The sequence below is a fragment of the Xanthomonas chitinilytica genome, from assembly GCF_026107455.2.
In the GTDB taxonomy this organism is placed as follows: domain Bacteria; phylum Pseudomonadota; class Gammaproteobacteria; order Xanthomonadales; family Xanthomonadaceae; genus Stenotrophomonas; species Stenotrophomonas chitinilytica.
Map to the genome: position 1 here is coordinate 227,154 of NZ_JAPCHY010000001.1, position 115,343 is coordinate 342,496.

Consider the following 115,343-nt stretch of genomic DNA (forward strand, 5'->3'; position numbering starts at 1 on the left):
GTTGGGAACGCCCAGCGAAGCGACGAACCACGGCAGGTTGCTGGCCACCCAGGTGCCGATGCCGATGATCAGCGTCTGCAGCACGAAGCCGTAGGAACGCTGGTTCTCCGGCAGCTTGTCGGCCACCAGCGCGCGGAACGGCTCCATGCTGATGTTGATCGAGGCATCCAGCACCCACAGCAGGCCGGCCGCGATCCACAGCGTCGGCGAGTGCGGCATGCACAGCAGCGCGATCGAACTGAGGATCGCGCCGACCAGGAAGAAGGGGCGGCGTCGCCCCAGCCGCGGATGCCAGGTGCGGTCGCTGAACCAGCCGACCACCGGCTGCACCAGCAGCCCGGTCAGCGGCGCGGCGATCCACAGCAGCGGCAGCGCGTCCTTGTCCGCGCCCAGCGTCTGGAAGATGCGCGACATGAAGCCGCCCTGCAGCGCGAAGCCGAACTGGATGCCGAGGAATCCGAACGACATGTTCCAGATCTGCCAGAACGACAGCTGCGGTTTGCTGTTCATCAAGCGGTTCCCCCCTCCGGGAATCACGGATGCGATGTATCGGCACGGATGCGCCGCGGCCATGGTAGAGGCGCGACGACGGGCACGCACAGCCGGCGCATACGTATTCATGCCGACGGGGACGGCCGGAACTCCGCCGGTCCGTGGAATAGTGGCCGGACCGCGCACCGCGCGGCACCACCGACACCAGCATTCCCGGGAGGGGACGATGCGACATCGGACGCGCGACGGCGACAGCCGGCGCCCGCACCTGCGCGCCCTGTGCACGGCGCGACACTGGCTGGCGCCCCTGCTGCTGCCGGCAGCGGCCCTCGCGCAGGCCACGCCATTGCCGGCCGCCGACTGCGACGCGGCTCCCACCACCCTGATCGCCGCCGACCTGCATGCGCCGGACGAAGCCCGGGCGCTGTGGCTGGACCGGCGCACCCTGCGCTGGCCGGGCGCCGAGCCGTCATCGCGCTACCGGCTCCATTACGCTCCGCGCGGCGGCATCCGCGCCATGCCGGGGCAGCCCGTGGCCGGCGCCGCAGGCGCGATCGCGTTGCGCGCATCGACCGCGGCGCTCGACGAAACCACGCGCCTGCGCTTCGCCCATGCCGGCGACGGCGCCACGCTCGCGCTCGACCTGGACGATGCGCGCCTGCGCGAACTGCATCGCCAGGCGCTGGTGCTGGTGCAGGAGGACAGTGCCGGCCGCACGATCCGCGCCACCGCGCTGCAGGCGCCCGGCGCGCTGGACGACCTCTATGCCGCCGCGGCCGATGCCCCCGGGCTGGGCGCGCACCCGGCCACCGACGGCACCGCCTTCGCGCTGTGGGCGCCGACCGCGCAGGCGGTATCGGTCTGCGTGTATCCCGACGACCGCCAGCACGCCGCGCGGCGCGAGCCGGCGCGTTTCGACCCGGCCACCGGCCTGTGGTCGGCCAGCGTGCCCGGCGACCTGCGCGGCCACTACTACACCTGGCTGGTCGACGTGTACGCGCGCGGCACCGGCCTGGTCCGCAACCGCGTCACCGACCCGTATTCGGTGAGCCTGGGCAGCGATTCGCAGCGCAGCTACATCGCCGACCTGGACGACCCCGCGCTGGCGCCGGCCGGCTGGAACGCCGCGCCACGACCGGCGCCGCTGGCCGCGCAGACCGACATGTCGATCTACGAGCTGCACGTGCGCGACTTCTCGATCGGCGACCCGACCGTGGCCGACGCGCACCGCGGCCGCTACCTTGCTTTCACCGACGCCGGCAGCGCCGGCATGGCCCACCTGCGCGCGCTCGCGCAGGCCGGCCTGACCGACCTGCACCTGCTGCCGGTCTACGACTTCGCCAGCGTGCCCGAGGCCGGCTGCGCGACGCCGCAGGTGCCGGACGCGGCGCCCGACAGCGACGCGCAGCAGGCCGCGGTGATGGCCCTGGCCGCCCGCGACTGCTTCAACTGGGGCTACGACCCCTGGCACTTCAATGCGCCCGAGGGCAGCTACGCCAGCGATCCGGCCGACGGCGCGGCGCGCATCCGCGAGTTCCGCGCCATGGTCATGGCGCTGCATGCGCTGGGCCTGCGCGTGGGCATGGACGTGGTCTACAACCACACCCATGCCGCCGGCCAGGACCCGCGTTCGGTGCTGGACCGGATCGTGCCCGGCTACTACCACCGCCTCGATGCCGCCGGGAACGTGGAGCGGAGCACCTGCTGCGAGAACACCGCCACCGAGCACATGATGATGGCGCGGCTGATGATCGATTCGGCCGAGCTGTGGGTGCGCCACTACCGGATCGACTCGTTCCGCTTCGACCTGATGGGCCACCAGCCGCGCGCGGCGATGGAAGCGCTGCAGCGCCGGGTGGACGCGGCCGCCGGCCGCCGCGTGCAGCTGATCGGCGAGGGCTGGAACTTCGGCGAGGTCGCCGATGGCGCCCGCTTCGTCCAGGCCTCGCAGCTGTCGCTGGCCGGCAGCGGCATCGGCACCTTCAGCGACCGCGCGCGCGATGCGCTGCGCGGCGGCGGCCCGAGCGACCGCGGCCGCGACAAGGTGGCGCGGCAGGGCTGGCTCAACGGCCTGCACTACGCGCCCAACGCCGAGGCCGATCCGGCGGCCGGCCGCGACGCCCTGCTGCACGCGGCCGACCTGGTCCGCGTGGGCCTGGCCGGCACCCTGCGCGACTATGTGCTGGCCACCGCCGACGGCAGCGCGAAGCCGCTGCACGCGATCGACTACGGCGGCCAGCCGGCCGGCTACGCCGCCGCGCCGGACGAAGTGGTCAACTACGTCGAGAACCACGACAACGAGACCCTGTACGACCTCAACGCCTACCGGCTGCCGGCGGGAACCTCCAGCGGGGACCGCGCACGGGTGCAGGTGCTGGGCATGGCCAGCACCGCCTTCAGCCAGGGCGTGGCCTACTTCCACGCCGGCATCGACACGCTGCGCTCCAAGTCGATGGACCGCAACAGCTTCGACTCCGGCGACTGGTTCAACCGGCTGGACTGGAGCTACCGCGACAACTTCTTCGGCACCGGCCTGCCGCCGTCCGAAGGCAATGGCGAGGATTGGCCATGGATCGCCCCGCGCCTGGCCGACCCGTCGATCCGTCCGGCGCCGGCCGATATCGCCTTCGCCCGCGACGCGCTGCGCGACCTGCTGGCGATCCGCGCCAGTTCCCCGCTGTTCCGCCTGCGCAGCGCGCAGGAGGTTGCCGCACGGCTGCGCTTCCCCAACAGCGGGCCGGCGCAGAATCCGCTGATGATCGCCGGGCATCTCGACGGCGGCGGCTACCCGGACGCCGGCTTCGGCGAAATCCTGTACCTGCTCAACGCCTCGCCGCAGCCGCAGGTGCTGGAGCTGCCGTCCGAACGCGGCAAGCGCTACGTGCTGCACCCCGTGCACCGTGCCGCCGGCGCCGCCGACCCGCGCCCGCGCGAACAGGCCCGCTTCGATCCTGACCGCGGCCGCTTCAGCGTGCCGCCGCGCACCGCCCTCGTCTACGTCCTGGAGTGAGAACCGCCATGAGCGACCGACGCCCTGCCTTTTCCCGTTTCCTGCGCAACCCGGCATTGCCGGCGCTGGCGCTGCTGCTGGCCGCCGCGGTGCCGGTCCACGCCGACACCCTGGCCCACGTCGCCTCGCCCGGCGGGGTGCTCGACGTGACCCTGGAATCGCAGCACGAAGGCCGCCTGGCCTACCGGGTCGAACGCAGGGGCGAAGCCGTGATCGCGCCGTCGCGGCTGGGCTTCCTGCTCGGCGACGGCCGCCTGGAACGCAACCTGGAACTGGTCGGCCAGTCCAGCCGCAGCTTCGACGAGACCTGGGAGCAGCCCTGGGGCGAGCGCCGCCTGACCCGCAACCGCTACAACGAACTGCGCGCCAGCTTCGCCGAGAAGGGCCGCGATCGCCGCTTCGACGTGGTGTTCCGCGTCTACGACGACGGGGTCGGCTTCCGCTACGAATTTCCCGAGCAGAAGGCCATGGACGAGGCGCGGATCCGCGCCGAGCTGACCGAATTCGCCCTCGCCCGCCCGGCCACCGCCTGGTGGATCCCGGCCTTCGAATGGAACCGCGAGGAATACCTGTACCAGCGCACGCCGTTGTCGCAGGTGGGCACCGCGCAGACGCCGATCACCCTGCGCACCGACGGCGGCCTGCACGTTTCGATCCACGAGGCCGCCCTGGTCGACTACGCCGGCATGAACCTGGCCAAGGGCGACGGCGACGTGCTGCGCGCCGCGCTCACGCCCGGCAGCGGCGAGGCCGCGGTGGTGCGCAAGCTGCCGTTCGCCACGCCGTGGCGCACGCTGCAGATCGGCGAGCGTGCCGGCGACCTGGTCGAGTCCAGCCTGGTCCTCAACCTCAACGAACCCAATGCCATCGGCGACGTCAGCTGGTTCACCCCGGCCAAGTACGTCGGCGTGTGGTGGTCGCTGCACCTGGAGACCGAGACCTGGGGCAGCGGGCCGAAGCACGGCGCCACCACCGCCAATACCCGGCGCTACATCGATTTCGCCGCCGACAACGGCTTCCGCGGCGTGCTGGTGGAAGGCTGGAATCCGGGTTGGGACGGCGACTGGTTCGCCAACGGCTGGGGCTTCGACTTCACCCGCCCCACCCCGGACTTCGACCTGGAAGGCCTGGCCAAGTACGCTGCCGGCAAAGGCGTGCACCTGGTCGGCCACCACGAGACCGCCTGCGCGGTCAGCCACTACGAACGCCAGCTGCCGGCCGCGCTGGAGCTGTATGCGCGCAACGGCGTCGACGTGGTCAAGACCGGCTACGTCTGCGACGCCGGCGACATCCAGCGCCAGGACCATGACGGCGCCCCGGTGCTGCGCGAATGGCACGAAGGCCAGTGGATGAGCAACCACCACCTGCGCGTGGTCCGCGAAGCCGCCAGGCGGCGCATCGCGATCAACGCGCACGAGCCGATCAAGGACACCGGGCTGCGCCGCACGTACCCGAACTGGGTCTCGCGCGAAGGCGCCCGCGGCATGGAGTTCAACGCCTGGGGCAACCCGCCGAACCCGCCCGAACACGAAGCCACGCTGGTGTTCACCCGCATGCTGGCCGGGCCGATGGACTTCACCCCCGGCATCGTCAGCCTGAAGGGGCGCCACGGCCTGCCGCTGCGCAGCACCCTGGCCAAGCAGCTGGCGCTGTACGTGGTGCTGTACAGCCCGATCCAGATGGTCGCCGACCTGCCCGAGCACTACGCGCAGCAGCCGCAGGCGCTGCAGTTCATCCGCGACGTGGCGGTGGACTGGGAGGAAAGCCGCGTGGTCGACGGCCAGGTCGGCGAGTACGTGACCCTCGCGCGCAAGGCCCGCGGCAGCGAAGAGTGGTTCCTCGGCAGCGTCGGCGATGGCCATGCGCGCGAACTCAAGGCCCCGCTGTCCTTCCTCGCCCCCGGCCGCCGCTACCGTGCCGAGATCTACCGCGACGGCGACGGCGCGGACTGGGAAAAGTCCCCGTTCGCCTTCGTCCGCGAGACCCGCGAGGTCGGTCGCGACGACACGCTGACCCTGCGCCTGGGCGCCGGCGGCGGACAGGCGATCCGCTTCGTCCCACTGGATTCGGAACGGCACTGATTCGTCCGTGCCGGAGTTGCCGGCCCCTCTCTCCGGGCCGGCAACTCTCCGATGCCGTTCTTTCCCGTTCGGGACGAATCGCGACCGATGGCCCGGGGCCACGCAGCATCGCCCCGACCAGCAACAGCAATACCTTGTAGGAGCGACGTCAGTCGCGACCTAATTTCAGCCGCAACAACACCTCCGAAAGCACGCTTTACTCCCGGACGGGAAAAAACCAGAAATCAGCGGGCACACCCGCAGACCAGCCCTCCGCCATCGACAGATACCCGGCATCCACCCGACCGGGAGATGACGCCCCTGTGGATGCGAACCCGGGGCATGTCCGAATCCGAAGAAGACGCATCCAGCCGCGCAGGCAGGAAAAGCTTCGCGACAGCAAGAGTCACTGGATGACCAACCCATCGCCTGTCGAAAAGCACTTCGACCGTTGAAGCCCATTTCATGGGAACGACGATGGGTCTCGGTACCCGAAGCGGAAATGCTCCAGGCATCCACTACTGCGATCCCCTTTCCCACACGGCTGCGAAGCACTTCAGGCCGCAGCAGCGCCGTATCGTGGACGCCAACCAAGGAGCCGCGCCGGCAGCATCAGGATCGCCTGCAGCAACGCGAACAGCGCGGAGAACGTGATGCCCACCAGACGGAACGGCAGGGAGAGCAGCCAGGCCACGGGCCACAGCAGCAATGCCAGAACCGCGAGCGGCCAGCACAGGACGAAGAGGATGCACCAGGCAACCACGGCGATGAGCGTCTTCAAGTCCAAACTCCTCCAGGCTTCATGGGGGTGCCGGGCCTACCGGCAGGCTGCAGGCTGCCGGTAGGGGATGCCCCCGGCAACCCGCATGCGACGAACCGGCCGAAACGCGCGACCGGACCGTGCATCCGGCGACGGAAACGGCCGCAGGACGGCTTGGCGGACGCAGCCAAGACAGAACGCCGGACGATACCCGCAAGGCAGCGGATTGGAAGCTGCCACGGTCAGAAGGGATTGGTCGAACGACAGAGACTCCACGCGACGTCCTTCGGCCCCTGACGCCCCTTGCATCCGGCCACTGGCACGTCGGCCGGGCCACGGCAGGTTCCCGACGACGAGGCCCCATGGGCCAGGAAATGCGAAAGGCCCTTGCGGGCCTTTCGTCGTCCTCTTTCCGGGAAAAAGACTCTTCTCCCATTCAAGGGAGACAAGCGCACTCCCACGTCGCCTTGTTGCTGCTCGAAAAGCTCGCGACTGACGTCGCTCCTACCAATGGCAGGGAGCTTGCGGGAGCGGCGCTGCATGGCCACAAGCCATCAGTCGTGACCGATGAGACACCGACTGCCTGAGGCCCACGCAAAACCGGGCATCAGGCCACGCGCTCGGCGAGGCACAGCATCCCATGGCCGGCCAGCGTCGCGGCACGTCCATCCAGCGCTCCGTTGGCCTGTCCCGGCACCGCCAGCGGCGTCCAGTTGCCCTCCGGCACCTCCGCCCGCACGGTATCGCCGGAAAGGTTGAACACCATCAGCAGGCATTCCCCGCCATGGCGTCGGCGGAACATCAGCACCGGTTCGGGAGCATCGACGAACTCGATCGCACCCAACCGCAGTGCCGGCTGCGTGGCCCGCCACTGCATGAAATGCCGGAACGACCGCAGCACCGAATCCGGCTCCGCCTGCTGCCCGGCGACCGACAACGCCCGGTGTTCCTCGGGGATCGGCAACCACGGCGCCGCCGGACTGAAGCCCGCCGTCCCGCTCCCGTCCCAAGGCATCGGCGTGCGACACCCGTCGCGCCCCTTGAAGTTGGGCCAGAAGGTGATGCCGTACGGATCCTGCAGCGCCTCGTAGGGCACCTCGGCCTCGGGCAGGCCGAGTTCCTCGCCCTGGTAGATGCAGACCGAACCGCGCAGGGAACACAGCATCGCGGTCAACAGCTTGGCCAACTGCGGCGACGCCGAGGCGCCGCCCCAGCGCGTCACCGCACGCCGGACGTCGTGGTTGGAGATCGCCCAGCACGGCCATCCCTCGGTCATCGTGGCCTCCAGCCGGGAGACCGTCTCGCGGATGTAGCCGGCGCTGAAATCGTCGACCAGCAGCTCGAAGCTGTAACCCATGTGCAGGCGGCCGCCGGAGGTGTATTCGGCCGTCGTGGCCAGCGAATCCTCCGAGGAGATTTCGCCCAGCGCCACCGCACCGGGATAGCGGTCCAGCAACGCACGTATCCGCTGCAGGAAGACCAGGTTCTCCGGCTGCGTATTGTTGTACCAGTGGTACTGGAACGCGTACGGATTGTCCGCGCTGAACCCCCGGCCGACCCGCTTTTCCGGCGGCTTGGCCGGGTTGTCGCGCAGCTGCGCGTCGTGGAAGCAGAAGTTGATCGAATCCAGCCGGAAACCGTCCACCCCGCGATCCAGCCAGAACTTCACGTAATCCAGCGTGGCCTGCTGCACCTCGGGATTGTGGAAATTGAGGTCGGGCTGCGAGCTGAGGAAGTTGTGCAGGTAGTACTGCCCGCGCCGCGGTTCCCAGCGCCACGCCACCCCGCCGAACAGCGACATCCAGTTGTTCGGCGGCGTCCCGTCCTCGCGCGCGTCAGCCCACACGTACCAGTCGGCCTTCGGGTTGTCCCGGCTTTCCCGGCTCTCCTTGAACCACTCGTGCTCGTTGGAGGTATGGCTGAACACCTGGTCGATCATGACCTTCAGCCCCAGCGCATGCGCCTTGGCCAGCAGCCGGTCGAAGTCCTCCAGCGTGCCGAACAGCGGATCCACCTGGCGGTAGTCGGCGATGTCGTAGCCGAAATCGGCCATCGGCGACTTGAAGAACGGCGAGATCCAGATCGCATCGACCCCGAGCGAGGCGACATAATCCAGCCGCTCGATGATGCCGGGCAGGTCGCCCACCCCATCGCCGCTGGCATCGAGGAAACTGCGGGGATAGATCTGATAGATGACGGCGCCGCGCCACCACGGGTGTTGCGTCATGGAGTGCCCCCTCCGGGCATTGATGAGGCGTCCCCTATCGACGCCTGGCTGCCGCTAGCTTAGCGGCGCGCCCTTACTCCATGCCCTCCCTGCATACGTATTCACGCAAACTATGTGAGCAAATACGGCTCCTGACAGGATCTGTATCACCAGCCGCCTCTTTGAAGCAGTCTGCCCCATTGGCCACAAGACACTTCTCCAGCACCTAACTCGGCAGTATTCCGCAAGCACTTTCACAATCGGGATGGGTGATCCCGCGTTCGTCTCTATCGGCTATAGACCGCTCGATGTTCGCCCATCGCAGCTTTCTGACTACAGCCGCGACATATACCCACAAACAGACAAGGGCCGCACAACGAGCAACCCTTGAGAAAAGCACAAACATAATCAATGCGTGATCGGCTCATCCTCCGGATTCCCCTGACCCCTCTCACGGACCCAGGCCCCATCGTCATGCGCCCTTGGACAAATGGCCACGCGATTCTGATAATAATCATTATAATCCGCCATCGACCAAGGCTTGAAGCATACATAACCTATACAGCACTTCCCGGTCATTGGCCATGGACAGTATCCAGGCTGAGGAGTGTAACCAACACCCGCATAAGGTTTCCTCGGCTTCCAAGCCTTTGTCTCCTTGCACCCCTGTGTGCAATATACGAAAGGATCGTCCATGCGGCACACCTGCTTATATATAGCATTATCAGCATGCGTAACACCCGCGACCGACATCAACATCAGGAGAACAATCAAACGAAACATATGCCAACTCCCATAAGCACAAGAATACAATGGCAGAAGCTGTCCCAAGCACCTACGGCAACACATGCATTCCGGCAAGAAAGGACGGCCCGACAATCCTGGGCGCCATCAGAACTACATACTGTCTTGACCACCTTCTCAGCCTCATCCTTGTCTCTCCCATTCCTGGCAACACCCGACGAACCGGAAGCTTCGTCGTAATAAACAGCCCCCAGCGGTCCAGCCACTCCCTCGTGGGATAACGTATGGCTGACCGGGAAGGTTAATTCGCACTCGGCGCTGGACCGCATGCAGCTGATCCTGGCTGAACTCCCACAGGGTATGCAATCTGAGCCAACATCCAACTCGGTACAAGCGATAGAGAAAGGATTAAAAGCGAGTAACAAAAATGCACCCCCCCTCACTACCAAACCTACTACCCCGGCACCTTTACAGACGAACCACCCTTACCCGATACCCTTCAGATAGAGCAACACATCTGGACACTAGAACTTGTTGAAAACCTGCTCACTACATGCGCTATACCACACGTCACATTGCCCACCATAATTTTTCTTGCAGCCGTCAATCGCGACCTTCGATGCCTGCTTAACTTTCGGGCGCGTTGAAAAAAACAATCCAGCCCCAGCAGCCTGGCGCGCGACTGCTACACATGCATTTTTGTACGAGTTAAATATCCGGCAATTGGAGCCACCCGCATTTATACACCGCTGGGTTGCCACCAATTCCGCAACCTCCTTGCTCGATTCATCCCGAGAAACCCCCAAGGACTCCACATCCGAATCGTACGAGAACGCTCCCCATCGATCGAGCCATTCGCCCGTGGGGTAACGGGTTACTGGTGCAGCAGGTTGCTGTGGCTGAGATGAATTCGGAGCTGGACCACACACCATGGCCCCTGGCTGAGTTCCAACAGGACACGCCGTTTGAGCAAACGCAAGCTCAACCCCAAAGAAGGAAAAAAATAAAAACAGACTGCGCAATCCGTTCATCTATCCCCTCCCTTAGCCGCCAATCCACGTGCACCTGAAACATCAACAGTACTGCTGTCGTCAATCTTGGAATTATTGAATCCTGTTACCCGAGATCCCACCCCTGAATTTGGCACCGTGCTATCCGGCACTGCACTACTCGGCCCTTGACTTGGGCGGTAACCCTGCTGCTGATGATTCGGCGGCGCGGCATTACCATTCAACTGCGCCCCCATCATCGAGTAGGCGGTGAAGTTACCCAAGGTCCCCTGGAAGAACATGGCCGCCATGGGCGGGCAGGTCAGGATCAAGGTGGTCAGGATAAGACCGATCCCCCCCTGCTGCATCGCCATGCTGCTCACACCTTCGATGGCAGTGCCAGGATCGCTGAGCGCCAGCATGGCTGCGTATTGCACAGCGAATGCCGCCGCGGCAGCTGCCACCAGCTTCATGGATACGGCCACCATGAAACAAAGCACGGAAAACGAGAACATCGTTCCTATGCCATAGAACAGCCACTTGCTGAAGAATGATTTGGTCTGCTCGAACAACAGGGAAAGAATGAATAATGGCCCCAGACCCACGAACAGCGCCAGCGCGACCTTGTACAGCAGCATCATGGAGCCGGCCACGAGCGACGGTCCGGCGACACCCACTGTCGCCATGAGCTTGGCTTTGTCGGCATCTTCCTTCAACGTCATCATGCCGTTCACATTGAGCGCATCGAGCCCGGTGAGCGTGGCGCTCATCAATGCCAGATTGTCGTCAATCTTGTCGGCAGGCGGATCGTCGCTGTTGGTGACCAGTTTGTTGATCTCGGTCGGCAACGAATCGGTGAAAAAGCCATAAAGCGGCACACCCGATACCCCCATGGATGCGGCAACCGATACGATCAATGTCGCCCGCATCGAATTGACGACCAGTCCCATGGCCGACTCGCGCGAACGACCGGTCGCCACGAGATAACCCTGGAACAATATCCACAGAGTGAGCGCAACCAGGGCGACGGCCACTACCCATACCATCAGGTTTCCCATCAGGTTGTCGCGGAAAGTCGCTATCTCGTCATCAAGAAAATCGAATATCAGCTTGAAGAACGCGAAGCGATTTACATCATCTAGAATACCGTCAAACATGACCATGTCCCTGAAGTTTCCGGATTGTCCGGAGTCGAGGGCTGCGCGGAGCACCTCTTTGCCTCGTCCCGACGAGGATTCTCATATGCCGTCGCCATCCAGGCCGGCATTGCGATTACGGGTTGTACCGATTCTCCGTCTTCAACGCGTCAAGCGCCAATGCGAGCGTTGCCAAACCGGCGGCACGCCCTGCCAGATCGGCGCCAAACGACTTCTTGGCTCCCGGGTCCCCGCCGATTGTCTGCCGGGTGAGCTCCTCGACCGATTTGTTCAGGTAATGCAACCGGGCTGAATAGGCAGCCATGTAGGTATCGTGCTGCTGCTTGTCGATTTCCATCAACGTCAACAGCGCGAGCAGCTTGTTGGTGTTGTCGGCCAGTTTTCCGGCATCGTTCTCACCGATTTTCTCGCGTTCCTTCTGGATCCTGTCGAACGCCTCGTAACGCTTCTTGGTGTTCTCGTACACTTTCATCGAATAGGTGTACTGGGCGCGCTCGGTTTTCACGATCTCCTGGCAGAGGTTGTATTGCTGCCCCGCCACGCCCTCTTTCTTGTCCGGCTCCTTGCAGCGCTTGCTGACGTCAAGGTCCACCGTTTCACTCGGCCTGTCCTTGGGCAGGACCTCGTCATCCTTGGGCTCCTCCAGCTTCTCGCCCGCAGACTGATAGGCACCGATGCGGCGGAGACTGTCACGCTGCTCGTTCTCGGTCTTCCATTGATCCTTGCTGTCCTTGATCAGGGTTTCATCCTTGACCTTCCAATCCGCCTGGGCCGGACCGGCCCCACCCAACGCAACCAAGGCGACCGCCAGGCTGCCCCAAGGCAGCAGCTTCGACTTCCTCGACTTGAGCCAATGGATACGAATTTTCATATTAATTCCCTTGAATTTCCCGAATTCCCGTTCCCATAATCTACCCGGACGCATTGCATCCTTAGTTTCCACTGACCGCGTGAGGACCACGTAATCCACGCTCGGGCCGTGCCGACTTGCCCGACCCCTTGCGGTTCTCATAGAAATCCTGGAGCCATTGTTCCGGGGTAAGCGCATCCTCTGCGATACCCAGCTCGATCGAGCGCCGGTGAAGCACTTCGTGCATGATCTCGATGTTGTCCGTGGAAGCGGAGATGACCGAAAGCGCGTCGTCCAGGCCCCGCAGGTTCAGCTGGCACACTGTCGAGGCATGCCCCTGCTTGACCAGGAAACAACGCGACCGTTCGTCGAGGCTGACCACGACCTGGTATTCGGACTCGGTAAGCTTCAGGCCATCCATGTAGTCCTGCTTGCTCGCATTCGGATTGGGCAACAGGATCATCGTGGCCGTCTGCTCCACCAATGCCGCGGAGATGTCGCTGGCCAGCGCATCCTCGGGACTCTGGGTGGCGAAAATGCCGAGACCGTTCTGCTTGCGGATGGTCTTCTGCTTGTTCTTGGCGAACTCCTTCAATCCCCCCTTGCCATCCAGGATCTTCCAGAACTCGTCCATCACATAGATCAGCCGCCGGCCGTCGATCAGCGCCTCGAGGCGGTGCAGCAGGTAATTGATGACCGGCACCCGGACTTCCGGATTGTCGATGATGTCCGTGTAGTCGAAGCCGATGATATTGGCTTTCTGCAAGTCGATCGTGTCTACCGGGTTGTCGAACACCCAGCCCAGCGCATTGCCCGCGGTCCAGCGCCGCATGCGTGCATACAGGCCGTCGTCGCCCATGTTGGGCAGACTCTTCTGGAAGTTCGTCATGTTGCGCAGGTGCGGCGGCGTGTCGAGCATGTTCTCCACCGCGCGGTAGATATCCTCCTCTTCACGTGCGCTATAGGCCGACTTGCCTGCCAGCACCTTGATCAACTCGGCAAGGAACTGGATATTGGCTTCGTTGCGCTCGCACTGGAACGGATTGAACCCCGTCGGCTGGCCGTTCTCCAGTGCGAGGTAATTGCCGCCACAGGCCCGGACGAAGATCTCCGCGCCGCGATCCTTGTCGAAGAAGAAGATCGTGGGCCCGGGATCGAGCTTTTGTACCTGGCTGAGCAGGAAGTTGATCAATGCGGTCTTGCCGGTACCCGACTTGCCGATCACCATGGTATTGGCGATGGCCTTCTCTCCCAGCGAGTTCTCGCCCGGATGGGTGGCGTGGAAATTGAAGAAATAGGGCTGCCCATTGGTCGTCTGCAGCGTGGTGACACAATCGCCCCACGGGTTATTGGACTTCTTGCCGCCGGCAAAGTTGTGCAGCGGGGACAATCCGAGGAAGTTCAGTGAACTGAGATTGGCCAGGCGTGTCCTGTACTTCCAGTTCGCGGGAATCTGCGAGTAGAAGGAAGCCGTGACGGCGATGTCTTCCTTCGCCGAAACAAAGCCCGCATTCGAAAGCTCGGCACGGGTCGCCGCGACCTGCTGCGACAGCTTGTCCTGGTTCTCCGCATAGATGCTGATGATGAAGTGGTACTCACCCAGCACGAAATTTCCCGAGGCGAGCTGGTCCATCGCGTAGTCCAGCTCCACGATCTGGCTGACCGCCTTGTCGCCAGAGGACACCATCATGCCCTTGGTCCGTTCCAGTACCTTCAGGGCATCGTGGCGCCCCATGGGACTGAACGAATGGGTGATCACATACTCGAAATCGAGGTACTTCAACCCGTTGAGGATGCCGGGATAGGTGGAGTCGGCATACTCCTTGACATTGAGAATCGCGCCGAACTGCTGGCCACCACTCGGCGTACTGACCACGAAGTCGCCGGTCTTGGTGGAGAACATATGCCGGCTGACCGGCAGATAGTCGTGCACGGGGGCAGCGAGTACCGGCACCGGTTCCTCGATACGGTTGATCAGGTAGCCGAAGAACTCGAGCGTCTCGGAAAACACGATACCGTTGGACGCCTCGTACATCCCCAGGCGGTAAGGCGAATATTCCTTCAGGACCGCCTCAACATTGCTGGCGAGCTCCATCAGCTTCGCAACCGCCTGGTCCTGCTCGGCCTGCAGCTTGCTGGTGTCGGCCGATTTCTCCACAAACCGCTTGCCGGTGACCACCGGGCGGTAAAGCATGGTCAGATAAAGGTCGTTCTGCATCAGCTTCTGCGCAGAAAGCGACGTGAAATAGGCGTCGGATAGTTCCTGGTTGAACTTCTGGTCGAACTTGTTGCGCGTATCGATGCGCCGGCGCCGACGGATATCGTGGACCCAGAACGCGACGTTGACGAAATCGGGGGCCCGCAGTGTCTGCAACAGACGATTGAACGTGTTGTGCCGGTGCTCGAGATCCCACTCCTCCCGGCCGACGAAAGGCAGCCCTTCCAGATGCCAGGTCAGCAGATAGTCGCCACCCGTGGTCTTCACCACCGATGGGGCTACATGGCTCGACAGCGGGATGAACTCGCTGATCGGCGTATCCGGCATGAATCTGGCATTGGGCATGGAATTGCGTTCTGCGAAATTGGATGGAACAAACCCGATGCCGGCCCCAAAGGGCCGGCACCTGGCCGGTTACTGCAAAGGTGGCTTTTGCCTATAGCTGTTTGGCGTGAGCACCCACATACCGTTGTGATCGCGGATGTTGCGCATGCGCAGCCGTACCTGCAGCTTCAGGCCGAGCAACCGGAAAATCATCTCGTCGCGCCGTGTCAGCTGGCGCATGATGAAAATGACCACCGGCATCAGCAGCAGGAAGAACAGGTTGGTGTACATCGACAGCAGCAGCACCCCACCCGCCCCCAGAAAGAAGGGAACATAGGGCACCCCCATGAACATAGGCGGGCGGGTGCAGCCGCGGAAGACCACGTTCTTATGCAAGGTACGGCGCCACGCTGTTGACGATCATCGCGCTGCATTCGCTGGCGCCGTCGCCCTTGCCGATGACCATCGAAGCGATCTGGCCCGCGGCGCCGATCAGGAGGCCACCGATCAGGATCGGGGATACGTCGCTGATGCGCTTGTGGGCGAAAGCGATCTGGTAACCGGCAAAGATGACGGCGATCGTCACGACCGCGATGGACGCCATGCTCAACAGGCCATTGATGTTGTCGAGGAAGCCACAGACCTTCTTGTCGGTATCCGCGAAGCCGCCATCAGCGAAAGCCGGAAGCGCGAACATGGCGGTGAGCGCCACCGCCTTCAGCAGGGTCTTGCTCACGGAAACAGCGTTGTCGACGATGGCCTTGCGGTTCTTCTGCTGGATGAGAGGATTGATTTCCATGGGGATCTCCTTGGTTTAGTGGTACCACTTTCTACGGGATGGAGGGGGGACCTCCAGGATTCGGCCGATCCGGGGGTCAGCCGTCAGAAAACGAAAGCACTGTCATGGTTGGGCGCCTGAACCCGTACCTGCGCCGATGGCGCTCCTGCCGCAGGCGCAATGGACGCCGGATGCGCGCCGGCGACACTAACGGTTGGAACTGCCGGTTGCATCCGCGGGTCATCGATGGCCGGTACCGGGACCGTCGCCTGAACTGCTGCGCCAGCGGGCCTGCTTGCTGGCACTGCACGAGCAGGTTCGTCATCATTACCGAACCCGACCATCGGCGTTTCCTGCGCACTGCTGTGTCGCTGGGGGCGGTCCACACCCATCCTGGACGTGACCACGTCCCTCCGCCCCTGGGCGGGGAAGGTGCTCGCCTCCACCTTCTTGCGCCCCGTATTCTCCACCACGGCAATGGGTGCGACATCGGATGCTGCGATTTCGGCGGCACCATTACTGATGGAGGCGTAGACCTTCTGGACATAACCATGGCGGAAGCCAGTGGTGAAGTTTCCAGAGTAGTAGCAGCTGAAGGACTTGCCCCAGTCGCCTCCCGCCCTTCCGTAGCATTCGGCCAGGATCCGGGAGCCAGCCACGAGATTGGGGCACACCTCGAACGCTTGCTCGTACGTGGCAAGACCATATCGTTGCAGGTTGTAGCGATTTACCTGCGCCAACCCCAGAGAGAAGTTGTAGCCCTTCTCTTCGAGCATCCGCACGGTAGAGAGCGCCTCCGGAAGATTGTCCGGCTGCCGCACCAGACGCCCGCCGACCACCCCGATCGCATAGGGATTGAAGGAGGACTCCACCTTCACGACATGCCGCATGACGTCCAGCGGAACCGCCAGATCGGTACAGGCTGCCAATTCCAGTCCAGGCAACATCAATGTGCCTCCTCTGAAGTGGCCCGGCAATGCCTTGATTCCTTGGAAGGCGATGACATTCCTATCATCTTCGTCACTCCGGGAACTCACGCATGGGATTGAAATCGATACCGGTTATGTAGCGGCGACCGGCATGAGCCTTTATGTGCACCAGGATATCGATGGTCATCATCAACAGGCGCTTGATGGTGTTGAACTCGAGCCCTGCCCCTTCGGCTGACGCTTTCACCATCAACGCCAGCTGGTCCCAGGTCTGCGCGGTGCTGCCAGCGTGGCAGCTGGTAATGGAGCCAGGGTGGCCGGAGGCGCAGTTGCGGATGAAGTAGAACGATTCGTCACCTCGCAATTCGGCCAGGATGATGCGATCGGGCTTCATGCGCAGGCAGGCCTCCATGCAGCTCTTCGCGGTCACGTTGCTGGTGCTCTGCCCACCCTTTGAATAAAGCAAATGGACGACGTTGGGCTGGGAGATGAAAAGCTCCCGTGCGTCCTCGATCGTCACCAATCGCTCTTCGGCGGGGATATGCTCCACCAGCGATTTCATGAATGTGGTCTTGCCACTGCCGGTGGCTCCCGCAACGACGATGTTCTTCTTGTAGTGGACTGCCTGACGGAAGAATTCGGCGTATTTGCGCTGCTGTCGCAGCTCCAGCAGTTCACGATCGTGGTCGGACAGGACGTTGCCAGCCTCCAGAATCTCGTCGAAAAAACCGTCCTGATCGTATTGGGCCAGGGTACGACTCTGCTTGGATGGCAGGCGGATGGTGATGGAGACCTTGCCGGCATCGCATGCTGGAGGAATAACGAACTGGGCACGCTGACCGGTCGGGAAGGTCAGCGAAACCACCGGGTCGGCGTCGGTGATGCGCTGCCCGGTGTTGCTTTCATTGACCACCGCGGTGCAGAACTGCCGCGCGCGCTCGAAAGTGAGCCCCGGCACCTCGACGCGCTGCCAGCCGCCGCGCGTCTCGAGGTAGAGCTCGCCCGGGCGGTTGATGCAGATCTCCGTGACCGAAGAATCGGACATGAATCCCTGGATACCCAGCACTTCGTACTGGTAATCAAGGAACACATTGGAGACCTGTGCCAGGGGCGCGTCGTCAATGTTCTCAGCGATATTCATCTCTGTGCTCAGTACAGGGACACGACACCCGAGAAGTCCACGTCACGCGACACGTAGACGTTGATGATGGTGCCTTGGTTGACAGTGACCGTTGGCCTGCGTTGCGCCATGCTCTCATCGATCGCCTGGTTCGCCATACGCTCCATGGTGCGTGCGGTGGCGCTCTCGTAGGGCTGTTCGACGACGATGTTGCCGCCGCCGTACGAGTACGAAGAAGGGCCATTCTCGGCGGCGGCATACTTGAAGCCATCGCTGATCATGCTGATCAACAACGCCGCGCCGATGCGACTACCCCAGTGTGCATCGTATTGGCCAGGTACGCCGGCACTACCCAGATTATCGACGCCGGGGCTGCTCATGCTCACGTCGATACCGGTCGGCGTGGTGATGCGATCCCATATCACCTCGATGCGAGCGCCCCTGTTCGCGCCGCCCTGGTAGGTCCCCAGGATCTTAGATCCCTTGGGCAACAGGAGGGTGCGGCCGTTGATCGAGTAAACCGGCTCGGTGACCATGCAGGACGTGAAGCCACCGAAATCGCTGATGATGCGACTCTCCAGGATGCAACGAATATAAGTGCCGCGCACCAGCAATGCGTTCGGCTTCTGGATGAAGCGGGCACTGGTCGCGCGCTCCACCTTTGCCTGCGCGGTACCCGGCATGCCAGGAATTCCACCAGCCATCTCAGCGCCTGCATCATGGCCGTGGCCGTACTCGCCGGCGTCACCTGCAGAACTTGCCAGGATGCGCCGCTCCAGCAACGACGGCCCACGCGACTCCGACGCGTCTTGCAGGTTCGCGGGCAATGGCATGGGATCCGGTGGTTGCGGCATGGGCGGCAGCTGCGGCTGCACCGGAATCGGTGGTGGCGCCTCCACGACAGGTGGCAACGGCCGAATGTCGGGCACGACCACGGTTTCCTCACGCTTCGGCCTTGGCTTCTCTTCCTTGCCGCCGATACCGCGCACGACGAGGAAGGCAAACATCATCAGGACCGCGGCAATGGCGGCCAGGAAGAAAAGCGCCTTGCGGTTCATCCGCTGCGACTCGGTGGTCCGCAGCTCGGGAGCGCCGGCATCGAGGTCCGGCTCCGCTTCACGTTCCTGTTGCCGGGCGTAATACGGATTGTTGCCGACTACGTCTTCTTCGTTGGCGCGAACTTCGTCACGCGGATCATGCGGCGGTTGCTGGCTCATTTGACGACGCTCCTACGAATCCCCACCACCTTGTTCCCGTGCCGAAGCACCAGGTACGGGTAGGTTCCATGTACGATCAAGGTATTTCCTTCCACCGTGGTGTTGACTACGAACTCATCGCCATCACGACTGCTTCGCCCGAACACAGCCGGGAAATTCGCAGTGGGGAAACCTGCGATATTGAGCTTTATGTACGTGAACTTGCCATCGTCATAGGCATTACTCGGAATCAGGAACGAGCGCTTGTCGCGCGACGCGAACTCATAGTTGAAGTAATAGGCCCGATTCTTGTCGATATCGACATCGAGCTCGGATGCCGGCTTGTCGGCCGCATCCGTCGTTTCCTTCTTGGCATTCGCGAACTGCACGTCGCCCGGATAGGCGAAGCGGATCTTGTACTGGACACCCGCGGCCTTGGCCTGCTCCAGGGTCCTCCAGTCGGTGGCAACCACCTTCAACTCGAAGATGTAGGAGTTGGTTGCCGTGCGGATCATCATGTTGGTATCGACGTCCGTATTCCTGGGTTTCAGGTAAAACACGTTGTCGCGACGGGTCAGCTCCCAGCCACTGCTGAAACCGGTGCTGTAGTCGAGTACTTCTTCATAAGGACTCAGCTCGATCTGGGTGGTGATTCCCAACCCGGTCTTGACGGTATAGATCTTGTCCTGCTCATAGACATACTCGTCCACGATCTGGGCACCTGCCACCTCGGGATGGCCTACCCAGGCCAAGAAGGCCATCAGGATCGTCAGGCAAGATCGTTTGAACACTTTCATCCGTCGCTTGCTCCGTTAGCGTTGGGTCGCGGCAGGCTGCTGCGGCTGGACCGCCGGCATTTGCTGCTGCATGGAAGGATCAGTGGGATATGAGGGATAAGGTTGTATCTGGTCGGGCGCGACTTCCGCTGCCGCATCGGCTGTCGGAGGCTGTTGCATGGGCTGCTCTGGGCCAGCCGGAACAGTCGGTGCGGCACCCTGCAAGGAGCGCATCTCCTCCGCCGCCTGCTGCAGGGCCGAGTCCGAAGTCACGGGCGGGGTATCCGCGAAATCGCTGTCCACCCGGTACCCCGTCACCCGGAAGCCCAAAGGGTTGGCGATCCGGTCCGACTCGCTCATCTTGAGGTTCGAGTCGTAGATGAACGACATGGTCGCGATCTTGTTGTCCAGGAATTTGCTCGTTCCGGACGTCTTGTCGTAGAGACTGCGCTGGAAGCGGACCGTGGCACCGGTCGGCGTCCGTCCCTTGGCCCCCTGGAATACGATGCTGAGGATGCGCACGCGGATGGCACGAGTCGTGCCGAGCCTGTTGTACGGGCTATCCGGGTTGTTCCTCGAGTGCAGCTGCGTATATCCCGAAGCCACCTGTGGCGCAGCCATCGTATAGACGGTCTTCCAGTCCCCCTGCGAAATCAGCGCGGCATCGTACGACTCGCGGGCCATGACGAAGTGACTGATGTTGCTTCGATTCAAGGCTTCGCTGGCGGTGATTCCGGTATCGCCGAAATTCCCCGTCAGACGGGCCATGCTCGCGGTGCCGGTGTAGGCGTCCGCCATCACCAGGTAAGGCACCTTTTCCTTCAAAGGCAGCATGTAGAAGTAGCCACCCGCCAGGATCAGCGACATGACGAGCGAACCACCCGCCACCATCCAGGCACGGCGTTCGCTGCGCTTGGCCAGGTCGGCGATGCTGACCTCGTAATTGACCGATTTGGCAACCGCGCTCTGAATCTTCGGGTTGCTGTCGTCCTTCTTGCGTCGCATGGGGTTCTGGTCGTTTCCCGATTGTTGTCAGGGAGAAGAGAGGCGCCAGCCCGGGCATCTGGAGCACGGGACCAGCATGTTGGTGAAGAGCGTTACCCGCAGGGCACGCCGGAATCAGCCCCCTTCGGCACTCGATGCACGCACCGAAATCTGCGAGACATCATTTGAAATCGATATCCCCTGGGCGGAATACGCCGAATTGAGTGCAGCCAATGCTTCGGAGAGATTGGTCGTGCTTACTTTCGCTACCGGGCTGAACAGCGTGTAGTCGGTATTGATGCCGTAGTCCAGCTTCACGCCCGTATCTTTCGCCCATCTCTCAAGCATGCGCTTGAGCGTGCCGTCCGAGGGCGAAGCCTGGAAGACATAGGACGAGTACAGGGGAATGGCCGTGGTGGACTCGGCGAATCGATTCACCGGCTTCCAACGCCCCCCGAAGTCCGGCGCAGGAGTGGTCCCGCAGCCCCCCAGAAGCGCCACAACAAGCAATACCGCAAGATATTTGAACTGCACTTGCCTCACGTTCCCCTCTCCGTGTCCTACAGGACTTCATCGGTGAAATGGATGCATTGGGCAACGCCGCGCCAGCCCTGTCGGCTGGCACGCGCTTGCCTGGTCAGATTGCAGGGATGCGCCCTGCCGCAACTTGCCACTGCCGCATGAAAGCGACATGACGGGTCATCGAACGAATGGTGCTGCCCCTGGCTCGAACCCCATCAACTGCTGCCTTGCACACTTGCCAAACTTCCATGTCCTGCCCCCTGATTCTGCGCGGGACCATCTGGTCTACCACGTCAGATTAAGACCTCTTACGTCAGCTACCGACGTGCGGCAAATTTGCCGAGGACTGCGTGAAACGTCAAGCGTTTGGCTTGAATTCAGCCAGATCCGGCACACCTTGTGCCGGTTTATTGACGGACGTCACAATAAATCGCCATACGGGATCGCATCTTCACACCTTCACCAAGGGAACCTCGGCCTTCGGCAGCAATCGCGAAGTGAAGTGCCGATCCTTGTAGTAGCGGATCTTTTCGCACTTCACCGGATGCGGTATTCCCTCGTACAGGAATACCTCCCGCTCCTGCCCCATGGCCTTGAGCTCCTGCGGCAGCATCAGCGCGCGGCGCTCCTCGGAGAAGCTGTGCGAGGTCTCACGCCCCTTGGTGACGTTCTTCCGGCGGATGGTGGTGTAACCGAGCATCTCGGAGTAGTCGTTGGCGTCCTGCTGCTCGCGCGGGGCATACAGGATCTGCAGGGCGTGGTTGGTGATGATGGTGCGCGACACGTCCTTGCCGTAGGTGGCATCGAGCTGGGCCATGCTCTGGATGATCGGCAGCAGGCGCACGTTGTAGCCGGCCATGTAGGACACTGCCGAGGCGATGATGTCGACCCTGCCGATGGCGGTGAACTCGTCCATCAGCAGCAGGCACTGGTACTTCAGCTCCGGATTGCTGGTTGGCAGCTCGCGGGTGTTGAGGTTGATGATCTGGCTGAAGAAGAGATTGATGATCAGGCGGCTCTCGGCCAGCTTGTTGGGCTGGATGCCGATGTAGATCGTCATCTTCTTGCGGCGCAGGTCGGTGAGCCGGAAGTCGTTGGCACTGGTCGCCGCGTCCAGCACCGGGTTGATCCAGGGATTGAGAGGTTCCTTGAACGTACCCATGATCGAGGCAAAGGTCTCATCGGCCTGCGACAGCAGGTTGGCGAATGCCGAACGCGCATTGCTGCTGAGGAACTCCCTGGCCGACAGCGCCTTCAGATACTGGCGCAGATCGCTGCCATCGCCGGTGGACAACCGGTAGATCGCCCCCAGCGTCGGCTCGCCCATTCCCGGAAAGCCCGTCCTGCGCTCATCGTCGCGGTTCTCGAACAGGTACAGCGCGAAGGCCATGAAGGCATTGCGCGCCTGGCTGACCCAGAACTTCTGGTCGTCCGAGCCATCGGGATAGAGCATCGCCGCGATGGCCATCAGGTCGGAAATCCGGAACGCTGGGTCGTCGGAGACGTAGCTCAGCGGGTTCCAGCGATGGGTGCGCCGGTCCTCGGCGAACGGGTTGAACAGGAACACTTCCTGCCCCTGGCTGGCGCGCCAGCCGCTGGTCAGGTCGAAGTTCTCCTGCTTGATGTCCAGCACCACCACCGACTCCTGGTATTCGAGCAGGTTCGGAATGACGATGCCCACGCCCTTGCCCGAGCGCGTAGGCGCGGCGAGGATCACGAATTGCTGCCCCGACAGCCGCACCAGCTTGCCGCCGAATTTCCCCACCACGATGCCATTGGAGGCGCGCTTGAACAGCCCGTGCTTGGACAGATCGGCCGCGGAGGCAAAACGCGCATCGCCATGCAGCGACTTCTTGCCGGGCTTGAACATCAGCGCCAGCCCGACCAGACACAGCAGGATCGGGATACCGAATCCGAGGAAACCGGCCAACTTGATCTTGCCGGCGAAGGGGGCCAGCTGCGGCAGGTCCAGTGCACGCAGGTAGCGATAATACGTGTCCACCCCCAGTAGGCCGGTATCCAGTTTCAGGAGCAGCAGCGTCAGGTAGCCGGACAACACGTAGCCCACCACCAACGCAAGAAGCACCATCCCCAACGCAACCGCAGGTTTGTTCCGGAACAAGCAACATCCTCCCTGACCGGCCGGCATACCTGCGCGGCCTCCACTGGATCATCGGCACCAACCGCACGGAAAATCGCCCGGCAACGCCCCCTTGTCCGGCGCCCCTGGAGTGGCACTCAAGGCCGCTGCAACCACGATCGGCCGCCGGAATCCGGACAATGGTGCCCGATCGCCCGGGTTTGGCAAGCGGCCGACAGGTGTTTCCGCGCCAAAAATGCGACGCAGCACTCAACTTTTTGACAGCACCGCCCTATCCGCCCCAAGCCGGCCAACGACTCGCGGCCGGCCATGGACGGGCAGTGCGCCGGATGGAGAAGCAAGCCACTCCCGCCTTCCGCCCCCCGGCTATCGCCCCTCGGGATCGATAGCCACCGGATCATCGGCATGCGACTGCGGTACGCGATCTCGCGCGATGCGCCCCAGGCAGACAGGTGAGATGCCATGGCGACATCCTTTTCGCGCATTGGCACTGGCGGCTTCGGGATGGCCGGGCCATCGCGTGACCGGAACGCTTGGCAGCTGTGGAAAGTCCGGCCGTCTGCCCGCTGAAACCTGCGGGGATGGCTCCCGGATGCCCCATGAAACGAACACCCCGGCGCCCTGCCTTCGCAGGTCCAGTCCGGGGTCAGCGCAAGATTATCTGGATAAAATCAATCCACTGAAACCGCGCTGCCGCCTGGGTTTCAAGTGGTGGGCGGTACAGGGTTCGAACCTGTGACCCCTACCATGTCAAGGTAGTGCTCTACCGCTGAGCTAACCGCCCTTTCCGCTACGAATTGCTCGTTGCGGGGCGCGTATTCTAGTCCAGCCCTTCGGGAAGGACAATAGATTTCCGAAAAATTCTGCCGGGGTCTTCAACCTACCCCAGACTGGCCTCCTTGAGCTGGCGGATCTGGTCCCGGATCCGTGCGGCGTCTTCGAATTCCAGATCCCGGGCGTGCTGGTACATCTGCTGTTCCAGCGTCTTCAACCGCGCGGCGAGCTGGGCCGGATCCAGGGCCCGGTAGTCGCCGGCTTCCTCGGCCACGCGCCGGCCACGCCCCTTGCCGACCTTGCCCTCGTTCGCCGCTTCCGACCGCGCACCTTCCAGGATGTCGACGATCGGCCGTGCCACTGACTTGGGCACGATGCCGTGGGCCTCGTTGTACTCCACCTGCTTGGCGCGGCGGCGGTCGGTCTCGTCGATCGCCGCCTGCATCGAGCGGGTGATCCGGTCGGCATACAGGATCGCCTTGCCGCGCAGGTTGCGCGCGGCACGGCCGATGGTCTGGATGAGGGAGCCGGTCGAACGCAGGAAGCCTTCCTTGTCGGCATCGAGGATCGCCACCAGCGACACCTCGGGCATGTCCAACCCCTCGCGCAACAGGTTGATCCCGACCAGCACGTCGAACTTGCCCAGCCGCAGGTCGCGGATGATCTCCACCCGCTCCACCGTGTCCACGTCCGAGTGCAGGTAGCGCACGCGGATACCGTGCTCGCCGAGATATTCGGTCAGGTTCTCGGCCATGCGCTTGGTCAGCGTGGTGACCAGCACGCGGTCGCCGAGCTTGATGCGTTCGTGGACCTCGGACATCAGGTCGTCGACCTGGGTCGCCACCGGACGGATCTCGACCCGGGGATCGATCAGGCCGGTCGGACGCACGACCAGCTCGGTGATTTCCTCGCCCGATTCACGCAGCTCGTACGGCCCCGGTGTTGCGGACACGTAGATGCTGCGCGGCGAGCGCGCCTCCCATTCCTCGAACCGCAGCGGGCGGTTGTCCAGCGCCGAGGGCAGCCGGAAACCGAATTCCACCAGGGTTTCCTTGCGCGAGCGGTCGCCCTTGAACATCGCGCCGATCTGCGGAATGGTCACGTGCGATTCGTCGATCACCAGCAGCGCGTCGGCCGGCAGGTAATCGAACAGCGTCGGCGGAGGTTCGCCGGCGGCCTTGCCGGTGAGGTGCCGCGAGTAGTTCTCGATGCCGTTGCAGTAGCCCACCTCGGCCATCATCTCCAGGTCGAACTGCGTGCGCTGCGCCAGCCGTTGCGCCTCGACCAGCTTGTTCTGCGCATACAGCTGCTCCAGGCGTTCCTTCAGCTCGACCTTGATCGTCTCCACCGCGCCGAGCACACGCTCGCGCGTGGTCGCGTAGTGGGTCTTGGGATAGACGGTGAAGCGCATCAGGTTGCGCAGGGTCTCGCCGGTGAGCGGATCGAACATCGTGATCTTCTCGACCTCGCCATCGAACAATTCGATGCGCAGCGCCTCGCTGTCCGACTCGGCCGGGAACACGTCGATCACCTCGCCACGCACGCGGAAGGTGCCACGGTGCAGCTCGTATTCGTTGCGGGTGTACTGCAGCTGGGTCAGGTGGTTGATCAGGTCGCGCTGGTCGATGCGTTCGCCGCGCGACAGGATCAGCCGCAGCGAAAGGTAGTCTTCCGGTGCACCCAGGCCGTAGATCGCCGATACCGTAGCCACCACCAGCGCATCCGGGCGCGACAGCAGGGTCTTGGTCGCCGCCAGCCGCATCTGCTCGATATGCTCGTTGATCGAACTGTCCTTCTCGATGAAGGTATCCGACGACGGCACATAAGCCTCGGGCTGGTAATAGTCGTAGTAGCTGACGAAGTACTCCACCGCGTTGTGCGGGAAGAATGCCTTGAATTCGCCGTAGAGCTGCGCCGCCAGCGTCTTGTTCGGCGCCATCACCAGGGTCGGCTTCTGCACCTGCTGCACCACATTGGCGATGGTGTAGGTCTTGCCCGAGCCGGTGACGCCGAGCAGCGTCTGCTTGGCTACTCCGGCCTCGAAGTTGGAAACCAGCTTCTCGATCGCCTGCGGCTGATCGCCCGCGGGCGAATAGGGGGAAACAAGCTGGAAGCGGTCGGTCATAGTCGTCAGGCACGGCGCGGGCCGACCAGTATAGCGAGCGCTCCGGTGACAACCGGGTGGGCGGTTTTCCTACCCTCGACCGGGCTGCCGGCCGATATCCCCCGCCCTCCCATCCGTCGAAGATGGCTCCGTGCCCTGGCTCGGGGCCCACCGAAGGAAGGATCATGGCAAGGACGCCACCCCTCCCACCCAAGGCTCTCCGTCGAGCAGCCTCGGGCCATACGCTGCTGGAGGCCTTGATGGTCATGGCGATCATCCTGGCGACATCCAGCGTGGCGCTGCCGGCCTTTGCAAAGGCACTGGAGCGCCAGCGCGCCGCTGCCAGCCTGCATGCGATTGCCGCCCAGTTCGCCATCGCCCGCAGCACCGCCATAACGCGGCGTACCCATGTCAGCGTCTGCCCCAGCCGCGGGGATGGCACGTGTCGCAGCGACTGGGACTGGAGCGAAGGCTGGTTGATGTACCTGGACCCAGGACGCAAAGGGCAACCCGCCCAGGGAACGGACATTCTCCGGAATGAACGCGCGCCGGCACCTCGTTCCCTGGTGATCCTGTCGTCCGATGGACGACGCGCCGTGCGCTTTCAACCCAACGGCAAGACCAGCGGCAGCAACATCACGGTGAGGGTCTGCCAGGAGGAGCGATTGCTGGGAAGCGTGGTCGTCAACAACCTCGGACGGGTACGCTCGGAACGCCCCCGGGGTACCCAGGCCTGCAACCACTGAGGCCACGTGGGCGACATCTTCGGCACACTCCGACGCAGACCGGAGAAAAGCAAAAAGCCGCGATTTCTCGCGGCTTTTTGCAACATCTGGCGCCCGAAGTTGGACTCGAACCAACGACCCCCTGATTAACAGTCAAGTGCTCTAACCGGCTGAGCTATTCGGGCGAGGTGCGCATTGTAAGGGGCGTTTTCGGGAAGGGCAAGCGTTGGAACCGGATTTTTTCGCTCTCCCCCGTCCTACCAGCAATCAGCCAGCTCCCCCTTGCTGTTGTCCTTCACACCGGCCTGGTTGAGGCTCAGATCCCCGCACTTGTCCGCCGTCTGCGGGTCCTGAGCAATCGCAACGATGGTGATCGTCGACTGCGTCGCATCCTCGACACGCAACTCATAACGCGCCACCGCTCCAGCTTCGCGGGGGGACTGATCAGCCGGCAGTTCGAAGTCGACGTACGAGTTGTTCACGGTGTGATACCTCTCGGCCAACTGCATGTATTCCACCAGGTCGGCCTTGGCCTGCGCCCGCCGCGACTTCCGGATCTGCTCCTGGTAGGACGGGTAGGCGACCGCCGCCAGAATCGCGATCACCGCGACAACGATCATCAACTCGATCAACGTGAAACCAGCGTGCTGCCGGCGGGATACGATTTTCAAAGGCAACATACGAGCTCCCATTAACGAACCTGACGCCAGGATTGCCGGCCGCAAGGCCGGGGCATGTACAGCGGATCCGCCCCGACTGCCCGCAGAACGAAGGTGCACTGTTCGGCGGTGATCAGGTCATCCACGGTGCAGTCCGGATCGGTCGGATCGCAGGGCTCCAGCTTCGGCACAAAGATGCTGGTGTCCCGGACCGGCGGGCTGGTCGCGTTGCTGCCGTTGTTGAGGGATACGGCCCCGCAGTCACCGGTACATACCGAGTCTCCCCCAATGGAGGTGCTGACGCCCGACATGCTGCCGGCCCCCGTCAACAGGTTCAGGCCGTAGAGCCAGTTGATGCCACCGCCCGCCGAGCAGGTGGCCTCGCCAGGCGTGAAGGTCGTGAAGAAAACCCGTCCGTTCTGGATGCTGGGCGTTCCCACGAAGCGCTCACCCAGGGCCATTCCACCGACCACCTGAAGATCCAGATACCAGCCACGCTTGGTGACATAACTCACCGCGTTGCTCGAGACGGCCCGGGTCTGATAGCCGTTCAAATTGGTTCCGGCCACCACGACCTGGCCGATCAGGTCGTCCCTGCCGGCGATCGGTTGCGAGAGGTTGTCCCATATCCCGAACAGGCTCTGCACCGGCAGCCCCGTGCCACCGGTATTGTCGCCCTCGGCGAAATACTGGCCGGTGCCGAAGAACAGGCTGATACCGCCGCCGGGGCCACTGGAAACCTCGATCCCACCGGTAATCGGTTGCGGCGTCCCGCCATGCGTTGCAGTGAACAGCGGACTACCGCTGAAGGCTATGCTCCAGCTGGCCGGATCGGCATCGGTCAGATCGAACTTCCAGAGGTTGCCCTGCATGTCGCCGCCGTACACCGTATCGGCGATGCCATCGTGGTTGTGTACCGCGATCGGCGCGATATTCATCAGACCGTTGCGATGGGCGTAGTCCGCTCCCGTGGGCGACAGCCTGCGGATCACTTCGCCGGTCTGGATGTCGACCACATACAGCACGGGGCGACCGTTGACCGAGTTCACGCCATTGCCGAACAGCGCCACGAATCGCGGCCCGCCGTTTTCCGCATGAACCGGCACGACAACCGGCTTGCCCAGCACGAACCCCATATCGGCATCGTCACGGCCGGTCACTTCCCACAGCACATCGTCGGCATCGAAGTTCTGCGGATCGGAGATGTTCAGGCCGAAGACGGAGCCATGCCCCCCCGCGGTCGCCGATGGCGCCTGGGACGCACCGCCTGCACCGGTGGAGCCCACCAGGACCGTATGCCACTCGTCGTCGTAATGCACGTCGGACGTGGTCAACAAGCCATCCACGTAGTAACGGTGGCTGTAGCCCGGGTTTGCGAGTTCCGCCATGTGCGCCAGTGATGCGGATGGAATGAACGCGAACTCCTCCGTTCCTCCCGCGGAACCGGGAGACGCATTGAAGCCATGCAACATGCCGTCGTTCGCACCGACATACACCATGGCTGGCGCGGCTCCGGTAGCGCTCTTCGCCGCCATGAACGCCTTGTAGCTGGTACCCAGCGACTGCTTCCAGGCAACGCTGCCATAGCTGGCCCATGCCCCGTAGCCGAAATCGTCGCGGGGCGACACGACTTCCGGTGCGGAGTTGACGACATCGCCCATAAGCGACGTGCGCGCCCGGAACCCGGCGCCGGGCGCGGGGTTGCCGCGCAGGTAGGCGACCAGCGTTTCCACGGACTGGGAACCGAACCAGGTCGGGATCGCAGCCAGGCCCATGTTCGCCAGCTTCTGTGCCCGGTTGGCGCCCGGCACGTTGTCCGCCTGGAACTCCGCCGCGGTGGCGCGGACAAGATCGCCATTCGCGTCCACCGTTGTCGGCCGGGTCACGATGAAGATATCCCGGTCCGAAGCATCCAGCCTGGACGCAGCGCTCCACAGGGTGGCACCGTCGTCTCCTTCGGCGGAGACCTGGGTCGCGGTGACATCGCCCGTCCAGTCGTTGGACCCGGTCGGCACGTTGTAACTGGCCGAAACGGTAAACGAGCCGGTACTGATACGCGCGCCGGATCCTCCTCCCGATACCGGGGCATTGCTGCCCGCGGCACGCTCGAAGATGGCGCCCAGCCGCTCCTTCAACTTGGTCGGATTACGGGCGAGGAAGTAGTTGTCGGGCGTACCTGGCGTCTCGCTGTCCCACTCGCCCGGGTCCGGAATGCCGTTGCCATTGGCGTCGGTAAAACCGCCGTACTTGGCGGCATACCACAGCGGGCTTTCGAGCGCTCCCGCCTGGCCGGTACCGAGCTTGTACCTGCGGACCTGCGGCGCATCCCAATTGGCGGGCGGATTTGCCGTGGTGGTCAGCACCGAGCCGTTGCTGTTGCCGGGACGCAATGCCAAGCGCTGCACATTCTCGGCGGCAGTGGAGCCAACCACGGTATAACCGGTCAGCATCGCGTTGCCGGCGTAGGCAGACAGGTTCTCGATCCGGACCAGGACTTCGTCCGCACCGATCGTGGCCGTCAGGCTTCCTCCGGTGCATTCGCTGGAATTGCCGGCGCGCCAGCAGATGTCGCGGAATGCGCCCGTCTCGCGGCAAGCGGCGCCAACGCAGTAGGTCATCATCGACACGACGTCGTTGTCGTGGTCGTTGCCCCACAACGAATCCTCCCACACCAGCGAGAAACTGCCGGCACTGCCGTCCGCCTTCAGCGGCCGACCGTAGACATAGTTCGGAGAGACGGTCGACACCTTGGTACCCACGCCGACCGAGCCGAGGAAACAGCTGCGCCAGCCCGTGGAATTCTTCCCGGCGGAACCATCGTTGTTGGCCTGGCAAAGAGGCGCCAGCGAGATCTTGCCGCCGGCGACCGCAATCTCAAACTTCGGCAGGTTCTCGGCCAAGGCCACGGCATAGGTCTGCGCCGTCACCTTGTAGTCGTCGGGCTTGCCCTGGAGGCCCGGGCGCAGGTCCGTGGTCGCGGCGGCATACGCCAGGCCCGCCATCAGGTAGCTGCCCTCCATCGACGGGATATCCGGACAGATGCCCCTCGCCAGGCTGAGGTTGCTCACGGTAAGGCCGCGGCAGATATCCTCATGGGTATTGAGCGATGCGTAGCGGGCCGTCTCTCCCACCCGCCCGATCATATAGGCTCCCCCGTTGATACCCTCCGCTGCTCCCAGCGCATCCGTGGCGGCAGCAGCCGAGTCGAGATGGGGAACGCTCTGGATGTTGTCGCTATCGAAGGACGGCAAGCTGGAGGACATCACCAGGATGTTGCAGGTGGCGCAGTAGGAGTTCCCGCCCTCTTCCGGATCACGATAGGGGTCCAGCCAGCTCACCATGGTGGGCAGGCCACTGAGGTCGCCGGTGGCGCTGTAGCTGCCGGTGCGCGTCGTGCCGATATCGCCGATATAGCGAAGCGCCTCCGAATACATCTCGGCCAACGGATTGCCCCAGGCACTGCACCTCTGCGAGCCGGTACCCGGGTCCGTCAGGCTTCCGTTCCCCCCCTGGCCCTGGCGATTGAGGATGCTGTAGTTATTGCAATCGTTCCAGTTGCTGCCGTAGTTCCACTGGGTCAAGCGGAAGTTGGAAATCGTATTGATGATGCCTTCGGCACCGCTGCTGGTCGCCAGGCAGAACTGCCCGGTGGACAGGTTGATCTCATCGCCGGCCTGGCAATTGCCGGTGCCATTGCCGGCCAGCTTGCCGATGTTGCGGCGGAGTACACCGCCGTCGCGCGGGTTGGCGTAGGTGCCGGTGATCAGGCCGAAGCGCAGGCGGCCGCTTTCGCCATAGGTCTGCAGCAATCCGACCGGCTTGTAATGATCGGTCGTGCCATCACTGTACTTCTGGCAGAAGCTCTCACGCCGGTTGGTCGCATTGGCCGCGGGATCGCACACTTCCACGCGAACGTCCATCTCCGCCACGAGGCTCTTCGGCACGTCGTTCGCCGCCTCACCCCCGCGGTTGACGCCGCACTGGCTCAAAGCTGTGGCGGCCCATTCGGACCAGTTCCCCGATGCAACCTGCATCTTGGGCGCATCGTTCACGCCGAAACTGGCGTTGCAGAAGGACGTGGTTCCGTTATAGGGCGTGAAACTGTTGATGTCGCTGCCGCTGTATACCTTCACCCAGGCATGCAGGTCGTTCGGAATCGGTGCCCGCTCCAGGATGGTCTGGGTTGCGGTATCCGTCGAGCGCTGCCCGCCGTATAGCACGTGGCGCAGGATATCCAGGCGGCTCATCGTCACCCAGTTGAGGAAGTTGCCCGACCAGTTGCCCGCGCATGCGTGCTCGTTCACCCCACCGGCTGGACCAGTCGCCTTGAACCGTCCCCCGCTGTAGTCGTAGCACAACTTCGGATCGAAGTATCCCGAATAGTTGAAGGTGTCCTCGTACGTCGTGTTGATGGGACCGTCTTCTTCCAGGGCCGTATAGTCGCTGTAGGCCTTGTTGAACAACTGCTCGTCCCGCGACATCACCATCAGCATCAACGGTGGTTGGCTCTGGCCCAGGTACAGCGGGGACTGGGACAGGTTGTAATCGCCAACCGCTGCAGGCAGTGGCACTGCCTTGATGGCGACCAACCCCACAACAAGCGCAACTCCCGCGAACTTGCTCCACGGGGAAGTCACGACAGGCGACAGACGTCTGATGGCATTCATGGGATAAAGATCGTGTTGATCACCGCCGAAGCGGTGGCGTTGTCGTCGTCATCACTGGCCAAGGCCGTGATCTCGTAGATGTTTCCGGTCTCTTCGCTTTGCTTCTCGCCAATACGGCGGCTGGACGCGGCAAAGCACTTGTCGATCCGACGCGTGTGGGTCGCCCCCGGATTCGTCGCGTCGTTGGCCCAGGTCAGTGGGTCGAAGATGGGCTCGCACACTTCCTGGTCCGCCTCGAAGGTTCCCACGCCGCTGTTCACCGCGGAATCGATGTCCGCCTCGACCGATCGGGCGCTGGCTTCCGCCAGCTGGAATGCCTGGTTGACGCGCATGTAATTGGCCGCCATCCGCTCCTGCATCCCCGTCACCTGCATGCCGACGATGCCGATCAGCGCCAGCAGGATCAGCATGATCAGGGCGATATAGAGCACGGCACCGCGCTCGCGCGCGCCTCCCATGCGGGTACTGTGCGATCTGCGCATGAAGACCTCAGTTGCCATAAAGGCGATTCCGTACCGCAACGGTAGTCTGGTAGACCGAGCGGAAACGACCATCCGCCGGTGCAGTGAAAGTCACGCCGAGTGCGTTGAGCTTGTTGTCCGGGGAAGCCTGCAGCGATGCGGCCCGGTCCGGACTGGCGGCCACGAGACCCAACTGGACCGTACCGACCCTGCGCCAGCCATCTGCCGCAGGCGCCACCGATGCGGCGACATCCGCAGCGGTGCCTTGCCGATCGATATAGCCGGTAGGAGCCGACGCCGCAGCCAGTTCCCGGTCCTGCCCATAGAGGATCTGCATGTTTTCGACTCCCTCCACCAACTCTTCCGGGTCCGTGACAAGGTTGCCGTTCGGAGTCGCCGTATACCTCAGGCGATACAGTGAGGGGCGCCCACTGCCATTCAATCCGACGTAATAGATGATGCTTTCCGCCCGATACAGCACAGCCTGGCCGGAAGTGAAGACGTTGGTGAAATCGACGGCGTTGTTCGGCGCGGCTCCCGCGGTGACCAATCCACCGCCCGAATTCACCGCCGCGGCCTGGAACACGGTTGCCGACATGCAATCGGCCACGCCGAACAGACCCGGGTTGCCCACGCCGCTCTGCAGCACGCTCCAACGCGCCGCATCGAAGCCGAACTGGGGCGCAACCGGAGTACCTGCGATGGAGGTGATCGGCACTCCTTCCGGCGCCAGATAACGCAGCACCACGATATCGCTGCCTTCAACCCGGTTGCCGAGCGCAGCAGCGAACTGCGCAGGCAGTGCCGGGGTATACGCAGCTCCGCCCACGGCGGGGGTCTCCAGAAGCTCCACCTCGTCACCCGGTGCGGTATCGCTGGCCTCGTATCCCTGGATGGAGACCGAGAAATCCAATGCCGGGTGCGCAGCAGCACCGAAAGTCGTGGTCAAGCCGGACGGCGTCTGGCGGACATGGGCCTGGTCGTTCACGCAGCCGAAATGCCCTGCCATGCGCAGGTCACGCTGCAGGTAATCGATGGCAAAACGCCCATTCTCCTGGGTCCTTGCCAATCCTTCGGACAGCTGGTAGGCCGAACGCGAGGCACTGAATATCTGCACCAGTCCAAGGATCAGGACGAGACCGATCAACATCGCGATCATCAGCTCGATCAGCGTCATGCCGCGCGATGCAGTCCGGGAAGAGATCGATCTCACAGTCGGGTCCTCGCCGTAAAGGTGGTGTTCTCTGGGTTCGCGACCCAACGCTCGTCGCCCCAGGAAACCGCCACGACCAGCTCGTTGCCGTCCTGTTCAACGGTGGCTGTGGCGCCCTCGCCCAGGGCCTTGCCCATCCGGCAACGCCAATCGGTGATGAAATCCTCGGCCACAAGCCCAACGTCGACCGGCGACTCGCAATCGTCGTCGTCGATCGATGCCGAATAATTGCCCAGGTATGCGGAAGCAAGAACGCGATTGGCCCTTACCTGGTCCAGCAGCTCGTATGTCAGGTTGGTGGCCTGCGTACGGTAGTTGGCGCTCTGCACGAACCGGACGCTCATGGTCTGCAGCAACGCAAACCCGAGCAGCCCGAATGCCAGCACCAGGATGGCAATCATCACTTCGATCAAGGTAAAGCCACCCTGGCGACCACGCCTCGGTTGCTGCATCCGTCGTATCCGCATGCTCATGGACAGGGCCCCTTCGTCACCTTGATTTGTCCTGTTCGATTGATCAGCAGCGACCGCTGCAACGGCTGCGAACCGCATTCATCCGGACGCAGCATCACGACCTGATCGGCGGCCGCGCGCCTGCGCCCGCGGGCGTCATAGGCGATAGTGAGATCGGCGTCGTCGCCGGACACCTTCGGATTGCCGGCAGTGAACCGAAGCACGGTTTCACCGTCGTCAAGGGCCCCATCGCCATTGGTGTCGTCCCATACCAGCCAGCCGTCACCCCAGCTGGCGCCGTCGCAGCTTGCGCCGGCGGTGCTGGCGCAGACCCCGGTCCCATGGGTGTTCTTGATGGCTTCGCTGCGCGCCAGCGACATCGAGGCGATCATCTCGTTGGTCGCTGTCGCGATCCGGTTGGATCGGAGGACACTCTGGAAACTCGGGAAGCCGATGGCCAGCATTACCGCCAAAACGGCAATGGTGATCATCAGCTCGACCAAGGTGAAGCCGGTGTTTCGTCGGAACGGCATACGGTACGCTCCCCAGCGTGATGTCCCAAGGTTGCCCCGTCCGCCCCAGCTCCGCAAGAAACGCGGGACGAACGGTCAACCTGGGCGGATGGACGTCAACGTTTTGACGGAAGCACCCCGACCTCAGGTCACGACCCGGTAGCAGGGCCGGTATTCGCCCGAGATCTTCATCCGGCGCTGTTCGACGAAGGCGCGCAGCAGGCCATCCAGGGCCTGCATCATGTCCGGGGCGCCATGGATCTCGAAGGGGCCGAACTCCTCGATGCGGCGCATGCCCTCTTCCTTGACGTTGCCGGCGACGATGCCGGAGAACGCACGCCGCAGGTCCGCCGCCAGGGCGTCGGCCGGGCGGCCGTGGTGCAGGTCCAGCGCCGCCATCGCTTCATGACTCGGCACGAACGGCTGCTGGTACTCCAGTGGGATGTCGACCGACCAGTTGAAGAAGAACGAATCCTTCTGCGCCAGGCGGTACTCGCGCACCCGCTTGATGCCCTGCGACATCTTGCGCGCCACCGCCACCGGGTCGCCGACGACGATCTCGTAGCGGCTGGCCGCGTCATCGCCCAGCGTGAGGCGGATGAAGCGGTCGATCTGCTCGAAGTACGGGGCGGCAATGGTCGGCCCGCTGAGGATCAGGGGGAACGGCAGCGCCTTGTTCTCTTCGCGCAGCAGGATTCCCAGCAGGTACAGGATCTCCTCGGCGGTACCCACGCCGCCGGGGAAGACGATGATGCCGTGACCGATGCGGACGAACGCCTCCAGGCGCTTCTCGATGTCCGGCATGATCACCAGGTGGTTGACGATCGGGTTCGGCGATTCGGCGGCGATGATGCCCGGCTCGGTGATGCCGATGTAGCGCGTGGTGTGCTTGCGCTGCTTGGCATGGGCGATGGTGGCGCCTTTCATCGGCCCCTTCATCGCACCCGGACCGCAGCCGGTGCAGATGTCCAGGCCGCGCAGGCCCAGTTCGTAGCCCACCTGCTTGGTGTACAGGTACTCGTCGCGGGAAATCGAATGCCCGCCCCAGCACACCACCAGGTTGGGTTCGCTCGGATGCAGGATGCGGGCGTTGCGCAGCAGCCCGAACACCGCGTTGGTGATGCCGTCTGACGATTCCAGGTCCGAGGCGTACTGCGGCCCCAGCTCGATCGCCATGTAGGCCAGATCGCGCACCACCGCGAACAGCAGCTCGGCGATGCCGCGGATGATCTCGCCGTCGACGAAGGCCATCGCCGGCGCGTTGACCAGGTCGATGCGCACGCCCCGGTCCTGCTGCGCCACCTGGATGTCGAAATCCGGATACAGGTCGCGCGCGGCGCGCGGATCGTCCGAGGCGCTGCCGCTGGTCAGGACCGCCAGCGCGCAACGCCGCAGCAGTTCGTGCATGCCGCCGCTGGAGGCATCGCGCAGGCGCGCCACTTCGGCCCGCGACAGCACATCCAGCCCACCGCGCGGGTAGATCCGCGCATCCTGCACCGGCAGCGCCCGCGCCGCCTTTTCTTTCGTTGTCATATCCATGCTTTGCTTCCTCAAGGTTGCCGAATGTAGCGCCGCCCCCTTAAAAAGCAAAACGGCCGGGAATCCCGACCGTTGGATGCATGCCGCCTGCGCTCGCCATTGGAGAGGATCGCCGGTGGCGTTCCTCGCGCCAGCGATCCTACGCGGCCCGCAGCGAGCCCGCAAGCGCCGCCTCAACGGGAAACGGCCGGGTTGCCCCGGCCGTTTCCGTTTACTTACTGCATCAAGTCCGCAGGATCAGAACTTGTACTTCAGGCTCAGCATCATCGACCAGCGCGACACCGCGGTGTTGCCCTTGTCGTTGTTGTTCTCCTGAATCTGCGGATTGTCGGTGGAACCGGTGAAGTTGTAGACGTACTTGCCGGTTTCCGGATCGATACCCGCGTAGTTGGCCACACGACGGGTCGAGTAGAAACCGTAGTCGTCGATCAGGCCCCACTTCTTGTTGAGCAGATTGCCGACATTCATGATGTCCAGCGCCAGCTCGGCCTTGTGTCCCTTGAAGAAGCCGGGGACTTCCTGGCTGATGCGCACGTCGAAGCTGTTGACCCACTTGGCGCGGTGCGAGTTGGCCGGCACCACCTGGCCCTTGTAGCCGGCCAGCTCCGGGGTCTTCTCCAGCCAGTCGAAGAATGCCTTCTCCATGTCTGCGCCACCGGTGAACAGCACATCGCCATAGCCAGCCGGCACATAGAACAGGTCGTTGGTGGTGGCACCATCGCCGTTGACGTCGTTGTAGAAGATGTAGCTGTACGGGCGGCCCGAGCGGCCTTCGTAGAACAGGCCGACGCGGGTGGCGTTGTCGCCGAAGAAGTTGTGCTTCCACTCCACGGTGCCGGTCACGCGGTCCTTGATCGCGTAGCGCGAGTCGTAGGCCACATTCTCGTTGGCATTGAAGATCAGCGTGTTGTTCCAGTTCGAGGTGTTCTGCGAGCTGGTCAGCGGGCTGACTTCCTTGGCGCGGGTATAGGTATAACCCAGCGACCAGCCCCAGTTCTCGGCCATCGGCTTGCTCAGCGAGAAGGTCGCCTGCGAGCTGCTGCCCTTGTCGGTGTTGCGGAGCAGCATCACGTCACCCATATTCGACGGGCGATTTGCCTTCACGCCCGGGCAGAGATCGGCGGCGACTTCTGCCGTGGTGCAGTTGACTCCACGGATCCTGCCAACTTCCATACCGAAACGACCGGCGTTAGCGGGGTCAAGACCGGCATCATTCCAGTAGATGTCGCGGTTATCGGTGGTGCCACTGGTGGTCGGTGCCGCAACATCCAGGCGCTCGAAATACAGGGCATCGTTGACCTTGGTGAACAGCACCTCGGCCGACGCCACCATGCCATACCACGGCAGTTCGTGGTCGAACGCCAGGTTGGCCTTCCACACCGACGGCAGCTTGGTACCCGGGGCAATGATGTCCACGTTCTGGCGGGCAGCGCTCGGGGTCAGGCCTGCAGTCGACGGCGGCACCGTCGGATCAAAGGCCGGTGCATCATCGCCACGCAGATCGTACTCGACGTAGTTCAGACCGGTGTTCTGGTAGGCACCGGCCAGCCACACGTTCGGAGCCGCGCCGCCGAACAGGCCCACGCCACCGCGCAGCTGGGTCGGACGGTCGCTGTCGAAGGTGTAGTTGAAGCCGACGCGCGGCTGCACCAGCTTGTCGTCCACCAGACGGGTGTTGTCGTAGCCGTACAGTTCCTCGATGTCCGGGTTGTACAGGCGCTGGTCGCTGAAGTCCGGGATGTCGATGCGCACGCCGAACATCAGGCTCAGGTTGTAGTTGACCGCCCAGGTGTCCTGCACGAACAGGCCGGTGTTCTTCAGCTTGAACGAGGCCGGGATGTCGTCGCGGCTGCCGTCCGCGCGCGGCGCACGCAGCTGGTACTGGCTCGGGGTACCGTCCAGGAACGCATCCAGATCGGAGAAGGTATACACGCCGTTGAGGTTGCGACCGTAGAAGTTCATCAGGTCGTTGTCGGAATAGTCGAAACCGAACTTGACGGTGTGGTCGCCGACGTACCAGGTACCGGCACCGAAGGCGCTCAGTTCCTTGGACTCGACGATGTTGACGTGGGTGTTCTGCTCGGTACCCAGCAGCAGGGCACTGTTGTTCGGGCCGAATCCATTGATGCGGATATGCGGCAGGTCGACCATCGGAGAACGGATCGCGCTGTAGTCCTTGTGCGAGACCTTGAACTCGGTGGAGAAGTTTTCGCTCCAGTCGGAGAACAGCTCTCCCATCCAGGTTTCATAGGTCTTGGGCTGGGCGTACCAGTGGCTGCTCAGCGAAGCGGTGCTGGTAGCCAGTCCCGGGAACCGCATCACGCTCTGCTCCATCTTGTTGTAACGCAGCGCAGCGCGGTGGTTCTCGTTGATGTTCCAGTCCAGCTTGACCGCGTATTCCTCGATCTCCGTCTTGTTGTCCGGTGCGCTCAGGCTGCCGACGTCATAGCCCTGGCCTGCCATGAAATCCTGCACCTGCTTGATCTGGGCATCGGTGATCTCGCCCCGGCCGTACGGGCCGTCGCTCAGCGAAACACCCGGTGCGGAACGCTCGTACTTCTCGTAGTTGGCAAAGAAGAACAGCTTGTCCTTGACGATCGGGCCACCGAAGGTCATGCCGTAGGTCTTCTCGTCCTCGAAGCCGTTGAAGTCGCTGCGATCGCCCTCGAGACGGCTGCGCACCATGTCCTTGTCGCGGTAGGCGCCGTAAACAGTGCCGTGGAACTCGTTGGTGCCCGACTTGGTCACGGCATTGATCACCGCGCCGGTACCGCCGGAAATGGTGGTGTCGTAGTTGGCCAGGTCGATGTTGATTTCTTCGATGGCGTCCATCGAAACCGGCTGGCGCTCGGTCGGCAGGTTGTTGGACTCCAGGCCGAACGGATCGGAGGCGTTGATGCCGTCGATGCGGATGGCGTTGTAGCGGGTGTTCTGGCCACCAGCGGAGATCGCACCATCAGCCTTGCTGACCTGCGAGATGCGCGGATCCAGGCGGATGTAATCCTGGATGTTGCGGTTGGCCGACGGCAGCGCTTCCAGGGTCTCGCGGTTGATGTTGGAACCGGTGCCCATCTTGTTGGCGCTGAAGATTTCCGAGCCACCGGCCACGGCGACCACTTCCACGCTCTGCAGGGTGGTGACGTCGCCGGTCAGCGCGGCGTTGACGGTATTTACCTGATTCAGGTTCAGGTAAACGCCTTCTTCGGTCTTGGTGCCTTCACCGGGCTTGGTGATGGTGATGCTGTACGGGCCACCCACGCGCAGGCCGCGCGCGTTGTAACGGCCGCTGGCGTCGGTGGTCGCACGGCTGACCGTGCCCGACTCGACGTGGACGATGGTGACTTCCGCACCGGCCACAGGCTGGCCTGCCGAAGAAATCACCTGGCCGCCGACGCCGGCGGAGGTGCTCTGTGCGAATGCCGGAGCAGCCGCCAGCGCGGCGACGAGGCCAAGGGCGAGCTTGGACATCCGGATGCGAGGGTGGTTCATGTGTGGGTAGCCTCGATACGAGTTGGCGATTGGGAAAAAACGCGATCCATCAGCCCCGGGGTCAACCGGGCGCCTGATCGGCTTGAATCTGAGGTGCCTTCCGCAGCGGTTGCAGCCGCAACGGTTAACAACAGATTAACACGATAGCCCCGGATTGTGACGGGATTACGACAGGTTTTTCCCGCAGTGCAACACGCCGATCGGTGTCCCGAACGCCTCAGATTGCAGCCGGCGCCAGCTGCAGATAGGTACCGATCCCGTCCAGGAACATCTGCACCGAAATCGCCACCAGCAGCATCCCCATCAGTCGTTCCAGCGCGGTCAGCGCGCGGGCACCCAGCAACTTGTAGAGCAGCGGCGCCAACATCAGGATGGCCGCCGTCGCCCCCCAGGCGATCAGCAACGCCAGGCTCCAGTCGCCCAGCCGGGTCGGCTCGTTGCTGCCCATCAGCATCACCGCAGCCATGCCCGACGGCCCAGCCACCAGCGGGATGGCCATCGGCACGATGAAGGGTTCGCCGTCGGGAACCGCGCCCATCAGGCCCTCCGGACGCGGGAAGATCATGCGGATGCCGATCAGGAACAGCACGATGCCGCCGGCGATCGCCACCGACTCCTGGCGCAGGTGCATCAGTTCCAGCGCGTACTTGCCGCCCCACAGGAACCCCATCAGCACCACCAGCGCGATCAGCAGCTCGCGCACCAGCACGATGCGCTGGCGCCTGGGTGCCAGCGGCTTGAGCAGGCTCAGGAACACCGGGATGTTGCCCAGCGGATCCAGGATCAGGAACAGCAGCAACGCCGCCGACAGGATGGTCATGCCGGGGGAACCAGCACCTGCCCGCGGTATTCCACCCCCGCGGATGACAGCAGGGTGACACAGGCCTCGGCGTAGGCGGCCGGGTCCGTCGCCTGCAGATCCTCCTCATGGGTGAAGGCACGGGCGCGCAATCCCGTGCGCATCGGGCCCGGCTGCAGCCCGCTGACCCGTACCGGGCCGTTGGCCAGTTCGTGGTGCAGCGACGCCAGCAATCCGCGCAGGCCATGCTGGGCGACGCCATAGCCGCCCCAATACGCCTGCCCCACCCGCTGCGGGTCGTCCAGCGCGAACACCACTGCCGCGTCCTCGCGCTGCCGCAGCAACGGCAGGCAGGCCTGGGTCAACCAGCCGCGGGCGGTCAGGTTGACATGGATGGCGCGCGCGAAGGCCGCCGGGTCGCCCAGTTCGAACGGCGTCAGCCCGGGGAAATCTGCCGCGCAGTGCAACAGGCCGTCCAGGCGCCCCAGCTCGTCGCGCAGGCGCTCGGCCAAGGTGGCGTAGTCGTCCGGGGTGGCGCCTTCCAGGTCCAGTGGATACAGCAGCGGCTCCGGCCCGGCCTTGGCCACCGCGTCGTAGACCCGGTTGAGGCGGGCCGGCTTGCGCCCCAGCAGCACCACGGTGGCGCCCGCGGCGGCACAGGCACTGGCGGCGGCGCTGCCCAGCCCGCCGGCGGCGCCGGCGACCAGCACCACCCGCTCGGCCAGCGGCGACGTCGTCGCCGGATCCCGCAGGACAGTGCTCACGATTGGCCGGCCTCGGCCACGATGCGCTTGAGCTCGCCGGACTCGAACAGCTCCAGGATGATGTCGCAGCCGCCGATCAGCTCGCCGTTGATGAACAACTGCGGGAAGGTGGGCCAGTTCGAATAGCGCGGCAGGTTGGCCCGCACCTCCGGCTCCTCGAGCACGTTGACCGTCCGCAGCTGCTCCGCGCCGGCCGCCATCAGCGCCTGCACCGCGCGGCTGGAATACCCGCACATCGGGTACTGGGGAGTGCCCTTCATGAACAGGACGAGGGGATGATGATCGACCTCGGCCTGGATTTTTCCCATCACCGGCATTTGAAACCTCCCTGCGAGTGCGAAAGAACCGTCCGTCCTGGTCGGATAGACTTTCGTGACCGGCGATTGTAAGCCCAGTCCACGGACAGCCGGCGCCCTTTTTGCCACCGATCCGGACCATGCCCGTCGAATTCCCCGACCTGCCCTATCCATCCAACGCCCTGCAGCCGCACCTGTCGGCCGAAGCCCTGGAGCTTCGCCACGGCACCCATCATCGCGCCTGCGTGGATGCGGTCAATGCCGGCATTGCCGGTACCGAATTCGCGGAAATGGGCCTGGAGGAAATCGTCCGCCACAGCCAGGGGAGCCTGTTCGAGGCCGCGGCACAGGCATGGAATCACGGCTTCCAGTGGCAGTGCCTGCACCCGCGCGGCGGTGGCGAGCCGGACGGGCCGCTGGCCGAACGGATCGCACGCCACTTCGGCGATACCCAGCGCCTGCGCGAGGAGTTCAACCGCGTCGCACTGTCGATCTTCGGTTCCGGCTGGACGTGGCTGGTGCAGCACCCCGACGGTGCGCTGACGGTGATCGGCACCCGCAACGCGGCCACGCCACTGACTGGCGACAGCATCCCGCTGCTGGCCTGCTGCGTGTGGGAGCACGCCTATTACCTGGACTACAGGAACGACCGGGCCAGCTACCTGGACGCCTTCTGGAAGCTGGCGAACTGGGACTTTGCCGCTTCGCGGTTGAGTTGAGGCCGCAAACCCCGCTGCCTGTCTTCCAGCGATAGCGGTTGGCAGCATCGGCGGCGGGGCAGGCCATCGCCAGGGTCGCGCCCGACGCCCCTCAGTTCCTTCGCAGCAGATGTCCCGCTCCGGGACCGCCCCTGCCCGCACAATGATGCAGCAGGCGCAACGAGCGGTCGTCGCCGGCACCGGGACCACGATGGTCCGCAGGGCCTACCACCCACGCGAGCCTCCGCGTCCGGCAGCACCGGACGCCAGAAACGCGGCGACACGATCGACGGGAGCCTGCCGCGCTTGCCGGCACGCCCCTCCGGGCCGCCATGGCGTCTGCCGGGAATGGCCGCGCTCCGGCCATTCCCCGACCGTCAAACCGGCTGCCGGTCGCCCGACGTTCCGCGCAGTGCCGCCACCACCGGCGCCACCTGCGCCTGGCGGCCCAGTTCGTCCCCCACCTTTTCCAGCGCCGTGGCCAGCGCCGCGGCGGCATCGTCGCGCAGCGTGGCGTGGCCGACCTTGCGCCCGTCCCGCGGTTGCTTGCCGTAGTCGTGCCAATGCCCGGCCGGCTGTGCCAGCACCGCACCGGCGTCGGGCATCTGCCCGATCCAGTTCAGCATGCAGGCATGGCCGAGCATGCGGGTATCGCCCAGCGGCAGCCCCAGCACCGCGCGCAGGTGGTTCTGGAACTGCGAGGTCTCGGCGCCTTCGCTGGTCCAGTGGCCGGAGTTGTGCACCCGCGGCGCCATCTCGTTGGCCAGCAGCTCGCCATCGCGGCAGAACAGCTCCAACGCGAACACACCGACGTAATCCAGGCGCTCGGCCAGCTTCCTGGCGTAACCGACCGCCGCCTCGTGCTGCGCCCCGCTCACCCGGGCCGGCGCCAGGCTGGCCGACAGCACGCCGTCGACATGCCAGTTGCCGGTCAACGGCCAGGCCCGGAACTCGCCGTCGCGGCCGCGTACGGCGACCACGCTGATCTCCCGCTCGAAGGCGACGAAGCCCTCCAGGATCAGCCCGGTCCGCTCGACCTGCGTGCCCAGCGCCTGCCAGGCCGCATCGATGTCGGCCTCGCTGCGGATCCGGAACTGGCCCTTGCCGTCGTATCCCAGGCGGCGGGTCTTGACGATGCATGGCGTACCGAACTCGGCGACCCGGGCCGCCAGCTCGTCGCGGCTGCGGATGTCGGCGAACGGCGGCAGCGGGATGCCCAACTCCCGGAACAGGGTCTTTTCGCTGAGCCGGTCCTGCGCCACCGCCAATGCCTGCGGGTTGGGGAACACCGGTCGCCGTTGCGCCAGCCACTGTGCGCTGCTGGCCGGCACGTTCTCGAAATCGAAGGTCACCACGTCGACCTTCGCCGCGAACTCGGCCAGTGCCTCCGGATCATCGAACGCGCCCACCTGCAAGGGCGCCACCTGCCCGGCGCAGGCATCGGCGGCCGGGTCGAGCACCACGAAGCGCAGCCCCAGCGGGGCACCGGCCAGTACCATCATCCGCGCGAGCTGGCCGCCGCCGAGTATCCCGACCGTGGTCATTGCCGCGGATCGTCGCTGGCCATGACGTCCTCGGTCTGGCGCTGGCGGAAGGCATCCAGCGCCTGGCCGATCGCCGGCTGCCCGGCCGCCAGCATCGCTGCGGCGAACAACGCCGCATTCGACGCGCCGGCATTGCCGATGGCGAACGTCGCCACCGGGATGCCGGCCGGCATCTGCACGATCGACAGCAGCGAGTCCATGCCGTTCAGCGCCTTGCTCTGCACCGGCACGCCCAGCACCGGCACCGCGGTCTTGGCGGCCAGCATGCCCGGCAGGTGCGCCGCGCCGCCGGCGCCGGCGATGATGGCGCGCAGGCCGCGGCCGCCGGCCTGTTCCGCATAGTCGAACAGCACGTCCGGCGTGCGGTGCGCCGACACCACCCTCACTTCGTAGGGAACGCCCAGCGCATCGAGCTTCTGGGCCGCGTGTTGCATGGTCTCCCAGTCGGAACGGGAGCCCATCACGATGCCGACAAGCGGCGCGGATTGGTTGGGGTTCATTGGCCGTCGCCTATCTCAAAGACGTATTCTAGCCACCTTCCCCGCAAGACCAAGACCCGATGGACCGCAAACTGCTCGACCTGCTGTGCTCGCCCGACACCCGCCAGCCCCTGTCCCTGCTGGATGCGCGCGGGCTCGATGCCCTCAACCGGGCCATCGCCAGCGGTGCCGTGGCCCGTGCCGACGGCAGCGCGCAGACGCAGGCGCTGCGCGAGGCGCTGGTCACCCGCGACCGCAAGCAGGTCTTCCGTGTCGACGACGGCATCCCGGTGCTGCTGGCCGAAGAGGCCATCGCCACCAGCCAGATCGCCGACTTCCCCGAAAAGTGATGCCGCCCCATCCGCCGACCGCCCCCGATCCGGCACAGGTCGAGGCCGACGTCCGTCGCGCCCTGGCCGAGGACATCGGCAGCGGCGACGTCACCGCCGCGCTGCTGCCGGACACCGCCGACATCGCTTACCTGCTGTGCAAGCAGGACGCGGTGGTCGCCGGGCGGCCGTGGTTCGACGCCACCCATCGCGCGCTCGATCCGGCGGTACGGATCGACTGGCGTGTGACCGAGGGCCAGCACGTCGCCGCCGGTACGGTGCTGGCGACGCTGCACGGCCGCAGCCGCAGCCTGGTCAGCGCCGAGCGCACCTCGCTCAACTTCTTGCAGACGCTTTCGGCCACCGCCACCACCACCGCGCGCTACGTCGCGGCAGTGGCCGGCACCGGCACCCGCATCCTCGACACCCGCAAGACCCTGCCCGGCCTGCGCCTGGCGCAGAAGTACGCGGTGCGGTGCGGCGGCGGTGACAACCATCGCATCGGCCTGTTCGATACGGTGATGCTCAAGGAAAACCACATCCGCGCCGCCGGCTCGCTGACCGGTGCGGTGCAGGCCGCGCGCGCGCAGCAGCCCAGCCTGCCGCTGGTGGTGGAGGTGGAGGACCTGGAGCAACTGCGCGAGGCGCTGCAGGCCGGCTGCGAGCGCATCCTGATCGACGACTTCACTCCCGCCATGCGCCGCGAGGCGGTGCGCATCGCCGCCGGCCAGGCTCCCGAAAAGCGTGTTCCGCTGGAAGTGTCCGGCAGCGTCGACCTGGCCGGCGTGCGCGCGATCGCCGAGGACGGCGTGGACTGCATTTCCATCGGCGGCCTGACCAAGCACGTGCAGGCGATCGACCTGTCGCTGAAGCTGGGGCCGCCGCCGGGTTGAGGCCGGCGAACTCCCTGTAGAGCCGAGCCCATGCTCGGCTGCTTCCCGATTGTCCCGAACCCTGTTCGCGCTTCGCGCGATGAGCCGAGCATGGGCCCGGCCCTACAGAAGCGGGGCGCCTTCACGGCTCGGCCACGCCCGCCTCTGCGACGCTGCGGCCATCCCCCACAGGAGCCGCGCATGCGCCGGATGCCCTTGCCTGCCTGTCTGGTACTGGCGGTGGCGCCCTTGTCCGCAGCCGCCGCCGAAGTCTGCGACCTGCCGCCCCGCTATGGGCTGAGCCCCACGGCGATCGCCGTCGTCCGCGCCGCCTGCAACGAACACCGGCTGTGGCACCGCCCCTTCATCGATCGCCAGGGCCGGGCGGCGCGGCTGGACGTCACCGAGGCGGAAAGCGCCGATCTCGCCGACCAGGGCCTGGTCGCCTGGCAGCGGGTGGCCGGCTACTGGCGCGAAAGCGGCACCCTGTCCGCACTGGACGACCTGCCCGGCGCGCGCAGCTGCCAGGCACCGCTGGGCTCGCGCTACCTGGAATCGGATTGCCGTGCGTTCCTGCTCGACAATCCCTGGTCGGCCGCGTTCGTCTCCTGGGTGATGGGCCGCGCCGGGGTGGCGGGATTCGCCCGTTCGCCGCGGCACATCGACTACATCCGCCAGGCGTTCGACAGCCGTCCCGGCGCACCCTACCGGCTCGACGATCCCGCCACCGGCAAGCCCGCACCCGGCGACCTGCTGTGCTTCCTGCGCGGCGGCGATGTCCCGCGCGGCCACGCCGGGCTGCGGCAGGCGCTGGCCGACAACCGCGCCGCGCACTGGAAGACCCATTGCGAGATCGTGGTCGCGGCCAACGTCGGCGGCGACCGCACCCTGTACCTGATCGGCGGCAACGTGCTCAACGCGGTCACCCTGCGCATGCTGCCGCTGGACCGCAGCGGCCGTCTCGAACCACCGCAAGCTCCCGCCACCGGCGAAGGCGAAACGGCGGCCTGGCAACCCGGCTGCACCCCGGCGCGGGAAGCCGAGTGCGATTTCAACCGCCGCGACTGGGCCGCGCTGCTGAAGCTGCAGGTTCTACCCGCTCCGACGATGTCGCCACCGCCTCCCGGCACCGGCGAGGGCCTCCCGCCATCGCGATGAGCCCCACCGCCAACCGGTGCCGGATCGTCCCGGGCTCATCCCGGCAAGCGCATCCCTGTAGGCCTGAACACCTGCTCCCCGCGTACCGGACCGCACCAGCCCGCAGACATGTCCGCCGATACCGTTCCCCTTTGCCGGCGCCCCGCCTAAAGTAGCCGCATGCCTAGCCTGATCCTGCTGATGATTGCCGGCGCTGCCGCCTACGCCTTCTGGAACTCCTCGCGCGCAGCCGCCGAACGTGCCGGCGAACTGGGCCGCAACGCCTGCCGCGCCGCCGACGTGCAGTGGCTGGACCAGAGCGTCCACGCCACCGGCCTGCGCGTGTGCCGCCTGCCCAGCGGCTGGCTGGGATTCGAGCGCACCTTCCGCTTCGATTACTCCTACGACGGCATCGATCGCCACAGTGGCCGCATGGTCCTGCGCGGCGACCAGCTGCTCTCCTTCGTCGGCCCCAGCGCCGCGCGGATCAGCCAGATCCGGCCGGACGCCGAGGATGTCGAGGACGCCTGAGGCCAGACGGCGGCCTGCCCCGTTCCCCTCGGGCCGAACAGCCTTCCCGCGAAAGTCGATGGCAAGGGCATCCCGCCGGAAAGCACATGCCGCGTCCGGCTCGCGCAGCATTCCCCTCGCCGGCAGTCGCAAAAACGGCACCGCGCCCCCGCAGGTTGCGTATCCGGAAACGCCTCCAAGGGCGCATCAACACGCCAAGGGCACATCGCCGGATCACGAGCCGGCAGGTCGTCTCCACCGGCCGGCACGCTCCTGGCGTGACCTGTAGCGGCCAACGACACCCGCCGTTCCCGTGCAGGCGTACAGGTACGAGAAGCTCCACAACAGCGCAAAGCGCGGGTCACCCGGCGACTTCGCCCCTTCCACCGTCGTCCCCGCGCAGGCGGGGACCCGGCCGCTTTCGCGCAGAATGAAACGACAGCCGCAGAAACAACCCGGTTTCATCCGGCATTGCAGGCAAGTCTCCGGATCCCCGCCTGCGCGGGGACGACATTCTGCCGGGGGAGCGATGCGGAGCCCCGTCTTGCCCGGACATCCATGCCTGCACCATCTCCATCGCAATGGCCCGTCGTCCTGCGGCAACGTGGAGCAGCAACGCGGGAAAGCACGCGCGCTGCCGCGCATCCGACAGCGCAGGCTAGGCAAATCATGACGCTCCCGCACGGATGCGCGGAAGCATCGCTTGCCTACTTGACCACCCGCAGGTGCGGGCGCTTGCCGGCGGTGGGCGGCTCGTCCGGCGGCGAGGTCGGAGGCGGCAGGTCGTCATCCGGCGGACCATCGCTGCCGGCGATATCGTCGGGCAATGCCATGCCCTGCCCGGTCTCGCGCGCATAGACCGCCAGCACCGCGGAGATCGGCACCTGCACCGGGAAGCTGACGCCGGAGAAGCGCGCGGTGAAGCTGACGCCGTCGTTGTCGATCTGCAGGCGCATCACCGCCCGTTCGGCGATGTTGAGCACCACCCGGCCTTCCTTGACCGCGCTGGCGGGAACCTGCACGCCGGGCAGGCCGGCATCGACCAGGATATGCGGGGTCATGCCGTTGTCGTTGATCCATTCCACCAGTGCCCGCAACAGATAGGGACGGTGGCTGGTCATGCGGAAAGTTTCTTCAGTCATGTGACAAGTGTACGCGCCGGCACGCGCCGGTCGTGGCGCGCGCGGCAGAACCGATAAGTCGGCATACAGCCTGCTGCGCTCAGGCCGGCAGGTCGCGCAGCTTCTTTTCCTGGTCGGTCAGGCTGCGGATGAAACCCGGGTTGCGGAAGATGCGGTTGCCATAGTCCTCGATCGCCTTGCCGTCCTTCGGCAGCGGGATATCCAGCGACTGCAGGCGCCAGATGATCGGCGCCATCGCGCAATCGGCCAGGCTCATCTCCGGATTGAGGAAGAACTTGCTGGCCTTGAACAGCGGCACCGAGGCGGTCAGCAGCTCCTTGAGCCGCTTGCGGCCGGCCTCGGCCTGGGACTTGTTGCCGAGCTGGATGGCCTGCACCTGTGGCACCCAGTCATGCTCGATCCGCAGCATCGCCAGCCGCAGGCGCGCACGGGAGAGCGGGTCCACCGGCATCAGCGGCGGATGCGGATAGCGTTCGTCCAGGTATTCGCTGACCACCGAGGCGGCGTACAGCACCAGTTCGCGCTCGACCAGCGTCGGCACCGAATGGTAGGGGTTGAGGTCGATCAGGTCCTCGGGAGGGTTCTGTGCATCGACCGCGACGAAGTCGTAGGTCACGCCCTTGGCCGCAAGCACCAGCCGCACCCGGTGGCACAGCACGTCGTCGTTCGAGGAAAACAGTGTCAGGGTATTCCGCATGCGCACACTCGCCGCCATTCAAGGCTCTCCAACGGCCGGAATCCGCCGGCCGCATCGGCGCCGCCGGCCCATTGCCGACGGTCGCCACGGTCCCCGAGTGTGCAATCCGGCGCCAGGAATGCCAATAGCAAAACCGGATTTTCGCGCAGCTGCCTGCCGGCACCGCCACCCGGAGAGGTCGGCACCGGATCAGTGCACGTCCTTCCAGCACTCCTTCTTCACCAGGTAGGCCAGGAACGTCAGCAGGGCCAGGAACAGGATCACCCACACGCCCAGCTTCTGCCGCTTCAACGCCGCCGGCTCGCCGGCATACTCGAGGAAGTTGGCGATGTCGCGCACCGTCTGGTCGTATTCCGCCGCGCTCTGCCTGCCCGGCGCCTCGATCTTCAGGGCGACCACCGGACGCTCGCCGGTATCCTTGTCCGGCTCGCCGAAGACCGCGTGCTGCAACCCCTGCTGCTCCCACAACGGGTTGGGCATCGAGGCATTGGGAAACAGCTTGTTGTTCCAGCCCAGCGGCCGGGTTTCGTCCAGATAGAACGACTTGAGGTAGGTATAGACCCAGTCGGTGCCGCGCACGCGGGTGATCAGGGTCAGGTCCGGCGGCATCTTGCCGAACCATTTCTCCGCCGGCTCGTGCGGCATCGATACCTGGATGTGCTCGCCAATGGCCGCACCGGTGAAATTGAGGTTGTCCATCACCTCTTCCTCGGTCAGCCCCAGGTCCTCGGCCATGCGCGAATAACGCAGGTACTTGAGCGAATGGCAGCCGGAGCAGTAGTTCATGTACGCCTGCGCGCCGCGCTGCAGGGAAGCGCGGTCGCCCAGGTCGTTGCCCGCCTGCAGCAGGCTGCCTCCGCCGGCGGCCGAGGCGGCAGCGGAAAACACCAGGGCGGCCGCACAGGCCAGCCGGACAATCCACTTGTCAGTCATGCGTCGTCACCCGTTCCGGTACCGGCTTGACCTTGTCCAGCTTGGTCCAAATCGGCATGGTGATGAAGAAGGCGAAATACAGGAAGGTCAGTACGCGGCCGACCCAGGTTTCCCAGATCGCGGTGCCCGGGCCGGAGCCGATGACGCCCAGCCACACGAAGCACACCACCAGCACGCCCAGCATGACCCTGGAGATCCAGCCGCGGTAGCGGATCGACCTGACCTTGGCCTTGTCCAGCCACGGCACCAGGAACAGGATGGCGATGGCCGAGAACATCACGATCACGCCGCCCAGCTTGTCCGGCACCACCCGCAACATCGCGTAGTACGGCGTGTAGTACCACACAGGCTTGATGTGCTCGGGGGTGACCAGCCGGTTGGCTTCGGTGAAGTTGTCGTGTTCCAGGAACAGCCCACCGAAACCCGGGGCGAAGAAGATGATGAAGGCGGCGATGATCAGCAGGAAGCCGGCGCCCACCATGTCCTTGACCGTGTAGTACGGGTGGAACGGGATGCCGTCGGTCGGCGCGGTCGGCGACCAGCGGTTGCCCCTCGGCCCCTTCTTGATCTCCACGCCGTCGGGATTGCTGGAGCCGACCTCGTGCAGCGCCCCCAGGTGCAGCACCACCAGCAGCAGCAGCACCAGCGGCAGCGCGATCACGTGCAGCGCGAAGAAGCGGTTGAGGGTGGCGTCGCCGGGCAGGTAGTCGCCCATGATCCACTCGGTCAGGCCCTGCCCGATCACGGGGATGGCGCCGAACAGCGAGATGATGACCTTCGCGCCCCAGAACGACATCTGCCCCCACGGCAGCACGTAGCCCATGAAGGCCTCGGCCATCAGCACCAGGTAGATCAGCATGCCGAGGATCCAGACCAGCTCGCGCGGCTTCTGGTAGCTGCCGTACATCAGCCCGCGGAACATGTGCAGGTAGACGACGATGAAGAACAGCGACGCGCCGGTGCTGTGCATGTAGCGGATCAGCCAGCCCCACTCCACGTCGCGCATGATGTACTCGACCGACGCGAACGCCTCCGCCGCGCTGGTCTTGTAGTGCATCGTCAGGAAGATGCCGGTCACGATCTGGTTGACCAGGATCAGCAGGGCCAGCGAGCCGAAGTAGTACCAGAGGTTGAAGTTCTTCGGCGCGTAGTACTCGCTGACGTGCTTGCGGTACACCGGCATCAGCCCCGGCGCCCGCTCGTGGACCCAGTTCGCGACACCGCCCGCGGCGCGGGCAAGGATGTTGTTGGCCATGGCTTACGCTGCCCCCTGCGGATCGACGCCGATGACGATGGTGTTGTCGTCCTGGTAGTGGTGCGGCGGCACCAGCAGGTTGATCGGCGCCGGCACGTCCTGGAACACGCGCCCGGACATGTCGAAGCGCGACTTGTGGCAGGGGCAGAAGTAGCCGCCCTTCCACTGCGGGTCGTAGGGCTCGGGACGGATCTCGGCCACCATTTCCGGCGCGCATCCCAGGTGCGTGCACAGCCCGACCAGGACCGATATCTCCGGCTTGATCGAGCGGAACTCGGGGTTGCCCTGGAGCACGTACTCCGGCTGCTGCTCTTTCTGCTTGCTGGAGTCGGGATCCTTGAGCCGCCCGTCCAGCGTCGGCAGCGCGTCGAGCAGCGCCTTGGATCGCTTGACGATCCAGATCGGCTGCCCACGCCACTCCAGCACCAGGCGCTGACCTTCCTGCAATGCACTGATGTCGGCGATCACCGGCGCGCCGGCCAGTTTGGCACGCGCACTGGGATTCCAGGACTTGATGAAAGGAACTGCCGCGAACCCCACGCCGACCGCTCCCACCACTGCCGTGGTGGTCGTGAGAAATCGTCGACGTCCGGTATTGACTGGATCGTTTACCCCATCGTTGGCCATCCGGCACTCCGATATTGATTAGGTAGCTTGAGGCTGCCAGCGGACAGGTGGGGGCCAGTCCGCTTTTGAATCGTCCGCGAGTGTAGCGGAAGCCTTAACGGCCGCACAATGCGGTTCGTCCCAGGATGCCGCATCGTCCGTGGCGGCGGGTGCAAGCGGTTACTGCGCCGACGCCAGCGCGCCGCGGTAGCGGTCGGCCAGCAGCGCCACCCGCTGCACGTAGTACTGGGTCTCGCGGTACGGCGGCACCCCGCCATGCCGGTCCACCGCCCCCTCGCCGGCGTTGTAGCCGGCCGCCGCCAGGGTCAGGTTGCCGTTGAAGCGCTTCAGCAGCCACGACAGGTACTGCACGCCGCCGCGGATGTTCTGGCTCGCATCGTAGGAATCGGTGACGCCGAAGCGGCGGGCGGTGGGCGGCATCAGCTGCATCAGGCCCTGCGCGCCGGCGCGGCTGAGTGCGGTCGGATTGAAGGCCGACTCGGCATGGATCACCGCGCGCACCACCGCTTCCTCGACCCCGAATTCGCGCGCGGCCGCGGCGATCTCGTTCTGGTAGGCCGTGGTGTTGAGCCGCACCGAGCCGAAGTTGACCCCCGGATTGGCGCCGCAGGCATAGCAGCGCTCGATGAAGCTGTAGCGGATGGTGCGGACCTCGCCCAGGCTGGCCACCTGCTGCGGCCGGGCGCTGGTGTAGTGGCGCACGCCATCCTTCATGTAGGAGTAGACCTGCCCGGTGACCACGCGCTGCGCCTTCGGCGTGGCCGGGGCCGGGCTCGGGGTGGGCGCCAGTGTGGTGGAGGCCGCCGATGCCGCGGTCGGGGCCGCCGATGCGTTCGGGGCGACCGCCTCGGCTTTCGCGGCTGCCGGGGCTGCCGCCGGCCGCGCCGGTCGACCGCGCCCGGGGGTATAGCTGCTGACCACGCTGCAGCTGGCGCCGCTGACCCGCTTGCTGACGTAGCTGGGAATGCCGTCGCCGCCGACGCACTTGTACAGCGTACCGGCGCTGGCCGGCGCAGCCGACAGCGTGGCGATCAACAGCCCCCAAATCCCCAGCATCCCCTTCATGGCGGCGAGTGTCCCAACTTCGCCGGCCGTTGCCAAGTGTCTGATGCGAAAGGCCGAATATCGGGAGGTCCAGCCCCGTCCGCGACCGCGGCCACCGCAGGGCCGCCGGGGCCCTTACAATGTGCGGTTCACCGCAGCCCTCCGGCTGCCTGCCCGCCCACCCGTCTGGAATAAGCGCCATGCCCGGGACGCCAGCTTCTCCCCTGCCGACCACGGCCGGCTCCGCCGCGCCTGCCATCGAAATGACCTCCCCCGAACTGATTCCCCTGCCCGGCAGCAAGCCGCAGGTCGCCGGCGCCGTGCGCGGCAAGCTCTACATCAAGACCCACGGTTGCCAGATGAACGAGTACGACTCGGCCAAGATGGCCGACGTGCTGGCCGCCAGCGAGGGACTGGAGCTGACCGACAACCCGGAGGAAGCCGACGTGGTGCTGGTCAACACCTGCTCGATCCGCGAGAAGGCGCAGGAGAAGGTGTTCAGCCAGCTCGGCCGCTGGAAGGCGCTGAAGGGCAATGGTCGCGACGTCATCATCGGCGTCGGCGGCTGCGTGGCCTCGCAGGAAGGCGAAGCCATCGTCAAGCGCGCGCCCTACGTGGACCTGGTGTTCGGCCCGCAGACCCTGCACCGCCTGCCCGAGCTGATCCGCGCCCGCCGCGAACAGAACAAGCCGCAGGTGGACATCAGCTTCCCCGAGATCGAGAAGTTCGACCGCCTGCCCGAGCCGCGCGCAGAGGGCCCGTCGGCGTTCGTCTCGATCATGGAAGGCTGCTCCAAATACTGCTCGTTCTGCGTGGTGCCCTACACCCGCGGCACCGAGGTCAGCCGCCCGTTCGAGGACGTGCTGGTCGAGTGCGCGCAACTGGCCGCACAGGGCGTGCGCGAGATCAACCTGCTCGGCCAGAACGTCAACGCCTACCGCGGCCCCTATGGCGACGGCGCGTGCGAGGGCCTTGGCGCGAGCGAAGACGTGCAATATGCCGACCTGGGCCTGCTGATCCGCGCCATCGCCGAGATCGATGGCATCGGCCGCATCCGCTTCACCACCTCGCACCCGCTGGAGTTCAGCGATTCGCTGGTGGACGCCTACCGCGACGTGCCGCAGCTGGCCAACTACCTGCACCTGCCGGTGCAGGCCGGCAGCGACCGCGTGCTGTCGGCGATGAAGCGCGGCTACACCGCGCTGGAATTCAAGTCCAAGATCCGCAAGCTGCGCGCGGTGCGCCCGGACATCTCGATCAGCTCGGACTTCATCGTCGGCTTCCCCGGCGAGACCGAGGCCGACTTCGAGAAGACCATGAAGCTGATCGAGGACGTCGGTTTCGACCAGAGCTTCTCCTTCATCTATTCGCGCCGCCCCGGCACCCCCGCCGCGGACCTGGAAGACACCACCAGCGACGAAGAGAAGCATGCCCGGCTGTCGCGCCTGCAGGCGCACATCAACGAATACGCCGCCGGCATCTCGCGACGGATGGTCGGCAGCGTGCAGACCGTGCTGGTGGAAGGCCCATCCAGAAAGGATCCGAACGAGCTGACCGGCAAGACCGAGAACATGCGTTCGGTGAACTTCCCCGGCCACCCGCGGCTGATCGGCCGGTTCGTCGACGTGGTGATCACCGAGGCGCTGAGCAACTCGCTGCGCGGGCGGGTGGCGACGCCGGATTGAAGTACCCGGCCCGCCTCGCGCGGGCCGGTCATTTTTTCGCCACACACACGAAAGCCCCGCCGGCGTTGGGGCGCATGCGGTTATCCACAGCTTCATCCAGCCTGCATCCACATCCGCTGTGGAGAACCCTGCCATTGGCTTGGCCGCGCCGGGAGGGCGTGCCGTCTCGCGCCATCGTTCGACCGGCGGACTGTCCTCCGCAACGACGGGACCTGCACTGCCCCTGCAGGTGCATGCAACCGGACAGGATGATTGAATGGATCCGGCAGCCATTCCGAAGGAGCGGAAACAGATGCGTCACGTTTTTCTCAAGGCACTACTGGGCGCCATCGTGTTCACCGCCATCGCCGGCTGCGCCAAGTACGAAGTGGAAGGGGACAAGGTCTATTTCACGCCGTTTGGCAGAAAGACGCCGCGCAGGGAAATCGTCGATGCGGATGCACCCACATTCAAGGCCCTGAGTCGGAAGTTCGCCAAAGACCGGCATCGCGCCTACTTTCACGACAAGCCCATCCAGGGCGCAGACCCTGCCAGCTTCCGCGTCCTGAAATACGACTATTCCAGGGACGCTGTGCAGGTCTATCTGGGGGTTCACCCCGTGGAGGGTGCCCACCCGGGATCGTTCAAGATCATCACCCACGATATCGCACGCGACCGTCGCAGCGTTTACCTCGGCAATTCAGCACATGTGGTCTGCCACCCCTCGTCATTGCGCAGCGAAGGCTCCTTCATGATCGACAATCGCTGCGTCTACGACCGCCGCTTGAACCTGGCGCAGGGCCTGCACCGCCCCAGCTTCAGGACCGTTGCATACGATGTAGGGCGAGACAGGAGCCGGGCCTACACGATGCGCCCTGTCAACGCAGAGGTTGCGCAGATATATGCGATGCGAACCGTCGACGACATCTGCGATGCCGCTTCGCTGAAATCCATCCAAGGATGGCTGCTGGACGACGAATGCGTGCATGACCACCACCTCAACCGACGACCCGAAGTCCATCGCCCCACTTTCAGGGTGATCGACCGTTACCATGCGAAGGACCACGCCGCTGTCCACCGCCACTCCGGCTCCATTGCCGGAGCAGATCCGCAAACGATCCACATTCCGCGCGATGCCTGCCACCAGTGCATCCGCGACGACAACCGCTGCTATCGGGACGGGCGGCAGGTCTCGTGCGAGACTTGGGATTGAAGCCATGTCTCGTGTGGCCTGATCGCTGGGACCTGCCCCTGAGCTGGCACACGTTCCACCCCACGCTGAGATGCGTGCGCCCGCATCGCCTGCAATACCGACGACCTGCCTGCGGTGGAAGGGGCGCGGGACACTCCCGCGAGCAAGTGCACCTTCGTCGCCCCTGCAGGAGAACAAACACGCATTCAGGGCCAGAGCAGTTCCACGCCGGGGCATGGCGGCTCCTGATCTCGATGCCTGGTCACCGGCATTGCGGTAGCCGCTTCCATGCGGCATTCGGCCGCACCCTTCCTGCCCTCGCGGGGGACCGCTGGCTGTTCCAGGAGCACCGCGCTACCCTTTCCCTCCCCCATTGCCCGCGCGCCGTCGCGCCATCGCGGCGACGCCCTCCATGCCGATGACTGCATCCGTGCAACACGACTTCACCCTCGATCCCGCCGACAACGAGCGCCTGGCCAACCTGGCCGGCCCGTTCGACGAGCACCTGCGCCAGATCGAACTGAAGCTGGGCGTGGAGATCGCCAACCGCGGCCACGTGTTCCGCGTGACCGGCCCGAAGAAGGCCGCCGCCGAAGCGGAGAAGCTGATCCAGTCGCTGTATGCGGAAGCCGGCGACACCGTGTTCGACAGCCACGCCATCCACCTGCGGCTGAACCAGGCCAACCTCGAACAGGTGGCCGAGCGCGCCTACGAGGCGCAGGAAGTGGCGATCAAGGTCAAGCGCGGCACCGTGCGCGGACGCGGCGCCAACCAGTCCAAGTACCTGCACCAGATCGCCACCCACGACATCAACTTCGGCATCGGCCCGGCCGGCACCGGCAAGACCTTCCTGGCCGTGGCCAGCGCGGTCGAGGCGCTGAATGAATCGCGGGTGCAGCGGCTGATCCTGGTGCGCCCGGCGGTGGAGGCCGGCGAGAAGCTCGGTTTCCTGCCCGGCGACCTGACCCAGAAGGTCGATCCCTACCTGCGCCCGCTGTATGACGCCCTGTACGAGATGCTGGGCGTGGAGAAGGTGGTCAAGCTGCTGGAGAAGAACGTCATCGAGATCGCGCCGCTGGCCTACATGCGCGGCCGCACCCTCAACGACGCCTACGTGATCCTGGACGAAGCGCAGAACACCACCATCGAGCAGATGAAGATGTTCCTGACCCGGCTGGGCTTCGGCTCCACCGCCGTGGTCACCGGCGACCTGACCCAGATCGACCTGCCCAAGCACGTCAAGTCCGGCCTGCGCGACGCGGTGGACGTGCTGCGCGACGTCGACGGCGTCAGCTTCACCTTCTTCGAATCGCGCGACGTGGTCCGCCACCCGCTGGTGGCGCGCATCGTCAGCGCCTACGACCGCCGCGACCTGCACCGCCTGCAACCCGGAGCGACCCCATGACCCGTGGTCCCGTGCGGCTCGACGTCGCCGTCAACTACGCCCTGCCCCGCGCCGGCATTCCCGCCGCCGTCAGTTTCCGGCGCTGGGTGGCCGCCGCCCTGGACGGACGCATCCGCGAGGCCGACCTGGCGATACGCATCGTCGATGCCAAGGAAGGGCGTTCGCTCAACCGCCATTACCGCGGCAAGGACTACGCCACCAACGTGCTGAGCTTCCCGGCGGAGATACCCGAAGGCCTGCCCAAGGGCGTGAAGTTCCCGCTGCTCGGCGATCTGGTGATCTGCGCCCCGGTGGTCGCGCGCGAGGCCGCCGAACAGGGCAAGCCGCTCGCCGCGCACTACGCGCACCTGACCGTGCATGGCGTGCTGCACCTGCTCGGCTGGGACCACGAGGACGAGAGGGAGGCCGAGGCGATGGAGCAGCTGGAACGCGAGATCCTGGCCGAACTGGGCATCGGCGACCCGTACGCCGGAGAGCGCTGATGCGTGCCGCCGTCATCCTGCCGCTGCTGTGCCTGCCGGGCACGCCCGCCGCACTGGCGTCGGAACCCGCCGCTGCCGTACCGGACCTGCCGGCACTGATCGAATGCCGCCAGGGCGTCAGCGACTTCGCGCAGCTGGCGCCGATCGTCGCCGACCCGCTCAAGGCGGTGGCGCTGGGCTGGCAGCCGCTGCCGCAGACCAACCTGTTCATGGCCGAGTACCGTCTGAATACGCCGGTCACGGTGTTCGGCCACGACAGCGACCACATCGCCATGGCCGGCGCCACCATCGTCGCCCTGCTGGACCTGCCCGACCCGCGGCCGCTGGCCCGCGAGCTGGAGCTGGAGGAAGGGGTCGATACCCCGGACAAGGTCATGTACGGGCGCGAACTGGTCAGCCGCGACGTGATCGACGCCAAGACCGGCGAAGCGCTGATCGAATCGGTGATCCTCAGCGTCTCCAACGTCAAGTCGCATCCCGGCAAGACCCTGGCCGGCTGCACCTACAGCCTGGACCTGCCCGCCGAGGACGATCCGCCCGCCGATCCGGAAGAAGGCGAACCGGCCGCCGTGCCGACGACGACGACCGCGCCGGCCGGCTGATGCCGGCACCGGCGGACATCCTGCTAGACTTGCCGGCATCGCCCGGTCCGCCGGGCGCCGTTTCCCCACGAGATGTCAGAAGACGACAGTAGTACCCTCCCGGAGCCTGCGGAAAAGAAACGCAGCTGGCTCGAGCGCCTGACCGCGGCCTTCTCCGGCGAACCCCATACCCGCGACGAGCTGGTCGCCGTGCTGCACACGGCCCAGCAGGACGGGCTGATCGCCGCCGATACCCTGCGCATGATGGAAGGCGCGATCTCGGTGGCCGACCTCACCGTCGGCGACGTGATGGTCTCGCGCTCGCAGATGGTCTCGTTGCCGGCCGAAGGCCGCTTCCTCGACCTGATGAAGCAGGTGGTCGAATCCGGCCATTCGCGCTTCCCGGTGCATGGCGAGAACAAGGACGAAGTGCTGGGCATCCTGCTGGCCAAGGACCTGCTGCGTGGCGTGGTCGCCGACAACGGCCCGGGCAACGTGCGCGAACTGCTGCGGCCGGCGGTGCTGATTCCCGAGTCCAAGAAGCTCAACGTGCTGCTCAAGGAGTTCCGGCTCTCGCGCAACCACATGGCCATCGTGGTCGACGAATACGGCGGCGTCGCCGGGCTGGTCACCATCGAGGACGTGCTGGAGCAGATCGTCGGCGAGATCGACGACGAGCACGACGAGGCCGAGGACCACACCGCGCAGATCGCGATCCAGGCCGACGGCCAGTACGTGGTGGACGCGCTGACCGCGATCGGCGATTTCAACGAGCGCTTCGGCGCCGACTTCCCCGACGACGACTACGACACCATCGGCGGGCTGGTCACCGAGGCCATCGGCCACCTGCCGGAGACCGGCGACGAGCTGACCCTGGACCGCTTCGTGTTCCGCGTGGCGCGGGCCGACGCGCGGCGCGTGCAGGCCTTCCACGTCACCGTGTTGGCGCCCGACGCGCAGGCCGAAGATTGACCGGCATCGCGTTGCCACGATCGCTGCTGACGGCCTGCACGGCGTTGCTGGCGTTGCTGCTGTCCTTCGCCTGCGCGGCGCAGGCCCCGGCGGCCGACGCCGGTGCCGGCGTGCCCGCACCGCGTATCGGCGTGGTGACGATGCAGCCGGGCGAGATCTTCTTCGAACGCTTCGGCCATGACGCCATCGTCGTGGCCGACCCGTACGGCGGCGCGATTTCCTACAACTTCGGCTACTTCGACCCGGGCGAGGAGGATTTCGTCGGCCGCTTCGTGCAGGGCGAGATGATGTACTACCTGGTGGCGCTGCCGCTGGAGCAGGACCTCGCCCAGTACCGCGACAGCGGCCGCGGCGCCAGCCTCCAATGGCTGGACCTGCGGCCGGAACAGGCGCGTGCGCTGGCCGACTCGCTGGCCGAGCGCGCCCGCCCGGAAAACGCCCGCTACCGCTACGACTACTTCACCGCCAACTGCGCCACGATGGTGCGCGACGCCATCGACCAGGCCATGGGCGGCGCGCTGCACTCGCAGCTGTCCGGCCGCTCGCGCGGCAACACCTACCGCAGCGAATCGGTGCGGCTGGCCTCGCCGGCGACGTGGATGTGGCTGGGCTTCGACCTGGGCCTGGGACCGTATGCCGACCAGCCGCTGTCGCGCTGGCAGGAAGCGTTCGTGCCGATGCGCCTGGCCGACAGCCTGCGCCAGGCACGCAACAGCGACGGCCGGCCACTGGTGCAGGCCGAGCAGGAACTGCTGCCGCACCGCATCGCACCCGAGCCGCCGGAAAAAATCCGCCGCTGGTGGCCCTGGCTGCTGTGCGGGTTGGCGCTGGCCGCGGCCGTCTTCACCGCACGCCGGCGGCCGCGCCTGCTCGCCGGCTGCGCCCTGCCGTTCTGGCTGCTGTGCGGTGCCGGCGGCCTGCTGCTCGCCTACCTGTGGGGCTTCACCACCCACCAGGCGGCCTGGGCCAACCGCAACCTGCTGCTGCTGAACCCGCTGTGCCTGGCCCTGCTGCCCGGCGCCTGGACGCTGCTGCGCGGGCGCCGGCCCGGCCGCTGGTTCGGCGCCCTGCTGTGGCTGGTGGCGGCCATGGCCAGTGGCACGCTGATGATCCACTGGCTTTCGTTCCAGCCGCAGTTCAACGTGCAATGGATCGTGCTGCTGTTGCCGCTGCACCTGGCCCTGGCACTGTCCCTGGGACGTCGCCTTTCGTAGGCGCTGCACGCAGCGGGCCGGCCTTCCTCCGCCGGCAATCCGAACACTTGCCGCGCACGCTGCATCCAGCGCAGGATGCCCCAATGGATGCCAACGCCACGCCCGCCAATCCCGCCTGCGTCGTCAATTGCGCCTGGTACGACGCCCAGGGCCGCCGCCACGACCTGTCGCTGGAACAACTGAGCGACAAGCTGGCCGAGGATGCGCCGGGGTTCGCCTGGGTCGGGTTGTACGAGCCGTCCGACGCGATCCTGGCCCTGTTGCAGGAAGAACTGGGCCTGCATGCGCTGGCGGTGGAGGACGCACGCAACGCGCACCAGCGCCCCAAGGTGGAAGCCTACGGCGACACCCTGTTCCTGGCGCTGCATACCGCGCAGATGGTCGATGGCCACATCCGCTACGGCGAGACCCACGCCTTCCTCGGCACGCGCTTCCTGATGACCGTGCGCCACGGCGCCTCGTTGTCCTATGCGGCGGCACGCAGCCGCATGGAACGCGAGCCGGAGCTGCTGCGGCTGGGGCCGGCGATGGCGCTGTACGCGGTGCTCGACTTCATCGTCGACAACTACCTGCCGATCGTCGACGAGCACCGCGACAGCCTGCATGCGCTGGAACGCGACATCTTCTCCGACACCTACCGCCGCGCCGTCGTCGTGCGCCTGTACGACCTCAAGCGCGACCTGACCTACATGCGGGTGGCGGTCTCGCCGCTGCAGGACGTGCTGGCCCAGCTGATGCGCAGCCAGGTCGCGCAGGGCCAGCTGATCCGCGAAGAAGTGCGGCTCTACCTGCGCGACGTGCACGACCACGTGCTGCGCATCAACGATGCCATCGACACCCTGCGCGACATGCTCGGCACCGCGCTCAGCGTGAACCTGTCGCTGGTCACCCTGGCCCAGGGCGAGACGGTCAAGCGCCTGGGCGCCTGGGCGGCGCTGCTGGCCGCTCCCACCCTGATCACCAGCTGGTACGGCATGAATTTCCAGAACATGCCGGAGCTGCAGCAGCCCTGGGCCTATCCGGCCGTGATCGTCGGCGTCGGCGCGATCTGCATCGGCCTGTACCGCCTGTTCAAGCGCGCGAAGTGGCTGTAGGAACGGCGTGAATCGCGGCAGGCTGTCCCGGGGAAGCTTCATCGCGGCCAATGGCCCGAGGCCACGCAGCGCCGCCCCTGCAACGAGCGGCAAGCGCCATCCTACGCCACGTAGACCGTCTTGATGTTGGTGAACTCGTGGATGCCGTGCTCGGCCAGTTCGCGGCCGAAACCGGAACGCTTGCTGCCGCCGAACGGCAGGCGCACGTCGCTGCGGACGATGGCGTTGACGAAGGCCGCGCCGCACTGCAGCTGCTGCGCCAGCCGCTCGCCGCGCTGCGGGTCGCCGGTCCACACGCTGCCGCCCAGGCCGAACGTGGTGTCGTTGGCCACGCGTATCGCCTCGGCCTCGTCGGCCACGCGGATGACCGCCGCCACCGGCCCGAACAGTTCCTCCTCGTAGGCCGGCATGCCCGGCCCCACCCGGTCCAGGATCGAGGCCGGATAGGCGGCATGCGAGTCCGCCACCGGCTCGCCGCCGAGCAGCACCTCCGCCCCCTTGGCGACGCTGGCCCGCACCTGCTTGTGCAGTTCGTCGCGCAGGTCGGCGCGCGCCATCGGCGCCAGCGTGGTGGCGTCCTGCTGCGGATCGCCGGGCACGCGCTGGCGCGCCGCCTCGACGAACCGCCGCACGAACGCGTCGGCCACCGCCTCGACCACGATGAAGCGCTTGGCGGCGATGCAGGTCTGCCCGGCATTGTCGAAGCGCGACTTCACCGCCGCGGCCACCGTCGCCTCCAGGTCGGCATCCTCCAGCACCACGAAGGCGTCGCTGCCGCCCAGTTCCATCACGCACTTCTTGAGCTGGTCGCCGGCGTTGGCGGCGATGGAACGCCCGGCGCGCTCGCTGCCGGTCAGCGTCACCGCCTTGACCCTGCGGTCGCGCAGCACCCCGGCGGCCTGGTCGTTGTCGATGTGCAGCACGTCGAACACGCCCTGCGGCACGCCGGCCGCGCGCACCACGTCGCCGATCAGGTCGGCGCAGCGCGGCACGTTGCTGGCGTGCTTGAGCAGCGCCACGTTGCCGGCCATCAGCGTCGGCGCCAGGAAGCGGAACACCTGCCACACCGGGAAGTTCCACGGCATCACCGCCAGCACGCAGCCGATCGGCTCGTAGCGCACGTAGCTGCGCCGCGCCTCGGTCCGGATCTGCTGCGGCTGCAGGTAGCCGGCGGCATGTTCGGCGTAGTAGTCGCAGGCGTCGGCGCACTTGTCGACCTCGGCCAGCGCCTCGCGCCGCAGCTTGCCCATCTCGGCGGTCATGGTCCGCTGGAACTCCTCGCGACGCTGCCGCAGGCCCTCGCCCACCTTGCGCAGCAGCGCGCCACGCTCGTCCAACGCGCGTGCGGCCCAGTCCGGAAACGCCGCCGCCGCGGCGGCCAGGCGCTGTTCGACGGCGCCCGCGTCCATCAGCTGCACGCGGTATTCGGACTTGCCCGTGGCCGGGTTGACGGTTTCGACGATCATGGCTGGCTCCCTGTATCCATCCGCATTGTGGCCGACACCGCGTTGGCGGGCCGTCAAGCGCGGCGCTACCCGCGCTCGCAACGCGTCCCGGCATCCGCTGCGGTGGCCGCGTGCTCGCGCAGGCGCGTCATCGCGATCCAGCAGCGCGTCCATGCACGGCGCGCCGGGGTCGTCGCGCTGCGGGAACGGCGGCAGGCAACCGCCGTGCCGTTCGCTGCCGACGACCGGCAACCTCGTTGCTTTGTCCAGGTCGATGTCCGGACAGGCCGCGGCGGCAGGGCCGCGATCTGTCCCGTCGTCCCCGTCAGCGCCGGCCGCAGGACGGCCTTCAACCGTTCTCCTGCTGCGCCAGCGCCATGTCGCGCTGCCGGCGCTTCTCGGCGCGGGCCATGATCCACCAGCCCGCCACGGCGGCGATCGACACCGCCAGCACCATCAGCGTGGCCAGCGCATTGATCTTGGGGCTCACGCCCATGCGCACCGAGGCGAAGATCTTCATCGGCAGCGTGGTCGAGCTGGGGCCGGCGACGAAGCTGGCGATCACCACGTCGTCCAGCGACAGGGTGAACGCCAGCAGCCAGCCGGACACCAGCGCCGGGGCGATGATCGGCAGGGTGATCTGGAAGAACACCTTGAGCCGGTTGGCGCCCAGGTCCATCGCCGCCTCTTCCAGCGAGCGGTCCAGCTCCTGCAGGCGCGAGGACACCACCACGGTGACGAAGGAGATGGTGAAGGTGACGTGCGCGATCCAGATCGCCACCACGCCCTTGGACGGCAGCCCGAACAGCCCGCCCATCGACACCAGCATCAGCAGGATCGACAGGCCGATGATGACCTCGGGCATCACCAGCGGCGCGGTGACCAGCGCGCCGAACAGGGTCTTGCTGGGAAAGCGCCTGAAGCGGGTCATCGCCATCGCCGCCATGGTGCCGATCACCATCGCCGCGGTGGCGGTCCAGAACGCGACTTTCAGGCTGATCCACGCCGCCTCCAGCAGTTGCCGGTCGCGGAACAGTTCGCCGTACCACTTCACCGAGAACCCGGCCCACACCGTCGCCAGCCGCGACGAGTTGAACGAGTACAGCATCAGCAGCAGGATCGGCAGGTACAGGAAACCGAAGCCCAGGGCCAGCACACCCCAGCCCAGCCATGGGCGGCGCCGCGCCATGCTCATGTCAGCTTCCCTTCCAGCGCGCGCTGCTGGTGGCGGTTGAAGATCAGGATCGGGACCAGCAGCAGGCCGAGCATGACGATGGCCACGGCCGCGGCGGCCGGCCAGTCGCGGTTGTTGAAGAACTCGCCCCACAGCACCCGGCCGATCATCAGCGTGTCCGGCCCACCCAGCATTTCCGGGATGACGAACTCGCCCACCGCCGGGATCATCACCAGCATGCAGCCGGCGATGATGCCGCTGCGCGACAGCGGCAACGTGATCTTCAGGAACGCCTTCCACGGCCGGGCGCCCAGGTCGTAGGCGGCCTCCAGCAGGCGATGGTCCAGCTTGACCAGGTTGGCGTACAGCGGCAGCACCATGAACGGCAGGTAGCAGTAGACGATGCCGATGTAGGCGGCCGTGGGGGTGTAGAGGATGCGCAGCGGCTGCTCGATCGCGCCGATGGCCATCAGCCAGCGGTTGAGGATGCCGTTGCTGTCGAGGATGCCGATCCAGGCATAGACCCGGATCAGGAACGAGGTCCACGACGGCAGCACCACCAGCATCATCGCGATGTTGCGGGCCGACGGCGACATCCGCGAGATCACGTAGGCCATCGGATAGCCGATCAGCAGCGTCAGCAGGGTCGAGACGACCGCGATCCTGATCGAGCTCAGGTAGGCCATCACGTACTGGCTGTCGGTCACCAGCGCCACGTAGTTGCCCAGGTTGAGCTTGAGCGTCAGCGCGCTGTCGACGTACTCGACGATCGCGCTGTACGGCGGCATGGCCATGGCCGTCCGCGAGAACGAGATCTTCAGCACGATCAGGAACGGGATCGCGAAGAACAGCAGCAGCCACAGGTACGGCACCGCGATCACGCCGCTGCGCGCACCGGGCAACCAGCGCTTCCAGCCGGCCGCGTTCATGAGGTCAGCACCACGCCGTCGTTGTCGTCCCAGGACACCCAGACCTGGTCGTTCCAGGTGATGCCGTCGCTGTCCCAGCGCTTCATGTTGGCGAAGTTGGACAGGATCTTGGCACCGCTGGGCAGGCGCACGTGGTAGACCGAGTGGCTGCCGAAATAGGCGATGTCCTCGACCGTGCCGCGCGCCTTGTTGTTGTCGCCTTCCGGCTCGTCCTTGCCGATGTGCACCTTTTCCGGGCGCAGCGCGAAGGACACCGGCTGGCCCTCGTAGCCGGTGATGCCGTGGCCGATGTAGATCGGCGCGGGGAAATCCGGGGTGCGCACGGTGACGTATTCCGGCAGGTCCTCGTCGATCACGCCCTCGATCAGGTTCACCGAGCCGATGAAGCCGGCGACGAAGCGGTTGGCCGGCTGCTCGTAGATGTCGTCGGGCTTGCCGATCTGCTGGATCCAGCCCTGGTCCATCACCGCGATGCGGGTGGCCATGGTCATCGCCTCTTCCTGGTCGTGGGTGACCATGACGCAGGTGACGCCGGACTGCTCGATGATGTTGACCAGCTCCAGCTGCATCTTCGAGCGCAGCTTCTTGTCCAGCGCGCCCATCGGCTCGTCCAGCAGCAGCAGCTTCGGCCCCTTGGCCAGCGAGCGCGCCAGCGCCACGCGCTGCTGCTGGCCGCCGGAGAGCTGGTGCGGCTTGCGCCTGGCCAGCTGCTGCAGCTGCACCAGTTCCAGCATCTCGGCCACGCGGCGGGCGATGGCGTCCTTGGCCATGCCGTCCTGCTTCAGGCCGAAGGCGATGTTCTGCTCCACGGTCATGTGCGGGAACAGCGCGTAGGACTGGAACATCATGTTGATCGGGCGCTCGTACGGCGGCAGCTCGTCGATCGGCTGGCCATCGAGGAAGATCCGCCCCCGGGTCGGGGTCTCGAACCCGGCCAGGCAGCGCAGCAGCGTCGACTTGCCGCTGCCCGACCCGCCCAGCAGCGCGAAGATCTCGCCCTTGCGGATCTGCAGCGACACGTCGTCCACGGCCACGAAGCCGTCGAACTCCTTGCGCACGCCCTGCAGCGACAGGTAGCCCTCGTCGCCGGCCGCCGTGGCCGGGGTGCGTTCCGATGCTGTCTCGCTTGCTGCCATAAGCCTCTTCTCGACCCGAAGGAAGCGGAAACGGTCACCCGCGCCCGATGCCCGCCGGCAACACTACCGGCGGTACATGATCGCAAATGGAAAGGATTGCTGCATTGCCGCAAACCAGCATCCGGGCGGCGGCGGGAAGCGCGGAAACGGAAAGCCGCGTGGGTGCCGGGCCGACGCCGCCGGCAACGCCAAGGCGCCGGTCAGGCAGCCGGCGGCATGCGGAAAGGCGGATCGGCAAGCACGGCGGCATCCATCGTCTCCCTGTCGCATATCGGCGGGAACGGCGGGCTCGTGCCCCTCCACGGCGAGGGGCGGAGCCGTGGCCGGCACCCGTGGGAACGGATGCCGGCCGTTGCTGCGGGCAACGGCAGCCGGTTCTTCCGGCTCAGCGCCCGGTCTTGATCTCGGTCCAGAGCCGCGTGTACAGCTTGTCCACTTCCGGGGTGTTGATGGCGTAGGTGAACATCCTGGCCGCCACGTCCGCCGGCGGATAGATGGTCGGGTCGTTGCGGATGGCCTCGTCCACCAGCGGCGTGGCCGCGCTCACCGGGTTGGCGTAGTGGATGAAGTTGGTGTTGGCCGCGGCCACTTCCGGCTGCAGCAGGTAGTCGATGAAGGCGTAGGCCGCTTCCGGGTGCTTGGCGTCCTTCGGGATCGCCAGCATGTCGAACCACTGCGGCGCGCCCTCCTTCGGGATCGAATAGGCCACTTCCACGCCGTTGTCGGCCTCCTCGGCGCGGTCGCGGGCCTGGATGATGTCGCCCGACCAGCCCACCACCAGGCAGGTGCTGCCGTTGGCCAGCGAGCCGACGTACTGCGAGGAGTGGAAGTTCTGCACGTAGGGGCGGATCGACTTGAGCAGGTCGGCGGCCTTCTGGATCGTCGCCGGGTCGTTGCTGTGCGGGTCCTCGCCCAGGTAGTGCAGCGCCACCGGGATCATGTCCGACGGGGTGTCGAGGAGGGTGACCCCGCAGTCCTTCATCCTGGCGATGTTCTCCGGCTTGAACACCAGGTCCCAGCTGTCGGCGATGTCGGTGCTGCCGCCGAAGCGCTCCTTGAGCTTGTCGACGTTGTAGCCGATGCCGGTGGTGCCGATCATGTAGGGCACGCCGTACTCGTTGCCCGGGTCCTGGGTGGCGATGCGCTTCATCACCTCCGGATCGAGGTTGGCCAGGTTCGGGATCTTGCTCTTGTCCAGCGGCAGGAACACACCGGCCTGGATCTGGCGGCCGAAGAAGTTCAGCGTCGGCACCACGATGTCGTAACCGCTGTTGCCGGTCAGCAGCTTGGTCTCGACCATCTCGTCGCTGTCGAACACGTCGTAGGTGACCTTGATCCCGGTCGCCTTCTCGAAATCCGGGATGGTGTCCTCGGCGATGTAGTCCGAGTAGTTGTAGACGTTGAGGAGCTTGTCCTCGCCGGCGCCGGTCTTGGCGCCCTGCTCGCTGCCGCAGGCGGCCAGCAGGGAGGCGGCGATGCCGAGGGTCAGGATGCGCAGCTTCATCGGGTTCTCCAGTCGTGATCCGGGAGTGAAGGGAGCCGGCCGGGCCGGGCGACGGCGCCAGCGTAACGGCGGGCGGCCTATTTGCCCAGCGTCGCGGCGGTTTCCTGCAGCGCGGCCCAGGCCTTGTCGAACAGCTCGTCCACCTGCGCGCGCTCGATCACCAGCGGCGGTGCCAGCAGCATCGCATCGTGGGTGGCGCGCAGGATCAGGCCGTGGCGCAGGGCGATGTCGCGGCACAGCGCGCCGACCCGGCCGCGGTCGGGGAAGTAGCCGCGCCGGCGCTTGTCCGGCACCAGCTCCAGCGCCCCCATCAGCCCGGCGATGCGCGCCTCGCCCACCAGCGGGTGCTCGCCCAGTTCGGCCCAGCGCTGCGCCAGATAGGGCGCGATCTCGGCGCCGGCGCGCTCGACGATGTGCTCGTCCCGCAGGATCCGCAGGTTCTCCAGCGCCACCGCCGCGCACACCGGGTGCCCGGAATAGGTGCAGCCGTGCGCCAGCTCTCCGCCCTGCTCCTTCAGCACGGTCGCCACGCGGTCGTTGAACATCGCCGCGCCTAGCGGGATGTAGCCGGAGGTGATGCCCTTGGCCAGGGTCATCACGTCCGGCTGGAAGCCGAAGTACTGCGAACCGAACCAGCGCCCGGTGCGGCCGAAGCCGCAGATCACCTCGTCGGCGACCAGCAGCACGTCGTACCTGCGGCAGATCCGCTCGATCTCCGGCCAGTAGCTGCGCGGCGGGATGTAGACGCCGATGGCGCCCATGACCGGCTCGCCGATGAAGGCGGCCACCCGCTCCGGCCCCAGTTCCAGGATCCTGTCCTCCAGCCGGCGCGCCGCCAGCAGCCCGTACTCCTCCGGGTCCAGGTCGCCGCCGTCGCCGAACCCGTACGGCGGGTCGATGTGGTGGATGTCGGGGATCGGCAACCCGCCCTGCTTGTGCATGCCCTTCATCCCGCCCAGGCTGGCGCCGGCCAGGGTGGTGCCGTGGTAGCCGTCGTGGCGGCCGATGAAGATGCTCTTGCGCGGCTGGCCCTGCACCGCCCAGAAATGCCGCACCAGCCGCACGATGGTGTCGTTGGCCTCCGAACCGGAATTGGTGAAGAACGCGTGGTTGAGGTCGCCCGGCGCCAGTTCGGCCAGCTGCGCCGCCAGCTCGATGGTCGGCTCGGTGGTGCACTGGAAGAAGCTGTTGTAGTACGCCAGTTGCTGCATCTGCCGCGCCGCGGCCGCGCCCAGCTCGGGGCGGCCGTAGCCGATGTTGACGCACCACAGCCCGGCGAAGGCATCGAGCAGCTTGTTGCCATCGGCATCCCATACGTAGCAGCCCTCGCCGCGGGTCAGGATGCGGGTGCCCTTCTTCGCCAGCACGGCGTTGTCGTTGAACGGATGCAGGTGGTGGGCGGCATCGAGCCGTTGCAGGGTCTGGATGTCGAGCTGGGTCATGGGGACTCCATGGCGATGCCGGTCATCGGTCCAAGTATTCACACCTGACGTCGGAGCGTGCCGCTCTCCCGCCCAAGGCTCCAGCAGCAACGCTTGATCGCGACTTGCGTCGCTCCTGCACGTCGCTCCCGCGGGAATGGCGTCAGACGTTCAGCAGCAGGAACTCCCGTTCCCACGAGCTGATCACGCGGAAGAACGTTTCGTACTCCTTGCGCTTGACCGAGATGTAGGCGCGGACGAAGCGCTGGCCCATCAGTTCCTGCAGTTCCGGGCAGGTTTCCAGCCCGTCCAGCGCCTCGCCCAGCGAGCGCGGCAGGTCGTAGCCCAGTTCCTTGGCGCTGCCGCTGATCGGCGGCGTCGGCTGCAGCTTCTCGCGGATGCCCAGCAGGCCGCAGGCCAGGGTGGCCGCCATCGCCAGGTAGGGATTGGCGTCCGAACCGGCGAAGCGGCTTTCCACCCGCATGTTCTCCAGCGAATCGATCGGCACCCGCAGCCCGCAGGTGCGGTTGTCGAACCCCCAGTGCACGTTGCTCGGCGAGACTTCGCCGAACACCAGCCGGCGGTAGGAGTTCACGTTCGGCGCGAAGAACGCCATCGCCATCGGCACGTACTTCTGCAGGCCGGCCAGGTAGTGGCCGAACAGCTCGCTGTACTCGCCCTCGCGCTGCCCGCTGAACACGTTGTGGCCGTCGGCCTCGCGCACCAGGCTCTGGTGGATGTGCATGGCGCTGCCCGGCTCGGTCTCCATCGGCTTGGCCAGGAAGGTGGCGTAGATGCCGTGGCGCATCGCCGATTCGCGCATGGTGCGCTTGAACAGGAATACCTGGTCGGCCAGCGACATCGCATCGGCGTGGGTGAAGTTGACCTCCAGCTGCGCCGCGCCGGATTCGTGGATCAGGGTGTCCACGTCCAGCTCCATCGCGTCGCAGTAGTCGTACATCAGGTCCAGGATCGGGTCGAACTCGTTGACCGCGTCGATCGAGTACGACTGCCGCGCGGTCTCCGGCCGCCCCGAACGCCCGGCCGGCGGCAGCAGCGGGAAGTCCGGGTCGGTGTTCTTCTGCACCAGGAAGAACTCCACCTCCGGCGCCACCACCGGCCGCAGGCCGATCTCGGCGAAGGCCTGCAGCACCCGCCGCAGCACGTTGCGCGGCGCCAGTTCGTGCGGCTGCCCGGCCTTGGTGTAGCAGTCGTGGATGATCTGCGCGGTAGGGTCGGTGGCCCAGGGCACCATCCGCACCGTGTCCGGGTCCGGGCGCAGGATCATGTCCGAGTCCGACGGCGAGGTCAGCTCGTAGTAGTCGTCCGGGTAGTCGCCGGTGACGGTGGTGGCGAAGATGCCCTCCGGCAGGCGGGTGCCGTAGTCGTGGGAGAACTTGTCGGCGGGGATGATCTTGCCGCGGGCGTTGCCGGTGAAGTCCGGCACCAGGCATTCCACCTCGGTGATGTGCCGCTCCTTGAGCCAGCGCAGCAGCGAGCTTTCCGGTTGCACGGGGGCGGCGGCCTTGCGGGAGCGCGGCTGGGGTTTCATGGAATCAGCTTCTTTTCCGGGTCTGGTAGCGGCGACAGGCCTCGCCGAAGGCATGGAAGATGCCGAGGTTGAGCGGGTCTTCCAGCACCCGCCACTCCGGATGCCACTGTACGCCCAGCAGGAACGACGGGCCGGGGCCGCGGAAGGCCTCGACCAGGCCGTCGGGCGCGGTGGCCTCCACCGCCAGCCCCTCGCCCAGCCGCGCCACGCCCTGCCCATGCACCGAGTTGACCCGCACCCGCTCGCGCCCGGCGATGGCGGCCAGCAACCCGCCGGCCACCAGCGCCACCTCGTGCGCCGGACCATACTGCACCTCCACCGGCGCCTGCGGGTCCTCGCGGTGGTCGGCCAGGCCATCCACCTCGTGCACCTTTTGATGCAGGCTGCCGCCGAAGGCGACGTTCACTTCCTGGAAACCGCGGCAGATCGCCAGGATCGGCATGCCCAGCGCCAGCGCCTGCGGGATCAGCCCCAGCACGTTGTCGTCGCGCGCGGGGTCGTGCGGGTTGCCCGGCCAGCTGTCCCCACCGCCATAGCGGTGCGGCTCGATGTTGCTGGTGGCGCCGGTGAGCAGCAGCCCGTCCAGGTGCGCCAGCCAGTGTCGCGGCGGCAGCGGCGGTTGCAGCATCGGCAGCAGCAGCGGCGTGGCCGCGGCCGCATCGACCACCGCGCGGACGTACTTCTCGCCCGTCGCCAGGAACGGGTGGTGTCCGATCGGTTTGCGGTCGGTAGGCAGGCCGACCAGCGGAGGACTGGCCATGCAAGAGGCTCTGATGGCTTGCCGGCAACTTACCCCCGCCTCCCCCGTTCGCGCAACACGACAGCCCGCTGCGACCGCTGTCCGGTGCCGGTGCTCACTTGCCGTGTCCTGCACATGCGCCTGCTAAGCTGCCTGCGCCGCGGCACGGATATCGCCATGACCGACTCCGACGCTTTCCCGCACCTGCCTGCGCTGGACCTGCAGACCCTGCGGCAGATCGGAAACTGCCAGCTGGTCGACCTGCTGCTGCCCGACGGCAACGGCCTGCTGCGCGGCAAGCGGGTGGCCGCCGAGGCGCTGGACAAGGTGTACCGCGACGGCATCTGCCTGCCGATGTCGCTGATCGCCACCGACATCACCGGCAATACCGTCGAGGAGACCGGGCTGGGCTACGACATCGGCGACGAGGACCGGATCTGCCGGCCGGTACCCGGCTCGCTGCGACCGGTGCCGTGGGCACCGCAACCCTCCGCGCAGCTGCTGCTGGCGATGGAGGACGACCGTGGCGGCGCGTTCGAGGCCAATCCGCGCCACCTGCTACAACGCGTGCTCGGGCGCTTCCGCCAGCGCGGGCTGACCCCGGTGCTGGCGGTGGAACTGGAGTTCTACCTGTTCGACGCGGTGGCCGACGCCCGCGGCCGGCCGCAACCCACCCGGCACCCCACCAGCGGCGAGCGCGCCACCAGCACGCAGGTCTACTCGATGGACGACCTGGACGCGCAGCGCGCCTTCACCGATGCGGTGACCGCCGCCTGCCGGCCACAGCGGATTCCCGCCGACGCCGCGGTGGCCGAGTACGCGCCGGGCCAGTTCGAGATCAACCTGCGGCATCGCGCCGATGCGCTGCTGGCCTGCGACGAGGCGGTGCTGCTCAAGCGCACGATCAAGGCCATCGCCCAGCAGCAGGGCCATCTGGCCAGCTTCATGGCCAAGCCGTTCGCCGACCAGGCCGGCAGCGGCATGCACCTGCACGTGAGCCTGCTCGACGACCGCGGCGACAACGTCTTCGCCTGCACCCCCGGGGCCCCGGCCACGGCCTTGCGCCATGCCATCGGCGGCCTGCAGCGCAGCCTGCGCGACTGCCTGCTGCTGTTCGCACCGCACGCCAACAGCTACCGGCGCTTCGTCGCCAACGCCTTCGTCCCGCTCGACGACAGCTGGGGCTTCAACAACCGTACCGTGGCCCTGCGCGTGCCGCACAGCGACCCGGCCAATACCCGGATCGAACACCGCACCGCCGGCGCCGACGCCAACCCCTACCTGGTGGCCGCCGCGGTGCTGGCCGGCATCCTGCGCGGACTGGACGAACAATGCGACCCCGGTCCGCCGGTGCGCGGCAACGCCTATGCGCAACAGCCGGCGCAGGGCCCGGACTGGCGCGGGGCGATCGCCGACTTCCTCGCCAGCGGATTCGTCGCCGCGCAGTTCGGCGAGCGCTTCCGCCACATCCATGGCCAGCAGAAGCTGAAGGAGCTGCGCGACTTCCAGGCCCAGGTGGGCGACCTGGACTACGCCTGGTACCTGAGGACCGTATGATGGCGGCGGTGTCTTCCGTTCCGCCCCCGCACGACTACCCGCCCAGCTGGTATGCCGCCAGCGAGCCGGCCCTGCCCCCGCAGCCGCCCCTGCGCGGCGAGGCGCGCGCCGACGTCTGCATTCTCGGTGCCGGCTACACCGGGCTGACCGCGGCGCTGGCGTTGGCCGAGGCCGGCTACCGCGTCACCGTGCTCGAGGCCGAGCGCATCGGCTGGGGCGCTTCCGGGCGCAACGGCGGCCAGGCCATCGTCGGCTACGGCTGCGAGCAGGACACGCTGGAGCACCTGCTCGGCCCGGCCGAGGCGCGCCTGCTGTTCGACTTCTCGCGCGAGGGCATGCGCCTGCTGAAGGGCCGCATCCAGCGCCATGGCATCGAATGCGACTGGCGCGACGGCCACGCCCACGTGCCGATCAGGCCGCGCCAGGAACGCGCCCTGCGCGCCGGCATCGTCGAGATGGCGCAGCGCTACGACTATCCGCTGCAGTGGTGGGACCGCCAGCAGCTGCGCGGGCAGCTGGCCAGCGAGCGCTACCTGGGCGCGATGTACGACGCCGCCAGCGGCCACCTGCACCCGCTGGCCTACGCCTGCGGCCTGGCCCGGGCCGCGCTGGCCGCGGGCGTGACCATCCACGAACATTCGCCGGTGACGCGCCTGCAGCACGGCCGGCAGCCGGCGCTGCATACCGCGCACGGCCGGGTCGACGCCGATTTCGCGGTGCTGGCCGGCAACGCCTGGCTGCGCGGCATCGCCCCGGAACTGGAATCGCGGGTGATGCCGGTGGGCACCTACATCGGCGCCACCGTGCCGCTGGGCGCCGACCGCGCACGCGCCCTGATCGGCAACGACATGGCCGTGGCCGACGTCAACTGGGCGCTGGACTACTTCCGCCTCAGCCGCGACCATCGCCTGCTGTTCGGCGGCCGCGCCAGCTATTCGTCGCTGCCGCCGCCGGGCCTGCGCGGGGCGATGACCCGGCGCATGCGCAAGGTGTTCCCGCAGCTGGCCGACGTGGAAATGGAATACGTGTGGGGCGGCTACGTGGACATCACCCGCAACCGCGCCCCGCACTGGGGCCGGCTGGCACCGAACGTCTACTTCGCCCAGGGCTTTTCCGGGCACGGCGTGGCCACCACCGGGCTGGCCGGCGAGGTGATCGCCGAGGCCATCGCCGGCCAGTCGCAGCGGCTGGACCTGTTCGCCCGGATCCCGCACCGCCGCTTCCCCGGCGGCCGCGCCCTGCGCACCCCGCTGCTGGTGGCGGCGATGTCCTGGTACAAGCTGCGCGACGCGCTTTGGTAGGCCCCGCCCGGGCGCGCCCTCAAGTTCCGGCGCCCGTGGCCGCTATCTGTTGCGACATCCTGCAAGCCGACACAACCGACCATGCCTGCATTGCTGCAGACCGCATTCGACTGCGGCCCGGCACCACTGGAAGAAGCCCTGCCCCAGCGCATCCTGCTGGTGGAGAACTCGCGCACGTTCACCCACATGCTGCGCGAGGCGATCGAACAGCGGCTGGAGCTGCCGGTGAGCGTGGCCTCCACCCTGGCCGAGGCCGGCGAACTGCTGGACCGCGAGCAGGGCTGGTTCCTGGTGCTGACCGGGCTGGTGCTGGCCGACGGCGACCGCGACCAGGTGGTGGAGTACTTCGTCTCGCGCGGGCTGCCCACGGTGGTGGTGAGCGGCGTCTACGACGAGGACCTGCGCAAACGGGTGCTGCAGCAGCAGATCATCGATTACGTGCTGAAGAACACCCCCGGCAGCATCGACTACCTGGTGTGGCTGGTGCAGCGCATGGAGCGCAACCGCCGCATCGCCGCGCTGGTGGTGGACGACTCGCCCTCGGCCCGCGCCTATGCCGCCTCGCTGCTGACGATGTACGGCTACCACGTCACCGAGGCCGCCGACGGACCGGCCGGGCTGAAGGCGGTGGAGGCCGACCCGACCATCCGGCTGGCGGTGGTGGACCAGGAAATGCCGGGCATGGAGGGCGTGGAGTTCACCCGCCGGCTGCGCGCGATCCGCTCGCGCGACAAGGTGGCGGTGATCGGCATTTCCGGCAACAACGACGCCTCGCTGATCCCGCGCTTCCTCAAGAACGGCGCCAACGACTTCCTGCGCAAGCCGTACTCGCGCGAGGAATTCTTCTGCCGGGTGTCGCAGAACGTGGACCAGCTGGAACTGATCGGCACGCTGCAGGACCTGGCCACGCGCGACTTCCTCACCGGCCTGCCCAACCGCCGCAGCTTCCTCGAGCACAGCCAGCGCCAGCTGCCGCAGCTGCAGTCCGAAGGGCGGCAGGTCGCGGTGGCGATGATCGACATCGACCATTTCAAGCACATCAACGACACCCACGGCCACGAGGCCGGCGACCAGGCGCTGCGCGCGGTGGCGGCGGTGGTCAACGCCCACGCGCGGCCGCAGGACCTGTACGCGCGCTTCGGCGGCGAGGAGTTCTGCCTGCTGGCGCCGGGGCTCGATCCCGCCAACGCCGGCGCCTATTTCGAGCGCCTGCGCCAGGCCATCGCCGCGATCCGCCTGGACCTGGGCACCACCGTGCTGCGCATGACCGCCAGCATCGGCGTGTGCAACCTGCGTGCGCGGCACGACTCGCTGCACGGGCTGATCTCCGAGGCCGACCGCCAGCTGTACCTGGCCAAGGCCGCCGGCCGCGACCGCGTCAGCCATGCCGATGCGCCCGTGGGCCGGGCCGCGGTGCGGGCCGCCGGCTGAGCCGGGCCGCTGCGGCTATCGCCGGTATTGTCCATGGCCCGCACAGCTGCGGGCACGGGGGAACGCAACCGGCCGGAGCGCTGGCTCAGGCGCCGCTTGCGCCGGGCACCGCCCCATGCCGGGCACGCCGGCCGATCGCCAGCAGCGCCAGCGCGGTGAGCGCGGCGGTCGCGCACAGGTAATAGCCCACCGCCGCCAGCCCGTGGCGTTCGGCCAGCCAGGTGGCGGCATAGGGCGCCGGCGCCGCGCCGAGGATGCCGGCCAGGTTGAACGACAGCGACGAGCCGGTATAGCGCACCTGCACCGGATACAGCCCGGCCAGCATGGTGCCGCACGGGCCGTAGGTCAGTCCCATCAGGAACAGCCCCAGCGCCAGGAACGCCAGCACCTGCAACGGGTGCCCGGCCTGGAACAGCGGCGCGAACAGCAGCCCGAACACGAAGATCGCCGCGGTGGCGAACAGCATCGCGGTCACCGTGCCGCGGCGGTCGCCGTAGATCGCCGCCAGCGGGATGCCGCCGGCGAAGAACAGGATGCCCAGCATCTGCAGCATCAGGAACGCCTCGCGGTCGTAGCCCAGCGTCGAGGTGCCGTAGCCCAGGGTGAACACCGTCATCAGGTAGAACAGGACGAAGGTGGCGAACGCGGCCAGCGTGCCCACCACCAGCGCGAACGGGTGCTCGCGCACCACCGTCCAGACCGGCAACCGCACCCGCTGGTTGCGCTCCAGCGCCCGCCGGAAGTCCGGCGTCTCGTGGATGTTCAGCCGCACCCACAGCCCCACCGCCACCAGCAGCGCGCTGGCCAGGAACGGCACCCGCCAGCCCCATTGCAGGAACTGCGCGTCGCTCATGCAGCGCCCCAGCAGCAGGAAGGTGCCGGCCGACAGCAGGAAGCCCAGCGGCGCCCCCAGCTGCGGGAACATGCCGTACCACGCGCGCTTGCCCGGCGGCGCGTTCTCGGTGGCCAGCAGCACCGCCCCGCTCCATTCGCCGCCCAGCCCCAGCCCCTGCCCGAACCGGCACAGCGCCAGCAGCACCGGCGCCAGCAGGCCGATATCGGCGTAGGTGGGCAGCAGCCCGATCACCACGGTGGACACGCCCATGGTCAGCAGCGCCGCGACCAGCGTGGCCTTGCGGCCGATGCGGTCGCCGAAGTGGCCGAACACCGCCGAGCCCACCGGCCGCGCGACGAACGCCACCGCGAACGTGGCCAGCGACTGCAGCAGCGCCGCGCTGTCGCTGCTGGCCGGGAAGAACAGCTTGGGGAACACCAGCACCGCCGCCGTGGCGTAGATGTAGAAATCGAAGAACTCGATGGTGGTGCCGACCAGGCTGGCCATCAGCACCCGGCGCGGCGAATTGGTGGCGGCAGTGGCGACGGCGGCGACGGTCATGGGCACGGACGGAAACGGGAGCGGCCGATTCTGGCAGATCGCCCGCCTCCGCGAACGCCGGCCGGGCAGCGGATGCGACGTCCGTTTGCGGCCAGACAAGCGGCCGCGAAGGCGCCACGATCGCGCTCCCTTGAACACCTGGAGCCCGTCATGTTCCGCATCGAAGCCCTGCCCCTCGCCCCGTTCCTGCCGCTGCTCGCCTGCTCCGACGCCGAACTCGCCGCGCAGGGCGCCGCCCGCGTCGTTGCCGACGCGCCCACCGGCTATCCGTGCCGGGTCAGCCTGACCGACGCCACGCCCGGCGAAATGCTGGTGCTGCTGCCCTGGCCGCACCAGGACCACGACACCCCCTACCGCGCGTCCGGCCCGGTCTTCGTGCGGCAACTGGCACGGCAGGCGACGCCACAGACCGACGAAGTCCCGGCTTTCCTGCTGCGCCGTTCGCTGTCGGTGCGCGCCTACGACCAGCGCCACTGGATCGTCGCCGCCCGGGTCTGCACCGGCCAGGACCTGGCGGCGACCGCGACGGAACTGTTTGCCGATCCGCGCGTGGGTTACCTGCACCTGCACAGCCCCGGATACGGCTGCTACCTGTGCCGGGTACTGCGGGCCTGAGCGACGCGCCGGCGCCCGTGTTCGTTCCTGTCCTCGTCCACCCGGCCCCGCTCCGCCGCACCGGCGCGGATGCGGCGATCGGTCGCACCGGCGCCGTATCGCTTGCGGCAACAGGCCGCGCTCCGCCCCGCTCGGCCAGGCTTCACGGACGGGTAACACCGCCGCCTGCCACGCCCGCTACGCTCGGCCTGATTCCGACGTCCCTGCGGGCCCGGCTGCCGCCCGGCCCGCACCGGCGGCGGACCCGCACCCCCACGCAGGAGCACTCCCATGACTGGATCGTCCACGCCGAAGTTCGAGCACGAACCCGACGCCACCCGCCGCTACTGGCACAACAGCCCCGCCAACACCCTGCCGCCGCCGGACATGGTCGGCAACTACCAGCGTTTCAAGCCGCTGCCCACCGAAGGCATCGAATCGCGCCGGGCCTGGATCGTCGGCGGCGGCATCGCCGGCATGGCCGCCGCGTTCTACCTGATCCGTGACGGCCACATGCCCGGCGAGAACATCACCCTCATCGAGGGCCTGGACATCGAGGGCGGCTCGCTCGACGGCTCCGGCAATCCCGAGGACGGCTATCTCGTGCGCGGCGGCCGCGAGATGAACTGGAACTACGACAATCTCTGGGACATGTTCCAGGACGTGCCGGCGCTGGAGCTGCCCGAGGGCTTCAGCGTGCTGGACGAATACCGCCTGGCCAACGATGCCGACTCCAACTGGTCCAAGTCGCGGCTGATGCACCAGCAGGGCCGGGTGGTCGAGGACTTCGCCAGCTTCGGCCTCAGCAAGAAGCAACAGTGGGAAGTGGTCAGCCTGCTGCTCAAGCGCAAGGACGAGCTCGACGACCTGACCATCGAGGACCATTTCAGCGAAGGCTTCCTGCAGAGCAAGTTCTGGTTCCTGTTCCGCTCGATGTTCGCCTTCGAGAACTGGCACAGCCTGCTGGAGATGAAGCTGTACATGCACCGTTTCCTCGATTCGATCGACGGCTTCGGCGACATGTCCACGCTGGTGTTCCCCAAGTACAACCAGTACGACACCTTCGTCACCCCGCTGATCCGGCTGCTGCGCAGCAAGGGCGTGCAGGTGCGCTTCGGCACCAAGGTGCTGGACATGGATTTCGACGTGCAGGGCGAACACCGCACCGTCACCGCGCTGCACACCCGCACGAAGGACGGGGACGGCCGCATCGAGGTCGCCGCGCGCGACCTGGTGATCGCCCTGACCGGCTCGATGACCGAGGACACCGCCTATGGCGACCTGGACAACGTGCCGGTGCTCCAGCGCCGCGAAGGCGGCCCCGCCGAGGACAGCGGCTGGGCGCTGTGGCGCAACCTGGCCAGGCACTCGCCGGTATTCGGCAAGCCGGACAAGTTCTGCGGCGACATCGACCGCTCGATGTGGGAATCGGCCACCCTGACCTGCAGGCCCTCGCCGCTGGTGGACCGGCTGCGCGAACTGTCGGTCAACGATCCCGCCTCCGGCCGCACCGTGACCGGCGGCATCATCACCTTCACCGACTCCAACTGGGTGCTCAGCGTCACCATCAACCGCCAGCCGCACTTCCCCGGGCAACCCGGGGACGTGGTGGTGATGTGGGTCTACGCCCTGCTGATGGACCAGCCCGGCAACTTCGTGAAGAAGACCATGCCCGAATGCACCGGCCGCGAGATCGTGGCCGAGCTGTGCTACCACCTGGGCATCGCCGACCGGCTCGACGCCATCGTGCCGCACACCAAGGTGCGGCTGGCGCTGATGCCCTACATCACCGCCCAGTTCATGCCGCGCGCGGCCGGCGACCGCCCGCGCGTGGTGCCGGCCGGCTGCACCAACCTGGCCCTGGTCGGCCAGTTCGTGGAGACCGCCAACGACGTGGTGTTCACCATGGAAAGCTCGGTGCGCACCGCCCGCGTGGCGGTCTATACCCTGCTCGACCTGCCCAAGCAGGTGCCCGACCTCAGCCCCACCCAGTACGACATCCGCAGCCTGCTCAAGGGCGCCCGCGCGCTCAACAGCGGCGAGCCCTTCCCCGGCGAACGCCTGCTGCACAAGCTGCTGGACGACACCTACTACGCCCACATCCTGCCGCCGCTGCCGAAGAACGAAGGCGAATCCACCCGGCGCGAGCGCCTGGAGGCCGAACTGGCCGGCCTGCGCGACAAGAGCGGCGCGATGCTGCAGGGCGTGGCGCAGTGGATCGAACGGTTCGGCAACCAGCTGCGCAAGGGACGCGACAAGGACTGAGCCCTGGCCCCGGCGGGCCGGATCGCGGAATCGCAGGATGGAAGAGGCACCCCGGCGCCTCTTCCATCCGCCTGCGACCTGCCCGGGAGACGGCGCTTGGCGCCCGTTGCCGCCCTCTCCGGCTTCAAGGCCTCGCAGGCGTCGAACCGGCCCGCTTTCCCTGCGGCCGGTCTTTGCCCGTATCCGACATCGTGAACGGCGGCGCGGATGCCTTCAACGATCCTGCACATCGGTGAACCCCGCATGGGCTCGGGAATGGCAACGGCGGCCATTTCACGACCTGATCGCGGCGAAGGCGTCTAGCGTGTCGGGCATGCGGGAAAACACGCATTCGCCCCCAGGAGAAAGCACGATGACCCACCGACATTTCCGTATCGCACTGCTGGCCGCCGCCGCGACCGTCGCCGGCACCGGACTGGCGCAGGCGCAGGACGCCCTGACCGCACCGCAGGTGCGCGCGCAGCTGGAAGCGCAGGGCTACACCAAGGTGCACGACATCAAGTTCGATGACGGCATGTGGGAGGCCGATGCCACCAGCGCCGACGGCAAGCGCGTCGACCTGCGTCTGGACCCGCGCACCGGCACCGTCTACCCGGACACCGCGGTGTCGCAGCTGAGCGAGGCCGACATCCGCGCGCAACTGTCCACCGCCGGTTACAGCGACGTACACGACGTCGAGTTCGACGACGGGCTGTGGAAGGCCGAAGCCAAAGACGCGAACGGACGGAAGGTCGACCTCCGCCTGGACCCGGCCACCGGCGCGGTGATCGGCCAGGACCGCGACTGAGCACGGATGCCGGGATCGGGTCCCGGCACCCGGCAAGCGGACAGGGGCGCCCTGCCTGCGAGGGCTGAACGCGACAGGAGAACGTGAGGTCCTTCCGGTTGACGGTCTTGTCCGCCGATGCATGCGACCCCGTCCACAGGCAAGGATGCGCGTTGACGCCGGGGATCGCCGCACATGGCGCCACCCGGCTACCGAACGAACGGTTTTCCGCCTGATGCCGCGTTTCCCTGCCGGGTCGGGCAAGCCCTCCCCCATCTGGCGAAGGAAGAATCCCATGCTTTATCTCGACACTCCGACGGCACGTGACTTGTCCACCCTGAACGGATTGCGTGCGGACGTCTGCGTTCCGATCTATCTGCCGACGACGCCCATCACCCAGGACATCCACAAGGCACGCATCGGGCTCGCCAACCTCGCCAAGGAGGCGGTCGGACAGCTTCGTGACGGGGGAACCGACAAGCGGCGTCTTGCCGCGCTCGAGGAGCATCTGCACGACCTTGCCGATGACGATGAGTTCTGGCGCTTCCAGGCGCATAGCCTTGCCGTCTTCGCCACCCCGGATTCCCTGCGCACATTCCGCCTGGCCAACACGCTGAGCGAGGCCGTGGAAGTTTCCGACCGCTTCCACCTCAAGCCGCTGATCCGCGCCATCACCTTCCCGCACGCGGCCTACGTGCTGGCGATCTCGGAGAACGACGTCCGGCTGGTCGAGGTCTCGGCCGACCTGCCGGCGACGACGGTGAAGGTGCCCGATCTGCCCAGGGACGCGGCCAGCGCCGTCGGCAAGTCCACCATCAACGACCGCTCGCCGAGCGGGCGCGTGCAGGGCAACGAGGGGCAGAAGACCCGTCTGGCGCAGTATGTGCGCAAGGTCGATGCCGCCCTGCGCCCGATCCTCGCCGGCAGCGACCTGCCCGTCGTTCTCGCCGCGACCCAGCCCGTGGAGGCCATCTTCCGTTCTGTGAGCTCCATCGCCGCCCTGCCGCAGGCCATATCCGGGAGCCACGACAGGACCAGCGACGCCGATCTCGCAAGCGCCGCGCGCCCGATCCTCGATGCGTACTACGCAGGGCAGATCGCGGACTTCAGGGCCCTGTTCGAAACGCGCAGGGGCCAGCGCCGCGCCACGACCGATATCTCCGACGCCGCACGGGCGGCGACGTTCGGCAACATCGACCAGCTCCTGGTCGACATCGACAATGTCGTGGACGGGAGCGTGGACGAGGAAACCGGCGAGGTGACGTTCGACGGGGCCGGCGATGCCCGCAACTACGGCATTGTCGACGAGATCGCCGGCCGCGCACTGCGCTCGGGCGCGAAGGTGCTCGGGGTACGCAAGGAGGATATCCCCGAGGAAAAACCGCTCGCCGCGATCCTGCGAAGCCCGCTCTGACCGTATCCCGGAAAAGTTGGAGCAGAAGCCGTCGGGGCCGCGACGCCGCCTGTGCGGCCGGTCCTCCATCAGCTTCGCTGTCGTGAAGTGCTTCGCTGCTTCCTGGCCCGCAGCCGCGCTACGGGCCGGCGAATCGTCGGGAAACCGTCCTCGCACGGCCGACTTCCGCCGCGGACGGTTTCCGCCGCTCACGCTCCTGGAGCGGATTCCGCGCGCCGTCTCCCGTCATGGTCGACCGGTCGCCACCAGAACATCGCACGCGGCTTCCACGATCAACCGCCGCGCCACGCTGCCGAGCACGGCTTGCAGCGCGGCGCCGCGCCCGTGCGACCCCAGGGCCAGCAGGTCGACGCGCGCGCCTCTGGAGAAGCGCACCAGGGCCGGACCGGGCTCGCCGTCGAGGATGCGGACCGGGAGCTTTCCCGCTCCCGGGATGTCGCGCTGGAATGCGGAAAGCGCCTCGCGCGCCTGTCCGGCCAGCGCCGCGTGATATCGATCGATATCGGCCTGCGCCATCCCGGCGCGCAACATCGCCTGCTGGAACGGGAGAGGCACGCCGACGGCCTGGACCAGCTGCAAGGCGGCGTCGGGAGCCAGCCTGCGGGCCTGGGAGACCGCGCCTGCCGATTGCGGTGAGCCGTCGACGGCCACGGCCACGCGCCGGTAGGGACCTGCCGCTGGCCTCCTGACCACGAGCACCGGGGCGGCGGAGGTCCTGATCACCCTGTCCGCGTTGGAGCCCAGGATCCTGGCCTTGAGCGTGCTGCCCTTGCCCGGCCCCACCACCACGACATCCGCGCGGCGCGCGCGCGCCACCTGCGCGGATGGTCCCGTGCGGCGATCCGAACGCCACCTGCACCTCGGTCCGCGGCGTCCGGCCGTTCTCGGCCAGCGACGCCTCGATGGCCGCGACCGTCTGTCGTTCGAGCCTTGCCCTCAGTTCGCTCTCGGCGAGATCCAAATGGGCGGCGGCCGCCGGCACCGGTTCCGCCTCGATGACGTGCAGCACGACCAGCCGGGCCGCATGCGCGCTTGCCAGCTGCGACGCCCGGGCCAGCACGACATCGCTGCCGGCTTCGAGATCGAGGGCGGCAAGGACCGTACCTATCTTTTCCATCGTCGCCGCCTCCCGCGTCATCGGTTGTCCACGCATGGACACCTGCGTCGGATCATCATAGGCGAAGACTTCGGCATGACGGCCAGGCTCGACGACGGCGAACAGGATCCGCCTGGCGGTGCCCGAAGCCCGTGATCGCCGGCGAAGCAGCCCCAAGGTGTGGAAGGTACCGGCGGGGACCGGGAGGCGTTGCGGATTCCCGTGACGGCACGGGAAGAAGATGCCTGCGGCAAGCCACGGCAGCTGCCGCAGGCACGCCGTCACCGTACGGTCATGCCACGGCACTAGCCTGCGCGGCACTCCAGGGGAAAGGCGGCAGCGTGCCCGAGCAGCCACAACGGGGATTGGCGCGCATGTTCGCGCAGCACGGGCCGGTACTGCGCGGTTTCTTCGCCCGTCGCGGCGCGAAGGACGAAGCCGAGGACCTGGTGCAGGAAACCTACCTGCGGCTGCTGCGGGCGCACCAGTGCCAGGGTGATGCGATCGCCAATCCCGAGGCGTACCTGTTCACGGTCGCGCTGAATCTCGCGCGCGAACAGGCCGCGCGCCGGCGCCGGCCGCTGCTGCCGATCGAGGAACTGGAGAACACCACCGCGCTGCTGGCCGCCACCGAAAGCGTCGAGGACGCAGCCGAACGCGCGCAGCGCCGGCAACGCCTGCAGGATCTTCTCGCCACGCTGCCCGGGCACACCCGCGCGGTGCTGGTGATGCAGTACCGCGACGGCATGAGCTACAAGCAGATCGCCGAACGCCTGGGCGTGTCCTCGCACATGGTCAAGAAGCACGTGGTGCGCGGGCTTTCCGTGTGCCGGCGGGCCCTGGCCGACACCGCGGAGGCGTGGTGAGCGAGGCCAGGCCACATCCGCGCATCATGCACGAGGCCGCCCATTGGCATGCGTTGCAGCGCCAGGGCGAACTGAGCGCGACGCAGCAGGCGCGCTTCATGGACTGGCTGCTCACCTCGCCCGGCCACCTGCGCGAGTACCTCGCGATCTCCCGCACCGCCGGAGAACTGCGCGATGCCATGCAGGGGATGCCGGTCGACCTGGAGGCGCTGCTGGCAAGCGCGCCCGTGCAGGCAGTGGCCGACAACGTCGTCGCGCTTCCGGCCCGGCGCACTGGGCCGGAAACCGCCGCTCCCCGTCGTCGCCGATGGCGGATGCCGCGCGCTGCGGTGGCGGCGTTCATGCTGCTCGGCGTCGGCATCGCGGCACACATCGCCTGGCCGCAGCAGCAACAGTACGCCGCGGCGCACGGCGCGCCGCGGACCTTCGAACTGCCGGACCGCAGCGTGGTGCACCTGAACGCGGAGAGCGAACTGTCGATCCGCTTCACCCTGTTCCAGCGCCGAATCGAACTGGCGCGCGGACAGGCGAGTTTCGTGGTCGCCGCCGACCGCCGGCCGTTCGCCGTGCATGCCGCCGGCCTGCAGGTGCGGGACATCGGCACGACCTTCGACGTATCGCTGCTGCGCGAGCAGGCCCGCATCGGCGTCGCCGAGGGCCGCGTGCAGGTGCTGGGCGAAGCCGGCAATCGCCGTCCGCTGGCCGACCTGCGCGCCGGCCAGAGCGCGCGCATCGACTACCACGACCATGCCGTCGACATAAGCCGCGAGGATGTCGACACGATGACCGCCTGGTGGCAGCGGCGCATCGTGTTCCGCGATGCGCCGCTGCGCGAGGTCGCCGACCAGTTCAACCGCCTCAGCGCCGTCCGCCTGCGCGTGGACGATGCCGCCGCCGGCGCGTTGCGCATCACCGGCAACCTGAGCGGCGACGACCTGGAATCGCTGCGCGCGTTCCTCGACCAGCAACCCACGCTGCGCACGACCATGGCCGCCGGACAGATCGCGGTGCACACCCGCCCGCCGGAAGCCGGCGATGCGCAACGGCATTGAACCCGGCCGCGTGGCGTAGCCCGTTTTTCCCGCCCGCACGCCGACACGGCGATGGCGGAGATCGCGGCACCGGCCGGCGGTGTCAAAAAAAATTCATCGAAACAGCGGTGCCCGATCGGCCCTGTCCGCCGTCGTAGTCCAGGCATGCGCGATCACCCAGGTGTCGCCATGCCCCTGCCACCCCACCGGAAACCACGATGCGCCGAATTCTGTTCCTCTCGATCGCCGTTGCCCTGCAGACGCCCTTCGCCGCCGCCGTCCACGCCCAGGAATCGCGCGTGGCGAGCGCCGCCATCCCCGCGCAACCGCTGGACAGCGCGCTCAACGCACTCTCGCGCCAGACCGGGCTGCAGTTCGTCTACAGCGCGCAGACCGCCGGCAACCCGCAGACCCGGGCGGTCCCCGCGGGGTTGCCGCCGGAGCAGGCACTGGCGCAGCTGCTCGCCGGCACCAGCCTGCACCATCGCTTCCTTACCCCCACCACGATAACCATCGAAACCGAGGCCGCCCCGGCCATGCCGCCCGAGTCCGCGGCGCCGGCAGCCGTACCGTCCGCGGCGACCGGCGTGGAGGCGCAGCAGCTGGACAGCGTGATGGTGGTCGGCAGCTACAGCCGCAGCCTGGAGCAGGCGGTGGACATCAAGCGCGCGAACATCGGGTTCTCCGATTCCATCGTCGCCACCGACGTGGCCGACTTTCCGGAGCAGAACCTGGCCGAGGCGCTGCAGCGCATGCCCGGCGTGACCATCGAGCGCAGCAAGGGCCTGGGCAGCAAGGTCAACGTGCGCGGCCTTCCCTCCGAATACACCCATGTCTCCATCAACGGCCTGGCGACGGCATCGGGCAGCGGCGGGCGCGATGTGGAATTCGACATCTTCGCCTCCGAGATCATCCAGCAGGTGACGGTGCAGAAGTCGCCGACCGCCGCCGACGAGGAAGGCGGCATCGCCGGCTCGGTGCAGATTTCCACCGCGCGCCCGTTCGACTACCAGGGGCGCAAGCTGGTGGTCGCCGCGGAAGGCGCGCACAACTCCATCTCCGGCGAGACCGACCCCAAGTTCTCGTTCCTGGCCAGCGACACCTGGGGCGACTGGGGCGCGCTGGTGTCCTTTTCCCGCGCGCAGCGCACCAACCGCACCGATTCGACCTCGGGCATCAACTTCCGCCCGATGTCGCGTTTCCTGAGCGCCTCGGACGGCCGCGGCGCGCAGGCCCAGGCCGTGCTCGAGCGCGACGCCGGCGTGCTCATCAACGACCGCACCGACCCGGCCGAATCCAACCTGATCGTGTTCCAGGACAAGGTCGGCGACCGCGTCTATGTCAACGACCAGGACAAGTGGGGCGCCACCGCCTCCCTGCAGTACAAGCCCAGCAGCAACTTCAGCCTGACCTTCGACGCGATGGTGGGGCGCTACGACACCACCGAGGACGAGTACGACGCCGCCGCCTATTCCGCATCCAGCCGCAGCACGCTGGAGACCATCCACGAATACGACGACACCACCCTGTCCGAATACGGCATGGTCGTGCTCCGCGACGTGTCCTACACCGCCACCCAGCACGAGTTCCTGAGCAAGGAACGCATCAACAGGACCGACTTCAGCCAGTACAGCCTGGCGCTGGACTGGAAAGGCGACAGCTGGAGCGTCGATGCCATGCTCGGCTACTCCGGCGCCAAGAAGACCTCCGACTTCGCCAACCTGAAGCACGTCGCCTACGCACCCTCGCGCACGCGCTGGACCGGGAAAAGCGGCGAAACCGTGCCCAGCGCCGATCCGGACACCATCGACATGTACGACGCGGCGGACAGGTACCTGTTCGAGGCGTACGAGACCACGCTGGAAAAGGTGACCGACGACAAGTACGTGGCCCGGCTCGATTTCGACAAGTCGCTCGACCTGGCGTTCCTGCCGGCACTGCGCCACCTGCGGTTCGGCGCACGCTACACCGACAAGTCGAAGGAGCGCGAATACGGCGAATCGAAGATCACCGGGCCGGGCGCCGGCGACACCTCCTGGGTCAACACCCGCACCCTGGCCGACAGCCCGCTGCAATGGATCGACGACATCGTCCCCGGCGGCGCCTACGGCATGAAGGGACTGCGCTGGCAGCAGGTTTCCAACGGCTACGCCCGCGACTTCTTCCGCTACCCCGGCTTCTTCACTCCCTTCGAAGAAGGCCAGTACTACCGGGTCGACGAGGAAGTGGCCAGCCTGTACGCGATGGCCGATTTCGGCTTCGACCTGGGCAGCGTGCCGGTGGCGCTGAACGCGGGCGCACGCTACGTCGACACCTCGGTGCTGTCCTCCGGCTACCACCCGGTCCAGTACCCGGACGGCACCACCGGGTACACCGACACCCCGGTTTCGCGGAAGGGCAGCTACAAGGACGTCCTGCCCAGCATGAACATGACCGCCGAGCTGTCCCACGACCTGCTGCTGCGCGCGGCGGCATCGGAAACCATGATCCGTCCCTCGCTGACCGACATCGCCTACAAGCGCACCGCCAGCTGGAGTTCGTTCCGCTTCACCGACGGCAACCCGGACCTGAAACCCACCTATGCCAGGCAGTGGGAAATCGGCCTGGAGAAGTACCTCGGGAACGGAGGGCTGCTGGCGGCGTCCTACTTCCACAAGAAGATCGACGGCGTCGTCATCAATTCGCTGACCGGCGTGGTCGAGGACGTGGCGGTCTACAACGCCAACGGCACGCTCAACGGCTACTACGACTTCGACGTCTACCAGCCGGTGAACGCCAGCGGCTCGTACGACGTCGACGGCATCGAGCTGATCGCGCAGCTGCCGCTGGAAACCCTGCACAGCTCGCTCAAGGGCTTCGGCATCAATGCCAACTACACCCTGCTGGACAGCTCGCTGGCCGGCGAGTCCGACCTGGGCATCCGCACCCCCATGCCCGGCCTGGCCGAAAAGACCTACAACCTCACCGTGTACTACGACAACGACCGCTTCGACGCGCGCGTGTCCTACAACCGCAAGGGCGAGTACGTCGAGGCCATCGGCTACGACATGTACCCGATCTGGCGCGATGCCTACGGGCAGCTGGACCTCTCCATCGGCTATCGCCTGGCCCGCAACGTCAAGCTGAGCCTGAAGGGCATCAACATGACCAACGCGGCCACCAGCGGCTACACCATGGACCCGTCCTTCCCGACCATGTACGAGCGTTCGGGCCGCCGCGTCAGCCTCGGCGTCCGGGCCGACTTCTGAGTCGCGCCTCCCGACCCGGCTCGTCCGGCCTGGCGATCCAGCGGATCGCCAGGCTTCCCCCATGGCATTCCGCAACGCGCCGGCAACCGCGGCCGCGCCTGACGGACTGGAGAAGAATCCAATGCGCCCGATGCATCCCCTGCTGCCGGCCACGCTGATCGTGGCCTTCATGATCTGGCCGAACCCGGCCCAGGCCGCCGATGCGGACGAGGGCCGCCGCTGGCTGGCCGGCGACCACCACGTGCACAGCGAATGGAGCGTGGACTGGGACGTGTCCACCTCGCCGCCGCGGCCGGTCCGCGGCGGCGATTCGCCCTACACCCGTTCCCGCAACGCACGGCAGGCGCTGGCCCATGGCCTGAGCTGGATGGTGCACACCGACCACGGCGGCCCCGGCCACTCGCGGGTGACCCGCGACCATGCCTGGCCCGCCCTGCTGCAGGCAAGACGCGAGGTACCGGCGCTGATCCAGTTCAACGGCATGGAATTCGACGTGCCCGCGGGCGAGCATGCCACGCTGATCGTCGTGCCCGGGCCGGAAGAACGCGACCGGCTGGTCGCGATCGAGCGCGACTACGGCCGCAGCGAACCGCTCGAACCCGATGTCCGCGACCAGGAGCAACAGATGCTCGACGTGCTGGCGCACATGCAGGCGTTGCCGTCGCCGCCGTTGATGTTCGTCAACCACCCCTCGCGCACCGCCACCGGTCCCGGCCGCTGGGGCAAGGTGGAACCGGCGGAACTGCGCGCCTGGCACGATGCCGCGCCGCGCGTGCTGGTCGGCATGGAGGGCGCTCCCGGCCACCAGGCCTCCGCCCGCCGCGGCCTGTACCGGAACGACGACGCCCCCACCTACGGCGGCTTCGACCGGATGACGGCCGAAACCGGGGGCGTGTGGGACGCGATGCTGGCCGAAGGCCGGCGGTTCTGGATCACGGCCACTTCGGACTCGCACGTGAACCTGCGCGATGGCGGCGGCGATTTCGACCCCGGCGAATACAGCAAGACCTACGTCTGGGCACGGCACGATGCCGGCGACATCCTGGACGGCATGCGCGAAGGCAGGATGTTCGCGGTGACCGGCGACCTGATCGATGCGCTGGAACTGGAAGTGCGCGCCGCCGGCGGCGCGCACGACGGCGCCGGCATGGGCGGCACGCTGAGCCTGCCCGCGGATGCCGCGATGCGGGTGGAACTGCGGGTGCGGCAGCCGGCGCAGCCGAACTTCAACGGCCAGCACCCGGCGCTGCGCCACATCGAGCTGATCGCGGGAACCGAAGGCGACCAGGACGCGCCGCGGATGCAGGTGAAGCGCTTCGGCCCGGACGACTGGAACAACCAGGGCCAGTGGCGGTCGCTGTCCTGGGAACTCCCGGCGCCGGGGCGTACCGCCTTCGTGCGCGCACGGGGCACGAGCGCCGCCGAGGCGACGCCCGCGGCCGACGTGCCCGGCGAAGACCCGTGGCAGGACCTGTGGTTCTACTCCAACCCGGTATTCGTGGAGGTCGCGCACTGAGCCGGGTGGGTCGGCCGGCCCGGCGCGAGGGCATGCGCTTCAGCCCCCCAGGTTGATCCAGGTCGCCTTGATCTCGGTGTACTTGTCGAAGGCGTGCAGCGACTTGTCGCGGCCGTTGCCCGACTGCTTGTAGCCGCCGAACGGGGCGGTCATGTCGCCGCCGTCCCAGTAGTTGACCCAGACGCTGCCGGCGCGCAGCCGGCGGGCGACGCGGTGGGCACGGGAGATGTCGCGCGTCCACACGCCCGCCGCCAGCCCGTACTCGCTGTCGTTGGCCATGCGCAGGGCCTGTTCCTCGCTGTCGAAGGTGATCACCGACAGCACCGGGCCGAAGATCTCCTCGCGTGCGATGGTGTGCCCGGGCGCCACCTCGTCGAACACGGTCGGCTCGAGGTAGCAGCCGCCGGCCACCACGTCCGCCCGCTTGCCGCCCAGCAGCAGGCGGGCGCCCTCCTCGCTGCCCCTGGCGATGTAGCCGAGCACGCGCGCGGTCTGCGCCTCGTCCACCATCGCGCCCATCGCCGCGTCGGCCTCGAACGGATGCCGCGGCTGCATGCGCCGGCCGTGCGCCACCACCCGCGCCACGAATTCCTCCTTGATCGAGCGCTCCACCAGCAGCCGCGAGGCGGCGGTGCAGACCTCGCCCTGGTTGTAGAAGATGCCGCCGGCCGCCGCCTCGGCCGCACGGTCCAGGTCGCGGGCATCGGCGAACACGATGTTCGGGCTCTTGCCGCCGCATTCCATGTAGGCGCGCTTCATGTTCGACAGCCCGGCGCACTGCAGCAGCCGCCTGCCCACCGCGGTGGAGCCGGTGAACACCAGCCCGTCCACGTCCATGTGCAGCGCCAGCGGTTCGCCGGCGCCCTTGCCGCTGCCCGGCACCACGTTGAACACGCCGTCGGGGATGCCGGCCTCGGCCGCCAGCGCGGCGAAGCGGATCGCGCTCAGCGGCGACTTCTCCGACGGCTTGAGCACCACCGAGTTGCCGGTGGCCAGCGCCGGGGCGATCTTCCAGGCCGCCATCAGCAGCGGGAAATTCCACGGCACGATCGCGCCGACCACGCCCAGCGGTTCGCGGGTGACCAGCCCCAGTTCGTCCGGGCCGGTGGGGGCGATCTCGCCGTACACCTTGTCCACCGCCTCGGCGGTCCAGGACAGGCAGCGGATCACTGCGGCGATGTCGACCCGGCGCGCGTCGGCCACCGGCTTGCCCATGTCCAGCGTCTCCAGCAGCGCCAGTTCGTCGGCGTGCCGCTCCACCAGCTGCGCCAGCTTCAGCAGGACCTTCTTGCGGTGCGTGGGCCGCGCCTGCGCCCATGCCCCGGCCTCGAAGCTGCGCCGCGCCGCGGCCACCGCGCGGTCGATGTCGGCCTGCGCGCCGTCGGCCACCGCGCCGAGCACGCGGCCGTCGATCGGGCTGACGCAGTCGAAGGTGGCGCCGGAAACCGCATCCACGTAGCGGCCGTCGATGAAGGCGCGGGTCTGGATGTCCAGGCGCTCGGCCTGCTGCTGCCATTCGGCGCGGGTGCGGGATACGTTCATGGCTGGGGTCCGGGTGCGGCGTCGCAGCGATGGTACGCCGGCGGCGCGTCGCCCCGGCGTGTGCGCCGGCAGTGCACGCGCTTCGCACCGTCGTGCCGCCGCTGATGTAGAGTTTTTCGAGCTGCCCGCAGGAGCGTCCGATGCGCAACGACGAGTTTCCCGCCGCGTTCCCACCCGGCCAGGCCACCGCGATGCCCGGATCGCTGGAGGCGTTCTGGATGCCGTTCAGCGCCAACCGCCAGTTCAAGGCGGCGCCGCGGCTGCTGGCCAGCGCCTCGGGCATGCACTACCGCGACGTCGACGGCCGCCAGATCCTGGACGGGGCCGCCGGGCTGTGGTGCTGCAATGCCGGGCATGCCCGCGAGCGCATCGTGCAGGCGGTGCAGCGGCAGGTGGCCACGCTCGATTTCGCGCCCAACTTCCAGATGGGCTCGCCGCTGCCGTTCGTGCTGGCGCAACGGCTGGCAGCCATCGCCCCGGACGGACTGGACCACGTGTTCTTCGCCAACTCCGGCTCCGAGGCGGTGGACAGCGCGATGAAGATCGCGCTGGCCTGGCACCGGCTCCGCGGCGAGGGCCAGCGCACCCGCTTCATCGGCCGCGAGAAGGCCTACCACGGGGTCGGCTTCGGCGGCATCTCCATCGGCGGGCTGCCCAACAACCGCAAGTGGTTCGGCCCGCTGCTGCCGGGCGTGGCGCACCTGCGGCACACCCTGGACATCGACCGCAACGCCTTCAGCCGCGGGCTGCCGGCGCACGGTGCGGAACTGGCCGACGACCTGGAACGGCTGATCGCGCTCAACGACGCCTCCACCATCGCCGCGGTGTTCGTCGAGCCGGTATCCGGCTCGGCCGGGGTGATCCTGCCGCCGCAGGGCTACCTGCAGCGGCTGCGCGGGATCTGCGACCGCCACGGCATCCTGCTGGTGTTCGACGAGGTCATCACCGGCTTCGGCCGGGTCGGCCATGCGTTCGCGGCGCAGCGCTTCGGCGTGACCCCGGACATGATCACCTGCGCCAAGGGCCTGACCAACGGCACCGTGCCGATGGGCGCGGTGCTGCTGTCCGGCGCGATCCACGATGCCTTCATGCAGGGCCCGCCGGAAGCGATCGACCTGTTCCACGGCTACACCTACTCCGGCCACCCGCTGGCCTGCGCCGCGGCCCTGGCCGCGCTCGACACCTATGCCGAGGAAGGTCTGTTCGAGCGGGCGCTGGAGCTGGGCGACTACTGGCAGGAGCGCATCCACGCGCTGAAGGGCCTGCCCAACGTGATCGACATCCGCAACTTCGGCCTGATCGGCGCGGTGGAGCTGGCGCCGCGCCACGGCGCGCCGGGCAGCCGCGGCTACGAGGTGTTCGAGCGCTGCTTCCGCGAGGGCGACCTGCTGGTGCGCGTCACCGGCGACACCCTCGCGCTGTCGCCGCCGCTGATCGTCGAGCGGCCGCAGATCGACCGCATCTTCGACGTGCTCGGCGCCATGATCCGCGCCACCGCCTGAGCCGCCCCCCATTCCATCCGAGGAAACACCCAATGCTGATCGGCGTCCCCAGGGAAATAAAGAACCACGAATACCGCGTCGGCCTGACCCCGGCCGGCGTGCGCGAGCTGGCGGCCCATGGCCACCACGTGCTGGTGCAGCGCGGCGCCGGCCAGGCGATCGGGCTGGCCGACGCCGACTACGAGGCCGCCGGCGCGCAGCTGGCCGACGATGCGGCCACGGTGTTCGCCCGCGCCGAGATGATCGTCAAGGTCAAGGAACCGCAGGCGGAGGAATGCGCGATGCTGCGTCCTGGGCAGGTGCTGTTCACCTACCTGCACCTGGCGCCCGACCCGGCGCAGACCCAGGCCCTGCTCGCCTCCGGCTGCACCGCCATCGCCTACGAGACCGTCACCGATGGCCGTGGCGGCCTGCCGTTGCTGGCGCCGATGAGCGAGGTGGCCGGACGCATGGCGATCCAGGCCGGCGCGCATGCGCTGGAGAAGGCGCAGGGCGGCTCGGGCGTGCTGCTGGGCGGCGTACCCGGGGTGGCGGCCGGCGAGGTGCTGGTGCTGGGCGGCGGCGTGGTCGGCATCAACGCCGCGCGCATGGCGATGGGCCTGGGCGCGCGGGTGACGGTGCTGGACCGCTCGCTGGAGCGGCTGAGGCTGCTGGACGAGCTGTACGGCCCGCAGCTGGCCACCGTCTATTCCACCCGCGACGCGATCGAGGCGCGGCTGCCGCAGTCGGACCTGGTGATCGGCGCGGTGCTGATCCCCGGCGCCGCCGCGCCCAAGCTGGTCACCCGCGCGCAGCTGGCGCTGATGCGGCCCGGCTCGGTGCTGGTGGACGTGGCCATCGACCAGGGCGGCTGTTTCGAGACCAGCCGCCCCACCACCCACCAGGCCCCGACCTACGAGGTCGACGGCATCGTCCACTACTGCGTGGCCAACATGCCCGGCGGCGTCGCCCGCACTTCCACCTTCGCGCTCACCAACGCCACCCTGCCGTTCGTGCTGGCGCTGGCCAACAAGGGCGCGCAGCAGGCGCTGCTGGACGATGCCGATCTGCGCAACGGCCTCAACGTCCATGCCGGCCGGCTCACCCACCGCGCGGTGGCGCAGGCGCTGGGCTACGACTACGTGCGCGCGACCGACGCGCTGGGCTGAAGCCGCGGCGCGAACGGCCCCACCGCAGCCACATTGCGGGGATGGACACGGCTGCCGGATCCGGTGGCCGCCAGACCGGTATATCCGGCCTCGACATCGCGATGGCAGCCTCGCCGGCCCCGACGGCCGGCACCGCGATGCGGACGCGGCGGGCGCCGCTCACTACAATGCCGCCCCCACGTTTCATCGGCTCCCGGATTGCATGGACATCGTCGTCAACGAAGAACTCAAGGCCTACATCGACCCGCTGACCGCCGAGGAGCATGAATCGCTCGAGCGCAGCATCCTGGCCGAGGGCTGCCGCGATGCCCTGGTGCTGTGGGGCAACGTGCTGATCGACGGCCACAACCGCTACGGCATCTGCAGCAAGCACGGCATCCCGTTCAACACCGTGCAGAACACCCGCTTCCAGTCGATGGAGGACGTGCACCTGTGGATGATCGAGCAGCACCTGGGCCGGCGCAGCGTGTCCGACTTCCAGCGCGGCGTGCTGGCCCTGCGCAAGCGCGCGATCCTGGAAGCCCGTCACCGCGCCGAGCAGGAGCAGCTGCGCCGGGAAAGCGAGGGCGAGGCGCCCGCCGCCGAAGCCGCCGCCGGCGACGCCACCGACACCCCGCCCTGGGAGCCGGCGCCCAAGCTCAGCAAGGCCGACCTGGCGCGCGAGGCCAAGCTCAGCGCCAGCCAGGTGACGATGATCGAAAAGATCCACAGGCAGGCCGCACCGGAGGTGGTGGAGGCGGTCAAGGCCGGCGAGATCTCGATCAGCGCCGCCGCGGTGGTGGCCAGCCTGCCCGAGGAAGAGCAGCGCGCCGCCGCGCTGGCCGGCAAGGACGAACTGAAACAAGCCGCCAAACGCGTACGCGAATCGCGGCGCAAGCCACGCCCGGCGGCGCAGGTGGACACGGACACCGGCGATAGCGGGGCGGCCGAGGCACCCGCAGGCGTGGCCGATGGCGGCAACGACGGCGAACTGCAGGCCCTGCGCCAGCGCGTGGCCGAGCTGACCCGGGAAAACGCGTCCCTGCGCGAGCAGCTGGCGGCGTTGCGGGCGCAGATGCAGGAAGCGGAACCGGCTGCGGGCTGAGCGCTGCCGGAAAGGTTCGCCGTCCCTGTGTGGGAGGCACTCTTCAACGGCCTGCGGGCTGGTCACCCAGCGACTTCCGCACGGACGAGGCAACCGCCCGGGAAAACGACCGGGCTTCGCCAGCGCTGCGGGAAAACCCACGGGTGGCCAGCCCCTGGCGCTGTCACGGGGCGTTCCCCACACGGGCATGACCTTGGAGAGCTGGCGCGGAAGTCGCACCTCCCCGGCTCCAGGGCTCATGACCAGGAAGTCCTCCGGTCAGCAGCGTACTTGCGCGGAGGCAACGGCAAGGCTTCCATCGACGACTCCCCCGCTTCGCTTGTGGCACAGCCGCCGCAACGTCTACCCTGCGCGCAGCAAACCACCAGGGAGCGGTCATGGCATCGGGATCGCAGGAACTTGAAATCTTCGTGCGCGAGGCGCTGCTTCGCGGCCAGACCCGGCACGACATCCAGCAGGCGCTGGCCGCGGCCGGCTGGAGCGAGGAGCAGACCCGCAGCGTGCTGGGTGCCTACGCCGACGTGCCGTTCCCGGTGCCGGTTCCCAAGCCGCGCGCCTCGCTCTCCGCGCGCGAGGCGTTCCTGTACCTGGTGCTGTTCAGCACGCTGTACTTCGCCGCCTTCAACCTCGGCAGCCTGCTGTTCAGCCTGATCGAACTGGCGCTGCCCGACCCGGCCGAAGCCGAGCGCTACATCTACACCCGCGCCTCCATCCGTTGGGCCACGGCTGCGGTCATCATCGCCTTCCCGGTGTTCGCGTTCGTTTCCCGCCACCTCGCCCGCGAGGTGGCGCGCCATCCGATCAAGCGGCTGTCGCCGGTGCGCCGCTGGCTGACCTACCTGACCCTGTTCGTGGCCGCCTGCATCCTGATCGGCGACCTGACCACCCTGCTGTACAACCTGCTCGGCGGCGAACTGAGCGTGCGCTTCGTGCTCAAGGTGCTGGTGGTCGGCGCCATCGCCGGCACCGCGTTCGGCTACTACCTGTGGGACCTGCGCCACGAGGAGACGGAGGCATGAGCCGGCGCCCGGTGGGAGCCTGGCTGCTGTGGCTGGCCGGGCTGGCGGTCGCCGCCGCCGTGGTCGCCGCCCTGCTGGTGATGGGCTCGCCGCAGCAGCAGCGGCAGATCCGCCTGGACATCGTCCGCGCCGACAACCTGGCCACCCTGCAGATCGCGGTGCGCGACTACTGGCGCGAGCACCAGCGCCTGCCCGAAAGCCTGGCCGAACTGGCCGCCCGCCCCGGCGTACGGCTGCCGCTGGACGATCCCGGCGGCCATCCGCCCTACCGCTACCGCGTGGTCGATGCCGGGCGCTTCGAACTGTGCGCCACCTTCGCCACCGACACCGCCAGCAAGCGCGGCCAGGGCTACCGGGTCCGCCGCGACTGGCCGCACGGCAGCGGCGAACACTGCTTCGTGCGTACCGTCCGCGAATCGCGCGACTGACGCCGCGGCGACCGCGCGCAACGACGGCACCGCCATCGCCCCTGCGTAAACTGCCGGCATGGACCTTCCCGCCGATCCCTCCGCCAGCGTCGATCCGCGCCGCGCGCAGCTGCGCCGGCTCAAGCTGACCGCGCTGGCCATGCTGGCCGCGATGCTGGCCGGCTTCGTCGTCAGCCACCTCAACGGCGAGCGCGGCCTCTGGGCCTGGGTCGCCGCCTTCTGCGAGGCCGCCGCGGTCGGCGCGCTGGCCGACTGGTTCGCGGTGGTCGCGCTGTTCCGGCGCCCGCTGGGGCTGCCGATCCCGCATACCGCGATCATCCCGCGCAGCAAGGCGCGCATCGCCGACAGCCTGGCGGTGTTCGTGCGCGACCATTTCCTCGAACCGCAGGCGCTGCTGGCCAAGCTGAAGGTGTTCGACCCCGCCACCCGGATGGGCCAGTGGCTGGCGCAGCCGCAGCAGTCGAAGATGCTGGCCGACATGGCGCGCGGCTGGGCGATGCAGGCGCTGGACCTGCTGGACGAGGCGGCCGTGCGCCGCGCCATCCAGACGTTCGTGGTCGAGCAGCTGCGCAAGTGGAACGCGGCCGGCACCGCCGGCGAACTGCTGGGCCTGCTGACCGCCGACAACCGCCACCAGCGCGTGCTCGACGAAGGCCTGCGCCGGATCGGCGACTGGCTGGGCAACGAATCGGTCAAGCAGCGCGCCTCGGCCCTGATCGTGCGCTACATCCGCAAGGAATGGCCCAAGCTGGCCAGCACCGTGGACTGGGTCAAGCCGATCGACGAGATCGGCGACACCCTGGCCGAGCGGCTGGCGCGCGCGGCGCTGGAGGAACTGCAGGAAGTGCTGTCCGAGCCCGGGCATCCGCTGCGCCAGGACTACGCGCAGTGGCTGGGCGACTACATCCAGCGGCTGCGCCACGACCCCGACCTGGCCGCGCGGGTGGACCGCATCAAGCAGCAGGTCATCGAGCATCCCGCGGTGCAGGACTACGTGCAGGGCCTGTGGCAGCGCATCCACGACGCGCTGCGCGAGGACCTCTCGCGCCCGGACTCGGTGCTGGCCGCGCACCTGGAGCGCAGCCTCGTCGCGCTGGGACATTCGCTGGAACGCGACCCGGCGCTGCGCGATGCGCTCAACCAGCACATGCTGGCCGGCGCGGAGAAACTGACGCTGCGCCTGCGCAGCGGCGTCACCGACCACATCGCGCAGACCGTCAAGGGCTGGGACGAGCGCAAGCTGGTCGAACAGCTGGAACTGAGCGTCGGCCGCGACCTGCAGTACATCCGCTTCAACGGCACCCTGGTCGGCGGGCTGATCGGCCTGCTGCTGCACGCGCTGACCGGCTGGCTGCGCTTCTGAGCCCCCCGCTGACCTGTGACGGCCGTTGCATTATGCTCGGCACACTCAGGGGGAATTCGATGAAACGGAAGCTGCTGGTATTGGCTGTCTGCGGGCTGGCTGGCGATGCCTGGGCGCAGCGCGTCTACAAGTGCGTCAACGGTACGGAAACCATCTACCAGTCGCTGCCGTGCCCGGCCGAGCAGGACACCGGAATCACCCGCAAGGTGGTCTCCGATCCCCGCCTCAGCTACGAGGAGCGCTACCGCAACGAGCTGATGCTGCGCCAGGCGCGGGCACGCATGCAGGCCGATGCCGGCCGTGGCCAGCCTGCGATCCGCGGTTCGGTGATCGACGGCTCGGCCGATCCGGAACGCTGCGAGGACGCCCGCTGGCGCCGCGACCTGGCCAAGACCTTCGGTCGCCCGGAAACGGCCAGCCTGGAAAAGTCGGTCCACGAGGCCTGCCGCCCCTGAGCGGCCGGCCGGGGCCACGCACGGCCTGGCCCAATGGCGGAAACCGCCGGCAGCGCGGCGGTGCCTGCCGCCATCGATCGACAGCGATCAACCCTACCGCCTGCTTCCGCGCAGGCGTAGTGCTGTCCGGAAAGCGGCCTGCCCCGTGACGTCGTCGTCGGCGTTGCGCTCCTGCCCTCGCCGGAATCCGGATCGCAACCAGGATGCCGGGGTCTTCAGCGTCCCCGCGAGACGCGTTTCGACAGTCGAACTACCTTTCGACGCCAGGGCGTTCCGCAACAGCCGGGCGGCTGGTCATGGCTGATCGGGTGGAAAGCGCGTTGGCATGGGCACGGGGAGGGCCAGGCAGCCGACTCCCAACGACTTCCCTGCCCTCTCTCCACCGTCATCCCCGCGCAGGCGGGAACCCGGGGACTTCCGTGCAGACGAGGCAACGGCTCCGGAAAACAGCCGGGTTTCATCCGGCATTGCAGGCAAGTCGCCGGGTGACCAGCCATTCGGCTGTCGGGAAACACGTCCCGCCTGCGCGGGGATGACGAACGGGAAGAGTCCGCGAACCGGTCGGCCATGACCCACCATGACCGGCTCCGGCCGTTGCGGAACGCCCTGCCCGTCGAAAGGCCTTCGCCCGCCAAGCGCTTCCCGCCCGTGCGGGACGACGACAACCTCCTGCCCGCAGGCTCCGGCCCCGCACTGTTCGCGAGACGCCGGCATGCCGCAACGCACGCCGGCGATGGCGCAAGACAGCTTCGCAATGGCCACGATGCATTGCGGCATCAAATGATAATGACTATCATTAACGGGATCAGCCCGGCATCTTTCCCGCGCCTTCGCGGCGTGCAGATCCCCAGCCCTGCGAACCCACCGAGCCTTCGGCCACGGTGACTCGCCCATCGCTGTTTCTGCCATGCCGCCACATCAGTGGAAGCTGCCGTTTTCGCCCGACCGGGAGAAATGCCATCGCATCTTGCAGCCACCGGCTGCCGACATGGGTCGTCCCTTTTCCAACGGAACCACCCACGCCATGTCCCGTACCCCTCTCCCCCTCCCCCGTCGCCATGCCCTGGCCCGTTCGCTGGCCGCCGCCTGCCTGCTGACCGCACTGGCCCCCGCCCTGGCCGAGACCGCTCCCGCCGACGCCGCGACCACGCTCGACGCGGTCCAGGTCAAGGCCGACCGCGAGCTCTCCGACTCCTACACCGTCAGGCAGGCCAACACCGCGACCCGGCTCGACCTGTCGCTGCGCCACACCCCGCAGTCGGTCACCGTGGTCACCCGCCAGCGGCTGGACGACATGGGCCTGACCAGCCTGTCCGACGTGATGGGCCAGGTCACCGGCGTGGCGGTGTCGGTGACCGACAGCGAACGCATCAACTACGTCTCGCGCGGCTACAACATCAACAACTTCCAGGTCGACGGGATGCTCAACACCTTCGGCGGCTACGTGAAGACCAACACCGACAGCGTGATCTACGAACGCATCGAAGTGGTGCGCGGCGCCACCGGCCTGACCACCGGTGCCGGCGATCCGTCGGGCACCATCAACTTCGTGCGCAAGCGCCCGACCGACGAATTCGCGATGGGCGCCAACCTGACGCTGGGGCGCTGGGGCAACCGCCGCCTGGAAGCCGACCTCGGCGGCCCGGTCGCGCTCGACGGCAGGATCCGCGCGCGGGTGGTTGCGGCCAAGCAGCAGAGCGATTCGTTCCGCGACGTCTACCAGCTGGACAAGGACATCTTCTACGGCATCGTCCAGGCCGACCTGGGCGAGCACACCCTGCTCGAGGCCGGCTACGAGTACCAGTCGCCCTACACCACCGGCGTGACCTGGGGCGTGGTGCCGTACTGGGGCGCGGACGGGCAGCCGGCCAACCTGCCGCGCTCGACCAACCTGTCGGCGACCTGGAGCGCGTGGCCGATCGTGGAGAAGACCGCCTTCGCCCGCCTGCAGCACGACTTCGGCAACGAGTGGTCGGTCAAGGCCGCCTTCACCCGCTCCAGGCGCGACACCCAGGGCAGCGTCTGGTACGGCGCGTCCGGCTATCCGCGCGCGGACGGCAGCGGCGTGGTCGCCTACATCGGCCAGTTCGGCGAACGCGGCGACATGCAGGTGGCCGACCTCAACCTCGGCGGCCCGTTCCAGCTGTTCGGCCGCGAGCACGAACTGGTGTTCGGCTTCGGCCAGTCGGTGCGCAAGGGCGAAGTACCGGCCACCGACTACGACCTGTCCATGCCCGGCTACGACCAGGTGCCGGACTGGCGCCACTGGACCGGCGACGTCGCCCCGTTCCCGGTGACCCGGCTGGGTTACCTGCAATCGCGCGACGAACTGCGCCAGCGCGCCGCCTATGTCGCCGCGCGCCTGCAACTGGCCGACCCGCTGCTGGCGGTGCTCGGCGCCCGCTACGGCAGCTGGGAAACGCGCAGCTGGAACTATGCCCACGACGACGCCGGCAACCTCACCGGCACCACCCGCGGCGGCTACAAGCCGGACGATTCGCTGACCCCGTACCTGGGCCTGGTCTACGACTTCAGCCGCCACTTCAGCGGCTACGTCAGCTATACCGACATCTTCCAGCCGCAGAACTACCGCGACAAGAACAACAACTACCTCGACCCGGTGGTCGGCGACAACTGGGAGGCCGGCATCAAGGGCGCCTTCTTCGACGGCCGCCTGAACACCTCCGCGGCGGTGTTCAAGGGCGAGAAGGACAACGTCGCCGAGCTCGACGACTCGGTGCCGGAGAACTCGCTGCCCGACGGCAGCAGTGCCTATCGCTCCACCGGCAAGGGCAACAAGGTCGAGGGCTGGGAGCTGGAGGCGCAGGGCAGCATCGGCGAGCACTGGAACCTGTCGGCCGGCTACACCCACGCCAGGATCGAGAACCGGCTGGGCGTGCGCCAGAACACCACCACCCCGCTCAACCTGTTCCGGCTCAACGCCAGCTGGCGTCCGGGCGGCAGCGACGGCCGCTTCTGGCTGGGCGGCGGCGCCACCTGGCAGAGCGAGATCTGGCGCAACAGCACCAAGCCGGCGGCCGACTACCTGACCACCGGCCGCACCGAGAGCGCACGCATCACCCAGGACGCCTTCTACCTGCTCAACCTGTCGGCCGGCTGGCGCTTCGACGAGAACGTCTCCGCGCAGCTGAACATCAACAACCTGCTGGACAAGGCGTACTACAACAACGTCGGTTTCTACAACGGCGTGTACTGGGGCGAACCGCGCAACGTGATGCTGACCCTGCGCTGGAAGCTCTGATCCCCCGATCGGGACGATGGCCGGCGATCGCCGGTTCCGGCCAGGGATGGCCCCCGTTCACCGCGCTGCCGGTCGTGCCGGCAGTGCCATTACCGCCCCCGCAATGAAGGTTCCCTTGGACAGCACGCATAACGCCAGCGCCCGACTCCACCGTCTCGGCCAGTTCTTCGCCCGCCCCTGGCTGGGGGTGCTGTCGCGCAGCCTGGCCGCGATCTTCGGCGGCTATGCATTGGCGGCCACTTCCTCGGCATTCATCGCGCTGGCGTTGCCGATGGCCCGCAGCCAGGCGGTGCTGACCGGCATGCTGGTGGCCATCGTGCTGTGCGCCTGCGCCGCGCTGTGGGCCTTCGCCACCCGCACCGCGCTGCGCGCGTGGGCCGGCATCGCGCTGCCGGCGCTGCTGTTCTGGCTGGGCGCGCGCCTGCTGGGAGCCGGCGCATGAAGAACGGCTTCCGCCAGTCGATGGCCTGGCTGCACACCTGGACCGGCCTGCTGGTGGGCTGGTTGCTGCTGCTGATCTTCATGGCCGGCACCGCCAGCTACTACCGCGAGGAGATCAGCCGCTGGATGCGGCCGGAACTGCCGCGCACCACCGTCGCCAGCGAGGTCGCTGCCGAACGCGCGGTGGCGTTCCTGCAGCGCAAGGCGCCGCAGGCCGAACTGTGGAGCGTCACCCTGCCCGACCCGCGCAACCCGGCCATGCGCATGTTCTGGCGCAACCCGGAAAGCATGGTGCAGCCGCCGCCCGAAGGCGGCAAGCGCCGTCGCCGCGGCGGCGGCCGCTTCGGCGACGCCACCCTGGACCCGTCCACCGGGCAGGAGATCAGCGCGCGCGAGACCCGCGGCGGCGACTTCTTCTACCGCCTGCATTTCGATCTGCACTACATCCCGGTGCTGTGGGCGCGCTACATCGTCGGCTTCTGCGCGATGTTCATGCTGGTGGCGATTATCACCGGCGTCATCACCCACAAGAAGATCTTCAAGGACTTCTTCACCTTCCGCCCGGAGAAGGGCCTGCGCTCGTGGCTGGATTTCCACAACGTCAGCGCGGTGATGGCGCTGCCCTACCACGCCATGATCACCTACACCGGCATCGTCACGCTGATGTTCATGTACCTGCCGTGGGGAGTGAAGGCGGCCTACCCCAACGACGAGGACGCGTTCTTCAACGAGGCGTTCGGCGGCATGGCCGAGGTCCGCGAAGCCGCGCCCGGCAGCGCCGCGCCGCTGCCGGTGCGGCAGCTGCTCGACAGCGCGCGCGCGCAATGGCGGGGCGCGGAGATCGCCGGCTTCAGCGTGCACCACCCGGGCAACGCCAACGCCGCGATCGACATCCGCCAGCGCGACGGCAGGCGCCTGTCGATCGACACCCCGGCCCTGCGCTACGACGCCGTCAGCGGCGAGCTGCTGGAACGCAGCCCCGCGCCGGGCGGCGCCTCGCAGACCCGTGGCGTGATGTACGGCCTGCACCTGGCCCGCTTCGCCGACTGGGGGCTGCGCGCGCTGTTCTTCGTCTCCGGCCTGGTCGGCTGCCTGATGGTCGCCAGCGGCGTGGTGCTGTGGGCGGTGAAGGAACGGCCCAAACACGCCAAGTCCGGCAGGACCGGCTTCGGGCTGCGGCTGGTGGATGCGCTCAACATCGGCGCGGTGGCCGGCCTGCCGATCGCCTTCGCCGCCTATTTCTGGGGCAACCGGCTGCTGCCGGTGGGCATGGCCGGACGCGCCGCGGCCGAGGCCGACGTGTTCTTCTACGCCTGGGCGGCGGCGCTACTGGCCGCGTTCGCATGGCCGAAGCGGATGATGTGGGCCTGGCAGCTGTACCTGGGCGCGGTGCTGTTCGCGCTGATCCCGCTGCTCAACGCGCTCACCACCCATGCCCACCTGGGCGTCACCCTCGCCAGCGGCGACTGGGTGCTGGCCGGCTTCGACCTGTCCATGGTCGCCTTCGGCGCCTGCCTGGCCGTCTGCGGCTGGCGCATGCAGCGCTGGCAGCCGCCGCTGAGCGCGGCCGAGAAGAAGCGCCGCCAGCAGGCCGCCGCGACCCCGCCGGTCGGTGCGGGAGAAGCGGCATGACCGCGCTCGCCATCGCGCTGGCGTATTCCGGCTTCACCGCGCTGTGCCTGGCGATGGAGAAGCACCAGCTGGAGTTGTACGGCAAGCAGCGCGCCGGCGCGCAGCGGATGCGGGCCTGGCGCATCGTCGGCTGGACGCTGCTGGGCATCGCCTTCGCCGGCTGCGTGCACGACACCGGCTGGGGCCTGGGCCCCGTGGTCTGGCTGGGCGCGCTGACGGTCAGCGGGCTGTTCCTGGCCTACGCCCTGCTGCCCTACCGGCCGCGCTGGATCGCGCCGCTGGCCTGGACGCTGCCGGTCATCGGGCTGGCCGTGGCGTTGCTTTGACCGCAGGAGCGACGGAAGTCGCGAGGCCATGGTTCTTCCCGCTCGAAGCGACCCGAGTTCCCGGCAAGAGCCATCCCTTCGGACTTCGCCTTGGACCGACGATACGGACCTGTCATGCATCCTGCTTCGCGACTCACGTCGCTCCTGCGAAGAGCAGGGCTTTTGTAGGAGCGACGCAAGTCGCGAAGCCGTCGCTCTTTCAGGTCGAAGCGATCCCGGCGTGCCGGTGGGAGCGACGCCGCCGAGCTGCACCATGGCCGGGCGATATCGGCCCGTCATGCCGCCCCGGTGTCGCGACTCACGTCGCTCCTACAAAGAGCGTGGCTTTTGTAGGAGCGACGTAAGTCGCGAGGCCGTCGCTCCTTCAGGTCAAAGCGGTCCCGGCGTGCCGGTGGGAGCGACGCCGCCGAGCTGCAGCATGGCCGGGCGATATCGGCCCATCGTGCCGCCCCGGTGTCGCGACTCACGTCGCTCCTACAAAGAGCGTGGCTTTTGTAGGAGCGACGCAAGTCGCGAGGCCGTCGTTCTCCCCGGTCGAAGCGATCCCGGCGTGCCGGCGGGAGCGACGCCGCCGAGCTGCAGCATGGCCGGGCGATATCGGCCCGTCATGCCGCCCTGGTGTCGCGACTCACGTCGCTCCTACAAGGAGCGTGGCTTTTGTAGGAGCGACGCAAGTCGCGAGGCCGTCGCTCTTTCAGGCCGAAGCGGTCCCGGCGTGCCGGCGGGAGCGACGCCGCCGAGCTGCAGCATGGCCGGGCGATATCGGCCCCTCGTGCCGCCCCGGTGTCGCGACTGACGTCGCTCCTGCAAAAGTGGCGGCGGGTTCAAACGCGCCGCAGCTCCCAGGCGCGGTGGATGCGCGCGTTGCGCTCGAAATCCGGGCCGATGGTCTGTGCCGATATCTCGCGGCAGTCGGCGAACTCGGCGATGGCGTTCTCTTCCAGCTTGAAACGGCGGAAGTTGTTGGAGAAATACAGCACGCCCTCGGGCGTGAGCCGCGCCACCGCTGCGCGCAGCAGCCGCACGTGCTCGCGCTGGATGTCGAAATCATCGGCGCGGGCCGAGTTGGAGAACGTCGGCGGATCGCAGAAAATCACGTCGTAGCGGTTCTTCTCCGCCTCCAGCCAGGTCACCGCGTCGGCCTGCACCAGCCGGTGCTGGGCGCCGCCCTTGCCGTTGAACGCCAGGTTGTCGGCGCACCACTGCAGGTAGGTGCCGGACAGGTCGACGCTGGTGGTGGAATCGGCGCCGGCCACCGCTGCCTGCACGCTGGCCACGCCGGTGTAGCAGAACAGGTTGAGGAAGCGCTTGCCGCGCGCCTGCTGCGCCATGTGCCGGCGCAGCGGGCGGTGGTCCAGGAACAGCCCGGTATCGAGATAGTCGAACAGGTTGACCCGCAGCAGCGCATCGTTCTCGCGCACCACGACGAACTCGCCGCGCTGCTCGAAGCGGCCGTACTTGCTGCCGCCCTTGCCGCGCTCGCGCGATTTCAGCGCGACCTGCTCGGCCGGCACCTGGAACACCTCGCGCGCGGCGGCCAGCAGTTCGTTGCGGCGGCGGCGCACGTCGGCATCGGGAATCGCAGCCGGGGCGGCATATTCCTGCACGTGCAGGAAGGTGCGGGCCTTGCCGCCGTCCTCCTGGTAGACGTCGATGGCCGCGGCGTATTCGGGCAGGTCGGCGTCGTAGGCGCGGTAGCAGGTCACGTCCTCGCGCGCACGCCAGTTCTTGAACTTCCGGATGTTTTTGCGCAGCCGGTTGGCGACCATCTGCGCGCCTTCGCTCAGTTCGCGCGGCTGGCCGGCGTCCTCGCGCTGCGGCACCGCGATCGGGTCGCAGACGATCAGCGCGCATTCGATGGCGCCGTTGAACAGCTGGTACTTCTTGCCGGCGCGCAGGCCGGTGGCGAACGCCAGCTCGGCGCTGCCGCACAGCAGGCTGGCCCGCCACTGCGGCACCGCGCGCCTGAGCGCGTCGCCCAACCGCCGGTACAGCGCGGCATCGGCGGCCAGGCGCTCGTCGTAGGGCGGATTGCAGACCACGCAGCCGCTTGCCTGCGGCGGCACCTGCACTTCGGCAACGTCGCGCACGCCGAACCAGATCGCCTCGGCCACGCCGGCCACTTCGGCGTTCTCCTTCGCCGCACGGATCGCATGCGGGTCGATGTCGCTGCCGTGGATCACCTGCTTCAGCGCGGCGCGGCCGCTGGCCTCGCGTTCGCGCGCCTCGGCCATCAGCTCCTTCCAGCCGTCGCGGTCGAAGCCCAGCCAGCGGCTGGGCGGAATGCTGCCGTGGCGCTGCAGGCCCGGGGCGACGTCGGCGGCCATCAGTGCGCCTTCGATCAGCAGCGTGCCGCTGCCGCACATCGGGTCGAGCAGGCCGCCGCCCTCGGCGTGGATCTTCGGCCAGTTGGCGCGCAGCAGCACCGCCGCGGCCAGGTTCTCCTTCAGCGGCGCCTCGTTCTGCGCCATGCGCCAGCCGCGCCGGTGCATCGGCCCGCCGCCCAGGTCGATCGAGATCGTCGCCCGGCCCTTGCGCAGCGACAGGTTGATGCGCACGTCCGGGAACTCGACGTTCACCGACGGCCGCTCCAGCCCCTTCTCGCGCAGGCTGTCCACCACCGCGTCCTTGACCCGCTGCGCGGCGAAGCGCGCGTGGGTGATCGCGGTGCCGGACACGTGCGCGTCCACCGCCAGGGTCAGGTCGGGGCTCAGGTGCCGGTCCCACGGCAACGCCGCCACGCCCTGGTACAGCGCGGCTTCGTCCGGGCAGTCGAACTCGGCCAGCGGCCACAGCACGCGGCTGGCCAGCCGCGACCACAGCACCACGCGCTGCGCATCGCGCAGCCCGCCCTCGGCATTGACCCCGGCGATGGTGGCGGTGGCCTTGGCCAGGCCCAGCGCCGACAGTTCGTCGGCAAGCAGGTATTCCAGGCCCTTGGCGCAGGAAACGAAGAATTTCACGGGATGACGATCACGGGGACGGCGCGCGGTGCCGGGGCGCACATTGTACGGGCCAGCCGCGTGGGGGCGTTGCAGGAGCGACGCTGGGTGGCCTCGGGCCATCAGTCGCGACCGGGGTATTCCGGTAGAGAGCCCCGGTCGCGACTGACGTCGCTCCTACAGCCGCTCCTGCAGTTGCCGCAGCAGCGCCTCGAATTCCCGTGCCGAGGTGTCGACGTGGTCCATCAGCCGGTGGCTGTCGTCGACCAGCAGCAGCCGTACCGAACGTCGTTGCGCCCAGGCGATGACCTCGGCCGCCGGGATCAGCTCGTCGTGCCAGGCATGCACCACGCTGGTCGGCACCGGCGCGACGTCCAGCGCCGGCATCGGCCCCATCGTGGTCGGCGGCACCATCAGGAACAGTCCGCGCACCGGGACCTGCAGCGAGGCGATGGCCGAGATGTAGGCCCCGAGGCTGGAACCGGCCAGCACCACCGGGCCGCGCTCGGCCGCCGCGCCGGCCAACCCGACCAGGCGCTGCAACCGCTCCGGCACGTCGCCGACGCGGCTGACCGCATGGCGGGCATCCAGGTCGGTGTAGTCGGGGCGCTCGTGGGTCCAGCCCAGGCGCTCGGCCACCGCGGCCAGCGCGGTGACCTTGGTGGCGTCCGGGCCGCTTTCGAAACCATGGGAAAGGATGCAGTGGCCACGGCTCATCGTGGCATGGCGGGGGCAATCGAAGTCATGCGCGAATGCTAGCATCCACGCATGCCGCAGACCCTGCTTCCGCCGCCGATCCGGCTCTCGCCGCTGCCCTACGAATCGAAGCTGCTGCCGCGCGCGATCGCCGACATCGACCTGGTGGTGATCCACTGCACCGAGCTGCCGGACCTGGCGATGGCCCGCGAGTACGGCGAGCGCGTGCTGTACGACAGCGGCACCGGCAACAGCGGGCATTACTACATCGACCGCGACGGCAGCATCCACCAGTACGTGGACGTGGCGCGCACCGCCCACCACGTGCGCGACTTCAACCCGCGCTCGCTCGGCATCGAACTGGTCAACCGCGGGCGCTACCCGCACTGGCTGGATTCGCGCCACCAGGCGATGGACGAGGCCTACCCCGCCGCGCAGATCGATGCGTTGCTGGCGCTGCTGCGCTGGCTGCCGCAGGCGCTGCCTTCGCTGCGCTGGATCGCCGGCCACGAGGAACTGGACACCACCCTGGAAACCGCCAGCGACGATCCCGCGCTGCGGGTGCCGCGCAAGCGCGATCCCGGGCCGCGCTTCCCCTGGCCGCAGGTGCTGCAAGCCATCGCCCTGCGGCCGCTGCCGCGCTGAGCGGTCGCCGGCGCCCCGGCGCCGATGACGGCAGCGCCATCAACGCATTCCCGCAGGCCGCAATGCGGCGACCGCCCTCCTGGCAGCGCCCGCCTTCGCCGGCACCGGGAATGGCCGCGCGGCCAGGCGCTCAGCGCATCAGCACCACTTCCTCGGCCGAGGTCGGGTGGATCGCCACGGTCTCTTCCAGCTGGCGCTTGTTCACCCCCAGCTTCAACGCCACCGCGAACCCCTGCAGGATCTCGTCGGCGCCCTCGCCGAGCAGGTGGATGCCGACCACTTTTTCGTCCTCGCCGGCACACACCAGCTTGAACAGGCTGCGCTGCGGCACGTCGGCCAGCGCCCGCAGCATCGGCCGGAAGTTGGCACGGTAGACACTGACCCGGTCGTGCTGCCGGCGCGCCTCGTCCTCGCCCAGCCCCACCTGCCCCAACGGCGGGTGCGAGAACACCACGCTGGCGATGTTGTCGTAGTCCAGCTTCGCCTCCGGCTCGCCGCCGAACAGGCGGTCCATCAGCCGTCGCGCGGCGGCGATCGCCACCGGCGTCAGCCCGACCTTGCCGGCCACGTCGCCCACGGCATGGATGCTGGGCACCGAGGTGGTCTGGTACTCGTCCACCACGATCTCGTCCTTCTCGCCGATCCCGATGCCCAGCGCTTCCAGCCCGAGGTCGGCGCTGTTGGGGCGGCGCCCGGTGGCGAAGAACACCTGGTCGAACTCGCACTCGTGCGGACCGTCGTGGCCGATCGCGCGTACCCGCCCGGTTGCGCCCTGCTGCAGTTCGCGCAGGCGATAGCCGAAATGCAGCCGCACGCCCTGCTGGTGCAGGTTTTCGGCCAGTTGCTGCGCCAGCTCGGCGTCGAACCGCTCCAGCAGCCGCGACCCGCGCACCAGCAGGCTGACCTGGCTGCCCAGCGCCTGCAGCAGGCCGGCCAGTTCCACCGCGATGTAGCCACCGCCGACGATGGCCACCCGCTCCGGCGCCTGCCGCAGGTTGAAGAAATCGTCCGAGACCAGGCCCAGTCCGGTGCCGGGAATGTCCGGGCGCAACGGATGCGCGCCGGTGGCGATGACGATCTGTCCGGCGCTGAGGCGGATGCCGTCGCTGCATTCCACCGTGTGCGCGTCGACCAGCCGGCCGCGACGCGGCACCCGCACCACGCCGATCTCGTCCAGCCGCCGCAGGTAGCTGGCATGGATGCCGGCGATGTAACGCTGGCGGTGCACCACCAGTTCTTCCCACGCCAGCCGCGGCCGCGCCGGCACGTCGAAGCCCATCGCCGACGCCAGCTCGATCCTGCCGGCCAGGTCGGCCGCCAGCCACATCGCCTTCTTCGGCACGCAGCCGGCATTGACGCAGGTGCCGCCCAGTTCGTCCGGCTCCAGCAGCGCCACGCGGGCGCCGTGGTGGACCGCGCGGAACGCCGCCGCCAGGCCGCCGGAACCACCGCCGAGCACCACCAGGTCGTAGTCGTGGCTGCCGTTCGCATTCATTGGAAACGCTCCGCCCGGTAGGGTGCCGGATCGATCGCGGGCACCTGCCCGGTGATGAGGTCGGCCATCAGTTGTCCGCTCGCACAGCTCATGCTGATGCCGAGCATGCCATGTCCGGCCGCGAGCCAGACGTGAGGATGCCGCGGCGAACGCCCGAGCACCGGCATGTCGTCCCAGGTCATCGGCCGCCAGCCGAACCAGCGCTCCTGCACCACCTCGCCCAGCGGTTGGTGCAGGTATTGCCGCGCGGCGTGCTCCAGCGCGCCCATGCGGGCCGGGTTGAGGCGGCCGTCGTGGCCGGAGAATTCCATGGTGCCGCCCAGCCGCAGCGCCCCTTCCCAGGCGATCACGAATACCGAACGGTCCTTGAGCACCACCGGCCGGCTCGGCACCCGCGGCGGCCGGCTGCAGGTGATCGAATAACCCTTGCCGGCCTGTACCGGCAGCTTCACCCCGAGCATCGCCGCCAGCCGTGGCGACCACGGGCCGGTGGCCAGCACCAGCTCGCGGCCGCGGCGCTCGCCGAGCCGGGTCCGCACCCGCACGCCGTCGGCATCGGGATCGAACGCTTCGACTTCGCACTGTTCCTCGATCGCCACGCCGCGCGCGTGCAGCACACGCGCCAGTTCGGCGGTGTAGCGGTCCGGCCGCAACCGCGCATCGCCGGGAAAACGGATCGCGCCCACCACGCCGTCGCGGAACGCCGGCTCCTGTTGCAGGTATTCGCGCCCGTCGACGATCTCGGTAGCGATGCCCAGTTGCTGCAGCGCCTCGCATTCGGCCGCGTGCAGTTCGAAGTTGCGCGGCTGGCGGAACACGTAGTCCAGCCCCTCCTCGCCGAACTCGCAGTCCAGCCGGTAACGCCCGACCCAGTCGGCCAGCCGCTGCCGCGAATCGTTGAGCAGCGCCGCGCGGCCGCGCGTGCTCTGCAGCCAGTCATGGCGGTTGCAGCGCGCGGCGAAGCGCAGCAACCAGCGCCACAGCGCCGGGTCCAGCCGCGGCGGGATGTACAGCGGCGCCTGCGGCGACAGCATCCAGCGCAGCGCGCGCAGCGGCACGCCCGGCGCCGCCAGTGGCGGCGCATGGCTGGGAGTGATGGTGCCGCAGTTGCCGTGCGAGGTGCCGCCGCCGACGCGGCCGGCCTCCAGCAGGCGCACGCTGCGCCCGGCTTCGGAAAGCGCCAGTGCCGTGGCCAGGCCGATGGCGCCGGCACCGATGATCAGGACATCGTCGCGAGGGGGATTCACCGCCACAGTCTATGCCTGCGCCGGCGCCCGCCTCCGCATCGGCGGCCAGCGCAGGTAGGTCGCCGCGCGCCACAGCCATTCCAGCGGCCCGAACTGGAACCGGCGCAGCCAGCAATGGCTCAGCAGCACCTGCACGACGAACAGCGCCGCCGCGAAAGGCAACTGCCACGCCCGCGGCATCCGCTCGAACCAGCCCAGCCCGTAGCCGTAGAACACGAAGGTGCATACCAGCGATTGCGCCACGTAGTTGGTCAGGGCCATGCGCCCGGCCGGCGCCAGCCACCGCAGCGCCGCGCGCCAGCGCACCAGCCAGCCCAGGTAACCCAGGCACATCAGCAGCCCGGCCAGGGCCGAAAGCGCGTAGGTCGCCGCCAGCGGCAGGTCGAAACGCCCCGGCGCCAGCCATGGATCGCGCCAGACGCTGCCCAGCATCAGCGCCAGCCCCAGCGGCAGCGCGACCCAGCGCAGGCAGGCGAACAGGCGCCGGTGCCGTTCCGGGTCGGCGATGGCGCCGCTGCGCACGAACCATGCGCCGAGCAGGAACATCCCGAAGATCTCCGGCCCGACCACCAGCAGCCCCTGCAGCGCGGCCGCCACGTCGCGCGCACGCTGCACGAAGGCCTCGGACCAGCTGCCATGTCCGTAGGCCTGGCGTTGCGCCTCGATCTTCTGCATCGCCAGCACGACGCCTTGTTCGGCATCTTCCGGCGCCAGCGCCGACAGCGACAGCAGCGCCGCCAGCACCAGCATCAACGCCGGCCCCGCCAGGTACGATGCGGTCCCCAGCGCCGGCAGCCAGCTCCGTGGCGCTTCGCGGAAGGGCGGCAGGAACAGCGACAGCAGCGCATAGGCCACCAGGATGTCGCCGGACCAGACCAGCAGCGCGTGCGCCAGCCCGATGCAGAGCAGGACCAGGCTGCGACGCAGGTACAGCGGCGAGAACTCGCGGCCGGCCGCCGCGGCCCGCTGCGCCATCACCGCAAAGCCCATGCCGAACAGCAGCGAGAACAGGGTGAAGAACTTGCCCTGCACGAACACATAGACCAGCGCGTCGGCCCAGTGGTCGGCGCCCTGCCAGCGCGGGTCGATGCCGGTGAACGCCAGGTCCATCGGGCCGCCGAAGGCCTCCATGTTCATCAGCAGGATGCCCAGCAGGGCGAAACCGCGCAGCGCATCCAGCGTGGCGATGCGCTCGGCCGGTGCGACGGGCTGCAAGGCGGAAGTCGTGGTCACGGGGTCTGCGCGTGCGGAAAGGCGGCGATTAGAGCATGGAGTGCGGCCACGCAGCGCCGGCCGCAAACGCGACGGCCCGCCGAAGCGGGCCGTGCGTGGCATTCCGGTGGAGCGGAAGAGCGGTCAGTGCTGGTGGCCGCCGTCGCCGTGCACGTGGCCGTGCTGCACTTCTTCCTCGCTGGCCTCGCGCACCTCGACGATCTCCACGTCGAAGTGCAGGTCCTTGCCGGCCATCGGGTGGTTCAGGTCGACGTCGACCACGGTCATGCCGACCTTCTCCACGGTCACCGCACGCGGGCCGAAGTTGGTCTGCAGCACCACCTGCATGCCCGGCTGCAGCCGGGTGTTGCCGAAATGCTTCTTCGGCACGCGCTGGGTCATGCCGTCGCGGCGCTCGCCGTAGGCTTCCGCGGCAACCACGTCCACGCCGAAGCTGTCGCCGGCCGCCTTGTCCATCATGGCGTTTTCCAGGCCCGGGATGATGTTGCCGTGGCCGATCAGGATGGCCATGGGGTCGCGGTCCCTGGAGCTTTCGATCGGCTCCTGGCCGACTTCGGACACGGTGTAGTGGAAACGGACGACGCGGTCTTTTTCGATCTTCATTCGCAACTCTGTGGCTGTGGCTGCCCGGTGGCAGACGGTGGGACGGCTTGTCGGCCGCCGGGTACGCCGCCATCATGGCGACCTTCCAAGGTGGCGCATTATCCGGGCTCCATGCACAACACGCCAGTTTCCCCCGCTGTCCGGCTGCTGGCCGCCGCATCGCTGGCCCTGCTGCTGGCCGCCTGTGGCCATGCCCCGGTCAAGGCCCCGGTTTCCGGCGGCGGCCCGTCCTGGCCGCATGTCGCCCCGAGCAACCCGGCCGCCGCCAACGCCGTGCTGATGCGCGCCCTGGGCCTGGTCGGCACGCCCTACCGCTATGGCGGCAACACCCCCGAATCCGGCTTCGACTGCAGCGGACTGGTCAACTACGTCTACCGCGACATGCTCGACCTGCGGCTGCCGCGGACCTCGAAGGACCTGGCCGCGGTGCAGGGGCCGAAGATCGAACCGCGCAGGCTGGCCGCCGGCGACCTGGTGTTCTTCGGCAACCGCGGCCAGGTCTGGCACGTCGGCATCTACGTCGGCGAAGGCCGTTTCGTGCACGCGCCCAGCACCGGCGGGACCGTCCGCCTGGACTACCTGGACAACGACTACTGGCGCGGCCACTACAGCGGCGCGAAGCGGGTATTGCATTAATTGTGATGAATATCACAAAACAAGTAACGAATATTTAACGAAATTTGCACCTTTCACCTGCTCCCGCAGGGCATCATCGCCCATCGATTTTTTCTGTGACCGCCGCGTGACGACTGACGACCTGACTTGCCAAGGCCAGACCGCCGCCCCATTGCGAAGCGCCCGCCGCGTTTTTTGTACCCTCGCCTTCTGTGTTGCCGCACTGCCGGCATTCGCGCAGACCGCTGTTCCCGCCGACGCCGGCACCGAGATGGCAGCCGAAACCGTCGTCGCGGCGCCCGCCGCCAAGCCCGCGGGCAAGCCTGAAACCACCCGCAGCAAGGCCGACAGCGCCGCCACCGCCACCCTCGCGGCGTTGCTGCCGCACCTGGCGACCAGCGACACCATCCCGCTGATGGACCGCTCGGCGATGTTCGCCGGCGACCTGAGCCGTCTGCTCGCCAACTACGACGTGTCCCAGGGCACGGTCGCCAGCACCGAGCTGGCCGCCATCAACGAGGACGGCAAGGTGCAGTCGCTGCTGCGCCGGGCCATGACCCTGCTCGGCACCCCCTACCGCTGGGGCGGCACCTCGCCGGATGCCGGTTTCGACTGCAGCGGGCTGGTCGGCTATGTCTTCCGCACCGCGCTGGGCATCGAGCTGCCGCGCGTCTCGCGCGAGATGGCCCGCAACACCGACGCCGAGCTGATCAAGGACCGCGCCGCGCTGGCGGCCGGCGATCTGGTCTTCTTCGGCCGCAAGGGCCGGGTCGACCACGTCGGCATCTACGTCGGCGAAGGCCGTTTCCTGCACGCGCCCAGCCGCGGCAAGGACGTGCGCGTGGACACCCTGCTCAGCGGCTACTGGGGCGGGAAGTTCATGCAGGCGCGGCGCATGGACCTCTGAGGTTCCTGCCAACGCCGACTCCACGAAGGTCGCCGGCGTCATGCCCGCGGCCTTTTTCGTGGTTCTTTCCATCCCGGCCATCGCGCTGTGGCCCGGAAAGCCCGCGACCGACGTCGCTCCTGCCGGTGGCAGGACACTGTAGGAGCGACGTCGGTCGCGACGAATGCCACCGGCCGCTGCACTTCCCCGCCATGGCGACATTCCTGAACCCGGCAACCGGGGGCCCGGCACCCGCGTCGATACCGGAGGCTGTCCGGTTACCTGCGCCTGTCGCGTTATCAACTCTGTCTCGGCATCAGGATCTGCGGTATCGCGGCACTGGCAGACATTGGCAACCTCTTCATCCCGCTGCGCCGCGTGCGCGGACGGGACTGGAACCTGGCGTGGGGCGGCACGACCAACGGTTCATTCGGCGACTGCGCTCCGCCCGCGCACGATGGAATGGTGCAGGCGCATGGCAGCAGTACCCGCTTTTCCGAAACGCTGCGTGATCTGGTTCGGACGTCCGCAGGCCCAGGAACGGGCCCTGCTCGCAGCAGCAGGCTGGCAGGTCCGTGAGATAGCGCCCGGCCAGCAGGCCGGCATCGGCATGCGCAGCGACGACCTGATCGTCGGCCTGGTCGACCTGCGCGGCGGCCTTTCCGACACGCTCGAGCACATCGAGCAACTGGTGGGCGAGCACCGGCACATGGCATTGATGGCGATGACCTCGCCGCGCACGCCACGCGGCGATCCGCGGGTGGAACGGCTGCTGGCCCACTGCATCGAGGACTTCGGCACCCCGTTCGATTCCAAGCGCATGATCGAGCGGTTGCAGCGGCTCGGGGGCGATCCAG

96 protein-coding genes, 2 tRNA genes and 1 pseudogene (2 of these 99 cut by a window edge) are annotated in these 115,343 nt (G+C 67.4%); 42 read left to right on the forward strand and 57 right to left on the reverse strand.

Annotated features, from left to right (window positions below; all coding sequences use genetic code 11):
- A protein-coding gene (locus OK345_RS01030; protein WP_265126041.1) for an MFS transporter crosses the window boundary here: on the reverse strand, positions 1-510 show its 5' end (the start). 879 nt of this gene lie to the left of the window's left edge; the window shows 510 of its 1,389 coding nt (coding positions 1-510); it begins with the start codon at positions 508-510; its stop codon lies beyond the left edge, outside the window.
- A gap of 208 nt (positions 511-718) precedes the next feature.
- Here OK345_RS01030 and OK345_RS01035 point away from each other — a divergent pair, with 208 nt between their 5' ends.
- Entirely contained in the window at positions 719-3,502 is a 2,784-nt protein-coding gene (locus OK345_RS01035) for an alpha-1,6-glucosidase domain-containing protein (RefSeq protein ID WP_265126042.1), read from the forward strand.
- A gap of 8 nt (positions 3,503-3,510) precedes the next feature.
- The gene (locus tag OK345_RS01040) at positions 3,511-5,583 is read left to right on the forward strand and encodes a glycoside hydrolase family 97 protein (RefSeq protein WP_265126043.1); all 2,073 of its coding nucleotides are present in this window, start codon (positions 3,511-3,513) and stop codon (positions 5,581-5,583) included.
- 535 nt (positions 5,584-6,118) lie between these two features.
- On the opposite strand, the gene OK345_RS01045 is transcribed toward OK345_RS01040, so the two are convergent.
- The 18 genes from OK345_RS01045 to uvrB all read right to left on the reverse strand — a co-directional run bounded on the left by OK345_RS01045 (position 6,119) and on the right by uvrB (position 26,115).
- On the reverse strand, positions 6,119-6,343 hold the full coding sequence (locus OK345_RS01045) for a hypothetical protein (protein ID WP_265126044.1): 225 nt from the start codon (positions 6,341-6,343) through the stop codon (positions 6,119-6,121).
- 586 nt (positions 6,344-6,929) lie between these two features.
- Positions 6,930-8,549, reverse strand: a complete 1,620-nt coding sequence (locus OK345_RS01050; protein WP_265126045.1) for an alpha-glucosidase — start codon at positions 8,547-8,549, stop codon at positions 6,930-6,932.
- A gap of 749 nt (positions 8,550-9,298) precedes the next feature.
- Complete coding sequence (locus tag OK345_RS17735) at positions 9,299-9,601, reverse strand: DUF4189 domain-containing protein (protein ID WP_425510931.1); 303 nt, start codon at positions 9,599-9,601, stop codon at positions 9,299-9,301.
- A gap of 195 nt (positions 9,602-9,796) precedes the next feature.
- Positions 9,797-10,303, reverse strand: a complete 507-nt coding sequence (locus OK345_RS01055; protein ID WP_265126046.1) for a DUF4189 domain-containing protein — start codon at positions 10,301-10,303, stop codon at positions 9,797-9,799.
- Positions 10,300-11,424 carry a TrbL/VirB6 family protein gene (locus tag OK345_RS01060; RefSeq protein WP_265126047.1) on the reverse strand — a complete coding sequence of 375 codons (1,125 nt, stop codon included), beginning with the start codon at positions 11,422-11,424 and terminating at the stop codon, positions 10,300-10,302. Before OK345_RS01060 ends, OK345_RS01055 begins: the two co-directional genes overlap by 4 nt.
- A gap of 109 nt (positions 11,425-11,533) precedes the next feature.
- Positions 11,534-12,289 carry a hypothetical protein gene (locus tag OK345_RS01065; RefSeq protein ID WP_265126048.1) on the reverse strand — a complete coding sequence of 252 codons (756 nt, stop codon included), beginning with the start codon at positions 12,287-12,289 and terminating at the stop codon, positions 11,534-11,536.
- A 61-nt stretch (positions 12,290-12,350) separates the two neighbouring features.
- Complete coding sequence (locus OK345_RS01070; protein WP_265126049.1) at positions 12,351-14,831, reverse strand: VirB4 family type IV secretion/conjugal transfer ATPase; 2,481 nt, start codon at positions 14,829-14,831, stop codon at positions 12,351-12,353.
- A gap of 69 nt (positions 14,832-14,900) precedes the next feature.
- A complete protein-coding gene (locus OK345_RS01075) occupies positions 14,901-15,206 on the reverse strand; it encodes a VirB3 family type IV secretion system protein (RefSeq protein ID WP_265126050.1) in 306 nt (101 codons plus the stop codon).
- On the reverse strand, positions 15,199-15,609 hold the full coding sequence (locus OK345_RS01080) for a TrbC/VirB2 family protein (RefSeq protein ID WP_265126051.1): 411 nt from the start codon (positions 15,607-15,609) through the stop codon (positions 15,199-15,201). Before OK345_RS01080 ends, OK345_RS01075 begins: the two co-directional genes overlap by 8 nt.
- 83 nt (positions 15,610-15,692) lie before the next feature.
- Positions 15,693-16,523: a lytic transglycosylase domain-containing protein gene (locus OK345_RS17740; protein WP_425510941.1), complete on the reverse strand. Its 831-nt coding sequence runs from the start codon at positions 16,521-16,523 to the stop codon at positions 15,693-15,695.
- A gap of 85 nt (positions 16,524-16,608) precedes the next feature.
- Positions 16,609-17,658 carry a P-type DNA transfer ATPase VirB11 gene (virB11, locus tag OK345_RS01090; RefSeq protein ID WP_265126052.1) on the reverse strand — a complete coding sequence of 350 codons (1,050 nt, stop codon included), beginning with the start codon at positions 17,656-17,658 and terminating at the stop codon, positions 16,609-16,611.
- An 8-nt stretch (positions 17,659-17,666) separates the two neighbouring features.
- The gene (locus OK345_RS01095; RefSeq protein ID WP_265126053.1) at positions 17,667-18,854 is read right to left on the reverse strand and encodes a TrbI/VirB10 family protein; all 1,188 of its coding nucleotides are present in this window, start codon (positions 18,852-18,854) and stop codon (positions 17,667-17,669) included.
- Positions 18,851-19,630: a TrbG/VirB9 family P-type conjugative transfer protein gene (locus tag OK345_RS01100; protein ID WP_265154837.1), complete on the reverse strand. Its 780-nt coding sequence runs from the start codon at positions 19,628-19,630 to the stop codon at positions 18,851-18,853. The genes OK345_RS01095 and OK345_RS01100 overlap by 4 nt, the downstream gene beginning before the upstream one ends.
- A 15-nt stretch (positions 19,631-19,645) precedes the next feature.
- Positions 19,646-20,614, reverse strand: a complete 969-nt coding sequence (locus OK345_RS01105; protein WP_265126054.1) for a VirB8 family type IV secretion system protein — start codon at positions 20,612-20,614, stop codon at positions 19,646-19,648.
- Between the two features lie 114 nt (positions 20,615-20,728).
- Entirely contained in the window at positions 20,729-21,136 is a 408-nt protein-coding gene (locus OK345_RS01110) for a hypothetical protein (RefSeq protein WP_425510932.1), read from the reverse strand.
- A 430-nt stretch (positions 21,137-21,566) separates the two neighbouring features.
- Positions 21,567-23,204: a type IV secretory system conjugative DNA transfer family protein gene (locus OK345_RS01115; protein WP_265126056.1), complete on the reverse strand. Its 1,638-nt coding sequence runs from the start codon at positions 23,202-23,204 to the stop codon at positions 21,567-21,569.
- A 721-nt stretch (positions 23,205-23,925) separates the two neighbouring features.
- A tRNA-Val gene (locus OK345_RS01120) sits at positions 23,926-24,000 on the reverse strand.
- Between the two features lie 96 nt (positions 24,001-24,096).
- On the reverse strand, positions 24,097-26,115 hold the full coding sequence (gene uvrB, locus OK345_RS01125) for an excinuclease ABC subunit UvrB (RefSeq protein WP_265126057.1): 2,019 nt from the start codon (positions 26,113-26,115) through the stop codon (positions 24,097-24,099).
- A gap of 239 nt (positions 26,116-26,354) precedes the next feature.
- On the opposite strand from uvrB, the gene OK345_RS01130 reads away from it, so the two are divergent.
- Positions 26,355-26,840, forward strand: coding sequence for a GspH/FimT family pseudopilin (locus tag OK345_RS01130; protein WP_265126058.1), 486 nt, complete (start codon positions 26,355-26,357; stop codon positions 26,838-26,840).
- A gap of 87 nt (positions 26,841-26,927) precedes the next feature.
- Here OK345_RS01130 and OK345_RS01135 read toward each other — a convergent pair.
- The 12 genes from OK345_RS01135 to grxD all read right to left on the reverse strand — a co-directional run bounded on the left by OK345_RS01135 (position 26,928) and on the right by grxD (position 41,691).
- A tRNA-Asn gene (locus OK345_RS01135) sits at positions 26,928-27,004 on the reverse strand.
- Between the two features lie 72 nt (positions 27,005-27,076).
- Complete coding sequence (locus OK345_RS01140) at positions 27,077-27,499, reverse strand: type IV pilin protein (RefSeq protein ID WP_265126059.1); 423 nt, start codon at positions 27,497-27,499, stop codon at positions 27,077-27,079.
- Between the two features lie 11 nt (positions 27,500-27,510).
- Positions 27,511-32,145, reverse strand: coding sequence for a pilus assembly protein (locus OK345_RS01145; protein ID WP_265126060.1), 4,635 nt, complete (start codon positions 32,143-32,145; stop codon positions 27,511-27,513).
- Positions 32,142-32,645, reverse strand: a complete 504-nt coding sequence (locus OK345_RS01150) for a pilus assembly PilX family protein (RefSeq protein WP_265126061.1) — start codon at positions 32,643-32,645, stop codon at positions 32,142-32,144. Before OK345_RS01150 ends, OK345_RS01145 begins: the two co-directional genes overlap by 4 nt.
- A complete protein-coding gene (locus tag OK345_RS01155) occupies positions 32,635-33,819 on the reverse strand; it encodes a PilW family protein (protein WP_265154835.1) in 1,185 nt (394 codons plus the stop codon). Before OK345_RS01155 ends, OK345_RS01150 begins: the two co-directional genes overlap by 11 nt.
- Positions 33,816-34,286 carry a type IV pilus modification protein PilV gene (gene pilV, locus OK345_RS01160; RefSeq protein ID WP_265126246.1) on the reverse strand — a complete coding sequence of 157 codons (471 nt, stop codon included), beginning with the start codon at positions 34,284-34,286 and terminating at the stop codon, positions 33,816-33,818. The genes OK345_RS01155 and pilV overlap by 4 nt, the downstream gene beginning before the upstream one ends.
- Before the next feature lie 2 nt (positions 34,287-34,288).
- Positions 34,289-34,804 carry a GspH/FimT family pseudopilin gene (locus OK345_RS01165; RefSeq protein ID WP_265126062.1) on the reverse strand — a complete coding sequence of 172 codons (516 nt, stop codon included), beginning with the start codon at positions 34,802-34,804 and terminating at the stop codon, positions 34,289-34,291.
- A 123-nt stretch (positions 34,805-34,927) separates the two neighbouring features.
- Positions 34,928-36,316, reverse strand: a complete 1,389-nt coding sequence (gene ppnN, locus OK345_RS01170) for a nucleotide 5'-monophosphate nucleosidase PpnN (RefSeq protein WP_265126063.1) — start codon at positions 36,314-36,316, stop codon at positions 34,928-34,930.
- Positions 36,317-36,559: 243 nt separating this feature from the next.
- A complete protein-coding gene (locus OK345_RS01175) occupies positions 36,560-39,811 on the reverse strand; it encodes a TonB-dependent receptor (RefSeq protein ID WP_265126064.1) in 3,252 nt (1,083 codons plus the stop codon).
- Between the two features lie 217 nt (positions 39,812-40,028).
- The gene (locus OK345_RS01180) at positions 40,029-40,631 is read right to left on the reverse strand and encodes a YhgN family NAAT transporter (protein ID WP_265126065.1); all 603 of its coding nucleotides are present in this window, start codon (positions 40,629-40,631) and stop codon (positions 40,029-40,031) included.
- Entirely contained in the window at positions 40,628-41,374 is a 747-nt protein-coding gene (locus tag OK345_RS01185; protein ID WP_265126066.1) for an SDR family NAD(P)-dependent oxidoreductase, read from the reverse strand. Before OK345_RS01185 ends, OK345_RS01180 begins: the two co-directional genes overlap by 4 nt.
- Positions 41,371-41,691, reverse strand: a complete 321-nt coding sequence (gene grxD, locus OK345_RS01190; protein WP_265126067.1) for a Grx4 family monothiol glutaredoxin — start codon at positions 41,689-41,691, stop codon at positions 41,371-41,373. Before grxD ends, OK345_RS01185 begins: the two co-directional genes overlap by 4 nt.
- 119 nt (positions 41,692-41,810) lie before the next feature.
- Here grxD and OK345_RS01195 point away from each other — a divergent pair, with 119 nt between their 5' ends.
- A complete protein-coding gene (locus OK345_RS01195) occupies positions 41,811-42,389 on the forward strand; it encodes a superoxide dismutase (protein ID WP_265126068.1) in 579 nt (192 codons plus the stop codon).
- 356 nt (positions 42,390-42,745) lie between these two features.
- Here OK345_RS01195 and OK345_RS01200 read toward each other — a convergent pair whose 3' ends face one another.
- Together OK345_RS01200 and purE are read right to left on the reverse strand one after the other, a co-directional pair.
- Positions 42,746-43,912 (reverse strand): 5-(carboxyamino)imidazole ribonucleotide synthase, encoded by a 1,167-nt coding sequence (locus OK345_RS01200; RefSeq protein ID WP_265126069.1) that lies wholly within the window; start codon positions 43,910-43,912, stop codon positions 42,746-42,748.
- Positions 43,909-44,412 (reverse strand): 5-(carboxyamino)imidazole ribonucleotide mutase, encoded by a 504-nt coding sequence (purE, locus tag OK345_RS01205; RefSeq protein WP_265126070.1) that lies wholly within the window; start codon positions 44,410-44,412, stop codon positions 43,909-43,911. Before purE ends, OK345_RS01200 begins: the two co-directional genes overlap by 4 nt.
- Positions 44,413-44,471: 59 nt before the next feature.
- On the opposite strand from purE, the gene OK345_RS01210 reads away from it, so the two are divergent.
- The 4 genes from OK345_RS01210 to OK345_RS01225 all read left to right on the forward strand — a co-directional run bounded on the left by OK345_RS01210 (position 44,472) and on the right by OK345_RS01225 (position 47,260).
- A complete protein-coding gene (locus tag OK345_RS01210) occupies positions 44,472-44,741 on the forward strand; it encodes a Trm112 family protein (protein WP_265126071.1) in 270 nt (89 codons plus the stop codon).
- Positions 44,741-45,613: a carboxylating nicotinate-nucleotide diphosphorylase gene (gene nadC / locus OK345_RS01215; protein ID WP_265126072.1), complete on the forward strand. Its 873-nt coding sequence runs from the start codon at positions 44,741-44,743 to the stop codon at positions 45,611-45,613. The genes OK345_RS01210 and nadC overlap by 1 nt, the downstream gene beginning before the upstream one ends.
- Positions 45,614-45,793: 180 nt before the next feature.
- A complete protein-coding gene (locus OK345_RS01220) occupies positions 45,794-46,750 on the forward strand; it encodes a DUF2272 domain-containing protein (protein WP_265126073.1) in 957 nt (318 codons plus the stop codon).
- 159 nt (positions 46,751-46,909) lie between these two features.
- The gene (locus OK345_RS01225) at positions 46,910-47,260 is read left to right on the forward strand and encodes a DUF3301 domain-containing protein (RefSeq protein WP_265126074.1); all 351 of its coding nucleotides are present in this window, start codon (positions 46,910-46,912) and stop codon (positions 47,258-47,260) included.
- Between the two features lie 686 nt (positions 47,261-47,946).
- Here the strand turns inward: OK345_RS01225 and OK345_RS01230 are convergent.
- The 6 genes from OK345_RS01230 to OK345_RS01255 form a co-directional block, all read right to left on the reverse strand.
- Positions 47,947-48,381 carry a ClpXP protease specificity-enhancing factor gene (locus OK345_RS01230; RefSeq protein ID WP_265126075.1) on the reverse strand — a complete coding sequence of 145 codons (435 nt, stop codon included), beginning with the start codon at positions 48,379-48,381 and terminating at the stop codon, positions 47,947-47,949.
- A gap of 79 nt (positions 48,382-48,460) precedes the next feature.
- Complete coding sequence (locus OK345_RS01235) at positions 48,461-49,096, reverse strand: glutathione S-transferase N-terminal domain-containing protein (protein WP_265126076.1); 636 nt, start codon at positions 49,094-49,096, stop codon at positions 48,461-48,463.
- Positions 49,097-49,267: 171 nt separating this feature from the next.
- The gene (locus OK345_RS01240) at positions 49,268-50,011 is read right to left on the reverse strand and encodes a cytochrome c1 (RefSeq protein WP_265126077.1); all 744 of its coding nucleotides are present in this window, start codon (positions 50,009-50,011) and stop codon (positions 49,268-49,270) included.
- The gene (locus OK345_RS01245; protein WP_265126078.1) at positions 50,004-51,266 is read right to left on the reverse strand and encodes a cytochrome b; all 1,263 of its coding nucleotides are present in this window, start codon (positions 51,264-51,266) and stop codon (positions 50,004-50,006) included. Before OK345_RS01245 ends, OK345_RS01240 begins: the two co-directional genes overlap by 8 nt.
- A 3-nt stretch (positions 51,267-51,269) precedes the next feature.
- On the reverse strand, positions 51,270-51,893 hold the full coding sequence (gene petA, locus OK345_RS01250) for a ubiquinol-cytochrome c reductase iron-sulfur subunit (protein ID WP_265126079.1): 624 nt from the start codon (positions 51,891-51,893) through the stop codon (positions 51,270-51,272).
- A 159-nt stretch (positions 51,894-52,052) separates the two neighbouring features.
- Positions 52,053-52,958: a lytic transglycosylase domain-containing protein gene (locus OK345_RS01255; protein ID WP_265126080.1), complete on the reverse strand. Its 906-nt coding sequence runs from the start codon at positions 52,956-52,958 to the stop codon at positions 52,053-52,055.
- Between the two features lie 179 nt (positions 52,959-53,137).
- Here OK345_RS01255 and miaB point away from each other — a divergent pair, with 179 nt between their 5' ends.
- The 8 genes from miaB (at position 53,138) to OK345_RS01295 (ending at position 61,541) form a co-directional block, all read left to right on the forward strand.
- Entirely contained in the window at positions 53,138-54,622 is a 1,485-nt protein-coding gene (gene miaB, locus OK345_RS01260) for a tRNA (N6-isopentenyl adenosine(37)-C2)-methylthiotransferase MiaB (protein WP_425510933.1), read from the forward strand.
- Between the two features lie 256 nt (positions 54,623-54,878).
- Positions 54,879-55,814 carry a DKNYY domain-containing protein gene (locus OK345_RS01265; RefSeq protein ID WP_265126082.1) on the forward strand — a complete coding sequence of 312 codons (936 nt, stop codon included), beginning with the start codon at positions 54,879-54,881 and terminating at the stop codon, positions 55,812-55,814.
- Between the two features lie 397 nt (positions 55,815-56,211).
- On the forward strand, positions 56,212-57,198 hold the full coding sequence (locus tag OK345_RS01270) for a PhoH family protein (RefSeq protein WP_265126083.1): 987 nt from the start codon (positions 56,212-56,214) through the stop codon (positions 57,196-57,198).
- On the forward strand, positions 57,195-57,680 hold the full coding sequence (ybeY, locus tag OK345_RS01275) for an rRNA maturation RNase YbeY (RefSeq protein WP_265126084.1): 486 nt from the start codon (positions 57,195-57,197) through the stop codon (positions 57,678-57,680). The genes OK345_RS01270 and ybeY overlap by 4 nt, the downstream gene beginning before the upstream one ends.
- Positions 57,680-58,282: a hypothetical protein gene (locus tag OK345_RS01280; protein WP_265126085.1), complete on the forward strand. Its 603-nt coding sequence runs from the start codon at positions 57,680-57,682 to the stop codon at positions 58,280-58,282. The genes ybeY and OK345_RS01280 overlap by 1 nt, the downstream gene beginning before the upstream one ends.
- A gap of 72 nt (positions 58,283-58,354) precedes the next feature.
- Positions 58,355-59,233, forward strand: a complete 879-nt coding sequence (locus OK345_RS01285; protein WP_265126086.1) for a CorC family transporter — start codon at positions 58,355-58,357, stop codon at positions 59,231-59,233.
- An 11-nt stretch (positions 59,234-59,244) separates the two neighbouring features.
- On the forward strand, positions 59,245-60,447 hold the full coding sequence (locus OK345_RS01290) for a lipoprotein N-acyltransferase Lnb domain-containing protein (RefSeq protein ID WP_265154830.1): 1,203 nt from the start codon (positions 59,245-59,247) through the stop codon (positions 60,445-60,447).
- An 83-nt stretch (positions 60,448-60,530) separates the two neighbouring features.
- A complete protein-coding gene (locus tag OK345_RS01295; RefSeq protein WP_265126087.1) occupies positions 60,531-61,541 on the forward strand; it encodes a magnesium and cobalt transport protein CorA in 1,011 nt (336 codons plus the stop codon).
- Between the two features lie 101 nt (positions 61,542-61,642).
- Here the strand turns inward: OK345_RS01295 and OK345_RS01300 are convergent, their stop codons facing one another.
- The 8 genes from OK345_RS01300 to OK345_RS01335 all read right to left on the reverse strand — a co-directional run bounded on the left by OK345_RS01300 (position 61,643) and on the right by OK345_RS01335 (position 71,462).
- Entirely contained in the window at positions 61,643-63,007 is a 1,365-nt protein-coding gene (locus OK345_RS01300) for an NAD-dependent succinate-semialdehyde dehydrogenase (protein WP_265126088.1), read from the reverse strand.
- Positions 63,008-63,335: 328 nt separating this feature from the next.
- On the reverse strand, positions 63,336-64,181 hold the full coding sequence (locus OK345_RS01305) for an ABC transporter permease subunit (RefSeq protein ID WP_265126089.1): 846 nt from the start codon (positions 64,179-64,181) through the stop codon (positions 63,336-63,338).
- Positions 64,178-65,089 (reverse strand): ABC transporter permease subunit, encoded by a 912-nt coding sequence (locus tag OK345_RS01310; RefSeq protein ID WP_265126090.1) that lies wholly within the window; start codon positions 65,087-65,089, stop codon positions 64,178-64,180. Before OK345_RS01310 ends, OK345_RS01305 begins: the two co-directional genes overlap by 4 nt.
- Positions 65,086-66,225, reverse strand: coding sequence for an ABC transporter ATP-binding protein (locus OK345_RS01315; protein ID WP_265126091.1), 1,140 nt, complete (start codon positions 66,223-66,225; stop codon positions 65,086-65,088). Before OK345_RS01315 ends, OK345_RS01310 begins: the two co-directional genes overlap by 4 nt.
- A gap of 385 nt (positions 66,226-66,610) precedes the next feature.
- A complete protein-coding gene (locus OK345_RS01320; RefSeq protein WP_265126092.1) occupies positions 66,611-67,729 on the reverse strand; it encodes a polyamine ABC transporter substrate-binding protein in 1,119 nt (372 codons plus the stop codon).
- Between the two features lie 77 nt (positions 67,730-67,806).
- Positions 67,807-69,171 carry an aspartate aminotransferase family protein gene (locus tag OK345_RS01325; RefSeq protein ID WP_265126093.1) on the reverse strand — a complete coding sequence of 455 codons (1,365 nt, stop codon included), beginning with the start codon at positions 69,169-69,171 and terminating at the stop codon, positions 67,807-67,809.
- 142 nt (positions 69,172-69,313) lie between these two features.
- Positions 69,314-70,702, reverse strand: coding sequence for a glutamine synthetase family protein (locus OK345_RS01330; RefSeq protein ID WP_265126094.1), 1,389 nt, complete (start codon positions 70,700-70,702; stop codon positions 69,314-69,316).
- Positions 70,703-70,706: 4 nt separating this feature from the next.
- The gene (locus tag OK345_RS01335; protein ID WP_265126095.1) at positions 70,707-71,462 is read right to left on the reverse strand and encodes a gamma-glutamyl-gamma-aminobutyrate hydrolase family protein; all 756 of its coding nucleotides are present in this window, start codon (positions 71,460-71,462) and stop codon (positions 70,707-70,709) included.
- Between the two features lie 156 nt (positions 71,463-71,618).
- Here OK345_RS01335 and OK345_RS01340 point away from each other — a divergent pair, with 156 nt between their 5' ends.
- The 3 genes from OK345_RS01340 to OK345_RS01350 all read left to right on the forward strand — a co-directional run bounded on the left by OK345_RS01340 (position 71,619) and on the right by OK345_RS01350 (position 75,730).
- The gene (locus OK345_RS01340; RefSeq protein WP_265126096.1) at positions 71,619-72,998 is read left to right on the forward strand and encodes a glutamine synthetase family protein; all 1,380 of its coding nucleotides are present in this window, start codon (positions 71,619-71,621) and stop codon (positions 72,996-72,998) included.
- Between the two features lie 8 nt (positions 72,999-73,006).
- Positions 73,007-74,299 (forward strand): NAD(P)/FAD-dependent oxidoreductase, encoded by a 1,293-nt coding sequence (locus tag OK345_RS01345; protein WP_265154829.1) that lies wholly within the window; start codon positions 73,007-73,009, stop codon positions 74,297-74,299.
- Positions 74,300-74,380: 81 nt separating this feature from the next.
- Entirely contained in the window at positions 74,381-75,730 is a 1,350-nt protein-coding gene (locus OK345_RS01350) for a GGDEF domain-containing response regulator (RefSeq protein ID WP_265126098.1), read from the forward strand.
- An 85-nt stretch (positions 75,731-75,815) separates the two neighbouring features.
- Here OK345_RS01350 and OK345_RS01355 read toward each other — a convergent pair whose 3' ends face one another.
- Positions 75,816-77,126 carry an MFS transporter gene (locus tag OK345_RS01355; protein WP_265126099.1) on the reverse strand — a complete coding sequence of 437 codons (1,311 nt, stop codon included), beginning with the start codon at positions 77,124-77,126 and terminating at the stop codon, positions 75,816-75,818.
- Between the two features lie 150 nt (positions 77,127-77,276).
- Here OK345_RS01355 and OK345_RS01360 point away from each other — a divergent pair, with 150 nt between their 5' ends.
- From OK345_RS01360 to OK345_RS01375, 4 genes are all read left to right on the forward strand, one after another.
- Positions 77,277-77,741 carry a DUF1203 domain-containing protein gene (locus OK345_RS01360; protein ID WP_265126100.1) on the forward strand — a complete coding sequence of 155 codons (465 nt, stop codon included), beginning with the start codon at positions 77,277-77,279 and terminating at the stop codon, positions 77,739-77,741.
- A 270-nt stretch (positions 77,742-78,011) separates the two neighbouring features.
- On the forward strand, positions 78,012-79,985 hold the full coding sequence (locus OK345_RS01365) for an oleate hydratase (RefSeq protein WP_265126101.1): 1,974 nt from the start codon (positions 78,012-78,014) through the stop codon (positions 79,983-79,985).
- Positions 79,986-80,337: 352 nt separating this feature from the next.
- The gene (locus tag OK345_RS01370; protein WP_265126102.1) at positions 80,338-80,772 is read left to right on the forward strand and encodes a PepSY domain-containing protein; all 435 of its coding nucleotides are present in this window, start codon (positions 80,338-80,340) and stop codon (positions 80,770-80,772) included.
- A 274-nt stretch (positions 80,773-81,046) separates the two neighbouring features.
- On the forward strand, positions 81,047-82,165 hold the full coding sequence (locus OK345_RS01375; protein ID WP_265126103.1) for a baeRF11 domain-containing protein: 1,119 nt from the start codon (positions 81,047-81,049) through the stop codon (positions 82,163-82,165).
- A gap of 225 nt (positions 82,166-82,390) precedes the next feature.
- Here the strand turns inward: OK345_RS01375 and OK345_RS01380 are convergent, their stop codons facing one another.
- Together OK345_RS01380 and OK345_RS17745 are read right to left on the reverse strand one after the other, a co-directional pair.
- The gene (locus OK345_RS01380) at positions 82,391-82,981 is read right to left on the reverse strand and encodes a universal stress protein (RefSeq protein ID WP_306332079.1); all 591 of its coding nucleotides are present in this window, start codon (positions 82,979-82,981) and stop codon (positions 82,391-82,393) included.
- Positions 82,982-83,048: 67 nt separating this feature from the next.
- A pseudogene (locus tag OK345_RS17745) lies at positions 83,049-83,318 on the reverse strand (universal stress protein); the annotation flags it as partial.
- A 317-nt stretch (positions 83,319-83,635) separates the two neighbouring features.
- Between OK345_RS17745 and OK345_RS01390 the strand changes: the two are divergent.
- The 4 genes from OK345_RS01390 to OK345_RS01405 all read left to right on the forward strand — a co-directional run bounded on the left by OK345_RS01390 (position 83,636) and on the right by OK345_RS01405 (position 89,922).
- On the forward strand, positions 83,636-84,127 hold the full coding sequence (locus OK345_RS01390) for an RNA polymerase sigma factor (RefSeq protein WP_265154828.1): 492 nt from the start codon (positions 83,636-83,638) through the stop codon (positions 84,125-84,127).
- Complete coding sequence (locus tag OK345_RS01395; RefSeq protein ID WP_265126107.1) at positions 84,124-85,179, forward strand: FecR family protein; 1,056 nt, start codon at positions 84,124-84,126, stop codon at positions 85,177-85,179. The genes OK345_RS01390 and OK345_RS01395 overlap by 4 nt, the downstream gene beginning before the upstream one ends.
- A gap of 197 nt (positions 85,180-85,376) precedes the next feature.
- Positions 85,377-88,406 (forward strand): TonB-dependent receptor, encoded by a 3,030-nt coding sequence (locus tag OK345_RS01400; protein ID WP_265126108.1) that lies wholly within the window; start codon positions 85,377-85,379, stop codon positions 88,404-88,406.
- Between the two features lie 121 nt (positions 88,407-88,527).
- A complete protein-coding gene (locus OK345_RS01405) occupies positions 88,528-89,922 on the forward strand; it encodes a CehA/McbA family metallohydrolase domain-containing protein (RefSeq protein WP_265126109.1) in 1,395 nt (464 codons plus the stop codon).
- Between the two features lie 39 nt (positions 89,923-89,961).
- On the opposite strand, the gene OK345_RS01410 is transcribed toward OK345_RS01405, so the two are convergent.
- Positions 89,962-91,464, reverse strand: coding sequence for an aldehyde dehydrogenase (locus OK345_RS01410; RefSeq protein WP_265126110.1), 1,503 nt, complete (start codon positions 91,462-91,464; stop codon positions 89,962-89,964).
- Positions 91,465-91,604: 140 nt separating this feature from the next.
- Between OK345_RS01410 and aptA the strand changes: the two genes are divergently transcribed.
- The 11 genes from aptA to OK345_RS01465 all read left to right on the forward strand — a co-directional run bounded on the left by aptA (position 91,605) and on the right by OK345_RS01465 (position 104,124).
- A complete protein-coding gene (gene aptA / locus OK345_RS01415; protein WP_265154826.1) occupies positions 91,605-92,966 on the forward strand; it encodes an omega-aminotransferase AptA in 1,362 nt (453 codons plus the stop codon).
- Positions 92,967-92,998: 32 nt separating this feature from the next.
- Complete coding sequence (gene ald / locus OK345_RS01420) at positions 92,999-94,114, forward strand: alanine dehydrogenase (RefSeq protein ID WP_265126111.1); 1,116 nt, start codon at positions 92,999-93,001, stop codon at positions 94,112-94,114.
- 202 nt (positions 94,115-94,316) lie between these two features.
- Positions 94,317-95,198 (forward strand): ParB N-terminal domain-containing protein, encoded by an 882-nt coding sequence (locus tag OK345_RS01425; RefSeq protein WP_265126112.1) that lies wholly within the window; start codon positions 94,317-94,319, stop codon positions 95,196-95,198.
- Positions 95,199-95,575: 377 nt separating this feature from the next.
- Entirely contained in the window at positions 95,576-96,217 is a 642-nt protein-coding gene (locus tag OK345_RS01430) for a DUF5671 domain-containing protein (RefSeq protein WP_265126113.1), read from the forward strand.
- The gene (locus OK345_RS01435) at positions 96,214-96,645 is read left to right on the forward strand and encodes a hypothetical protein (RefSeq protein WP_265126114.1); all 432 of its coding nucleotides are present in this window, start codon (positions 96,214-96,216) and stop codon (positions 96,643-96,645) included. The genes OK345_RS01430 and OK345_RS01435 overlap by 4 nt, the downstream gene beginning before the upstream one ends.
- A gap of 58 nt (positions 96,646-96,703) precedes the next feature.
- The gene (locus OK345_RS01440; protein ID WP_265126115.1) at positions 96,704-98,008 is read left to right on the forward strand and encodes a DUF445 domain-containing protein; all 1,305 of its coding nucleotides are present in this window, start codon (positions 96,704-96,706) and stop codon (positions 98,006-98,008) included.
- Between the two features lie 59 nt (positions 98,009-98,067).
- A complete protein-coding gene (locus OK345_RS01445; protein WP_265126116.1) occupies positions 98,068-98,463 on the forward strand; it encodes a hypothetical protein in 396 nt (131 codons plus the stop codon).
- A gap of 1,024 nt (positions 98,464-99,487) precedes the next feature.
- Positions 99,488-101,725, forward strand: a complete 2,238-nt coding sequence (locus OK345_RS01450) for a TonB-dependent siderophore receptor (protein WP_265126117.1) — start codon at positions 99,488-99,490, stop codon at positions 101,723-101,725.
- A 103-nt stretch (positions 101,726-101,828) separates the two neighbouring features.
- The gene (locus tag OK345_RS01455; protein WP_265126118.1) at positions 101,829-102,167 is read left to right on the forward strand and encodes a DUF3649 domain-containing protein; all 339 of its coding nucleotides are present in this window, start codon (positions 101,829-101,831) and stop codon (positions 102,165-102,167) included.
- Positions 102,164-103,798, forward strand: coding sequence for a PepSY-associated TM helix domain-containing protein (locus tag OK345_RS01460; RefSeq protein WP_265126119.1), 1,635 nt, complete (start codon positions 102,164-102,166; stop codon positions 103,796-103,798). The genes OK345_RS01455 and OK345_RS01460 overlap by 4 nt, the downstream gene beginning before the upstream one ends.
- Positions 103,795-104,124, forward strand: a complete 330-nt coding sequence (locus OK345_RS01465) for a DUF3325 domain-containing protein (RefSeq protein WP_265126120.1) — start codon at positions 103,795-103,797, stop codon at positions 104,122-104,124. Before OK345_RS01460 ends, OK345_RS01465 begins: the two co-directional genes overlap by 4 nt.
- An 824-nt stretch (positions 104,125-104,948) precedes the next feature.
- Here OK345_RS01465 and rlmKL read toward each other — a convergent pair.
- Positions 104,949-107,087 carry a bifunctional 23S rRNA (guanine(2069)-N(7))-methyltransferase RlmK/23S rRNA (guanine(2445)-N(2))-methyltransferase RlmL gene (gene rlmKL, locus OK345_RS01470; protein ID WP_265126121.1) on the reverse strand — a complete coding sequence of 713 codons (2,139 nt, stop codon included), beginning with the start codon at positions 107,085-107,087 and terminating at the stop codon, positions 104,949-104,951.
- A 156-nt stretch (positions 107,088-107,243) separates the two neighbouring features.
- On the reverse strand, positions 107,244-107,783 hold the full coding sequence (locus tag OK345_RS01475; protein WP_265126122.1) for an alpha/beta hydrolase: 540 nt from the start codon (positions 107,781-107,783) through the stop codon (positions 107,244-107,246).
- A 51-nt stretch (positions 107,784-107,834) separates the two neighbouring features.
- Here OK345_RS01475 and OK345_RS01480 point away from each other — a divergent pair, with 51 nt between their 5' ends.
- Positions 107,835-108,407, forward strand: coding sequence for an N-acetylmuramoyl-L-alanine amidase (locus tag OK345_RS01480; protein WP_265126123.1), 573 nt, complete (start codon positions 107,835-107,837; stop codon positions 108,405-108,407).
- Positions 108,408-108,537: 130 nt separating this feature from the next.
- On the opposite strand, the gene gorA is transcribed toward OK345_RS01480, so the two are convergent.
- From gorA to OK345_RS01500, 4 genes are all read right to left on the reverse strand, one after another.
- On the reverse strand, positions 108,538-109,902 hold the full coding sequence (gorA, locus tag OK345_RS01485; protein ID WP_265126124.1) for a glutathione-disulfide reductase: 1,365 nt from the start codon (positions 109,900-109,902) through the stop codon (positions 108,538-108,540).
- Positions 109,899-111,149, reverse strand: a complete 1,251-nt coding sequence (locus OK345_RS01490; RefSeq protein WP_265126125.1) for an NAD(P)/FAD-dependent oxidoreductase — start codon at positions 111,147-111,149, stop codon at positions 109,899-109,901. The genes gorA and OK345_RS01490 overlap by 4 nt, the downstream gene beginning before the upstream one ends.
- A 9-nt stretch (positions 111,150-111,158) precedes the next feature.
- Positions 111,159-112,382, reverse strand: coding sequence for a DUF418 domain-containing protein (locus OK345_RS01495; RefSeq protein ID WP_265126126.1), 1,224 nt, complete (start codon positions 112,380-112,382; stop codon positions 111,159-111,161).
- Positions 112,383-112,505: 123 nt separating this feature from the next.
- Positions 112,506-112,985, reverse strand: a complete 480-nt coding sequence (locus OK345_RS01500) for an FKBP-type peptidyl-prolyl cis-trans isomerase (protein WP_265126127.1) — start codon at positions 112,983-112,985, stop codon at positions 112,506-112,508.
- 111 nt (positions 112,986-113,096) lie between these two features.
- Between OK345_RS01500 and OK345_RS01505 the strand changes: the two genes are divergently transcribed.
- From OK345_RS01505 to OK345_RS01515, 3 genes are all read left to right on the forward strand, one after another.
- Complete coding sequence (locus OK345_RS01505) at positions 113,097-113,621, forward strand: C40 family peptidase (RefSeq protein ID WP_265126128.1); 525 nt, start codon at positions 113,097-113,099, stop codon at positions 113,619-113,621.
- Between the two features lie 106 nt (positions 113,622-113,727).
- Positions 113,728-114,507, forward strand: coding sequence for a C40 family peptidase (locus OK345_RS01510; RefSeq protein ID WP_425510934.1), 780 nt, complete (start codon positions 113,728-113,730; stop codon positions 114,505-114,507).
- 454 nt (positions 114,508-114,961) lie between these two features.
- Positions 114,962-115,343, forward strand: the start of a protein-coding gene (locus tag OK345_RS01515; RefSeq protein ID WP_265126130.1) for a sigma-54 interaction domain-containing protein. Its footprint extends 950 nt past the window's final position; 382 of the gene's 1,332 nt are visible here — the first part of the coding sequence; its start codon is at positions 114,962-114,964; its stop codon lies off the right edge, out of view.

What these genes read in the sequence shown, in the direction of transcription:
- OK345_RS01465 (WP_265126120.1), top strand. Translation starts at nt 103,795, where the DNA reads ATGACCGCGCTCGCCATCGCGCTGGCGTATTCCGGCTTCACCGCGCTG.
- OK345_RS01450 (WP_265126117.1), top strand. Translation starts at nt 99,488, where the DNA reads ATGTCCCGTACCCCTCTCCCCCTCCCCCGTCGCCATGCCCTGGCCCGT.
- petA (WP_265126079.1), bottom strand. Translation starts at nt 51,893, where the DNA reads ATGGCCAACGATGGGGTAAACGATCCAGTCAATACCGGACGTCGACGA.
- OK345_RS01230 (WP_265126075.1), bottom strand. Translation starts at nt 48,381, where the DNA reads ATGACTGAAGAAACTTTCCGCATGACCAGCCACCGTCCCTATCTGTTG.
- OK345_RS01255 (WP_265126080.1), bottom strand. Translation starts at nt 52,958, where the DNA reads ATGAAGGGGATGCTGGGGATTTGGGGGCTGTTGATCGCCACGCTGTCG.
- OK345_RS01425 (WP_265126112.1), top strand. Translation starts at nt 94,317, where the DNA reads ATGGACATCGTCGTCAACGAAGAACTCAAGGCCTACATCGACCCGCTG.
- ald (WP_265126111.1), top strand. Translation starts at nt 92,999, where the DNA reads ATGCTGATCGGCGTCCCCAGGGAAATAAAGAACCACGAATACCGCGTC.
- OK345_RS01195 (WP_265126068.1), top strand. Translation starts at nt 41,811, where the DNA reads ATGCCCGTCGAATTCCCCGACCTGCCCTATCCATCCAACGCCCTGCAG.
- OK345_RS01410 (WP_265126110.1), bottom strand. Translation starts at nt 91,464, where the DNA reads ATGAACGTATCCCGCACCCGCGCCGAATGGCAGCAGCAGGCCGAGCGC.
- ybeY (WP_265126084.1), top strand. Translation starts at nt 57,195, where the DNA reads ATGACCCGTGGTCCCGTGCGGCTCGACGTCGCCGTCAACTACGCCCTG.
- OK345_RS01055 (WP_265126046.1), bottom strand. Translation starts at nt 10,303, where the DNA reads ATGAACGGATTGCGCAGTCTGTTTTTATTTTTTTCCTTCTTTGGGGTT.
- OK345_RS01505 (WP_265126128.1), top strand. Translation starts at nt 113,097, where the DNA reads ATGCACAACACGCCAGTTTCCCCCGCTGTCCGGCTGCTGGCCGCCGCA.
- gorA (WP_265126124.1), bottom strand. Translation starts at nt 109,902, where the DNA reads ATGAATGCGAACGGCAGCCACGACTACGACCTGGTGGTGCTCGGCGGT.
- ppnN (WP_265126063.1), bottom strand. Translation starts at nt 36,316, where the DNA reads ATGACAACGAAAGAAAAGGCGGCGCGGGCGCTGCCGGTGCAGGATGCG.
- OK345_RS01310 (WP_265126090.1), bottom strand. Translation starts at nt 65,089, where the DNA reads ATGAACGCGGCCGGCTGGAAGCGCTGGTTGCCCGGTGCGCGCAGCGGC.
- OK345_RS01445 (WP_265126116.1), top strand. Translation starts at nt 98,068, where the DNA reads ATGAAACGGAAGCTGCTGGTATTGGCTGTCTGCGGGCTGGCTGGCGAT.
- OK345_RS01300 (WP_265126088.1), bottom strand. Translation starts at nt 63,007, where the DNA reads ATGATCGTCGAAACCGTCAACCCGGCCACGGGCAAGTCCGAATACCGC.
- OK345_RS01150 (WP_265126061.1), bottom strand. Translation starts at nt 32,645, where the DNA reads ATGGCAACTGAGGTCTTCATGCGCAGATCGCACAGTACCCGCATGGGA.
- OK345_RS01220 (WP_265126073.1), top strand. Translation starts at nt 45,794, where the DNA reads ATGCGCCGGATGCCCTTGCCTGCCTGTCTGGTACTGGCGGTGGCGCCC.
- OK345_RS01265 (WP_265126082.1), top strand. Translation starts at nt 54,879, where the DNA reads ATGGATCCGGCAGCCATTCCGAAGGAGCGGAAACAGATGCGTCACGTT.
- OK345_RS01130 (WP_265126058.1), top strand. Translation starts at nt 26,355, where the DNA reads ATGGTCATGGCGATCATCCTGGCGACATCCAGCGTGGCGCTGCCGGCC.
- OK345_RS01365 (WP_265126101.1), top strand. Translation starts at nt 78,012, where the DNA reads ATGACTGGATCGTCCACGCCGAAGTTCGAGCACGAACCCGACGCCACC.
- OK345_RS01335 (WP_265126095.1), bottom strand. Translation starts at nt 71,462, where the DNA reads ATGGCCAGTCCTCCGCTGGTCGGCCTGCCTACCGACCGCAAACCGATC.
- OK345_RS01370 (WP_265126102.1), top strand. Translation starts at nt 80,338, where the DNA reads ATGACCCACCGACATTTCCGTATCGCACTGCTGGCCGCCGCCGCGACC.
- OK345_RS01325 (WP_265126093.1), bottom strand. Translation starts at nt 69,171, where the DNA reads ATGACCCAGCTCGACATCCAGACCCTGCAACGGCTCGATGCCGCCCAC.
- OK345_RS01095 (WP_265126053.1), bottom strand. Translation starts at nt 18,854, where the DNA reads ATGAGCCAGCAACCGCCGCATGATCCGCGTGACGAAGTTCGCGCCAAC.
- OK345_RS01440 (WP_265126115.1), top strand. Translation starts at nt 96,704, where the DNA reads ATGGACCTTCCCGCCGATCCCTCCGCCAGCGTCGATCCGCGCCGCGCG.
- OK345_RS01285 (WP_265126086.1), top strand. Translation starts at nt 58,355, where the DNA reads ATGTCAGAAGACGACAGTAGTACCCTCCCGGAGCCTGCGGAAAAGAAA.
- OK345_RS01375 (WP_265126103.1), top strand. Translation starts at nt 81,047, where the DNA reads ATGCTTTATCTCGACACTCCGACGGCACGTGACTTGTCCACCCTGAAC.
- aptA (WP_265154826.1), top strand. Translation starts at nt 91,605, where the DNA reads ATGCGCAACGACGAGTTTCCCGCCGCGTTCCCACCCGGCCAGGCCACC.
- OK345_RS01400 (WP_265126108.1), top strand. Translation starts at nt 85,377, where the DNA reads ATGCGCCGAATTCTGTTCCTCTCGATCGCCGTTGCCCTGCAGACGCCC.
- OK345_RS01210 (WP_265126071.1), top strand. Translation starts at nt 44,472, where the DNA reads ATGGACCGCAAACTGCTCGACCTGCTGTGCTCGCCCGACACCCGCCAG.
- uvrB (WP_265126057.1), bottom strand. Translation starts at nt 26,115, where the DNA reads ATGACCGACCGCTTCCAGCTTGTTTCCCCCTATTCGCCCGCGGGCGAT.
- OK345_RS01280 (WP_265126085.1), top strand. Translation starts at nt 57,680, where the DNA reads ATGCGTGCCGCCGTCATCCTGCCGCTGCTGTGCCTGCCGGGCACGCCC.
- OK345_RS01035 (WP_265126042.1), top strand. Translation starts at nt 719, where the DNA reads ATGCGACATCGGACGCGCGACGGCGACAGCCGGCGCCCGCACCTGCGC.
- OK345_RS17735 (WP_425510931.1), bottom strand. Translation starts at nt 9,601, where the DNA reads ATGCGGTCCAGCGCCGAGTGCGAATTAACCTTCCCGGTCAGCCATACG.
- OK345_RS01060 (WP_265126047.1), bottom strand. Translation starts at nt 11,424, where the DNA reads ATGGTCATGTTTGACGGTATTCTAGATGATGTAAATCGCTTCGCGTTC.
- OK345_RS01460 (WP_265126119.1), top strand. Translation starts at nt 102,164, where the DNA reads ATGAAGAACGGCTTCCGCCAGTCGATGGCCTGGCTGCACACCTGGACC.
- OK345_RS01320 (WP_265126092.1), bottom strand. Translation starts at nt 67,729, where the DNA reads ATGAAGCTGCGCATCCTGACCCTCGGCATCGCCGCCTCCCTGCTGGCC.
- OK345_RS01315 (WP_265126091.1), bottom strand. Translation starts at nt 66,225, where the DNA reads ATGGCAGCAAGCGAGACAGCATCGGAACGCACCCCGGCCACGGCGGCC.
- OK345_RS01165 (WP_265126062.1), bottom strand. Translation starts at nt 34,804, where the DNA reads ATGCCGTTCCGACGAAACACCGGCTTCACCTTGGTCGAGCTGATGATC.
- OK345_RS01050 (WP_265126045.1), bottom strand. Translation starts at nt 8,549, where the DNA reads ATGACGCAACACCCGTGGTGGCGCGGCGCCGTCATCTATCAGATCTAT.
- grxD (WP_265126067.1), bottom strand. Translation starts at nt 41,691, where the DNA reads ATGCCGGTGATGGGAAAAATCCAGGCCGAGGTCGATCATCATCCCCTC.
- pilV (WP_265126246.1), bottom strand. Translation starts at nt 34,286, where the DNA reads ATGCGGATACGACGGATGCAGCAACCGAGGCGTGGTCGCCAGGGTGGC.
- OK345_RS01105 (WP_265126054.1), bottom strand. Translation starts at nt 20,614, where the DNA reads ATGCGACGCAAGAAGGACGACAGCAACCCGAAGATTCAGAGCGCGGTT.
- OK345_RS01405 (WP_265126109.1), top strand. Translation starts at nt 88,528, where the DNA reads ATGCGCCCGATGCATCCCCTGCTGCCGGCCACGCTGATCGTGGCCTTC.
- OK345_RS01225 (WP_265126074.1), top strand. Translation starts at nt 46,910, where the DNA reads ATGCCTAGCCTGATCCTGCTGATGATTGCCGGCGCTGCCGCCTACGCC.
- OK345_RS01245 (WP_265126078.1), bottom strand. Translation starts at nt 51,266, where the DNA reads ATGGCCAACAACATCCTTGCCCGCGCCGCGGGCGGTGTCGCGAACTGG.
- OK345_RS01100 (WP_265154837.1), bottom strand. Translation starts at nt 19,630, where the DNA reads ATGAAAGTGTTCAAACGATCTTGCCTGACGATCCTGATGGCCTTCTTG.
- OK345_RS01175 (WP_265126064.1), bottom strand. Translation starts at nt 39,811, where the DNA reads ATGAACCACCCTCGCATCCGGATGTCCAAGCTCGCCCTTGGCCTCGTC.
- nadC (WP_265126072.1), top strand. Translation starts at nt 44,741, where the DNA reads ATGCCGCCCCATCCGCCGACCGCCCCCGATCCGGCACAGGTCGAGGCC.
- OK345_RS01475 (WP_265126122.1), bottom strand. Translation starts at nt 107,783, where the DNA reads ATGAGCCGTGGCCACTGCATCCTTTCCCATGGTTTCGAAAGCGGCCCG.
- OK345_RS01295 (WP_265126087.1), top strand. Translation starts at nt 60,531, where the DNA reads ATGGATGCCAACGCCACGCCCGCCAATCCCGCCTGCGTCGTCAATTGC.
- OK345_RS01500 (WP_265126127.1), bottom strand. Translation starts at nt 112,985, where the DNA reads ATGAAGATCGAAAAAGACCGCGTCGTCCGTTTCCACTACACCGTGTCC.
- OK345_RS01200 (WP_265126069.1), bottom strand. Translation starts at nt 43,912, where the DNA reads ATGACCACGGTCGGGATACTCGGCGGCGGCCAGCTCGCGCGGATGATG.
- OK345_RS01480 (WP_265126123.1), top strand. Translation starts at nt 107,835, where the DNA reads ATGCCGCAGACCCTGCTTCCGCCGCCGATCCGGCTCTCGCCGCTGCCC.
- OK345_RS01180 (WP_265126065.1), bottom strand. Translation starts at nt 40,631, where the DNA reads ATGACCATCCTGTCGGCGGCGTTGCTGCTGTTCCTGATCCTGGATCCG.
- OK345_RS01435 (WP_265126114.1), top strand. Translation starts at nt 96,214, where the DNA reads ATGAGCCGGCGCCCGGTGGGAGCCTGGCTGCTGTGGCTGGCCGGGCTG.
- purE (WP_265126070.1), bottom strand. Translation starts at nt 44,412, where the DNA reads ATGAACCCCAACCAATCCGCGCCGCTTGTCGGCATCGTGATGGGCTCC.
- OK345_RS01240 (WP_265126077.1), bottom strand. Translation starts at nt 50,011, where the DNA reads ATGACTGACAAGTGGATTGTCCGGCTGGCCTGTGCGGCCGCCCTGGTG.
- OK345_RS01115 (WP_265126056.1), bottom strand. Translation starts at nt 23,204, where the DNA reads ATGGTGCTTCTTGCGTTGGTGGTGGGCTACGTGTTGTCCGGCTACCTG.
- OK345_RS01070 (WP_265126049.1), bottom strand. Translation starts at nt 14,831, where the DNA reads ATGCCCAATGCCAGATTCATGCCGGATACGCCGATCAGCGAGTTCATC.
- OK345_RS01270 (WP_265126083.1), top strand. Translation starts at nt 56,212, where the DNA reads ATGACTGCATCCGTGCAACACGACTTCACCCTCGATCCCGCCGACAAC.
- OK345_RS01355 (WP_265126099.1), bottom strand. Translation starts at nt 77,126, where the DNA reads ATGACCGTCGCCGCCGTCGCCACTGCCGCCACCAATTCGCCGCGCCGG.
- OK345_RS01330 (WP_265126094.1), bottom strand. Translation starts at nt 70,702, where the DNA reads ATGAAACCCCAGCCGCGCTCCCGCAAGGCCGCCGCCCCCGTGCAACCG.
- OK345_RS01305 (WP_265126089.1), bottom strand. Translation starts at nt 64,181, where the DNA reads ATGAGCATGGCGCGGCGCCGCCCATGGCTGGGCTGGGGTGTGCTGGCC.
- miaB (WP_425510933.1), top strand. Translation starts at nt 53,138, where the DNA reads ATGCCCGGGACGCCAGCTTCTCCCCTGCCGACCACGGCCGGCTCCGCC.
- OK345_RS01430 (WP_265126113.1), top strand. Translation starts at nt 95,576, where the DNA reads ATGGCATCGGGATCGCAGGAACTTGAAATCTTCGTGCGCGAGGCGCTG.
- OK345_RS01040 (WP_265126043.1), top strand. Translation starts at nt 3,511, where the DNA reads ATGAGCGACCGACGCCCTGCCTTTTCCCGTTTCCTGCGCAACCCGGCA.
- virB11 (WP_265126052.1), bottom strand. Translation starts at nt 17,658, where the DNA reads ATGAATATCGCTGAGAACATTGACGACGCGCCCCTGGCACAGGTCTCC.
- OK345_RS01455 (WP_265126118.1), top strand. Translation starts at nt 101,829, where the DNA reads ATGAAGGTTCCCTTGGACAGCACGCATAACGCCAGCGCCCGACTCCAC.
- OK345_RS01065 (WP_265126048.1), bottom strand. Translation starts at nt 12,289, where the DNA reads ATGAAAATTCGTATCCATTGGCTCAAGTCGAGGAAGTCGAAGCTGCTG.
- OK345_RS01145 (WP_265126060.1), bottom strand. Translation starts at nt 32,145, where the DNA reads ATGAATGCCATCAGACGTCTGTCGCCTGTCGTGACTTCCCCGTGGAGC.
- OK345_RS01080 (WP_265126051.1), bottom strand. Translation starts at nt 15,609, where the DNA reads ATGGAAATCAATCCTCTCATCCAGCAGAAGAACCGCAAGGCCATCGTC.
- OK345_RS01350 (WP_265126098.1), top strand. Translation starts at nt 74,381, where the DNA reads ATGCCTGCATTGCTGCAGACCGCATTCGACTGCGGCCCGGCACCACTG.
- OK345_RS01235 (WP_265126076.1), bottom strand. Translation starts at nt 49,096, where the DNA reads ATGGCGGCGAGTGTGCGCATGCGGAATACCCTGACACTGTTTTCCTCG.
- OK345_RS01340 (WP_265126096.1), top strand. Translation starts at nt 71,619, where the DNA reads ATGACCGACTCCGACGCTTTCCCGCACCTGCCTGCGCTGGACCTGCAG.
- OK345_RS01140 (WP_265126059.1), bottom strand. Translation starts at nt 27,499, where the DNA reads ATGTTGCCTTTGAAAATCGTATCCCGCCGGCAGCACGCTGGTTTCACG.
- OK345_RS01390 (WP_265154828.1), top strand. Translation starts at nt 83,636, where the DNA reads ATGTTCGCGCAGCACGGGCCGGTACTGCGCGGTTTCTTCGCCCGTCGC.
- OK345_RS01360 (WP_265126100.1), top strand. Translation starts at nt 77,277, where the DNA reads ATGTTCCGCATCGAAGCCCTGCCCCTCGCCCCGTTCCTGCCGCTGCTC.